The sequence below is a fragment of the Kribbella sindirgiensis genome (assembly GCF_004331435.1).
Lineage (GTDB): Bacteria > Actinomycetota > Actinomycetes > Propionibacteriales > Kribbellaceae > Kribbella > Kribbella sindirgiensis.
The window spans coordinates 56,791-172,133 of sequence record NZ_SJKA01000009.1 but is presented as its reverse complement, the minus strand read 5'-3'; the positions used below and the strand labels follow the sequence as shown (position 1 = coordinate 172,133).

General features: G+C 68.9%; 107 protein-coding genes and 1 tRNA gene (2 of these 108 only partly in view). 55 read left to right on the top strand and 53 right to left on the bottom strand.

Annotated features, from left to right (window positions below):
* Positions 1-1,434, top strand: the 3' portion of a protein-coding gene (locus E0H50_RS25780) for a glycosyl hydrolase family 18 protein (RefSeq protein ID WP_131292989.1). Its footprint begins 330 nt before the window's first position; only the last 1,434 of its 1,764 coding nucleotides appear in the window; its start codon lies beyond the left edge, outside the window; its stop codon occupies positions 1,432-1,434.
* Positions 1,435-1,462: 28 nt separating this feature from the next.
* The gene (locus E0H50_RS25775; RefSeq protein ID WP_131292987.1) at positions 1,463-3,004 is read left to right on the top strand and encodes a glycoside hydrolase family 18 protein; all 1,542 of its coding nucleotides are present in this window, start codon (positions 1,463-1,465) and stop codon (positions 3,002-3,004) included.
* Between the two features lie 60 nt (positions 3,005-3,064).
* Here E0H50_RS25775 and E0H50_RS25770 read toward each other — a convergent pair whose 3' ends face one another.
* Together E0H50_RS25770 and E0H50_RS25765 are read right to left on the bottom strand one after the other, a co-directional pair.
* Entirely contained in the window at positions 3,065-3,838 is a 774-nt protein-coding gene (locus E0H50_RS25770; protein WP_238151209.1) for an SGNH/GDSL hydrolase family protein, read from the bottom strand.
* A gap of 88 nt (positions 3,839-3,926) precedes the next feature.
* Positions 3,927-4,814: a LysR family transcriptional regulator gene (locus tag E0H50_RS25765; protein WP_131292985.1), complete on the bottom strand. Its 888-nt coding sequence runs from the start codon at positions 4,812-4,814 to the stop codon at positions 3,927-3,929.
* Between the two features lie 71 nt (positions 4,815-4,885).
* Between E0H50_RS25765 and E0H50_RS25760 the strand changes: the two genes are divergently transcribed.
* Positions 4,886-6,097 (top strand): MFS transporter, encoded by a 1,212-nt coding sequence (locus E0H50_RS25760; RefSeq protein WP_131292983.1) that lies wholly within the window; start codon positions 4,886-4,888, stop codon positions 6,095-6,097.
* Positions 6,098-6,101: 4 nt separating this feature from the next.
* Positions 6,102-6,551, top strand: a complete 450-nt coding sequence (locus tag E0H50_RS25755; protein WP_131466647.1) for an aminoacyl-tRNA deacylase — start codon at positions 6,102-6,104, stop codon at positions 6,549-6,551.
* Positions 6,552-6,562: 11 nt separating this feature from the next.
* On the opposite strand, the gene E0H50_RS25750 is transcribed toward E0H50_RS25755, so the two are convergent.
* Both E0H50_RS25750 and E0H50_RS25745 read right to left on the bottom strand, forming a co-directional pair.
* Positions 6,563-7,465 carry a helix-turn-helix transcriptional regulator gene (locus tag E0H50_RS25750; protein WP_131292979.1) on the bottom strand — a complete coding sequence of 301 codons (903 nt, stop codon included), beginning with the start codon at positions 7,463-7,465 and terminating at the stop codon, positions 6,563-6,565.
* A 2-nt stretch (positions 7,466-7,467) separates the two neighbouring features.
* Positions 7,468-9,144, bottom strand: coding sequence for a chitinase (locus E0H50_RS25745; RefSeq protein ID WP_131292977.1), 1,677 nt, complete (start codon positions 9,142-9,144; stop codon positions 7,468-7,470).
* Between the two features lie 415 nt (positions 9,145-9,559).
* On the opposite strand from E0H50_RS25745, the gene E0H50_RS25740 reads away from it, so the two are divergent.
* Entirely contained in the window at positions 9,560-10,357 is a 798-nt protein-coding gene (locus E0H50_RS25740; protein ID WP_131292975.1) for an HAD family hydrolase, read from the top strand.
* A 284-nt stretch (positions 10,358-10,641) separates the two neighbouring features.
* On the opposite strand, the gene E0H50_RS25735 is transcribed toward E0H50_RS25740, so the two are convergent.
* On the bottom strand, positions 10,642-11,418 hold the full coding sequence (locus E0H50_RS25735) for a Fic family protein (RefSeq protein ID WP_131292973.1): 777 nt from the start codon (positions 11,416-11,418) through the stop codon (positions 10,642-10,644).
* 24 nt (positions 11,419-11,442) lie between these two features.
* Here E0H50_RS25735 and E0H50_RS25730 point away from each other — a divergent pair, with 24 nt between their 5' ends.
* The 4 genes from E0H50_RS25730 to E0H50_RS25715 all read left to right on the top strand — a co-directional run bounded on the left by E0H50_RS25730 (position 11,443) and on the right by E0H50_RS25715 (position 17,383).
* Positions 11,443-13,500, top strand: a complete 2,058-nt coding sequence (locus E0H50_RS25730) for a bifunctional glycosyltransferase/CDP-glycerol:glycerophosphate glycerophosphotransferase (protein ID WP_131292971.1) — start codon at positions 11,443-11,445, stop codon at positions 13,498-13,500.
* 117 nt (positions 13,501-13,617) lie between these two features.
* Positions 13,618-15,294 (top strand): arginine--tRNA ligase, encoded by a 1,677-nt coding sequence (argS, locus tag E0H50_RS25725; protein WP_131292969.1) that lies wholly within the window; start codon positions 13,618-13,620, stop codon positions 15,292-15,294.
* 31 nt (positions 15,295-15,325) lie between these two features.
* A complete protein-coding gene (locus tag E0H50_RS25720) occupies positions 15,326-16,366 on the top strand; it encodes an alpha/beta hydrolase (protein WP_131292967.1) in 1,041 nt (346 codons plus the stop codon).
* A 36-nt stretch (positions 16,367-16,402) separates the two neighbouring features.
* On the top strand, positions 16,403-17,383 hold the full coding sequence (locus E0H50_RS25715; protein WP_131292966.1) for a GNAT family N-acetyltransferase: 981 nt from the start codon (positions 16,403-16,405) through the stop codon (positions 17,381-17,383).
* Here the strand turns inward: E0H50_RS25715 and E0H50_RS25710 are convergent.
* Positions 17,372-18,847, bottom strand: coding sequence for an MFS transporter (locus E0H50_RS25710; protein WP_131292964.1), 1,476 nt, complete (start codon positions 18,845-18,847; stop codon positions 17,372-17,374). The two genes, E0H50_RS25715 and E0H50_RS25710, sit on opposite strands and share 12 nt — an antisense overlap.
* A 124-nt stretch (positions 18,848-18,971) precedes the next feature.
* Here E0H50_RS25710 and E0H50_RS25705 point away from each other — a divergent pair, with 124 nt between their 5' ends.
* The gene (locus E0H50_RS25705) at positions 18,972-19,550 is read left to right on the top strand and encodes a TetR/AcrR family transcriptional regulator (protein ID WP_131292962.1); all 579 of its coding nucleotides are present in this window, start codon (positions 18,972-18,974) and stop codon (positions 19,548-19,550) included.
* Here E0H50_RS25705 and E0H50_RS25700 read toward each other — a convergent pair.
* Together E0H50_RS25700 and E0H50_RS25695 are read right to left on the bottom strand one after the other, a co-directional pair.
* Complete coding sequence (locus tag E0H50_RS25700) at positions 19,531-20,049, bottom strand: dTDP-4-dehydrorhamnose 3,5-epimerase family protein (protein ID WP_131292960.1); 519 nt, start codon at positions 20,047-20,049, stop codon at positions 19,531-19,533. The two genes, E0H50_RS25705 and E0H50_RS25700, sit on opposite strands and share 20 nt — an antisense overlap.
* Positions 20,046-21,251, bottom strand: a complete 1,206-nt coding sequence (locus tag E0H50_RS25695; protein ID WP_238151208.1) for a DUF2786 domain-containing protein — start codon at positions 21,249-21,251, stop codon at positions 20,046-20,048. The genes E0H50_RS25700 and E0H50_RS25695 overlap by 4 nt, the downstream gene beginning before the upstream one ends.
* 152 nt (positions 21,252-21,403) lie before the next feature.
* Between E0H50_RS25695 and E0H50_RS25690 the strand changes: the two genes are divergently transcribed.
* Positions 21,404-22,783, top strand: a complete 1,380-nt coding sequence (locus E0H50_RS25690) for an FAD-binding oxidoreductase (protein WP_131292956.1) — start codon at positions 21,404-21,406, stop codon at positions 22,781-22,783.
* 55 nt (positions 22,784-22,838) lie between these two features.
* On the top strand, positions 22,839-24,233 hold the full coding sequence (locus tag E0H50_RS25685; RefSeq protein WP_131292955.1) for an FAD-binding oxidoreductase: 1,395 nt from the start codon (positions 22,839-22,841) through the stop codon (positions 24,231-24,233).
* Between the two features lie 270 nt (positions 24,234-24,503).
* Here the strand turns inward: E0H50_RS25685 and E0H50_RS25680 are convergent, their stop codons facing one another.
* From E0H50_RS25680 to E0H50_RS25665, 4 genes are read right to left on the bottom strand one after another with little or no spacing between them, the layout of a single operon-like run.
* Positions 24,504-25,268, bottom strand: a complete 765-nt coding sequence (locus tag E0H50_RS25680; protein WP_131292953.1) for an SDR family NAD(P)-dependent oxidoreductase — start codon at positions 25,266-25,268, stop codon at positions 24,504-24,506.
* Positions 25,261-26,502, bottom strand: coding sequence for an AMP-binding protein (locus E0H50_RS25675; protein ID WP_131292951.1), 1,242 nt, complete (start codon positions 26,500-26,502; stop codon positions 25,261-25,263). Before E0H50_RS25675 ends, E0H50_RS25680 begins: the two co-directional genes overlap by 8 nt.
* Before the next feature lie 10 nt (positions 26,503-26,512).
* Positions 26,513-26,716, bottom strand: coding sequence for an acyl carrier protein (locus E0H50_RS25670; protein ID WP_238151207.1), 204 nt, complete (start codon positions 26,714-26,716; stop codon positions 26,513-26,515).
* A 4-nt stretch (positions 26,717-26,720) separates the two neighbouring features.
* Complete coding sequence (locus E0H50_RS25665) at positions 26,721-26,960, bottom strand: hypothetical protein (protein ID WP_131292947.1); 240 nt, start codon at positions 26,958-26,960, stop codon at positions 26,721-26,723.
* Between the two features lie 116 nt (positions 26,961-27,076).
* Between E0H50_RS25665 and E0H50_RS25660 the strand changes: the two genes are divergently transcribed.
* On the top strand, positions 27,077-29,533 hold the full coding sequence (locus E0H50_RS25660) for a hypothetical protein (RefSeq protein WP_202868333.1): 2,457 nt from the start codon (positions 27,077-27,079) through the stop codon (positions 29,531-29,533).
* 465 nt (positions 29,534-29,998) lie between these two features.
* Here the strand turns inward: E0H50_RS25660 and E0H50_RS25655 are convergent, their stop codons facing one another.
* The gene (locus E0H50_RS25655; RefSeq protein WP_131292945.1) at positions 29,999-31,573 is read right to left on the bottom strand and encodes a glycoside hydrolase family 10-like protein; all 1,575 of its coding nucleotides are present in this window, start codon (positions 31,571-31,573) and stop codon (positions 29,999-30,001) included.
* A 98-nt stretch (positions 31,574-31,671) separates the two neighbouring features.
* On the opposite strand from E0H50_RS25655, the gene E0H50_RS25650 reads away from it, so the two are divergent.
* Genes E0H50_RS25650 through E0H50_RS25640 form a run of 3 tightly spaced genes read left to right on the top strand, consistent with a single transcriptional unit; the run spans position 31,672 to position 34,725 of the window.
* Positions 31,672-32,181 (top strand): GNAT family N-acetyltransferase, encoded by a 510-nt coding sequence (locus tag E0H50_RS25650; RefSeq protein ID WP_131292943.1) that lies wholly within the window; start codon positions 31,672-31,674, stop codon positions 32,179-32,181.
* Between the two features lie 10 nt (positions 32,182-32,191).
* Complete coding sequence (gene pseI, locus E0H50_RS25645) at positions 32,192-33,241, top strand: pseudaminic acid synthase (protein WP_131292941.1); 1,050 nt, start codon at positions 32,192-32,194, stop codon at positions 33,239-33,241.
* On the top strand, positions 33,226-34,725 hold the full coding sequence (locus E0H50_RS25640) for a class I SAM-dependent methyltransferase (RefSeq protein WP_238151206.1): 1,500 nt from the start codon (positions 33,226-33,228) through the stop codon (positions 34,723-34,725). Before pseI ends, E0H50_RS25640 begins: the two co-directional genes overlap by 16 nt.
* Positions 34,726-34,933: 208 nt before the next feature.
* On the opposite strand, the gene E0H50_RS25635 is transcribed toward E0H50_RS25640, so the two are convergent.
* The 5 genes from E0H50_RS25635 to E0H50_RS25615 all read right to left on the bottom strand — a co-directional run bounded on the left by E0H50_RS25635 (position 34,934) and on the right by E0H50_RS25615 (position 42,797).
* A complete protein-coding gene (locus tag E0H50_RS25635) occupies positions 34,934-37,081 on the bottom strand; it encodes a glycosyltransferase (protein ID WP_131292939.1) in 2,148 nt (715 codons plus the stop codon).
* Complete coding sequence (locus tag E0H50_RS25630; protein WP_131292937.1) at positions 37,078-38,760, bottom strand: hypothetical protein; 1,683 nt, start codon at positions 38,758-38,760, stop codon at positions 37,078-37,080. The genes E0H50_RS25635 and E0H50_RS25630 overlap by 4 nt, the downstream gene beginning before the upstream one ends.
* Positions 38,753-39,571 carry a DNA replication complex GINS family protein gene (locus tag E0H50_RS25625; RefSeq protein WP_131292935.1) on the bottom strand — a complete coding sequence of 273 codons (819 nt, stop codon included), beginning with the start codon at positions 39,569-39,571 and terminating at the stop codon, positions 38,753-38,755. The genes E0H50_RS25630 and E0H50_RS25625 overlap by 8 nt, the downstream gene beginning before the upstream one ends.
* Positions 39,571-41,844 (bottom strand): glycosyltransferase family 2 protein, encoded by a 2,274-nt coding sequence (locus E0H50_RS25620; RefSeq protein WP_165547298.1) that lies wholly within the window; start codon positions 41,842-41,844, stop codon positions 39,571-39,573. Before E0H50_RS25620 ends, E0H50_RS25625 begins: the two co-directional genes overlap by 1 nt.
* A gap of 200 nt (positions 41,845-42,044) precedes the next feature.
* Positions 42,045-42,797, bottom strand: a complete 753-nt coding sequence (locus E0H50_RS25615) for an N-acetyltransferase (RefSeq protein ID WP_131292931.1) — start codon at positions 42,795-42,797, stop codon at positions 42,045-42,047.
* Positions 42,798-42,892: 95 nt separating this feature from the next.
* On the opposite strand from E0H50_RS25615, the gene E0H50_RS25610 reads away from it, so the two are divergent.
* On the top strand, positions 42,893-45,136 hold the full coding sequence (locus E0H50_RS25610) for a hypothetical protein (protein ID WP_131292929.1): 2,244 nt from the start codon (positions 42,893-42,895) through the stop codon (positions 45,134-45,136).
* A 3-nt stretch (positions 45,137-45,139) separates the two neighbouring features.
* On the opposite strand, the gene E0H50_RS25605 is transcribed toward E0H50_RS25610, so the two are convergent.
* Positions 45,140-46,156, bottom strand: a complete 1,017-nt coding sequence (locus E0H50_RS25605; RefSeq protein ID WP_131292927.1) for a PseG/SpsG family protein — start codon at positions 46,154-46,156, stop codon at positions 45,140-45,142.
* Between the two features lie 134 nt (positions 46,157-46,290).
* On the opposite strand from E0H50_RS25605, the gene pseB reads away from it, so the two are divergent.
* From pseB to E0H50_RS25560, 9 genes are all read left to right on the top strand, one after another.
* Entirely contained in the window at positions 46,291-47,274 is a 984-nt protein-coding gene (pseB, locus tag E0H50_RS25600) for a UDP-N-acetylglucosamine 4,6-dehydratase (inverting) (protein ID WP_131292925.1), read from the top strand.
* A 1-nt stretch (position 47,275) separates the two neighbouring features.
* A complete protein-coding gene (locus tag E0H50_RS25595; RefSeq protein WP_131292923.1) occupies positions 47,276-48,400 on the top strand; it encodes a DegT/DnrJ/EryC1/StrS family aminotransferase in 1,125 nt (374 codons plus the stop codon).
* A gap of 10 nt (positions 48,401-48,410) precedes the next feature.
* The gene (locus tag E0H50_RS25590; RefSeq protein ID WP_238151205.1) at positions 48,411-49,802 is read left to right on the top strand and encodes a class I SAM-dependent methyltransferase; all 1,392 of its coding nucleotides are present in this window, start codon (positions 48,411-48,413) and stop codon (positions 49,800-49,802) included.
* On the top strand, positions 49,802-50,617 hold the full coding sequence (locus E0H50_RS25585) for a hypothetical protein (protein WP_131292922.1): 816 nt from the start codon (positions 49,802-49,804) through the stop codon (positions 50,615-50,617). Before E0H50_RS25590 ends, E0H50_RS25585 begins: the two co-directional genes overlap by 1 nt.
* Positions 50,614-51,354 (top strand): cytidylyltransferase domain-containing protein, encoded by a 741-nt coding sequence (locus tag E0H50_RS25580; RefSeq protein WP_238151204.1) that lies wholly within the window; start codon positions 50,614-50,616, stop codon positions 51,352-51,354. The genes E0H50_RS25585 and E0H50_RS25580 overlap by 4 nt, the downstream gene beginning before the upstream one ends.
* Before the next feature lie 38 nt (positions 51,355-51,392).
* A complete protein-coding gene (locus tag E0H50_RS25575) occupies positions 51,393-52,241 on the top strand; it encodes a class I SAM-dependent methyltransferase (RefSeq protein ID WP_131292920.1) in 849 nt (282 codons plus the stop codon).
* 79 nt (positions 52,242-52,320) lie between these two features.
* Entirely contained in the window at positions 52,321-52,665 is a 345-nt protein-coding gene (locus E0H50_RS25570) for a DUF485 domain-containing protein (RefSeq protein WP_131292918.1), read from the top strand.
* A complete protein-coding gene (locus E0H50_RS25565) occupies positions 52,662-54,314 on the top strand; it encodes a solute symporter family protein (protein WP_131292916.1) in 1,653 nt (550 codons plus the stop codon). The genes E0H50_RS25570 and E0H50_RS25565 overlap by 4 nt, the downstream gene beginning before the upstream one ends.
* 184 nt (positions 54,315-54,498) lie before the next feature.
* Positions 54,499-58,071 (top strand): discoidin domain-containing protein, encoded by a 3,573-nt coding sequence (locus tag E0H50_RS25560; RefSeq protein WP_131292914.1) that lies wholly within the window; start codon positions 54,499-54,501, stop codon positions 58,069-58,071.
* A gap of 154 nt (positions 58,072-58,225) precedes the next feature.
* On the opposite strand, the gene E0H50_RS25555 is transcribed toward E0H50_RS25560, so the two are convergent.
* Positions 58,226-59,932 (bottom strand): HNH endonuclease, encoded by a 1,707-nt coding sequence (locus E0H50_RS25555; RefSeq protein ID WP_131292912.1) that lies wholly within the window; start codon positions 59,930-59,932, stop codon positions 58,226-58,228.
* A 55-nt stretch (positions 59,933-59,987) separates the two neighbouring features.
* Positions 59,988-61,001, bottom strand: coding sequence for a winged helix-turn-helix domain-containing protein (locus E0H50_RS25550; RefSeq protein ID WP_202868331.1), 1,014 nt, complete (start codon positions 60,999-61,001; stop codon positions 59,988-59,990).
* A gap of 98 nt (positions 61,002-61,099) precedes the next feature.
* Between E0H50_RS25550 and E0H50_RS25545 the strand changes: the two genes are divergently transcribed.
* Complete coding sequence (locus tag E0H50_RS25545) at positions 61,100-62,011, top strand: SMP-30/gluconolactonase/LRE family protein (RefSeq protein ID WP_131292910.1); 912 nt, start codon at positions 61,100-61,102, stop codon at positions 62,009-62,011.
* On the opposite strand, the gene E0H50_RS25540 is transcribed toward E0H50_RS25545, so the two are convergent.
* From E0H50_RS25540 to E0H50_RS25525, 4 genes are all read right to left on the bottom strand, one after another.
* Positions 62,008-62,466, bottom strand: a complete 459-nt coding sequence (locus tag E0H50_RS25540) for a MarR family winged helix-turn-helix transcriptional regulator (protein WP_238151203.1) — start codon at positions 62,464-62,466, stop codon at positions 62,008-62,010. The two genes, E0H50_RS25545 and E0H50_RS25540, sit on opposite strands and share 4 nt — an antisense overlap.
* A gap of 37 nt (positions 62,467-62,503) precedes the next feature.
* Positions 62,504-63,820 (bottom strand): GGDEF domain-containing protein, encoded by a 1,317-nt coding sequence (locus E0H50_RS25535; RefSeq protein ID WP_165547297.1) that lies wholly within the window; start codon positions 63,818-63,820, stop codon positions 62,504-62,506.
* Between the two features lie 161 nt (positions 63,821-63,981).
* A complete protein-coding gene (locus tag E0H50_RS25530; protein ID WP_238151202.1) occupies positions 63,982-65,220 on the bottom strand; it encodes an MFS transporter in 1,239 nt (412 codons plus the stop codon).
* A 53-nt stretch (positions 65,221-65,273) separates the two neighbouring features.
* On the bottom strand, positions 65,274-65,714 hold the full coding sequence (locus E0H50_RS25525) for a hypothetical protein (protein WP_131292906.1): 441 nt from the start codon (positions 65,712-65,714) through the stop codon (positions 65,274-65,276).
* A gap of 311 nt (positions 65,715-66,025) precedes the next feature.
* Between E0H50_RS25525 and glnII the strand changes: the two genes are divergently transcribed.
* Positions 66,026-67,045 (top strand): glutamine synthetase, encoded by a 1,020-nt coding sequence (gene glnII, locus E0H50_RS25520; RefSeq protein ID WP_131292904.1) that lies wholly within the window; start codon positions 66,026-66,028, stop codon positions 67,043-67,045.
* Positions 67,046-67,209: 164 nt separating this feature from the next.
* Positions 67,210-67,632, top strand: coding sequence for a ribonuclease FAU-1 family protein (locus E0H50_RS25515; RefSeq protein WP_131292902.1), 423 nt, complete (start codon positions 67,210-67,212; stop codon positions 67,630-67,632).
* Between the two features lie 3 nt (positions 67,633-67,635).
* Here E0H50_RS25515 and acs read toward each other — a convergent pair whose 3' ends face one another.
* Positions 67,636-69,570 carry an acetate--CoA ligase gene (gene acs / locus E0H50_RS25510; RefSeq protein WP_131293174.1) on the bottom strand — a complete coding sequence of 645 codons (1,935 nt, stop codon included), beginning with the start codon at positions 69,568-69,570 and terminating at the stop codon, positions 67,636-67,638.
* Between the two features lie 267 nt (positions 69,571-69,837).
* On the opposite strand from acs, the gene E0H50_RS43120 reads away from it, so the two are divergent.
* Positions 69,838-69,987 carry a hypothetical protein gene (locus E0H50_RS43120; RefSeq protein ID WP_165547296.1) on the top strand — a complete coding sequence of 50 codons (150 nt, stop codon included), beginning with the start codon at positions 69,838-69,840 and terminating at the stop codon, positions 69,985-69,987.
* 1 nt (position 69,988) lies between these two features.
* On the opposite strand, the gene E0H50_RS25505 is transcribed toward E0H50_RS43120, so the two are convergent.
* Entirely contained in the window at positions 69,989-70,429 is a 441-nt protein-coding gene (locus tag E0H50_RS25505; RefSeq protein WP_131292900.1) for a MarR family winged helix-turn-helix transcriptional regulator, read from the bottom strand.
* A 50-nt stretch (positions 70,430-70,479) separates the two neighbouring features.
* A complete protein-coding gene (locus E0H50_RS25500) occupies positions 70,480-70,836 on the bottom strand; it encodes a winged helix-turn-helix transcriptional regulator (RefSeq protein WP_131292898.1) in 357 nt (118 codons plus the stop codon).
* A gap of 73 nt (positions 70,837-70,909) precedes the next feature.
* Here E0H50_RS25500 and E0H50_RS25495 point away from each other — a divergent pair, with 73 nt between their 5' ends.
* Positions 70,910-71,512 (top strand): NAD(P)-dependent oxidoreductase, encoded by a 603-nt coding sequence (locus E0H50_RS25495; protein WP_131292896.1) that lies wholly within the window; start codon positions 70,910-70,912, stop codon positions 71,510-71,512.
* Between the two features lie 156 nt (positions 71,513-71,668).
* Entirely contained in the window at positions 71,669-72,343 is a 675-nt protein-coding gene (locus tag E0H50_RS25490; RefSeq protein WP_131292894.1) for an SIS domain-containing protein, read from the top strand.
* 17 nt (positions 72,344-72,360) lie between these two features.
* Here E0H50_RS25490 and E0H50_RS25485 read toward each other — a convergent pair whose 3' ends face one another.
* Positions 72,361-73,119 carry a GntR family transcriptional regulator gene (locus E0H50_RS25485; protein ID WP_131292892.1) on the bottom strand — a complete coding sequence of 253 codons (759 nt, stop codon included), beginning with the start codon at positions 73,117-73,119 and terminating at the stop codon, positions 72,361-72,363.
* Between the two features lie 198 nt (positions 73,120-73,317).
* Here E0H50_RS25485 and E0H50_RS25480 point away from each other — a divergent pair, with 198 nt between their 5' ends.
* Positions 73,318-74,265, top strand: a complete 948-nt coding sequence (locus E0H50_RS25480; RefSeq protein ID WP_131292890.1) for a glutathione S-transferase family protein — start codon at positions 73,318-73,320, stop codon at positions 74,263-74,265.
* A 33-nt stretch (positions 74,266-74,298) separates the two neighbouring features.
* On the opposite strand, the gene E0H50_RS25475 is transcribed toward E0H50_RS25480, so the two are convergent.
* Positions 74,299-74,877: an ArsB/NhaD family transporter gene (locus E0H50_RS25475; protein WP_238151201.1), complete on the bottom strand. Its 579-nt coding sequence runs from the start codon at positions 74,875-74,877 to the stop codon at positions 74,299-74,301.
* 81 nt (positions 74,878-74,958) lie between these two features.
* Positions 74,959-75,405, bottom strand: coding sequence for a CBS domain-containing protein (locus E0H50_RS25470; RefSeq protein WP_131292886.1), 447 nt, complete (start codon positions 75,403-75,405; stop codon positions 74,959-74,961).
* Between the two features lie 217 nt (positions 75,406-75,622).
* On the opposite strand from E0H50_RS25470, the gene nhaA reads away from it, so the two are divergent.
* Genes nhaA through E0H50_RS25455 form a run of 3 tightly spaced genes read left to right on the top strand, consistent with a single transcriptional unit; the run spans position 75,623 to position 78,227 of the window.
* Entirely contained in the window at positions 75,623-76,837 is a 1,215-nt protein-coding gene (gene nhaA, locus E0H50_RS25465; protein WP_131292884.1) for a Na+/H+ antiporter NhaA, read from the top strand.
* A 53-nt stretch (positions 76,838-76,890) separates the two neighbouring features.
* Positions 76,891-77,328, top strand: coding sequence for a phage holin family protein (locus tag E0H50_RS25460; protein WP_131292882.1), 438 nt, complete (start codon positions 76,891-76,893; stop codon positions 77,326-77,328).
* Entirely contained in the window at positions 77,325-78,227 is a 903-nt protein-coding gene (locus E0H50_RS25455; protein WP_131292880.1) for an alpha/beta fold hydrolase, read from the top strand. The genes E0H50_RS25460 and E0H50_RS25455 overlap by 4 nt, the downstream gene beginning before the upstream one ends.
* Here the strand turns inward: E0H50_RS25455 and E0H50_RS25450 are convergent.
* The 7 genes from E0H50_RS25450 to E0H50_RS25420 form a co-directional block, all read right to left on the bottom strand.
* Positions 78,190-78,897: a hypothetical protein gene (locus E0H50_RS25450; RefSeq protein ID WP_131292878.1), complete on the bottom strand. Its 708-nt coding sequence runs from the start codon at positions 78,895-78,897 to the stop codon at positions 78,190-78,192. The two genes, E0H50_RS25455 and E0H50_RS25450, sit on opposite strands and share 38 nt — an antisense overlap.
* 1 nt (position 78,898) lies before the next feature.
* Positions 78,899-79,408, bottom strand: a complete 510-nt coding sequence (locus E0H50_RS25445; protein WP_238151199.1) for a SigE family RNA polymerase sigma factor — start codon at positions 79,406-79,408, stop codon at positions 78,899-78,901.
* A 206-nt stretch (positions 79,409-79,614) separates the two neighbouring features.
* Positions 79,615-80,787, bottom strand: coding sequence for a MarP family serine protease (locus E0H50_RS25440; RefSeq protein WP_131292876.1), 1,173 nt, complete (start codon positions 80,785-80,787; stop codon positions 79,615-79,617).
* Complete coding sequence (locus E0H50_RS25435; RefSeq protein ID WP_131292874.1) at positions 80,784-81,548, bottom strand: NUDIX hydrolase; 765 nt, start codon at positions 81,546-81,548, stop codon at positions 80,784-80,786. Before E0H50_RS25435 ends, E0H50_RS25440 begins: the two co-directional genes overlap by 4 nt.
* Positions 81,545-82,087 (bottom strand): TlpA family protein disulfide reductase, encoded by a 543-nt coding sequence (locus tag E0H50_RS25430; RefSeq protein WP_238151198.1) that lies wholly within the window; start codon positions 82,085-82,087, stop codon positions 81,545-81,547. The genes E0H50_RS25435 and E0H50_RS25430 overlap by 4 nt, the downstream gene beginning before the upstream one ends.
* A 95-nt stretch (positions 82,088-82,182) precedes the next feature.
* Positions 82,183-82,959 (bottom strand): endonuclease III, encoded by a 777-nt coding sequence (nth, locus tag E0H50_RS25425; protein WP_131292872.1) that lies wholly within the window; start codon positions 82,957-82,959, stop codon positions 82,183-82,185.
* A 44-nt stretch (positions 82,960-83,003) separates the two neighbouring features.
* The gene (locus E0H50_RS25420) at positions 83,004-83,555 is read right to left on the bottom strand and encodes a hypothetical protein (RefSeq protein ID WP_131292870.1); all 552 of its coding nucleotides are present in this window, start codon (positions 83,553-83,555) and stop codon (positions 83,004-83,006) included.
* A 249-nt stretch (positions 83,556-83,804) separates the two neighbouring features.
* Here E0H50_RS25420 and E0H50_RS25415 point away from each other — a divergent pair, with 249 nt between their 5' ends.
* On the top strand, positions 83,805-84,482 hold the full coding sequence (locus tag E0H50_RS25415) for a Crp/Fnr family transcriptional regulator (RefSeq protein WP_130386963.1): 678 nt from the start codon (positions 83,805-83,807) through the stop codon (positions 84,480-84,482).
* A gap of 168 nt (positions 84,483-84,650) precedes the next feature.
* Here the strand turns inward: E0H50_RS25415 and E0H50_RS25410 are convergent, their stop codons facing one another.
* From E0H50_RS25410 to E0H50_RS25390, 5 genes are all read right to left on the bottom strand, one after another.
* Positions 84,651-85,607: a type IV toxin-antitoxin system AbiEi family antitoxin domain-containing protein gene (locus tag E0H50_RS25410; RefSeq protein ID WP_131292868.1), complete on the bottom strand. Its 957-nt coding sequence runs from the start codon at positions 85,605-85,607 to the stop codon at positions 84,651-84,653.
* A gap of 181 nt (positions 85,608-85,788) precedes the next feature.
* Entirely contained in the window at positions 85,789-86,556 is a 768-nt protein-coding gene (locus E0H50_RS25405) for an MBL fold metallo-hydrolase (protein WP_131292867.1), read from the bottom strand.
* Positions 86,553-87,377 carry an NUDIX hydrolase gene (locus tag E0H50_RS25400; RefSeq protein WP_238151197.1) on the bottom strand — a complete coding sequence of 275 codons (825 nt, stop codon included), beginning with the start codon at positions 87,375-87,377 and terminating at the stop codon, positions 86,553-86,555. The genes E0H50_RS25405 and E0H50_RS25400 overlap by 4 nt, the downstream gene beginning before the upstream one ends.
* Positions 87,378-87,383: 6 nt before the next feature.
* Positions 87,384-87,845, bottom strand: a complete 462-nt coding sequence (locus E0H50_RS25395; RefSeq protein WP_131292865.1) for a RidA family protein — start codon at positions 87,843-87,845, stop codon at positions 87,384-87,386.
* Positions 87,842-88,003, bottom strand: coding sequence for a Sp36 family protein (locus E0H50_RS25390; RefSeq protein ID WP_130386959.1), 162 nt, complete (start codon positions 88,001-88,003; stop codon positions 87,842-87,844). The genes E0H50_RS25395 and E0H50_RS25390 overlap by 4 nt, the downstream gene beginning before the upstream one ends.
* Positions 88,004-88,053: 50 nt before the next feature.
* On the opposite strand from E0H50_RS25390, the gene bagA reads away from it, so the two are divergent.
* The 4 genes from bagA (at position 88,054) to E0H50_RS25370 (ending at position 95,109) form a co-directional block, all read left to right on the top strand.
* On the top strand, positions 88,054-89,004 hold the full coding sequence (gene bagA / locus E0H50_RS25385; protein WP_131292863.1) for an ATPase BagA: 951 nt from the start codon (positions 88,054-88,056) through the stop codon (positions 89,002-89,004).
* Positions 89,001-90,122, top strand: a complete 1,122-nt coding sequence (gene bagB, locus E0H50_RS25380) for an ArsA family ATPase (protein WP_131292861.1) — start codon at positions 89,001-89,003, stop codon at positions 90,120-90,122. The genes bagA and bagB overlap by 4 nt, the downstream gene beginning before the upstream one ends.
* Positions 90,123-90,217: 95 nt before the next feature.
* Complete coding sequence (lon, locus tag E0H50_RS25375; RefSeq protein ID WP_131292859.1) at positions 90,218-92,569, top strand: endopeptidase La; 2,352 nt, start codon at positions 90,218-90,220, stop codon at positions 92,567-92,569.
* Positions 92,570-92,700: 131 nt separating this feature from the next.
* Positions 92,701-95,109, top strand: a complete 2,409-nt coding sequence (locus E0H50_RS25370; protein WP_131292857.1) for a penicillin-binding protein — start codon at positions 92,701-92,703, stop codon at positions 95,107-95,109.
* 8 nt (positions 95,110-95,117) lie between these two features.
* Here E0H50_RS25370 and E0H50_RS25365 read toward each other — a convergent pair whose 3' ends face one another.
* Positions 95,118-95,585, bottom strand: coding sequence for a GatB/YqeY domain-containing protein (locus E0H50_RS25365; protein WP_131292855.1), 468 nt, complete (start codon positions 95,583-95,585; stop codon positions 95,118-95,120).
* A gap of 26 nt (positions 95,586-95,611) precedes the next feature.
* Between E0H50_RS25365 and E0H50_RS25360 the strand changes: the two genes are divergently transcribed.
* The 9 genes from E0H50_RS25360 (at position 95,612) to E0H50_RS25320 (ending at position 102,406) form a co-directional block, all read left to right on the top strand.
* Positions 95,612-96,547 (top strand): metallophosphoesterase, encoded by a 936-nt coding sequence (locus tag E0H50_RS25360; RefSeq protein ID WP_131292853.1) that lies wholly within the window; start codon positions 95,612-95,614, stop codon positions 96,545-96,547.
* Between the two features lie 24 nt (positions 96,548-96,571).
* A tRNA-Pro gene (locus E0H50_RS25355) sits at positions 96,572-96,648 on the top strand.
* 67 nt (positions 96,649-96,715) lie between these two features.
* On the top strand, positions 96,716-98,092 hold the full coding sequence (locus E0H50_RS43505) for a J domain-containing protein (protein WP_202868330.1): 1,377 nt from the start codon (positions 96,716-96,718) through the stop codon (positions 98,090-98,092).
* A 4-nt stretch (positions 98,093-98,096) separates the two neighbouring features.
* Positions 98,097-98,726, top strand: coding sequence for a lipoyl(octanoyl) transferase LipB (gene lipB, locus E0H50_RS25345; protein ID WP_131292852.1), 630 nt, complete (start codon positions 98,097-98,099; stop codon positions 98,724-98,726).
* Between the two features lie 9 nt (positions 98,727-98,735).
* Positions 98,736-99,221 (top strand): hypothetical protein, encoded by a 486-nt coding sequence (locus E0H50_RS25340; protein WP_131292850.1) that lies wholly within the window; start codon positions 98,736-98,738, stop codon positions 99,219-99,221.
* Complete coding sequence (locus E0H50_RS25335) at positions 99,214-99,930, top strand: carbohydrate-binding family 9-like protein (protein WP_131292848.1); 717 nt, start codon at positions 99,214-99,216, stop codon at positions 99,928-99,930. The genes E0H50_RS25340 and E0H50_RS25335 overlap by 8 nt, the downstream gene beginning before the upstream one ends.
* 43 nt (positions 99,931-99,973) lie before the next feature.
* The gene (locus E0H50_RS25330; protein WP_165547295.1) at positions 99,974-100,906 is read left to right on the top strand and encodes a tetratricopeptide repeat protein; all 933 of its coding nucleotides are present in this window, start codon (positions 99,974-99,976) and stop codon (positions 100,904-100,906) included.
* Between the two features lie 112 nt (positions 100,907-101,018).
* Positions 101,019-101,774 (top strand): CoA transferase subunit A, encoded by a 756-nt coding sequence (locus tag E0H50_RS25325; protein ID WP_131292844.1) that lies wholly within the window; start codon positions 101,019-101,021, stop codon positions 101,772-101,774.
* Positions 101,775-101,776: 2 nt separating this feature from the next.
* Complete coding sequence (locus tag E0H50_RS25320) at positions 101,777-102,406, top strand: CoA transferase subunit B (protein ID WP_131292842.1); 630 nt, start codon at positions 101,777-101,779, stop codon at positions 102,404-102,406.
* Here E0H50_RS25320 and E0H50_RS43500 read toward each other — a convergent pair.
* Complete coding sequence (locus E0H50_RS43500; RefSeq protein WP_131292840.1) at positions 102,396-103,613, bottom strand: alpha/beta hydrolase family protein; 1,218 nt, start codon at positions 103,611-103,613, stop codon at positions 102,396-102,398. The genes E0H50_RS25320 and E0H50_RS43500 overlap by 11 nt on opposite strands.
* Before the next feature lie 87 nt (positions 103,614-103,700).
* On the opposite strand from E0H50_RS43500, the gene E0H50_RS25310 reads away from it, so the two are divergent.
* Positions 103,701-104,594: a carbohydrate kinase family protein gene (locus E0H50_RS25310; RefSeq protein ID WP_131292838.1), complete on the top strand. Its 894-nt coding sequence runs from the start codon at positions 103,701-103,703 to the stop codon at positions 104,592-104,594.
* A gap of 113 nt (positions 104,595-104,707) precedes the next feature.
* On the opposite strand, the gene E0H50_RS44255 is transcribed toward E0H50_RS25310, so the two are convergent.
* On the bottom strand, positions 104,708-104,833 hold the full coding sequence (locus E0H50_RS44255) for a hypothetical protein (protein WP_272948520.1): 126 nt from the start codon (positions 104,831-104,833) through the stop codon (positions 104,708-104,710).
* A gap of 18 nt (positions 104,834-104,851) precedes the next feature.
* Positions 104,852-105,535 (bottom strand): NUDIX hydrolase, encoded by a 684-nt coding sequence (locus E0H50_RS25305; protein WP_131292836.1) that lies wholly within the window; start codon positions 105,533-105,535, stop codon positions 104,852-104,854.
* A 76-nt stretch (positions 105,536-105,611) separates the two neighbouring features.
* Here E0H50_RS25305 and E0H50_RS25300 point away from each other — a divergent pair, with 76 nt between their 5' ends.
* Complete coding sequence (locus E0H50_RS25300; RefSeq protein WP_131292834.1) at positions 105,612-106,610, top strand: SPFH domain-containing protein; 999 nt, start codon at positions 105,612-105,614, stop codon at positions 106,608-106,610.
* Positions 106,611-106,633: 23 nt separating this feature from the next.
* Positions 106,634-107,482: an NAD(+)/NADH kinase gene (locus tag E0H50_RS25295; protein ID WP_238151196.1), complete on the top strand. Its 849-nt coding sequence runs from the start codon at positions 106,634-106,636 to the stop codon at positions 107,480-107,482.
* Here E0H50_RS25295 and E0H50_RS25290 read toward each other — a convergent pair.
* Positions 107,431-108,480 carry a hypothetical protein gene (locus tag E0H50_RS25290; protein ID WP_202868329.1) on the bottom strand — a complete coding sequence of 350 codons (1,050 nt, stop codon included), beginning with the start codon at positions 108,478-108,480 and terminating at the stop codon, positions 107,431-107,433. The two genes, E0H50_RS25295 and E0H50_RS25290, sit on opposite strands and share 52 nt — an antisense overlap.
* Positions 108,481-108,514: 34 nt before the next feature.
* Entirely contained in the window at positions 108,515-109,261 is a 747-nt protein-coding gene (locus E0H50_RS25285) for an SDR family oxidoreductase (protein WP_131292831.1), read from the bottom strand.
* A gap of 89 nt (positions 109,262-109,350) precedes the next feature.
* On the opposite strand from E0H50_RS25285, the gene E0H50_RS25280 reads away from it, so the two are divergent.
* Positions 109,351-110,169, top strand: coding sequence for a helix-turn-helix transcriptional regulator (locus tag E0H50_RS25280; RefSeq protein ID WP_131292829.1), 819 nt, complete (start codon positions 109,351-109,353; stop codon positions 110,167-110,169).
* Here E0H50_RS25280 and E0H50_RS25275 read toward each other — a convergent pair.
* A complete protein-coding gene (locus E0H50_RS25275; protein WP_131292827.1) occupies positions 110,145-111,068 on the bottom strand; it encodes a hypothetical protein in 924 nt (307 codons plus the stop codon). The genes E0H50_RS25280 and E0H50_RS25275 overlap by 25 nt on opposite strands.
* Before the next feature lie 21 nt (positions 111,069-111,089).
* Complete coding sequence (locus tag E0H50_RS43115) at positions 111,090-111,248, bottom strand: hypothetical protein (RefSeq protein ID WP_165547293.1); 159 nt, start codon at positions 111,246-111,248, stop codon at positions 111,090-111,092.
* A gap of 204 nt (positions 111,249-111,452) precedes the next feature.
* Between E0H50_RS43115 and E0H50_RS25270 the strand changes: the two genes are divergently transcribed.
* The gene (locus tag E0H50_RS25270) at positions 111,453-113,342 is read left to right on the top strand and encodes a CocE/NonD family hydrolase (RefSeq protein WP_131292825.1); all 1,890 of its coding nucleotides are present in this window, start codon (positions 111,453-111,455) and stop codon (positions 113,340-113,342) included.
* Positions 113,343-113,478: 136 nt separating this feature from the next.
* Here E0H50_RS25270 and E0H50_RS25265 read toward each other — a convergent pair whose 3' ends face one another.
* A complete protein-coding gene (locus E0H50_RS25265) occupies positions 113,479-114,654 on the bottom strand; it encodes a glycosyltransferase (RefSeq protein ID WP_131292823.1) in 1,176 nt (391 codons plus the stop codon).
* Positions 114,655-115,343, bottom strand: the 3' end of a protein-coding gene (locus E0H50_RS25260; protein ID WP_131292821.1) for a glycosyltransferase family 4 protein. It continues 1,936 nt past the right edge of the window; 689 of the gene's 2,625 nt are visible here — the last part of the coding sequence; its start codon lies off the right edge, out of view — the gene reads right to left on this strand; the stop codon is at positions 114,655-114,657.

The window sequence follows — 115,343 nt, the reverse complement described above, 5'->3', positions numbered from 1 at the left end:
GGGGACGGCGCCGGGGACGCGTTCGCCGACTACGGCAAGTCGTACGGCGCGGACATCAGCGTCGACGGCGTCGGCGACGTCTGGAACCAGCCGATCCAGGGCAACTTCAACCAGCTCAAGAAGCTGAAGGCGAAGCTGCCCAACCTGAAGATCCTGATCTCGATCGGCGGCTGGACGTACTCGAAGTACTTCTCCGACGCCGCCTCCACCGACGCCAAGCGCAAGGCCTTCGTCAGCTCCTGCGTGAACATGTTCCTCAAGGGCGATCTGCCGGTGATCGACGGCTTCGGCGGTCCCGGTACGGCGGCCGGCATCTTCGACGGTGTCGACCTCGACTGGGAGTACCCGGGTTCACCCAACGGCCACGTCGGCAACCACTACAGCGCTGCCGACAAGCAGAACTTCACGTTGCTGCTGGCCGAGTTCCGCGCGCAGCTGGACGCGTACGGCAGCCAGACCGGTAAGAGGTACTACCTGACCGCCGCGACCCCGGCCGGGCAGGACAAGATCGCCACGATCGAGACCGACAAGATCGGGCAGTACCTCGACTACAACAACGTGATGACGTACGACATGCACGGCGGCTGGGAGGCCACCGGGCCGACGAACTTCCAGGACCCGCTCTACACGGCGCCGAACGATCCGAGCAACCCGATCCCACCGGGGCAGGGCAAGTACTCGGTCGACTCCGCGGTGAAGGCGTGGACCACCGGCGACCCGGCGTACGGCATCCCCGGCGGGTTCCCCGCGAACAAGCTGACCATCGGATATCCCTTCTACTACAGGGGATGGAAGGGTGTGCCGGCCACCGACAACGGCAAGTACCAGACCGCGACCGGACCGGCCGATGGACACGCGCTGAGCGGCAACGTGCCGGGGGTCTCGTTCTACAAGGAGCTCACCGGCTTCGTGGACAACCCGTCCGCCACGCACTTCGACGACGCCACCAAGTCGTCCTGGTTCTACAGCAACGGCACGTTCTGGTCCGGTGACAACGCCCAGTCGATCAAGGCGAAGGCCGACTACCAGCACTGCAACGGGCTGGCCGGCGCGATGATGTACTCGCTCGAGGCGCTGGACCCGGGAGTCACCCTCTTCAACAACGTGGTCGACTCCGTCAACGCCGACACGGCGGGCTGCAGCGGACCGCCCACCACTCCGCCGACGACGCCTCCTACGACGCCGCCGACCACCCCTCCCACAACACCGCCCACAACACCGCCCACAACACCGCCCACAACACCGCCCACAACACCCCCGACGACGCCGCCGACCACACCGCCCGGTACGGCGACCCCGTGGGCCCCGAACACGACGTACGCGACCGGTGCGCTCGTGAGCTACGACGGCGTCACCTACAAGTGCATCCAGGGCCACACGTCCCTGGTCGGCTGGGAACCGCCGAACGTCCCCGCACTCTGGGGCCGGGTCTGATCACGTACCGCCCACTGATCGGAGCATCATGAAACGCATCACCTTGGCGATAGCGGCCGTCACGGCCGTGGTCATCGCCCTGCTGACCGCACAGGCAGCGAACGCGGCAGGTGTCACTGCCAGCTTCACCAAAGTGTCCGACTGGGGCAGCGGCTTCGAGGGCAAGGTGACCGTCACCAACGGCACCACCAGCTCTCTCAGCACCTGGTCGGTCGCTCTGGACTTCCCGTCCGGCTACACCGTCAGCTCGACGTGGGACGCCATCCACACCAGCAGCGGACAGACGCACACCTTCACACCGCCGAGCTGGGCCGGTCCGCTGGCTCCCGGCGCGGCTGTCTCGTTCGGCTTCAACGGCAGCCCGGGCAACTTCCCCGGCCTCGCCGCGTGCCGCTTGAACGGCGGTTCGTGTTCAGGTGGCGGTGGCGGCACCGTCCCGGGCGCTCCCACAGGCCTCTCCGGTACAGCGTCAGGTACGTCGGTGAACCTGAGCTGGTCCGCTACATCCGGAGCCACCAGCTACAACGTGTACCGCAACGGTACGAAGGTCGGTTCGCCGACTGGAACGTCGTACACGGACTCCGGTCTCACGGCGAACACGTCGTACAGCTACCAGGTCAGCGCGTCCAACAGCGCCGGTGAGGGTGCGAAGAGCAACAGTATCTCGGTCACCACCGGCACCGGTGGCGGGAACACGGGGACCAAGCGGGCCGCGCCGTACCTCTACATGGGCTGGGGTGACCCGCCGAACCCGGCGACCGTGATGAACGCGACCGGCATCAAGTGGTTCACCATGGCGTTCATCCTGTCGTCCGGTGGCTGCAACCCGGCCTGGGACGGCAGCCGCCCGCTGCAGGGCAGTGCCGACGCGACCGCGATCTCGCAGATCCGTGCGGCCGGCGGCGACATCGTGCCGTCGATCGGCGGCTGGAGCGGCAACAAGCTCGGCCCGAACTGCAGCACGCCCGAAGCGCTCGCCGGGGCGTACCAGCAGGTCATCAACGCGTACGGCCTGAAGGCGATCGACGTCGACATCGAGAACTCCGACGAGTTCGAGAACGAGGCCGTCCAGGACCGGATCCTGAACGCGCTGAAGATCGTCAAGCAGAACAACCCGGGGATCCAGACCATCCTCACCTTCGGTACGTCGACGACGGGTCCGACGTACTACGGCAACCGGCTGATCGACCGGTCGAAGGAGCTCGGCGCGAACATCGACATCTTCACGCTGATGCCGTTCGACTTCGGCAGCTCGAACATCTACAACGACACGGTCGGCGCGTCCACGGGCCTGAACAACAAGCTGAAGTCCACCTTCGGCTGGTCCACCGCGGAGGCCTACGCGCACCAGGGCATCTCCGGCATGAACGGTCTGTCCGACCAGCAGGAGATGACCACGACCGCGACCTGGCAGAACATCACCAACTGGGCGAAGAGCAACGGGCTCGGCCGGCTCGCGTTCTGGTCGGTCAACCGTGACCGCGGCTGCGCCGGCGGCGGCGTGGTGTCCAACTGCAGCGGTATCGCCCAGGGCGACTGGGACTTCACCCGCATCACGGCAGGTTTCTGACACCGAGGCTGGGTGCGGCCACCAGGCCGCACTCAGCCGCACTCAGCCACGCTCAGCGACTCAGCCGGCCTTGATCGCCTCGATGATCAGGCCGTTGCGGGCGTTCTGCCCGAGCGGGACCGACGGGTGCAGGCCGTCGCGGAGCAGGCGGGCCAGGCGGTTGGGGCTGGAGGCCAGGTGCTCGGCCCAGTGCACGATCCGCAGGTTGTCGTAGCGGCGCTGGGCGTCGGCGAGCTGCAGGTTGATCCAGGCGCTGTTGCGCTGGTCCGCGACCTTGATGTCGGGGCCGTGCGCGGTGCGGGCCGCCTGCACGTTGACCCAGTACACGATCCGCTCCTCGCCGACGATCCCCATGGTCCGATCGACCTGAGCCTCGACGGCGGGCGGCGTGAAGATGTCGTTGGACCCGACCGACATCAGGATCCGGTGCGGCAGGCCGTACTGCTGTGCCCAGAGGTCCAGCGCGTCGACCGCCGGCGTCACCGGACGTCCGGCCCAGTTGTGGACCGCGATGCTGATCCCGAGCTGGGTCAGCTGCTTGGCCAGCGCCGGCCCGTCCTGGACGCCGATGCTGTCACCGAACATGAAGACGCCGTCGGTCTCCCGGGTCTTGCGGATCTGCTGCTCGTTCGAGATCGCCCGCGCCTGGCGCTCCCAGGCGCCGAGCACACCCGAGCCGTAGGCACCGAGGGAGAGCTGCCCACTCGAGGTGGCCACCGGGGAGCCTGGGACCGCCTCCGCCGCGGTGGCGGCGACCGTCGACGCAGCCGCCGCGGTCCCGGCCGCGAACAGCAGCCGGCGACTCGGCCGGAACGAACCCAGACGCTTCCTCACGAGGGAAAGGGTGCGGGGGAAAGCCCTCTCTGTGCAAGTCGACACCGCGAAATTGGGACGAACGCTACGGAAGTCACGGTCATCAAAGTCAGCTGGCCGTCACCGGGCGCGATCGGACGAACGTCCGGAACCGCTCGGCCGCGGGCGTCAGCGGCATGCTCTGCCGCCACGCCATCCCGATCTCCCGCCGGGCCCGTACGCCGGCCAGCGGGACGGAGACCGCGCCGCTGTCGTTCCCGCGGACCGCACCGGCGGGCAGGATCGCCACACCGAGACCGGCACCGACCAGACTGTCGATCGTCGCGAGGTCGGTGGCCTCGAACGCCAGCTGCGGGCTGAACCCGGCCTCCTGGCACAGCCGGTCCGTCACCCGCCGGAAGCCGAACCCGGGCTGGAGACCGACGAACGCCTCGTCCTCGGCCGCCTCGAGCTCGACCCGGCGGCGAGAGGCCAGCGCGTGACCTGGCGGCACGTGGAGATGCAGCCGCTGCCGCTCGAGCAGGTGCCAGCCGAAGCGTGCGGGGTCCGGCCGGGGCGCGATGATCGCGATCTCGGCCTCACCGCTGTCCAGGTCCTGAACGATGTCGTGCGCCGGCTCCTGCCGCAGCGCGAACCCGATGTTCGGCGCCACCGCCCGGAAGGCCTTCAGCAGGTCCGGCAGCAGGCTGGTCGCGACCGAGTGCAGGAACGCGAGCCGTACCGTGCCCGACTCGGGGTCGAGCAACGCGTCGATCCGGCGCTTCGCCGTATCCACCGCCGCGGTCCCTGCCCGCGCCGCCTCCAGCACCAGCCGTCCGTACGGATTCAGCCGTACGCCGCGACGCTCCCGCTCGAACAGCGGCACCCCGAACGCCCGCTCGACCCGCTGCAGCGACCGGGACAGGTTCGGCTGACTCGTCCCCAGCGCGGCGGCCGCCTCGGTGAGGTGCTCGGTCTCCGCGAGGACGACGAACCACCGCAGATCCTCGACATGCATGCGGCAATCGTATCGATTTCTGCTGAGATCGACATTTTACGTATCGCTCCAGCCGTGCGACCGTCGAAGACATGCACCAGTCCGTCGCCCGCCAGACCGGGTACCTGCCCGGAGACCCGGAGTACCGCAAGCTGTCCGTCGCACTGTTCGCGGCCGGGCTGGCGACGTTCGCTCTCCTCTACAGCACCCAGCCGTTGCTGCCCCAACTTGTCGACGCGTTCCACGTCTCGCCCAGCCAGAGCGCGTTCAGCGTGTCCTTCGCGACCTTCGGCCTCGGTCTGGCGTTGCTGATCGCCGGTCCGGCGTCCGAGGTGCTCGGCCGGACCAATCTGATGCGTTGGTCGGTCGCCGCGACGTCGGTGTTCGCGCTGCTCAGTGCGTTCGCGCCGACGTGGCACCTGCTGCTCGCGCTGCGCGGTCTGCAAGGAATCGCGATGGCCGGACTCCCGGCGGTCGCGATGGCGTACCTGCGCGAGGAGGTGCACCAAGACAGTCACGCGCGGGCCAGCGGCCTCTACATCGCGGGTACGGCGGTCGGCGGTATGGCGGGACGCCTGATCGCAGGCGGGTTGTCTGACCTCGGCGGGTGGCGGTTCGCGACCGCCGGGATCGCCGCGGTCGGCGTACTGTGCGCAGCTGTCGTCTGGCTGTTGCTGCCTGCGTCGCGGAACTTCCACCCGAGCGCCGCACGACCACACGACCTCTTCCGCGTGCTGCGGGACCCGGCGCTGCTCGCGCTGTACGGGATCGCTGCGACGGCCGTGGGCGCGTTCGTGGCTGTCTACAACGGAGCGGTGTTCCGGCTGTCGGGTTCGCCGTACGAGCTGAGCGCCGGTGCTGCCGGGCTGGTCTTCTGTGTCTATTTGCTTGGCTCAGCTGGGTCTGCCACCGCTGGGACGCTGGCGGATCGCTACGGCAGGCGCAAGGTGGTGCCGATCGGGTGCCTGATCACGCTGGCTGGTGTGGCGATCACCCTGGCGGCTCCGCTGCCGTTGATCGTGCTGGGTCTGGCTGTGATGACCGCGGGCTTCTTCGCGGTGCACGGCGTGGCCAGCGGCTGGGTGCCGGCGAGGGCGCACGCGAGCGGAGTGGGAACGGGCCAGGCGTCGAGCATGTACCTCTTCTCGTTCTACCTGGGGTCCTCTGTCTTCGGAGGGCTTGCCGGTACGGCGTGGAGCCGCGCGGAGTGGAATGGGGTGGCGGGCGAGGCTGGAGTGTTGTTCCTCGTGACGCTGGTGCTCGCGCTGCTGCTGAAGAACGTTCCCAGCCGGGTGCAAAACTAGGCTGGTGACCAAGGCGACTGACGCGGCTGACCAGTTGGGGCTCTCCTACGAGGTGACCAGGCACGGCCGGGTGAACTCGCTGGAGGAGGCCGCGGCAGCGCGGGGCATCGAGCCGGCGCGGCTGATCAAGACGATCGTGGTGCGGCTGTCGGACGACGACTACCGGTTCGTGCTCGTGCCGGGGGATCGCGAGATCGCGTGGCCGAAGCTGCGGACCTTGCTTGGAGTGAATCGGATCTCGATGCCGGACAAGGACACGGCGTTCGAGGTCACCGGGTATGTCCGCGGGACGATCACTCCGCTCGGGAGCACGCGCGAGTGGCCGGTGATCGCGGATGAGCGGATCACCGGCACTATCTCGATCGGCGGCGGTGACCATGGGGTCGGGATCACCGTCGATGCAGAGGCGCTCACGAAGGCGCTAGGCGCCACCGTGGCGGACGTAACCGACTGAGAAGGGCGGCGCTACACGAGTAGGCCTTGTTGGCCGGCTCGGAGGCCGGCTTGGAAGCGGGTGGTGGCGTCCAGGGCTTTGAGGATGCGCTGCATTCGGCGTTCCACGGTCCGTTGGGCCACGCCGAGGCGGCGGGCGATGGCTTGGTCTGTCAGGCCGGCAGCTGCCAGCGACAGCAACTGTTGGTCGTCGGCGCTCAAAGGCCCTTCCGAGACCGACGGAGTCAGCGGACTGGCCTGCCGCCACAGCAGGTCGAACAGCCGCAGCAGCGCGTCCAGGAGGCTGGACGGCCCGAGCTCCACGACGACGTCCGGCCCGGTCGGGAGCAGCGCCGTGCGGCGATCTACGACGACCAGTTCCAGCGGTACGTCGCGCAGCATCCGGCAGCAGCCCGACGATCTGGCCGCGACCAGATCGCCGGGCTCGGACAGCGAAGCCATGTCGTAGATCATCCGGTACGTGACGCCGTGCGGGGCGGACACGGCGTACGGCAGGCGGTCCAGCACGAGTACTTCGTCCTGTGCGCACTGCTGTGCCTGGTAGAACCGCTGGGCGATCGCCTCGGCGCCACGGATGACCCTGAACGCGTCGGGCTGTCTGAACTCGGCCGTCAGCGCCGCAGCCCCCAGTCGAGCCTCCACGATCGCCGCCTGTTTCCGCAGCGCGAGCAGCTCGACCGCGGCCTCGGGTACAGCGGGCACGTACCGGGCTGGCCGGCCTGGCGTTCGGGACGCCAGGCCGAGGGACAGTAGTGACCTGAGGTGCCGGCTGACGCGGTTGGCCGGCCAGTCGACGGACAAGGCCAGAGAGGTCGCCGTGGACTCCGGGCGGGCCAGAAGCGCCCGGTAGAGCTGCTCGTCCTCCGAGCAGACACCGAGCGCCTCCAGCAGCGGAGCCGGTCGATAGTTGTGCATGGTCAGGGCAGTGCGTGGACGTGGCCGCCGACCTGGGTCGCGAACTGGTTGCCGTTCGACGCGTCCCAGTTGGTCGACCAGGTCATCGCACCGCGCAGCGACGGCCACGGAGTGCTCGGCTTGTAGTTCCCGCACCCGGTGCCCTTGGTGAGGCAGTCCAGTGCGTTGTTGACGACCGACGGCGCGACGTACCCGCTTCCGGCCGCGCTGGACGACGCCGGGAGGCCGAGGCCGACCTGATCGGGCCGCAGTCCGCCCTGCAGCATGATGCAGGCCTGGGCGGTGATGAAGTCGACCGAGCCCTGCGAGTACACCTGCCCGTCGCAGCCGTTCATCGAGCCCGAGTTGTAGTACTGCACGTTGACGATGGTCAGGATGTCCTTGATCGCCAGTGCGAGCTTGAAGTACTCGAACGAGGTGCTCTGCATGTCGATCGTCTGCGGCGCCATGGTGATCACCAGCCCGCTGCCGAACTGGCTCTGCAGGCTCCGCAGCGCCTGACCCATGTACTGCGCGTTGACCCCGTTCTCCAGGTCGATGTCGATCCCGTCGAACCCGTACTCCCGCAGCACCGAGAGAGCGCTCGACGCGAAGTTGGCGGCGGCCGTCGGGTCGGCGACCGAGATGGTGCCGTTCTGACCGCCGACGGACAGGATGACCTTCTTCCCGGCCGCCTGCTTCGCCGCGATGTCGGCCTTGAACTGCGCAACCGTGTACCCACCGAGCCCGGCGCTGTCCAGGGTGAACGTGATGCCGCCCGGCTTCGACGCGTCGGCGTCCGCGAAGGCCACCGCGATCAGGTCGTACGCCGCCGGCACGTCGGAGATCTTCTGCACCGTCGCGCCGTTGTTGAAGTTCTGCCAGTACCCGGTGAGCACGTGGGCGGGCAGGCTGCCGACCGGAGGATTGGTGCCGCCGTCGGACGTGGTTCCCGACACCGCCGCGCCGTACGGCGAGCAGTTGCCGCTGGGGTCACACGCCCGGACCTTGAACGAGTACGTCGTGGCAGCCGAAAGACCCGTCGCGGTCCAGCTGGTGACGTTGCCGACGCTTTGCGCGGCCCCGGTCCCTCGTACGACGTCGTAGTGGTCGATGCCGTTCGCGTCGGACGCGGCGGACCAGGTCAGCTTCAGCGAGCTCGAGGTCGGGCTGCCGACCGCCAGACCACCCGGGGTCGACGGCGGCGTGGTGTCCGGAGCGCCGCCGGGGCCGTCCAGTACGACGTCGTCGACCTGGTACGCCGGGAGCGCGTACCAGCTGTGCACGTAGATCGTCACGGAGGACGAGGCACCGGTGGTGAACGGCACGGTCAGCTGGCTCCACCCGGACGACGTCGTCCACGTACTGGGACCACCGTCCACTCCGAGGTAGACGTTCGATCCCTTCACCCATGCCGACAGCGTGTACGCCGTATTGGGCTGGACCGCTATCGACTGGGAGCACTTGGCGATGTCGCCGGAACTCGGCGTCGCCGACAGGGCGTAGGAACCGGAGTGCGGCGCGGACGTCGTGACGCCGCCGGCCGGGCACGACCAGCCGGAGAGCGTGCCGGACTCGAAGCCGGCGTTCGTGACGAGATTGGTGGCCGCGGAGGCCGGACCGGGGACCAGGAAGGCCATGACAACGGCGAGCAGGCTGATGACGACCGCTGCCTGGGGGCGGTGTGCAGGCGGTTTCATGCCTTACAACCTGTGACCGCTCAATTACATTGTCAAGACCCTGCATAAAGTGAGAACGCTCCCACGCGCAGAAAGCTGAGAATCTTTACCAGTACTTGGCGAAAGGGAGAAAGGCGACGGCCCCCGGCGGGGGGGTGACCGGGGGCCGTCTTCGGCCACGGGCTCGGGGGGAGGAGCCGGGGGCCGTTCAGGAGGCGACAGTCTGCCACTGTCAGGGGGTATTTACCCCCTGGTTCCAGGATTCACACATCTCAGTTCAATTTCAACCGATCAGGTTTCACCCGGGTGCCAGTAGCGCCCGACAGGCGCTTCCAGCCAGTGCCACTGTCACACTGCTCAACAGTCTAACGGGATACCGGCCCACGCAAAAGCCCGGGTCCCCCGGCGTTTCGCCCGGCTGCCTATTCTCGACTCCATGGCGCACCCCGGGACCGCTCGATCGGCAGCTTTCTTCGATCTGGACAAGACCATTCTGGCCCGCTCGAGCACGTTGGCGTTCTCCCGGCCGTTCTACGCCGGCGGCCTGATCAACCGCCGGACCGTCCTGCGCAGCGCCTACGCCCAGTTCGTCTACCTGCTCGGCGGCGCGGACCACGACCAGATGGAGCGGATGCGGGAGTACATCTCCGCGATGTGCACCGGCTGGGACGTCGCCACGGTGAAGGCGATCGTCGCCGACACCCTGGACCACATCGTCCGCCCGATGATCCACGCCGAGGCGGTGGAGCTGATCGAGCAGCACCACGCGGCCGGCCGGGACGTGGTGATCGTGTCGTCGTCCGGCGCCGAGGTGGTGGAGCCGATCGGCGCGATGCTCGGCGCCGACCGGGTGATCGCCACCCGGATGGTTGTTGCCGACGGCAAGTACACGGGCGAGATCGCCGAGTACGCGTACGGTCCGCACAAGGTGACCGCGATCGAGGCCCTGGCCGCGGCCGAGGGCTACGACCTCGCCAGCTCCTACGGGTACTCGGATTCGATCACCGACGAGCCGCTGCTGGCGGCCGTTGGGCACCCCCACGCAGTCAATCCGGACAAGGCCTTGCGCCGGGTCGCGGTCGAGCGCGGCTGGCCCGTGCTGGAGTTCGCGGAGCCGCCCGTGCAGCCCCGCTTCCCCGCCGTACGACGGCCCGCGCTGGCGGCCGGTCTGGTCGCGGCGATCGCCGCCGGGGCACTGCTGCTGGCCTCTCGCAGGCGAGCCCGGACGAGCTGAAACCTGAAGCAGGCTTCATTGTTCTCAACTCCATGTAGGACTCCGTATCCCCTTCCCAGAAAGGGGTTTCAGGAGTACAAAGGAATCAACAAGGGCCTCCGGGTCCGGTAGAGATTGCACGGCAACCCAGGTACCCACGCGGCGACCAGCCCATCCCAAACGGGCAGCGCGACCCAGGCTTCGTCCTGTGGCGGCAAACAGGTGCACGCATGGTAACCAGGGCGACGTGCCAGCGACGGCGTTCTCACCAGAGAGCGCCGTTCGCACGTTCTGGAGAAGCAGAGTCACGCCGTGGACAGCGGCGAGAGCTCGGCACCTTTTGTCACGACCTCGCAGGACCGTAGCAACCAATCACGAACCCCGGTCAATCCTCGCGCTGCGTAGTCGGTGAGGCCGGAGGCGTAGGTCGCCCGCAACACATAGTGACCACCCTCCGGCACCGTGACCGCCACCGGGTCGATGCCCCGGGCAACCAACAGCAGGCGCTCCGCGGCCCGGGCGACGAGTCCGTTGGCCGCCGGGAAGGGCCGGAGTACGGCGAGCTCGGCGTGGACGATCGCCGCGACGACGAGACCGGGCGCTTTCGTCGGCCGGGTCAGGTTCTGCGCGAGGGCGCTCAGCCGTTCCCACATCTCGTCGGCGCCGGGCGCGGGCGGCAGTCCCGGGATGTCGTCGGGCAGGGGTTCCGCGCTGGTCCGGAGGTGGCCCAACTGGTCTTCTGTCACCAGATCGGCCGCCGCCAACTGGTGCAGTCTGGTCCAGACCTGCACCGGCGCCTTGTCCACCTGCGACGCCAGCGTCATCAGCTCGCTAGTCATCCGGACCGCACCGGAGACCAGTCCGTCGGCGTCACCTCGCCGTACCTCGTCCAAACCGGCCGTGCTGCCGGCCAGCGCCGCGGAGGCGTGCGCGCCACGCAACAGGGCCTCGGCGGTCATGTCCGAACCGACCCGGCGCAGACCACGATCCCGGAGCAGTACGTCGACCGCGTCCCGGGCCGCCTGGGCCGCCGACCCGACCCCCTCGAGACCGGCCAGTGGCTCGAACACATCAACACTCATGCCCTGACCTTAAGATGACGAGGCATGGCCCCCAAGTTCAGCATCGTGGTCCCGTGTCATGCCTCGCGGGCCTGGCTGCGGCCGTGCCTGGACTCGGTGCTCGGGCAGTCGTTCACCGACTTCGAGGTGATCGGGGTGGACGACGCCGACCCGGACGGCTCCGGCCGGATCCTGGACGAGTACGCCGCCGCGGACGCGCGGGTCCGGGCGCTGCACCTGGACGAGAACGTCGGCCTCGGACTGGCCCGGAACGCAGGTCTGAAGGAGTGCCGCGGCGAGTACGTGCTGTTCCTGGACGCGGACGACACCTACGCGCCGGGGTCCCTGGCGGCGATCTCCCAGCGGATCGACGACACCCGCGGGCCGGACATCGTGCTGTTCGACTACGAGCGGGTCTTCTGGGACGGCCGGGTGCTGGGCAGCCAGCGGCACGACGCGTTCGCGCGTGAAGGCGCCGGGGTGTTCACGGCGGCCGAGCGGCCGATCTTCCTGACCTTCCTCGAGGTGGTCTGGAACAAGGCCTACCGCCGCCAGTTCCTCACCCGGCACGGCTTCGCGTTCACAAGCGGTTTCTACGAGGACGCGCCCTGGACCTACGCGACGATGCTGACCGCCGAGCGGATCGCCACGCTCGACCGGCTCGTCGTGCACTACCGGCAGCACCGGACCGGCGGCAACATCCACGCCACCAGCGGCCGCCGGCAGTGGGACATCTTCGACCAGTACGACCGGGTGCACGCGTTCATCCAGTCCGACCCGGAGCTGGCCGGCTGGCGCCGGTTCGCGTTCGACCGGTCGCTGGACCACATCCTCGCGGTCCTCGCCAAGCCGGAGCGGATCGACACCGACGACCGGGCCGAGTTCTTCCACGCGGCCCACGCCTTCGCCAAGCGCTGGAAGCCCGAGGGGTACGGCGCCGACCGGACGGCCCGGGGGTTCAAGCGCTGGCTGCTGATCCACGACGACTACGCGACCTACTCGACGCTCAAGCTGAGCGCGCGGATGCTGCAGGTCCCGAGGCCGCGCAAGACGGTCGGCAAGCTGCTCCGGCGCAGCAAGCTCGACCCGAACCTGGTCGCGTACGCCGCCTACTGGTTCAAGCAGTACGCCTGCAATCCGCGCGCGATCTACGAGAAGGCGGCCGAGCTCGCCCCGCACCTGCGCGGCGTGTGGGTCGTCGACAACGAGCACGTCGGCGCGATCCCGGAGGGCGTCGAGTACGTCGTCGCGGAGTCCCCGGCGTACGAGAAGCTGCTCGGCAAGGCGACGTACTTCGTCAGCAACATGAACTGGCCGCAGAACCTGGACAAGCGCGAGGGCCAGATCCACCTGCAGACCCAGCACGGTACGCCGCTGAAGACCGTGACGTTGCCGGACGAGGGCCAGGACGAGGTGATGCGCGAGGTCGACCGCTGGGACTTCAACCTGTCCTCGAACCGGTACTCCTCGGAGATCTGGGAGCGCACCTACCCGTCGTACTTCGAGGAGCTCGAGTACGGGTACCCGCGCAACGACCGGCTGCTGACCGCGACGCTCGACGAGGTCCGGGAGATCCGGGCCCGGTTCGGGTACGACGACTCGCACCTGGTGCTTCTCTACGCGCCGACGCTCCCCGACCGGGTCGACCTGCGCCAACTGGCCGCTGCGGCGGGTGCGCACGCCCGCGTGCTGGTGGCGTCGCAGCATCCGCGGATCGAGGACCTGATGCTCGCGGCCGACGTCCTGATCTCCGACTACTCGTCGATCACGTTCGACTATGCCAACCTCGACCGGCCGATCCTGCTGCACCTCGACCAGAACAGCCGGCGCGGCACGTACTTCGACGTCGCCGAGTTCCCGCCCGGCGTGGTGGCCCGGTCCGCGGAGGAGCTGTACGCCGCGCTCCGGAACGGCACGTTCGCCGCACCCGAGGCGGCGAAGCACCGGCACCTGTACCGGGAGAAGTTCTGCGAGTTCGACGACGGCCGCGCGGCGGAACGCGTCGTACGGCGGGTGTTCCTGGGCGAGACCGACGTACCGGCGATCGTGCCGCTGGCCGAACGGTCCCCGGCGCCGTCGGCGTACTTCGTGCATAATGGCTGACATGTCGATCAGCCTGAAGCCTGTCCACGCCCGGCGCGTGCGCTTCAGCCTGCGACGACGACGCACTGTCTGAACACCTCAGCCTGTTCCAGTCGCGTCTCCCTGAAGGACCTTGTCATGTCCGCAGTTCTGCCTGTCCTGTCCGCCAGACTGTCCGCTGCCGCCACGGCCGCCTTCGGTACGCCGTACGACCCTGAGCTCCGGGCGGCGACCAAGCCCGAGTTCGGCCACTACCAGAGCAACCTCGCGCTCCGGATCGGCAACGCCGAAGGTCTGCCGCCACGGGCTGTTGCCACGCGCTTGGTGGAGTGTCTGCAGGTCGATGACCTCTGCGAGACACCCGAGATCGCCGGACCCGGATTCATCAACCTCACGTTGCTGCCGCAGACGCTGGCGACGGCCGTCAACGAGCCGGAAACCTTTGCCAGCAAGGGACAGCGGGTCGTCGTTGACTACTCGCAGCCCAACGTCGCGAAGCAGATGCACGTCGGCCATCTCCGGTCGACGGTGATCGGCGACGCGCTGTGCAACGTGCTCGAGTTCGCCGGGTACGACGTGATCCGGCAGAACCACGTCGGCGACTGGGGAACGCAGTACGGGATGATGATCGAGCAGCTGCTCGAGGAGGATCTCGCCGCGGATTCGCTGAATCTGCAGGGGTTGCAGCAGCTCTACGAGCGGAGCCGGAAGCATTTCGATGCCGACGGCACCTTTGCGGACAAGGCACGGCTGCGGGTCGTCGCGCTGCAGTCGGGTGATCCGGCGACGCGGGCGATGTGGCGGCACATGGTCGACGTGTCGCTGGACGACTTCGACCAGGTGTACGCGTTGCTCGGCAGCAACCTCGAGCGGACGGATGTCGTCGGCGAGAGCGCCTACAACGACGACCTGCCGCGGGTGGTCGCGGAGCTGGAGGACGACGGCCTGCTGACCGAGTCGGAGGGCGCGATGTGCGCGTTCCTGCCAGGATTTCTCGGCCGCGACGGCGATCCGCTGCCGGTGATCGTGCGGAAGTCCGACGGCGGATTCGGCTACAGCGCGACCGACCTCGCCGCCGTACGGCACCGGGTGAGCACGTTGCACGCCGACCGGATCGTGTACGTCGTTGACCACCGGCAGGCGCTGCACTTCGACATGATCTTCACGCTGGCCAGGGCGGCCGGCTGGCTGGACGTGCCGGCCGAGCACGTCTCGTTCGGCACCGTACTCGGGCCGAACGGAAAGCCCTTCAAAACAAGAGAAGGCGGCACCGTCAAACTCGTCGACCTACTGGAGAGCGCGGTCGCCCGGGCCGACGCGCTGCTGGCCGGCCGGGAGGGTGTCGACCGGGCCGCGACCGCACGGGCCGTGGGGATCGGCGCGGTCAAGTACGCCGACCTGTCGAGCGACCGCGGCAACGACTACGTGTTCGACCTGGACCGGATGGTCGCGATGACCGGCAACACCGGCCCGTACCTCCAGTACGCGCACGCCCGGCTCACCCGGCTCCTGTCCAAAGCAGGTCCGTCAACAAGCATCACCACGCTCGAAGATCCCGCCGAGCAACGGCTCGCCCTCCTACTCACCGGCTTCGCCGCGACCGTCGAGCAGGTCGCCGAGACGCTCCAGCCGCACCGACTCTGCACCTACCTGTACGACGTCGCGTCGGCGCTCTCCGTCTTCTACGAGCAGTGCCCGGTGCTGAGCAGCGAAGGCGAGACCAGAGCAAGCCGGATCGCCCTCTGCACAGCGACACGGAAGGTGTTGCAGGATGGACTCGGCCTGCTCGGGATCGAGGCCCCCGACGCGATGTAACTCAGACGCGATGTGAGTCACTGGAGGACGCATGCTGCCGTGGTCGGCCGAGTTCAAGGGACGCCTGGACCAGACGACGTACACGAGCGAGTTGCTCCGCGGGAACCCGCTGGGCGACCCGTACGAGCGTCCGGTGCTCGTCTACCTCCCGCCCGGGTACGACGACCCTGACAATTCCGACGAGCGGTACCCGTCGATCTACGTGACGATGGGCTACACCGGCCACGTCGGCATGTGGTTCAACCGGGTCCCGTTCCGGCAGCCGTACCCGGAGCTGCTGGACGCGATGTTCCAGGACGAGTCCGTGCCGCGGGCGGTCGTGGTGTTCGTCGACTCCTGGACGAGGTACGGCGGCAGCCAGTGCCTCGACTCTCCCGGGACGGGGCAGTACCAGTCGTACCTCTGCGACGAGATCGTGCCGTGGGTCGATGCGACGTACCGGACCATCCCGGACCGCGACCACCGTGCCGTCACCGGCAAGTCGAGTGGTGGCTACACCGCGATGGTGACGCCGCTGCTGCGGCCGGACGTGTTCGGGGCGCTCGCCACGCATGCCGGTGACGCGCTCTTCGAGGTCTGCTACCGCCCGGAGTTCCCCGAGCGCGCCAGGACCCTGCGGGACAAGTACGACGGCAGCTACGACAAGTACTTCGAGGTGCTCGCGACCAAGACCGGCCGGACCACCAACGAGGACCTGCACCTGCTGGAGATGTACGGCTACGCGTCGGCGTACTCCGCCGAGGCCGACGGCACCGTACTACTGCCGTTCGACGACCTCGGCGCGATCGTCCCGGAGATCTGGGAGCGCTGGCTGTCCCGCGACCCGGTCGAGATGGTGAAGGAGCCGCAGTACGCCGAGGCGCTGCGGTCGCTGCGCGCGGTGTGGATCGACGCGGGACGGCAGGACGAGTACTACCTGGACCTCGGCGCCACCGCATTCCACCGCGCCGCGAAACAGGCCGGTGTCGAGGACGAGCGGCTGCACTTCGAGCTGTTCGAGGGCACCCACGGCGGCATCGAGTACCGGTACCCGATGGCGGTGCGGTGGCTCGCCGAACAGCTCACTAATTGACGTGCTGTCCCGGAACGGACGTCGTACCGTCGAGCCATGAACTGGCCGGAGGGGATCCAGGCGCGTCCGATCGACAAGGGCGACGTCGAGGCGTGGGCGGCGCTGACGGCCGCCAAGGAGAAGGTCGACCAGGAGGGCGAGAACTTCAGCGCGCAGGATCTCGCCGAACAACTGGACAGACCCGGCCTCGACCTGGCCAGGAACAGCATCAGCCTGTGGGCCGGCGACCGGATGATCGGCTACGGCATCGCCCACGTCTCGCCGTCCGTGGTGGACGTCGACCGGGTGCGCGCCGAGGGCACCATCGATCCGGAGTTCCGCCGGCGCGGCCTCGGTACGACGCTGATGAACTGGCTGATCGAGCGCGCCGGCGAGCTGCACGTCGCCACCCACCCCGACTTCCCGGGCCAGGTCGGCGCCGGAACGGCCAGCAACAACGTCAGCGCGATCAGCCTGCTGGAGGGCCTGGGCTTCAAGCCCGAGCGGTTCTTCTTCGACATGCAGCGGCCGCTCGACCAGTCCGTGCCCGAGGCGTCGATCGCCGACGGGCTGCGGCTGACGTCCTACGACCCGTCGTACGAGGAGGCTCTGCGGCTGGCTCACTTCGAGGCCTTCTCCGACCACTGGGGCTGGGCACCGCCGAAGCCGGAGGTCTGGCGATCCCGGAACGTCGGATCGCGGGCGTTCCGCAGCGCGCAGTCGTACCTGGTGCTCGACGGGGAGACCGTCGCTGCGTACGTCAACGGCTACGAGTGGGAGGCGGACACCGAGGCGACCGGGGTCCGGGAGCTGTACATCGGCCAGGTCGGCACGCGGCGTGCGTACCGCGGCCGCGGGCTGGCCCGCGCGACGATCGCGAAGGTGCTGACCGAGGCCGCACAGGCCGGCTACCAGCGGGCCGCGCTCGGCGTGGACGCCGACAACCCGACCGGTGCGCTCGGCCTGTACGAGAACCTCGGTTTCACCACTCACAACAAGTTCACCAGCTACGCGCTACCGATCACGTCAGACGTGTGAGTCCACGACCGCTGGGGTCTCGACCGGCTCCGGCGCGCCGCGGAACCACTTCCACGGCTGGACGGTGAAGACGATCATCGCCAGGCTCACCGCCGCGTAGACCAGCGCCCCGATGAACGCGGCGTGTACGCCGTCGACCAGCACCTCGCGAGGGATTGTCGATGTCGAGTTGCGGCTCGCCGTACCGAAGAGCGTGACCAGGATGCCGAGGCCGAGCGCACCGCCGACCTGCTGGACCACGTTCAGCATGCCGGACGCGGCACCCGAGTCCTCCGGCGCGACGCCGGAGATCGCACGACCGACGAGCGGGATGAAGATCATCCCGGCCCCCGCGCCGAACAGCAGCAGCGGACCGACGACGTCGTGCAGGTAGGTGCTCCGGGCGTCCAGCTGGGTCAGCCAGATCGTTCCGAGGGTGACCAGCACCGATCCGGCCAGCATCAACTTCGCGCCGTCGATCCGGGTGATCAGCCGCGGCACCACGCGCGACTGGGCGAACAGCAGGCCGGTCAGCGGCAGGAAGGCCAGGCCGGCCAGGAACGGCTTGAGCCCGAGCACACCCTGCAGGTACTGCGTCAGGAAGAAGAACATCCCGAACATCGTCCCGACGATGAGCAGCATGGTCAGGTACGACGCCACCCGGGTCGGCGACCGGAACAGCCGCAGCGGCATGATCGGGTGACTGACCCGGCGCTCGATCAGCACGAACGAGACCAGCAGCACGACACCGGCCGCAAACGAGACCAGCACCTCGGTGGACGTCCAGCCGGCTTCGGCGACCCGGATGAAGCCGTAGACGAGTGCGGTGATGCCGAGCGTCGAGGTGACCGCGCCGGCCACGTCGAACCGGCCGGTCTCGGGCTCGGTCTCGGTCAGCACCTGCCGGGCGGTGAGGATCAACGCGATACCGATCGGGACGTTGATGAACAGACCCCAGCGCCACGACGCCCAGTCCGTCAGCATGCCCCCGAGCACCAGGCCGACGCTGCCGCCGCCGGACGAGATCAGGCTGTAGTAGCCGAGTGCCTTCATCCGCTCCGGACCCTCGCGGTACGTGAGCATCAGCAGGGTCAGGGCCGCCGGTGCGGCGATCGCACCGCCGATACCCTGCAGGACGCGGGCAGCCAGCAGCAGCTCGGCGTTCGGCGCGAGGCCACCGAGCAGCGAGGCGAGCGTGAAGACGCCGACGCCGGTGAGGAACACGCGACGGCGGCCGAGCAGGTCACCGGCGCGGGCGCCGAGCAGGAGCAAACCGCCGAACGCGAGTGCGTAGGCGTTCTGCACCCAGGACAGGCTGGACGGCGTGAAGTGCAGGGACTGCTGAATGTGAGGCATTGCGATGTTCACGACGGTGGCGTCGAGGATGACCATCAACTGGGTGACCAGGATGACCGCGAGAACTACCCCCGGACGCCGAGCAGGCGCGCCGGAGCCGGCGCCTGGCGCCGTGGATGTTGCCGACATATTGCTCCTTACCCCGGAGGGGCTACAGTTGTGAGAGGAAAAGCGGAGCGCTCCTCCGGATACGATACGGAGGCATCCTCCGCTTTGCAAGCGATATGTTGGGCGGACCTTGCGAGGAGGCTGGATGGCGCCACAACCCTTGCCGTGCGCACGGCCGACCCGTGCGGACGCGGCCCGGAACTACGACCGCCTGGTGACGGCCGCGCGGGAGACGTTCGCCGAGCACGGCACCGACACGTCGCTCGAGGAGATCGCCCGCCGCGCGGGCGTCGGCATCGGCACGCTGTACCGCCGGTTCCCGAGCCGGACCGCGCTGCTCGAGGCGGTCTACGTCGACGAGATCCAGTCCGTCTGCGACCGCGCGTACGACTTCGACCGGGAGCTGGAGCCGTTCGACGCGCTGGCGGCGTGGTTCCGCAGCTTCCTCGGGTACGGGCTGTCCAAGGGCAGTCTGGCCAGCGAACTGACCGTTGCGCTGGGCAAGGAATCGCCGTTCTTCCAGATCTGCAAGGCGAACGTGCAGGAGGCCGGGCATCTCCTGCTGGACAAGGCGAAGGCGGCCGGTGAGGTCCGGCCCGACGTGGAGCTGTTCGACATCATGCGGCTCGTCGGCGGGATCAACATGGGCCGCGACATCGAGCCCGAGCAGGCCCACCGCCTGCTCGACATCGTGCTCTGCGGGCTCAGGCCCGCTGCCTCCTGAGCTCCGCCAGCGAGGGGTTCCCGGCGTCCCGCTCGGTGTACTTGAGCTGCTCGAGCGGCCACGCGATCGCCAACTCCGGATCGAACAGGTCCACGGTGGTCCGCTCCGGCGACCAGTGCTCGTTCACCAGGAAGTTGTACGTCGTGTGCGGCGTCAGCGTGCAGAACGAGTTCCCGACGTCTCGGGGCACGTACAGCGCGTCCGACGTACCGAGCTCGAACGTCTCCACCTGGCCGAAGCCGTGACCGGAGCGGAGGTCGACGATCGCGACGAACACCCGCCCGGACGACGGCGACAGGTACTTGTCCCAGGGCTCCGCGTGGATCCCACGGACGATTCCGGCCGTTTCGAAGTACGCGACGTTGTGCTGTACGACGTCCATCCCGAGCTCGGCCAGCTTCTCGCGGTGGAAGTTCTCCTTGAACCATCCGTCGGCGTTCGGCTGCAGCTCCTGCTCGATCCGCAGTACGCCGGGGATCGCGGTCTCCTCGACCTTCACCGGCGCACCTGCCGGCGCCCCTCGAGCTGGGCCTGGTCGGCGGCCGTGACGCCCGCGTTCCACCCGGCGCCGTTGGTGATGCGGGTCCGCCGGGTGGTCGTGTTCGGGAACAGTTGGGCGAACAACGCGTCGACCTGCTCCTCGCGCTTCGCCAGCACCGGCAGGAGACGGTCCGCCGCCGCTTCGGGTACGGCGGCCTGGGTCGCCGCGGCGGTCTGCTCCAGGCGCTCGCCGATCCGCTGCGCGTAGGCCATCAGGAACGACTGCCGGAAGGAGCGGGTCCGGGACTCGCCCCGGTGGCCGATGTGTTTGCCAGCGGCAAGCATCGCGCGATTCGCCTGCACCAGCAGGGAGGTGCTGAGGATCTCGGTGTGCTGCAGGTCCACCTCGGCGCCGACGATCGTGACGACGGCCAGCTCGTCGATCACGACGGTGCGGCACCGGTTCGCCGCGGCGACCGCGCCGACCAACTGCGCCTTGGCCGAGACGTACGGCGTCTCGACCCACAGCCGGCGCCCGGCCGAATCGTCCGGGATCTGCACCTCCGCCTCCACCAGGGCACTGTCCAGCGAGAACTTCGCCATCAGCTCCTGCGCCTTGCCGGACAGCGCTTCCGCCTCGTCCGGGAACTCGGTCGCCTCCGCCTTCGCGAGCAGGCCCCGGATCCGCGCCAGCATCTTCCCGTTCGCCGGTACGGCGGGCTGCGTGCGGCGGACCGTCGTACCGGGCAGGGGGTAGAGCCGGGCCAGGACCGGCAGGGTCTGCAGGAAGCCGGCCAGGGACAGGGCGTGATGCAGCGTGAGGTAGCGGCCGACGCGGGCGCCCGCCGCCCAGGCGGTCAGGCTCAGCTCGGTGAAGGGCTGCGGAACGCCGAGATCTGTCAGTTGGCCGAGCCAGTTGGGGTCGATCGTGGAGGGCCGGTAGCCGCGGTGTTCGGCCGAGATCGCTGCCAGCAGCAACGGTTCGACGCCGGCCTCCAGCGTGCGGCGGCTGTGCTGAACTACGTCAGCCGGCGCCCAGCCACGCTCCCAGGCGCCGCGGACCAGCGCGTTCAGAAACCCTTGCAGGCAACGATCCACGCTCGCCTGGTCGGCCTCGTCGTACGCCCCCAGCCTGGCCAGCTGGGCGTCCGCGCGGTCGTCGCCGACGGCCACGGCGGCCGCCGCGATCGGCAGCAGCCGCAGGATTTCCTGATCTGTCACGCGGACGAGTCTGACAGTCGGTGTCCTTCGACCCAAACGGAGTTCGCCCGCCCTGTGGACAACTTCGTCGCCCGAAGGTCTGCCCGAAGGTCCGCTGTCACCGCGGACGCCGCTCCCTAGCCTGGCAACAGCACAATCGGGGAGGAAACGGAATGACGGATTTCGACGAATTGCGCGCGGCCCTCAGCGGCCGCGTCATCACACCGGGCGAGGACGGGTACGACGACGCGCGGCGGTTGTGGAACGCCGCGCACGACCGGCGGCCGGCCGTGATCGCGCAACCGCGGACGGCCGAGGACGTCCAGGTGGCCGTCCGGTTCGGGGTCGCCCAGGGACTGGAGCTCGCCGTGCGCGGCGGCTCCCACAGCCTGTCCGGGGCGTCGTCGGTGGACGACGGCCTGATGATCGATCTGAGTTTGCTGAACACGGTCACGGTCGACCCGGAAACCCGCCGGGCGCGGGTCGGCGGCGGCGCGAAGCTGGCTGACCTCGACGCGGCCACGCAGGCGCACGGTCTCGCCGTACCGGCCGGAATGATCAGTCACACGGGGGTCGGCGGGCTCACGCTCGGCGGTGGAATGGGCTGGCTGACCCGGAAGTTCGGGTTGAGCATCGACAACCTGGAGTCGGTCCGGATTGTCACGGCCGACGGCAGCCTTCTGCGCGCGGCCGAGGACGAGAACCCGGCTCTGTTCTGGGCCGTCCGCGGCGGAGGAGGCAACTTCGGGGTCGTGACCGAGTTCGAGTTCCGGCTGCACGAGGCGGGACCGATGGTGCAGTACGGCCTGCAGTTCTGGGGCCTCGAGCAAGGCGCCGACGTACTGCGGCTCGCGCGGGAACTGATTCCGGCGCTGCCACCGGAGATCAACGTGGTGATCGCCTGTCTCAACGCACCGCCCGCGCCGTTCGTCCCGGAACAGCATCACTTCGAGCAGGGACACGCGCTGGTCGTGGTCGGCCTCGGCTCTCCCGAGCAGCACGGGGAAGTGCTCGAGACGATCCGGACCGCGCTGCCGCCGCTGTTCGAGTTCGCGAGCCCGATGCCGTACGTCGCCCTTCAGCAAACGCTCGACGAGCCGAACCGCTGGGGGCAGTACTGCTACGAGCGGGGCAGCTACCTCGAGGACCTGAGCGACGGCGCGATCGACGTGATCACCGACCAGTTCCCGCGGAAGAGCTCGCCGCTGTCGATCTCCCTGCTGTACCGGCTCGACCACGCCTACTCCGCGGTGCCGGACGACGCCACTGCGTTCAGCGGCGGACGGACCGATCGGTACGCCATCGTCATGGTCGCGGTCTGCCCGACGCCGGAGCCGTACGCGGCGGAACGTGCCTGGGTGCGCTCGTTCTGGGACGCGCTGCGACCGCACACCCTCGGGATCGGCAGCTACGTCAACGGAATGACCGAGGGCGAGGACGACCGGATCCGGGCCGCGTACGGCGACAAGTACCTGAGACTGCAACAACTCAAGGCGAAATACGACCCGGACAACGCGTTCCACCGGAATCAGAACATCAAACCGTTGCTTTGAGCCCCACTTCAGGACGATCCTGCCTGGAGGGGAACTCTCAGGGGGAGGCTTCGTCATGACTCAACTGGCCGACAGTGGGATCGGCGATCTGCGACAGACAGTCGAAGGACCGGTACTCGGACCGGACGACGACGGGTACGACGACGCGCGGCGGCTGTGGAACGCGAACCAGGACCTGCACCCGGCTGTGATCGCCCGGTGCCGGAGCGCGGCCGACGTCAGCCGGGCGGTGCTGTTCGCGCGCGACCACGGACTGGAGATCGCGGTCCGTGGCGGCGCGCACAGCATCAGCGGGATGAGCTCGGTCGACGGCGGGCTGATGATCGACCTGAGCGAGCTGAACGAGGTCACGGTCGACCCGGAGGCCCGCCGGGCCCGGGCGGCCGGCGGCGCGTTGCTCGGCCAATTGGACGCGGCGGCGCAGGAGCACGGGCTGGCCACGCCGGCCGGCATGGTGAGTCACACCGGTGTCGCTGGCCTGACCCTCGGCGGTGGGATGGGCTGGTTGAGCCGGAAGTTCGGTCTCAGCATCGACAACCTGCTGTCGGTCGAAGTCGTCACCGCCGACGGCAGCATCCTGCGCGCCTCCGACGACGAGAACCCTGATCTGTTCTGGGCCGTCCGTGGCGGTGGCGGGAACTTCGGTGTCGTCACCGAGTTCGAGTTCCGGCTGCACGAGGTCGCGCCGATGATCCAGTTCGGCCTGATGTTCTGGGAGCTGGACAAGGGCGCCGAGGTGCTGCGGACGGCGCGCGAGGTGATCGCGAAACTGCCGCCCGAGGTGAACATGGTGGTCGGCGCGATCAGCGCTCCGCCGGCGCCGTTCGTGGCGGAGGAGTACCACTTCCGGCCCGGGTACGCGTTGATCATCCCGAGCTTCGGGTCGGCCGACGAGCACGCCGCGGTGATGGCGGAGATCCGCTCGGCGCTGCCGCCGCTGTTCGAGTTCGCGACCCCGATGCCGTACGTCGCGCTGCAGCAGATGCTCGACGAGGCGAACGGCTGGGGATTCCACTCCTACGACAAGGGCTTCTACCTCGACGACTTCACCGACGAGGCGATCGCGGTGATCACCGAGCACGTGCCGCTGAAACAGTCGCCGGGTTCGGCGATGCTGCTGTACCGCCTCGACAACGCCTACTCGGCCGTGCCCGACGACGCGACCGCCTTCAGCGGCAGCCGGGCGCCGGGGTACGCCGGATTCATCATCGCGGTCTGCCCGACGCCCGAACTGCTGGAGCGCGACCGGGAGTGGGCCCGCGCGTTCTGGGCGGCGACGGTGCCGGTCGGCCGCGGGATCGGGAGCTACGTGAACGCGATCAGCGACATCGACGTCGACGACCGGGTCCGGGCGTCGTACGGCGCGAAGTACGACCGGCTGGCGGCGATCAAAGCGACGTACGACCCGGAGAACATCTTCCACCGGAACGCCAACATCAAGCCGGCCTAGCGTCCTGCGCCCGAAGTTCGTGAGATAAGTCCAGGTCCGAAGAACTCATCACGGCCGGCCCGCGGCACTTCATCCGGCACGACCAGTCCACGGCATCTCTGTGCACCCACCAACCACTACCCGGCCGGCTTCGTGATCGAGCCGTGCACAAAGATGACGGGCACTGCGACGAGGGGTGCTTTGGGGAGTTCTGCCCTCCCGAAACGGGCTGTAATGCTCCCCGGTCCCGTCCGTGGACCTCCCCAAACCGGTTTGGGGAGGGCTGTCCCACTAGATTGACGCGGCTCCGTCGATCACCAGTACCTGGCCGTTGAGGTTCGTGTTCTCCAGCAGGAGCATGCGGACGACCGGAAGCACGTCCTCCGGCTCGGTCAGGTGACCGGTCGGGGTCCGGCGGACGATCTGGTCGAGCTGGGTCTGACCGAGGACCGCGGACATCTCCGACGCGAAGAAGCCCGGCGCGACGGCGTTGGCGAGGATGCGGCCGCCCAGTTCACGCGCGAGTGAACGGGTGGCCGCGTCCATCCCGCCCTTGGTGGCCGAGTACGCGACCAGGCCGGGGTAGCCGCGTTGCGCGCAGATCGAGGTGATGTTCACGATCCGGCCCTTCAGGCCCTTCGCGAGCATCCGGCGCAGGACGAAGCGGGTGAGGATCAGCGGCGAGGTCAGATTCGTCTGAATGATCTCGGCCAGATGCTCGGCGGACGTGTGGACGTGCAACGAGTCCTGGCCGATCGCCGCATTGTTGACCAAGGCATCGATCGGGCCCAGCGCGTTCTCGACGTCACGGACGAACGCCTGCCCGGCCGCGCTGTCGTTCACGTCGACGGAGCCGTAGTGCAGGTGGTCCGGGTACTTCTCGCCGAGCGCGGTCAGCTCCGGTGTGACGGTCCGGGCGAACGCGGCGACCTTGAGACCGGCCGCGAGCAGGTCGGTGACGATCGCCAGACCGAGACCGCGGGAACCGCCCGACACCAGCACGACCGAGGCCGGCGGGACAGCGCTAGGAGCTTCGGACCTCGGGGCTTCAGACATCGCTCTTCAGGGTTTCCTTCTGCGGGATCTGGTCGAGGAACTTGATCCGCCGCGGTACGCCGTAGTCCGGCAACCGGGTCGAGCACCACTGGACCAGGTCGGCGTCCGTGATCGGGCCGAGCGACCGGTTCGGGACCACCTCGGCCGCCACCATCCGGCCGACCAGCGGTGCCTTGCGGGCGAAGACCCGCGCCCAGGACACCCCTGGGTGCCCCATCAGCACGTTGCGGACCACGCCGGCCGAGACCTTGGACCCGCCGACGTTGATCTCGTCGGTGTCCAGGCGGCCGGTGATCAGCACCCGGTCCCCGTCGTACTCGATCCGGTCGCCGGTGTGGATCGGGCCGATCAGGCCGGCGCCGTGGTGCGGTGAGCGGATGACGAGCTCGTCGCCCTCGACGCTCAGGACCGGGCGTTCCGGGTGCGGGTCGCGATCGAGCCAGCTCCGCGGGAACCCGGCCTTGCCGTCGTGCACCACGATCGAGGCCCCGACCTCCGACGACGCGTAGATCCAGGAGATCCGCGCCGCCGGGAAGATCTCCCGGAGCTGGTCGAGGATCGCCTGGTCGACGGGCTCGCCGCCGAGCGTGATCTGCTCCAGCGGTACGCCGGCGAGCGCGTCGGCGTCGCGGTAGATCGCCTGGCGCCAGAAGGTCGGCGTACCCGAGGCGGCCGTGACGCCGTGCTCGGCGGCGATCTTCGGCCATTCGTCCAGTTCGTGCGGCTCGATCACGACCAGGCCCTGATCGGCCTGGGTCAGCGAGAGCGTGACGACCTGCCACCAGGCGTAGGTCCCGGGCGAGTACGGCAGCAGCCAGGTCCGCGGGGGCTGGTCGGCGGTGACCGTGGTCAGCGACTCCAAGGTGTGGCCGATGCGCTTCGGGCGACCGGTCGAGCCGGAGGTGAGCAGCCAGGCGCGGCCGGACTCCTCGACCCTCTTCAGTCGCGGGAGAGTGACTGCCCCATCGGGCAGGACGATCGCGAAACCGGACTCGCCCAGTTCCTCCCGCATGCGCTCGTCGACGCGGGACTCGGTCGCGACCAGCAACTCGGTGCCGTGCACGGCATGGTGGCGGAGGGCAGCCAGCGCGTCGGCGCCGTTGTCGACCAGGACGGCCGCGGGCGACGGTAACTGCGGCAGTTTGTGCAGCGTCCGCCAGGTCAGGCGCTTGCCGGCGACGACGACGGTGTTGTCGTCACCGATCAAGGCGGTGGTGCGGCGACGGCCAGTCATAGCGACGCCGTCACGCTGACTGGAGTTGCTCGATGAAATCCAGTACGTCGCCGACCGTCGCGATCCGGCGCAGCCCAGGGGCATCGAAGTTCAACTCGTCGCCGAGTTCGTCCTCCACCCGGAGGGCCAACTCGGAGAAGTCCAGCGATCGGAACCCGATCTCCCGCAGGTCCGCCGTGTCCTCGGCCGGCAATGACCGGCCCTGGGCCGTCATCACCTCACCCATCAACTCCCTGACCCGACTCCGATCCACCGAACTCATAAGTCCGAAGCCTAGCGTCCCCGATCGGGGCGGTGCCCAGGTCCGTTCCGTTCCCGCGACCACGCACCCGGGCTTTCAGGCGTTTGATTCGGCTGCTGATCTCCCAGCCGATCAGGGCGATCACCGGGCCCGCCGCGGCGAGTGCCGCCAGCAGGACCTCCTCCACCGGCAGGCCGGCGATGTGCTGCACGACCATTCGAACCTCCCGAACGCTGCGGGGGCTGGGAGATTACAGAGTGTAAACGTGAACTTCCCACCGGTAAACGCCTCACCGGCCACAGATCGAGATCGTGGGACTCATACACTTGCGCGATGATCAGAGCGGGCAGGCGCCGTGCGCCCGGGCGCGGGAAGCGGACCGCGGCGCTGGTGAGCTTGCCCGTACTCCCACTGGCGTGGTTCGTGGCGTTGCAGGAGCACCCGCCGTGGATGCCGGCCGCGTACCTCGGCTACCTGCTGGTCGTGGTCGTCGTACCGGGCACGATGTTCTGGCGGCGGCTGACCGGCGGTGTCGGCTGGTTGTCGGCGGACGTGATCCTGGGTACGGCGTTCGGGCTGGCCGTCGAGGCGTTGCTCTACCCGCTCGGGATGCTGTTCAAGATGCCGTTCGCGGCGTTGCTGATGCCGGCGCTGGCGTTCGGGATGTGGCGGGCGCTGCCGCGACGCACACTGCCGGAGCGGCCGACGCCGTGGTGGTCGATGGCCGGCATGATGGTCGCGGTCGGGGTTGCGGCCGCGTGGTTCGTCCGCGTCGGTTCGCAACTCGTCCCGCTCGACGGTCCGGACGCACTGCGGCCGAACTCGGACACCCCGCACAATCTCGCGCTGGCGGGCGAGATCACGCACCACTTCCCGCCGAAGATGCCGTACGCCGACGGCGGGTGGCTGACGAGCCACTGGGCGGCGTACGACCACATCGCGTCCACGCACTGGATCACGAGCATCCCACTCGACGTACTGACACACCGGATGGCGCCGTTCGCCTGGATTCTGCTGACGGTGCTGGGGGCCGCTGCGGTCGGGATGCTGCTGACCGGTCGTGCGGTCGCGGCTCCGATCGCTGCCGGGCTCGTGGTGGCTGGTGGCGATCTCGTGGCTTGGCCGTGGGCCGTGTCGGACCGGGTGTTCGCGGACGGGCCGTTGTCGCTCGGTGGGCTGACGAATCCACCGCAGGCTTTCTCGACGGTGTTGCTGCTGCCGTTGATCGCGGTGACGACGGTGCTGTTGCGACGGCGGGCGGGGACGACGCGGGCCGAGCTGTTCCGGCTCTTCGTCGCGGCGGGTGTGCTGGTTGCCGCGTTGGCGTTGACGAAGGCGACGACGTTGCCCGTGTACGCGACAGGGCTCGCGGTGGCCTGGATCTATCTGACGGTTCGCCGCGGCCGGCTGAACTTGCGCGCGCTGGTGCTCGGCATCGGCGTCGCTGCCGCCTATACGTTGACGTTCTTCTTCGTACTGCGGGGCGCGGCGTCGAGCGTGCGGTTCGATCCGGGCGCGACGTTCGAGAGCCTCGCGGACCGGATGGGCGGTGGATCCGCGGTCACAGTGATCGCGGCCGTGGTCGTCGCCGGGTGGGCCATGCCGGTGATCGGCGCACTGCTGATCAAGCGGCGGGTGGCGCGGGATCCGATGGTGGTGTTCCTGCTGGCCGGGTTCGTGGCCGCGGTGCTTGGTGCTTCGTTGCTGGCCGATCGTGGGGACACCCAACTGTTCTTCGTACGGACCGGGTTCGTTTACGGCGTCCTGCTCGCGACCTGGGGGCTGGGTTCACTCGAACGCCGGCAGTACTGGATCGCCGGGATCGCGGTCGCGATCGGGGTCGCCGCGATCTACTGGGGCCGGCATCAGACGCCGCGTACGTGCACATCGAACGACTGCTTCGGGCAGGGCCTCGCGGTCGCGCTGGTCATCGCGGTGCTCGGGATCGGCGTCTTCGGGCTGGTCCTGCGCGGTTCCCGGCGTACCTGGGCCGTGATTGCGGTGGCAGTGCTGGTCGGTACGACGGTGTCCCCGACGGTGGCGTCCGTACGGCGGTTCGCGAACCCGCCGCTGACCTCGTACGAGTCGATCGCCCCCGGCGGGATCGAGGCGGCGCGCTTCATCCGCCGCAACTCCGGCTCGAACGACCGGATCGCCACGAACATCCACTGCCACCAGGCGCGCGCGTCGCACTGCGGCACAGGTTCGTACTGGATCGCCGGGTACTCCGAACGCCGCGTCCTCGTGGAGGGCTGGGCGTACCAGGCACGCGTCGACGACACCTACCCCGCCGGCGTGCAGGGCCCGTACTGGAACCAGGACGAGCTGCGCCTGAACGACGAGGTGTTCAGCAACCCGAACCGCCAGCTGATCGAGACGCTACGGACGACGTACGGCGTCCAATGGCTACTGCTCGACGAGCGCGTCGGCGCCCCACCGAAAAACCTGGACAAACTAACCGAACTCCGCTTCCAGCTCGGCACCGTCCGCGTCTACCAGATCTACCCACCACCCCCAGAAAACCCCTTCCCCACCCGAACCCCAACACCCACCCCCGGCTTCCCGACCCAAACCCCCGGGTCCCCGTCGACCACGCCCACCTTCCCGACCGGCTCACCCACCTCCCCGACAACCGGCTTCCCAACAGGCACCCAGTCCCCCGGTCAGACCCAACCAACACAACCCTCCCCAACCGGCCCCCTCCCAACCAGCAGCACGCCAACCTTCCCGACCCAGTCCCCTAGCTACCCCACCGTCCCGCTGCCAACACGACCCACCACTCCGGCCTGAAGAGCCCGTAATCCGGCTGGCCGCTGCCCTGACCGGCTCCGTTGGGCAACCCACTTCGACGGGATTGGCGAGGGCAGAGACACGATCTGGGCACCGTGGACAGGGAATACCGGCTCTTCTGTCCGATGTATGGTGGTGATCAGCCAGTTCCGGGGCCGTGCGACAGGTTGTCGTGGGTCGGAACCTGGTATTACCTGTCCCCAGCCACCACCGCCTATCCCAACCCCCCACCGCCTGTCCCCACTCCCCGCCATCGCCCGACCGGTCGGGCGCACCGGCCGCCGCCTCCGCCGCCCCGCTACCCGTCGCGCAGACGACGGGTTGCCTGGGATCTCGTCGAGTCGTGGCGTTTGGCTGGCGACTGGAACGTCGAGTCGTGGATCGAGGCCGCGGTTGGCCGCCGAAATCCACGACTCGAGGACCACGGGGTGGCTGCGCGACGGCGGGCGGGAGGTCGCAGGATGGTCAGCGGAGGGTGACGGCTGGGATGGGGATGCTCTGGTTGGCGAGGCGGTCCAGGGCGGTTACTGAGTAGATGTACGCCGTGCCGGGGGTTGCTGTGGTGTCGAGGTAGGACTGGGCAGCGCCGGTGGAGCGGACTGTGGTGAGTAGGTTGCGGGCGTCGTTGTCTGGGCAGTGGTCTCCACTGCGGAGTTCGCGGCGGTAGATGGCGTACGACGTGGTGTCCTTCGAGGTTCTGGACCACTTGAGCTGTACGCCGTTGCTCGTGCGCGACGCGTGGACGGCGTGCGCCGGGAGCGGGGCCCGCGCGTCCAGGGCGGGCATCGCCGGGATCAGTGCCGGGCGCGTGTACCAGGTGTTGTTGAGCAGCGTGGTCGCCCCGAGGCGGTCCGCGCGGACGTCCTTGGCGGAGAAGTAGATGTTGCCCTTCACCTCGGGGATCGTGCTGTCGAACGCCAGGTGGTCGCTCAGCTCGGCCGGGTCCGACCAGTCCGGTGACTGCGTCGACGTACCGACCTTGTACGTCGCCTCGCCGATGTAGAGGTGGACGTGCGTACCGCGGACCTGTTCCGCCCACCACGGCACGATCTTGTTGTAGTCCGCCGGTGCGAACCCGCCGGCCCAGTACACCTGCGGGACGATGTAGTCGATCCACTCGTCGCGGACCCACTTACGGGTGTCCGCCGCGAGGTCGTCGTACGTCTGCACGCCGGCCGTGGTGTCGGTGCCCTCCGGGTCGGTCGCCTTGTTCCGCCAGACGGCGAACGGGGAGATGCCGAACTTGATCCACGGCTTGACCGCGTGCATCTTCTGGCTGAGTTCCTGGATCAGCAGGTCGATGTTGTTCCGCCGCCAGTCCTGCAGGTTGTCGAAGCCGGCGCCGTACTGCGCGTACGTCGCGGCGTCGTCGAAGACCTGACCGGCCACCGGGTACGGGTAGAAATAGTCGTCGAAGTGCACGCCGTCGATGTCGTAGTTCGAGACCGCGTCCATGATCGCGTCCTCGACCAGCTTGCGGGCGGCCGGGATGCCGGGGTTGTAGTACAGCTTCCCGCCGTACGTCACGACCCAGTCCGGGTGCTGCCGCGCCGGGTGGGTCGGGAGCAGGCCGTTGATGTTGGTGTCCATCGAGAGCCGGTACGGGTTGAACCAGGCGTGCAGCTCGAGGTTGCGCTTGTGGGCCTCGGCGACCGCGAATGCCAGCGGGTCGTAGCCGGGGTCGCCGCCCTGCACACCGGTCAGGTACTTCGACCAGGGCTCGACCTTGGACGGCCAGAACGCGTCCGCGGTCGGCCGGACCTGCAGGATGACCGCATTGTGGTGCTGCCGGACCGCGTCGTCGAGCCAGCCGACCAGCTCGGCCTGCTGCTGGGCGGCACTCAGCCCGGTCTTCGACGGCCAGTCGATGTTCACCACCGACGCGACCCAGCTCGCCCGGAACTGCCGGAGCGGGGTGGACGCGCTCGGCGCACAGCTCTGCTGACCGTCCGCCTCCACGGCTGACGCCGTACCGGTCAATCCGCTCAGCAACAGCCCCGCTGTCACGCCCAAGACGCCCATGGCTCGCCAGACTCTCATGTCACTCTCCGACCGTCGTTCTCCGTGAAGTCGAAAGATGTTTACACATCCAAGTGCTTGAAGAACAGTGCTGGATCTCTTGGCGCTAGGTTAGGAGCATGCTGCGCGCCGCGACGGAAAACGATGTCGGCACGATTCGGCGACTGCGGAACCAGCAGGCGAACCGTGACGTGAGCATCACCTCGCACGAGATCACCGCCGACGAGCACGCGGCGTGGTGGGCGAAGACCTCCGTGGATCCGACCCGGCGGGTGCTGATCTACACGCGCGACGGCACGACCGCCGGCGTCGTCAATTTCTTCGACCTCGACGGGACGACCGGCGCGTGGGGGTTCTTCCTCGACGCGGACGGGCTCGCGGAGCGCGGCGAGACGCTGCCGGCGTGGATCGAGATCATGCGCGAGGCCACGGCGTACGCGTTCGACGAGCTCGGCCTCGAGCTGCTCACCGGCGAGGTGCTCGAACACAACACCGTGGTCCGGCAGATGAACCGGCGGTTCCGGTTCACCGAAGGTACGCCGGAGACGCTGTCCGCCGGCGGCCGCGAGATCACCGTGATTCCGATCAGCCTGCGCAAGCAGGATCGACGCAAGGGGCAGAGCACATGAAAGGCGTGGCATGAGCACCATCGAGATCGGCGGCGTGCCGGTCGGGCCGGAGCACCAGCCGTTCGTCATCGCGGAAATGTCCGGAAACCACAACGGTGACGTGGAACGCGCGCTGGACATCGTCCGTGCGGTCGCGGAGTCCGGTGCGCAGGCGATCAAGCTGCAGACCTACACCGCGGACACGATGACGCTCGACCTCGACCTGCCGGCGTTCCGGCTGCCTGCTGAGCACGAGCTGTGGAGCGACGCGCGACTGTACGACCTGTACGAGGAGGCGCATACGCCGTGGGCGTGGCACGAGCCGATCTTCGAGCTCGCGAAGTCCCTCGGGCTGGTCGCGTTCTCGTCCGCGTTCGACAGCACCGCGATCGACTTCCTGGAGAAGCTCGACGTACCGGCGTACAAGGTCGCCTCGAACGAGATCGGCGACCTCCCGCTGGTCCGGGGCATGGCGGAGACCGGGAAGCCGATCATCATCTCCACCGGTTCGGCGACCCTCACCGACATCGACGCCGCGGTCCGGGCCGCGCGGTCGACCGGTAACGAGCAGATCATCGTGCTGTCCTGTACGGCGAGCTATCCCGCGCCGCCCGAGCAGTCCAATCTGCGCGGCATCCCGGTCCTTCGCGACGCGCTCGGCGTACAGGTCGGCCTGTCCGATCACACGATGGGCATCGGCGCCGCCGTGGCCGCGGTCGCGCTCGGTGCGACGGTGATCGAGAAGCACGTGACGCTGAAACGCGTCGACGGCGGCGTCGACTCGGCGTTCTCGCTCGAGCCGTGGGAGCTGGAGCTGCTCGTCGAGAGCACGCGGGTCGCACAACTGTCACTCGGCGAGGCGGTCATCGGCCCCAAACAAGCCGAACAGAACGTCCTCCGCTTCCGCCGCTCCCTCTTCGTCACCCAGGACGTCCGCGCCGGCGACCTCATCACCTTCGAGAACGTCCGCTCCATCCGCCCCGCCGGCGGCCTCGCCCCCGACCTCTTCACCCAGGTCGAGGGCCGCCCGTTCCGCGCCGACGTCAAAGCCGGCACTCCGCTGACGTGGGACCTGCTCTGATGTACCTGCTGTTCCCGGGGCGGCATCACGTCCTGACCCGCTTCCAGGGCGAGTTTCTCCAGCAGTTCGCGGACCGGACCGTGGTCTGGGCGGTGACGTCGGCGAATCATCGGACGACGAAGCGGAATCCGGTGGCGTTCGATCGGCGGGAGGCGGCGATCGAGCGGTTCAGTGTGGCGGAGGGGATTCGGTCGCTGGTGGTGGGGGTGGTCGATACGCCGCCGACGGACGAGTTCGCCGAGGTGACGGTGAAGGCGATCGAGGCCGGTACCGACGATCTCGTGCGGTTGACGCCGGAGAACACGGTCGTCGCCTGCTCGACGCCCGAGGTGAGCAAGCTGTACGAGCAGCTCGGGTACGCCGTGATCGGGGTGGAGCCCGAAGGTACGGCGCGCCCGTGGGACGTGCTGCTGATGATTGCTGCGGGCAACGAACAGTGGAAGGAGCTCGCGCACCCGGCGACCGTGGACGTGTTCGAGCGCTACGCCCTGGACGCGCATGTCGCGCGCTGCGTGAACGACCCGGTGGTCGGCGACGACGGCGGGCTCACCACGACCCGCGACTACAAGACGTACGCCGACGCGTTCGAGACCGCCGCCGACCGGAAATGGCAGCAAATCAAGGCGTTTGTCCGCCCCGGACGGATCCTCGACATCGGATGCGCGACCGGGGCGACTCTGCAACTGGTCGATGCGGACCCGCGCTTTCACGAGTCCGATCTGATCGGCGTGGAGGTCGCGCGGCACCTGTTCGCGGAATGCGAGCACAAGAAGGAACAGGGTCTGTTCAGCAACCCGAACGTCTACTTCTACCAGCGCAACATGCTCGGATCCGCCGTGTTCCCGCCGCGGTCGATCGACACGACGCTGACGCTCGCGCTCACCCATGAGATCTGGTCGTACGCCGACGGTTCGCGTCCTGCCACGGTCCAGCGGTTCGCCGACGCGCTCGCCGCGCACACGGCCCCGAACGGTGTCTGGATCAACTCCGACGTCTGCGGCCCCGACGAGCCGGACCGTCCCGTCGTCCTGCGGCTGGACGACAGCGACGGCGCGAATCCGGACGACATCACCGAGCTCGAGTCCCTCGGCGACCCCGCGTCGTACGTCGGCAAACTGTCCACGCGGGCGCGCTTCTTCCAGTTCGCCCACGACTTCCGGCGGAACGCTCGCGTGCCGTTCGAGTACGCCGTACGCGGGGACGAGCTGGTGCTGCGGCTCGCGGACGCGATGGACTTCCTCACCCGGAAGGACTACGTCGACAACTGGCTGAGCGAGACCCACGAACAGTTCTGCGGCCTGAACTTCGCCGGCTGGACCGCCGTCGCCGAACGCGCCGGCTTCACCATCGACCCGTCCTCGACCGCCTGGCGCAACGACTGGGTGATCGACCACCGCATCGCCCCGGTAGCCACCATCACCAGCCCCGACGGCGACCCCGTCGACTGGCCGGCCACCCACCAACTGATGATCGCCCGCCGCTAAGTCATTTCCTGGGTCAGCCAGCGAAATGAGGGGTTCCACACCCTGATCACGGGTACCGAACCCCCAATTTGCCTGGCCCACCCACCAATTTGCCTGGCCTACCCACCAATTTGCCTGGCCTACCCACCAATTTGCCTGGCCTACCCACCAAATGCGACCGCCCTGCGGCGCAGTGGGATGAGGTACGTACTGTCGAACTGCCGGTCGGTTAGGTGATTTCGAGGTGGAGGGTGCCGGCGAGGGGGCGGATGGCGAAGGTGTGGTGGGCTCGGCGGATGGTCAGGGGTAGGCGGGCGGAGAGGAACGGTTCGCACTGGACCGCGTGGGAGGTGCCGTCAGGGGCGGTCGCGAACAGGATCCACTCGGCCGGCTCCAAAGCGGCCATCTCCACCACGGCGGCCCAGCCGTCGTCCGAGACGGTACGTCGGCACGCGACGTCCACGTGGTCGTCGGAGTCCGGCAGGTACCGTCGCCAGCTGAAGTCGACGTCGCCCCAGTCCGGGCCGCGCACTACCAACATGTTGCCCGCAGCAACCGCAGCGGTGGCGGTCATCCGGATCGGGGACTCGTGCAGGTTCACGTACCCGCCGGTCGACCGGGTCAGCATCACCACACGTCCGTTCTCGGCGTGTGAGACCAGGCGATCGCCGGCCGTCCACAGCAGCACCTGCTCCTGACCCTCCGGCCCACGGACCCGGAACGCCCGCGTCGTCCGCTGGCTGAACGGGTCGTCCGGATTGATCTCCGCGAGGATCGGGCCGATCGGCAACCACGCGGTGAAGTCCCGGCCGTGCACCGTGAGCGGCACCGCTTCCTCACCACCCGACAGCGGCCGGCTCACGAACAACGACGGCTCGTCGAACGTCGACCGCCCGTGCAGCACCAGCGCGTCGGGGGTCTGCTCGACCGACGTCAACCGGCACGGATCCGCCAACCGCCGTACGGCGAACGCGCCGTCCTTGCCCGGACCGGGCTGGATCCAGTTCGTGCCGTCGATCCACGACCCCGGCGGCCACCCGGGACTACCGGCCTTCTGCCCGCGCAGCAGGTCCCGTCGCCGGATCCCGCCGACCCGCAGCCGTACGTCGAAGTGCGACGGGCCGGCCGTGCACTTGGCGAGCAGCTCGCGGCTGACGCGAACCTCGAACCCCACCAGGCTTTCCTCGCCGCGGAGGTCGGTCGCCGGACAGCGCCGTACCGGAAGCCGGTAGTTCTTGCCGGCGATCACCAGGCCGATCCGGAGGTTCGACGGCTTCGACTGCAGGTGGCGGATCTCTGCGGTACCGCGGATCGACAGCTCGCCGTCGATCCAGTTCACCTCGCGCACGCTGGTCGCCATCGTCAGGTCGTCGTTGGTGAGCTGCAGGTGTTGCTGGGCCGCGTCCGGGTCGAGCGCGACCTTGTGCAGCAGTTCGAGATCGCCCGCGCGCAGGGCCGCGAACTGCAGCTGGGCGAGGCGTGGCGAGTTCGCCAGCACGGCCTCGTCCAGACGGTCGAGGAGCTCGGTGGTGAGCTCGACCAGGTGCTGCTCCTCCTCGGGCGGGACCGTGCCGAAGGCCGAAAGGATCGCGTGCAGGTCGATCTGCCGGAAATGCGCGTGCACCCGATGCCGGATCGTCGGCAGCGCGTCCTCGATCTCGTCGAGCACCAGACCGGCCGAGACGACCCGGTCCCGGATGTTCGCGAGCTGGAACTTCTGCTGCGTGATCGAGTCGCCCGACTCGCGCTCGCGCCAGAAGTACACCGGCGCCGCGAGGGTGTCGACGGTCACCGCGTCGAGATGCGCCTTCAGCGTGACCGGATAGTCCTCGTACCGGATCGCCGGGAACCGGTAGCCGTACTCGTCCCAGAACGACCGCCGGTACACCTTGTTCCACACCATCCGGTCCAGCACCAACTGCGGCGTCTCGGAGATGTGCGTGGCCGGCCGATCGGCCGTGAAAGCCTGTGCGTGCAACCACGACGGCCGTACGCCGTAACTGTTGTTGAACCGTCGCGCGTTGCCGGCGGCGAAGTCCGACCCGGTCTGGTCGAGCGACCGGATCAGCATCCCGAACCCGTGCCGGGTCACCAGGTCGTCGCTGTCGACGAACGTGACGTACTCCCCCGTCGCGTGCTCGACGCCGGTGTTCCGCGCCGGTCCGAGGCCGGCGTTCTGCTGCTCCACGATCCGGAACCGCGGGTCGCGGAGGCAGAACTCCTTCGCGATCACGGCACTGTCGTCCGGTGAACCGTCGTCGACCAGGATCGCCTCGAAGTCACCGAAGGTCTGCCGCGCGATCGAGTCCAGGCAGTCCTCGATGTAGGCCCCCACGTTGTAGAACGGCACTACCACGCTGAGACGCGGCGTGCTCATCGCTTCCGGATCCGGCGTGCGAGTTTGCGGGCGACGACCTTCGGCTTGCGGACCTGGGCGGCGTGGAAGATGACCCGCGAGACGGCGTACGTGCGAGATCCGCGGATTCGCTCATGGGCGGTGGTCAGCCGCTGGAGCTGGCCGCGGAGTTCGCGGATGCGGTTCTCGCGGGTCTTCATCGCCTTGTTGCGGAAGCCGAGGGTGCGTTCCAGGCCGTAGACATGGCCCTTCAGTTCGAACAGCTCCTGCTTGGCCTCTTCGGCTTCGGCCAGGGCCGTGCGGACGTCGACCTTGGTGGTGGTTGATTCCAGTGCGGCGTCCAGTGCAGCGGCAAATTCTTTGCCGCAGGCAACTTGTTCGGTGGTGGCGGGGGGCGAGTCGGGTGAGGTGGCCTGGGTCTGCTCGGGGGCCTCGACGCCGGACATGCCGAGCCAGGCGGAGATGAGGTCGTCGCCGAGCATCCATGGCGGCCAGGGGTGGCGGCGGTGCTGGCCGATCAGGCGGTCGTGGAAGCGCGCCCAGGCGGCGGCCAGCAGATCCTCCTTCTCGACCGAGTCCTCGGCTACCCAGCCGGAGACGCCGAATGCGAAGGAGTCGCCGTCGTAGATCACGTCGTCCCATCGGACGATCACGCGAGAAGTTGTCACCCACTCACCCAGCTCGGCAGCCAGCTTGCGGAAGGCGGGCACGTCCTCGGCGGAGGCCAGCCGGAACAGCACACTCTCAACCGACACACCCGAGGGGATCGTGGCGGGGACAACCGACGGGTCGAAGGAGAGCGAGCCGACGCTCGCGGGTGTGGCGTCGGCGGGGGTGGTTGTGTCCCAGCCGGTGAGGGTTTGGGTGGCGGTGAGGGTTGTGGTGGCGGCTTGGGTGTAGAGGTCGTGTGGGGGTTGGGCGCCGACGATGGCCAGCCAGCCGGTGGGGATTGCAGCGAGGAGGTCGGCTCGGGCGGCGGTGTCGACGCCCTCGGCGGCGGGTGAGAGCAGCGGGACGTCAACCGTCTCGAGTGCCGCGCCGGCCAGGCGGGTGGCGAGTTCGCCGGGGCGGGAGGTGGCCGCGACGTCGGCCCGGACGAAGGTGCGGGAGCCGAAGTCGGCGTACACCTCGGACGCCCAGGGAAGCGCGGACCTGAGCTGCTCGACCGAGACCGGGCGGGTCGGGTCGTCATGCAGCGGACGCCACTCGTCGTCGCCGTGACGTTCGTCCGCGGGACGGCTGTCCAGCAGGTTGAGCAGCGAGAACTCGTTTTCCAGCCCGAGTACGACGACCGCGTCCGGAGCTGCCAACGCGGCAAGCGCGGCCAGGCGCTCGGTCCACGACAGGTCGGCGCTGTCGTATCCCAGCACCCGATCGAGTCCGTCGGTCGCGATGATCACGTCGTACGGCTCCGTCTGCAGACCGTCCAGCGCACCGGCGATCACCTGCAGGCAGGGCCCGAAGTCCTCGCCCAATTGCCCCGCGTCCGCGACCGAGCGGACCAGGATGGTCACGTCCGAGGAATGCGCGAGCACCGACTCGATCAGCTGCGGCGCATGCGGCCCGAGGATCAGCGTCCGCCGGTTGGCGGGTACGACGTCGGTCAGCAGCGCGGCGAGCGCCGGCCGCGGCGTCGTGCGATCGGTCCACGGCTGCATCTCGCCGCGTACGACCTGGACCCCAGAAGCCGACTCAGACACGCTCTCTCCAATCGAACAGCGACCGCAGTTCCGCGGGCGGCATCATCCAGGGTTTGCCGAGCTCCAGGTCGGTGGTCGCCCGGGCCGCCTCGAGATCGACGGACTTTCCGAGCATTTCCGGCCACAGCCGCTCGATCCGGCGCTGGCCGCCGAACAGCGGGTTCTCGCCGTCCATCTCCATCGGGTCGCCGTACACCGCGGGCTCACAGCCGGCCGCGACGCCGTAGAAGATCGCGGTCGACAGCCGGTTGGCCGCGACCCGCTTGTGCTTGCGCAGCTCGGCCAGCTGCTTGAACAGGAACCGCCGGTCGGTTCCCTCGTACGAGAACCCGCGGCGCCCGAACGACACCACCCGGAACCCCGCGTCCTCGTAGAAGCCACGCACCTCGGGCCGGTCGTACTCCGTGTAGTACAACGAGAAGGTGACCGGACCGGGCTCGGTCTCGCGGATCTCGTCGATCAGCCGCTGGTGGTCGCCGTGGATCTTGCCGCCCTCCCACCCGTGGAAGAGGAACCACAGCGTGCCCTCGCGCTCGACGGGCTCGGCCTGCTCCAGCTCCTGCAGGTACAGGAACGGCGCACCGATGCTGTGGTAGTTCCGCCGGCCGAGTGCGTGCCCGCGACGTCGCGGCGCGTCGCTCCAGGTGAACCGCCAGGCGCCGTCGTAGAACTCGTGCACCGGGTTCCAGCCGCAGCCGATGTTCCAGCCGTGCTGCAGGTAGCCCCGCAGCCGCGGTGGGTGGTCGAAGTCGAACCCGGCGTACCGGGACAGGATGTGCGTCTGACCGTAGTAATGGTTGTGGTGATGCATCACCGCACCTCGACGTGCAGAGTGCCGGCATGGGGTCGGACAGCGAGCGCGTGCGACCCGTGTGTTATTGCCAACGGCAACCGGCTGCACAGGAACGGCTCGCACTGTACGGCGTGCGCCGCACCGTCAGGAGGGGTGGCGAACAGGATCCAGTCGGCCAGCGCGGCCAGGGGATCGACCGAGACCTGCACCGCGGTCACCGGGATCAGCGCGTCCACGTCGACCGTCGCGGACCAGCCGTCGGCGGTGCGGGTACGACGGCACTCGACGTCGAGATGCTCGTCGGAGTCGGCCAGGTACCGCCGCCAGCCGAACGTGACGTCGCGACCCTCCGAGCCGCGCACCGTCAACTCCCGACCGTCGGAAAACGCTGTAACTGCGGTCGTACGGATCGGTGACTCGTGCAGGTTCACGTACCCGCCGGTCGAGCGGGTCAGCGTGACCACCCGGTCGTCGACGACCCGCGAGACCGCGGTGTCGCCCGCGGTCCACAGCAGCACGCGCTGCTGGCGCTCGGGACCGCGGACCCGGAACACCCGGGTCGTCCGCTGGCCGAAGGGGTCGTCGTGGTTCGCGGCCGCGAGGATGTCCCGGACCGGCACCCGGGCCGTGAAGTCACGCCCGTCGATCTCCAACGGAACCTCTTCCTCGCCGCCGACGACCGGTCGGCTCAGGTACAGCTCCGGCTCGTCGAACGAGGCCCGCCCGTGCAGCACCAGCTCGTCGCCCGACTGCTCGACCGCGGTCAACCGGCACGGATCGGTCAGCCGCCGCAGCGAGAACCAGCCGTACTTCCCCGGCCCCGGCTGAATCCAGTTCTCCGTATCGATCCAGGCGCCAGGCGGCCAGCCGGGACTCCCCGGGCCCTGTCCGCCGAGCATGCCCTTCCGCTCCCGCCGGCCCGACCGCATCCGCACCTCGAAGTGCGCCGGGGCGCCCGTGCACAGGCCGAGCGTCTCCCGGTCGAGCAGCACCTCGAACCCGACGAGTGTCTTGTCCCCGTGCAGGTCCAGCGCGTCGTACCGGCGTACGTCCAGCGGGTACGTCGTCGTGCCGACGGCGAGTGCGATGTCGAGGGTCGACGTACGCAGCGTCTCCAGGTGGCGGATCTCCGCGGTGCCCTTGACCGACAGCTTGCCGTCGATCCAGCCGACCTCGCGCACGCTGGTCGCGAGGGTCAGGTCCTGGTCGCGGAGCTTGTACAGCGCGCGAGGTACGGCGGACTCGCCCAGGCCGGGGTAGTTGTACTCGAGCCGCCGGCGCCGCGGTACGGCGCGCGCCCCGCCCCGCAGCCCGCCCAAGTTCCGGAAGGTCGCGAGCCGCCGGAGCAGCTCCACGTCGCCGGCCCGGAGCGCGGCGTGCTGGATCCGGTCGTACCGGTGGGTGGCGGCCAGAACGTCCTCGTCGAGCTGGTCGAGCAGCTCGCGGGACAGCTCCACCAGGGCCTGCTCGTCCGCGCTCGGGACCGAGCCGAACGCGGACATCAATGTCAGTACGTCGATCTGCGCGAGATGCGCGTGCACGCGCCGGCGGACCACCGGTACGGCGTCCTCGACGAGGTCGACGACCATCCCGGCCGAGGTCACCCGGTCCCGGATGTTGCCGAGCTGGAACTTCTGCTGCGTGATCGACTCGCCGGACTCGCGTTCGCGCCAGTAGTAGACAGCCTGCGTGATCGTGTCCACGGTCACCGCGTCCAGATGCGCCTTGAGGGCAACCGGGTAGTCCTCGTACCGGATCGGGGGGAACGTGTAGCCGTTCTCGGTCCAGAACGACCGGCGGTAGACCTTGTTCCAGAGCATCCGGTCCAGGACCAGATCGGGGAACTCCGTGACGTGCGTCGCGTGCCGGACGCGCGCGAACGGCTGCTTGTGCAGCCACGACGGGCGGACGCCGAAGCTGTTGTTGAACCGCCGCGCGTTACCGCCGGCGATGTCGGACCCGGTGCGGTCCAGGGTCCGGACCAGCGCGGCGAACCCGTACCGCGAGACCAGGTCGTCGCCGTCGACGAACGCCAGGTACTCGCCGGTGGCCTCCCGGATGCCCGCGTCCCGGGCCGGACCGGGGCCGGCGTTGTCCTGCTGGATCAGCCGGAACCGCGGGTCCCGGGCGCAGAACTCCTTGGCGACGACAGCACTGTCGTCGGGCGAGCCGTCGTCGACGAGGATCGCCTCGAAGTCGGACCAGGCCTGCCGGGCGATCGAATCCAGGCAGTCCCCGAGGTACTCGCCGACGCCGTAGAAGGGCACCACAACGCTCAACCGCGGGGTCACTCGGGTGTGCCCTCCTCCGCGGTTGCCGATTATCCAGGGTGTGTCTGCCAACCTCACGCCGTCGCGAGCAGGTGCTCGGCGGAGTGCCTCGGCGAGCGGGAGCGGAGGGGTCGATGTGGTTTCATCGTTCCCTTCGCTCCCGTTCGGCGAGGTGCCCGCTGAGTGCCGCGCAGTAGGCGTGAGGTTGGCAGACACACCCTCTACGTAGCGGCAACGAGGTGGACCGTCAGGAGGTTATGCACGGGTTCGAACCCGTAGCGGGACCAGACCCGCTGGATGCCGATCTGGTGGGCCTCGGTGGTGACGACCAGGCGTCGCGTCGTACAGACGTCCTCGATCGCGGCCAGCAGATGACCGTACCGGCCGCGGCCCTGCTCGGCGGGGACGACGCCGGCCAACTGGATCTCGGTCCACGACCGCTGCTCGTCGACGGCCGCCAGCGCCAGCACCCGCCGGTCCGGACCCCGCAGTACGACGGCGCCCGCGGTACCGATCCGCCGCCGGGCCCATTCCTGGCGCCCGGCCAGCGCCTGCGCCCGGTCGAAGATCGGGTTGGAGCAGTAGTGGTTACCGGAGTCGCCGAAGACGTCCGCGACCAGGTCGTCCACCAGATCGTCGTCGACCTCGGGTTCGAGCTGCGCAGTGAAGCCGGCCAACGGCGCCGGGCGCCGGCCCTTGCCGACCGGAAGGGCCCAGGCAGTGACGGCGTCGGCGAGCAGCGCCCGGCGCGGCCCGTCGGCCAGCGCGGCGAACCAGGTGGTCTCCCGCGCCGGGTAGCGCAGCACGATCACGTCCGCGGTCGACTTCTCGACGGCGGCCAGCACCTCCGCGAGCGGCGTACCGGCGGAGGCGGACACCGACATCCGGTCGATGGACACCCCGAAGCGCTTCGCCGCGTCCACGGACGGCCGAACGGTCAGCTCACCGGCTTCGAGAGCGTCGTACCAACTCATAGGCCGCCGAGCTTAAAGCATCAAGGTTGACCCTGCCTCACTGGCAGCGACACGTTGCATTCGTAGCGCGACTGATTTCACATTAGTGTTACGGCATGCGCGCGAAGGCGAGGCGGCGGGGGCCGCGGACCGCGGGGCCTTCCCTTTCCGGTCTGCTGGCCGGGCTCGCGGTCGCGGTGCTGGCGATCGTGCTGCTCGCGCTGCATTCGACGGCCTTCGAGCTGGCCCGGTTCGCGCTGTTCACGGTGGTCGCGGTGCTGCTCCCCGGGTTCGCGCTCTGGCGGCTGATCGGCGGGTACGGGCGCAACCTGGTCGAGGATCTCGCGGCCGGGTTCGCGGTCGGCACGGCAGGGCAGGTTCTGGTCTACCTCGCGAGCGCGTCGATCGGGCTGCAAGCGTGGTCGTGGGTGTGGGCGCCCGTGGTTCTGGTGATCGCGTTCGTGGACAGCGACGCACGGACCCGGGTCTGGCGGCGGGTCGAGCGGCCGCTGCGTCCCCTGCAGGCCTGGTTGCTCGCGGCGTCGACGGCGGTCGTGCTGCTGATCGTGTACCGGCGCGGGCCGGGCCAGTTCCTGCCGGCGTACACCGATCCGCTGCGCGCGTATCCCGATCTCGCCTTCCAGCAGGCGCTGGCCGCCAGCGCGAAGTACGACGTACCGATCTCGACGTTGTGGCTCGGTGGCGAGCCGATGAGGTACCACACGTTCTTCCACCAGGCGACGGCCGCGACGCAGTGGGGGACGCGGATCGACCTGACCGATCTGATCCATTCGCTGAGCTGGCTGCCGTTGTTCCTCGCCGGCTGCGGGCTGGTGTTCGCGCTCACCAGTCGGTTGGCGCCGACCGCCGAGTCCGGTGCCACGTGGGCCGGACCGCTGGCGGTATTCGTCGCCGGTCTCGGTGGGGCCGTGCAGCCGCTGGCCGGCGCCGGGCTGGGCGGGATCTCGACCGCGGTGGCGGCGTACCTGAGTCCGACGCAGAACCTCGGCGTCCTGATCGCGCTGGCGCTCTGCGTGGTGGCGGTGGACCTGCTGCGGGCCGACGGGCTGCGTGGAACTCCGTCGGCGCGCGGCCGGTGGGTGTTGCTGGTCCTGCTCGCGCTGATCGCGGCCGGGGCGAAGTCGACGATCCTGCCGTTGGTGGGTGCCGGTTTCGCGTTCGCGTTCCTGCAGCTGGGGCTGGCGCGGCGGAGTACCCGGCCCGCGTTCCTCGGCGGGCTGTTGTCGTTGACGGTTTTCGTGGCGGCGTTGATCGCGATCTTCGGCGGGAGCACGTGGGGGACGGAGATCAAGCCGTTCGAGACGTTCGTCCAGCTGGCGCCGTTCCCGATGCTGGTGTCGAACCCGCACGCCCAGCTGTTGTCGGGGGCAACGACTCTGCTGAGTTGGGCGCTGGCCGCGTCGGGGCTGTTCTTCCTCGGCCGGAGGTGGCGGGACACCGGCGCGGTGTTCCTCGCCGGGGTCGCGGTCGCGGGTTTGCTGGGCACGGTGCTGACGACGCAGTCGGGTGTCAGTCAGCTGTACTTCCTGCGGACAGCCTTCCCGGTCATCGCCGTACTCGCGGCCGTCGGGCTGGCTAACCTGGTCGGGCGGCTCGGGGATCGACGGGCAGTGGTGCTCGTCGGTGTGGCCGGGGTGCTGGGTCTGGTCGCGTTCGCGATTGCTCGCTCGCAGTCCGCGTCGATGCCGGGCATCAAGGGTCCGTGGTTGTGGACGCTGGCTGCGGCGGGTGCCGTCGGGGTGCTGGTGGCGGTTGTTTGGAAGCTGGCGCGGCGCCCGGGCAACTTCTTCGTCGCGTTGCTCGGTGGAGCGGTGGCGGCGTGCATGGTCGGCGCGGCTCTGGTGCCGTTGCAGGGGTTCGTGTCGGACAAGGCGTCGAACTTGGTCTTCGCGCGACCGTTCCGCGGTGGCGCGACAGCGGCCGAGGCCGGAGCGGCGCAGTGGCTCCGGCGGAACAGCGCGCCCGGGGACCTGATCGCGACGAACGCGCATTGCATCATCCAGCGCGACGGTCTGTGTGACAGCCGGCACTTCTGGCTTGCCGCTCTGTCCGAGCGTCCGGTGCTGATCGAGGGCTGGTCGTACTCCAACCAGGCGAACCGGATCGCCCTCGCCAGCGACAGCAACCCGAGCCTCATCCCGTACTGGAACAGCGAGGAGCTCGCCGCGAACGACATCGCGTTCAAGGCGCCCACGCCGGCGGCGATCGAGCGCCTGCGAGAGGCGGGCGTGCGCTGGCTGTACGCCGACCATCGGGCCGGCGAGGTGTCACCTGCACTCCGCAACTACGTCCGCCTGAAGCACGCGACGCTGGACGCGACGATCTACGAGCTGAGATGAGCCTCAGATGAGCTGCAGTAGGGCGTCGGCTACTCGTTCTCGGCCTCGGCCGTCGACCAGCTTCCAGCCGGCTCTTGCCAGTCGACCGCGTTCGGCCGGGTCGGTAAGCAGACGTTTGAGCGTCGGGACCGCTCCGGAGTTGTCCTGCTGCAGCGCGCTCAGCAGGCCGAGCCCCGCCGCGGCGCCCGTGTCGATGGCGCGCTCGTACCCCATCTCCTGGTTGTCGACCACGCACACCAGTCCCGCGGTCGCCCCGAGGCACAGCAGTTCCCAGGTCGACGTACCGGATGCGCTGATCGTCAGATCCGCCTCGCGCACGCGCGCCGCGAGCTGGGTCGTGGGACCGATGACGTCGAGTCGCTGGTGCGATTGCAGCTCGACAGCAGCGAGCTTCGCGGCGAGATCCGGCCCGGGTGCGACCACGGTGGCCTCGAACGGCAGACCGGTCGCGGCCAGTGCACGAGCGACGTACGGACCGGCGCCGAAGGCATCCGTGCCGCCGAAGAACGCGAACACCGTCGGTACGGCGTTGTGCCGGTCCGCGGGTGGCGCGGCCGGGCGATGGTCGAGGATCTCGTCGCGGATCATCACGTACGGCAGGCCGGCCAGGCGGACCGAGTCCCGTGGCAGCGGCGGGTGGTCGAGCTCGGCGGCGAGGTTCTGGTCCACCAGCACGTCCGCCTCGGCGCCGCGGAGATCACCGTCGACGATCGCCAGCGTCGGCAGACCGGTCGCTCGCACGGCTGAGTAGACCGCCGCGTCCAGGTCGTACGAGTCGAATACCAGAGCGTCCAACCGGGCGGCAATCTCTACGTGCTCGTCCGGCGACCAGACCGCGGGCTGTACGGCGATCCCACGGCGGGCGATCTGCTCCGCGGCCCACGGCACGGTGTGCGCGTCACACACGAACACGAGCTCGACGTCGCGGCGACGTACCTCCTCGGCCAGCGCCAGACAGCGCATCACATGACCGATGCCCCGGGACGGCCCCACATCACATCGCACCCCGACGCGTTTCACGGGGCCCAGCGTACGTTTGATCACGTTGTGCTGAGACGGTGGATTGAAAGGGTCCTTCATCGGGCAGCTATTGTTTCGAGGTCCGTACCGCGTGTGTGCGGTTCGGAACTGTCCGTCAGAAGGGTCCCGCTCGCGTGTCAATTCTTACCGGCTCCGACATCCTGGTCACCGGCGGTACCGGGTCGTTCGGCCGGTCGTTCGTGCGGCACGCGCTGAACCACCTGAACCCGCGACGGATCATCGTCTTCAGCCGCGACGAGCTGAAGCAGTGGGAGGTCCGCCAGTCGTTCAGCGACGACCCGCGGCTGCGGTTCTTCCTCGGCGACGTCCGCGACCGGGCCCGGCTGCTGCGGGCCATGCACCGGGTCGACTACGTCGTCCACGCGGCCGCGCTGAAGCAGGTGGACAGTGGTGAGTACAACCCGTGGGAGTTCGTCCAGACCAACGTGATCGGGTCGCAGAACGTCATCGAGGCGGCCATCGACTCCGGCGTGAAGCGGGTCGTGGCGCTGTCCACGGACAAGGCGTCCAGCCCGATCAACCTGTACGGCGCGACCAAGCTGACCGCGGACAAGCTGTTCATCAACGGCAACCACTACGCGGCGGCGTACGACACCCGCTTCAGCGTCGTCCGGTACGGCAACGTGATGGGCAGCCGGGGCTCCATCATCCCGAAGTTCCGCGCGCTGCACGCGGCCGGCGAGTCGCTGCCGATCACCGACCTGCGCTGCACCCGGTTCCTGATCACGCTCCCGCAGGCGGTCGAGTTCGTGGTCGACTCGTTCGACCTGATGACCGGCGGCGAGCTGTACGTGCCGCGGATCCCGTCGATGAAGGTGACCGACCTGGCCGAGGCGATCGCGCCCGGCGCGACCATGCACGACGTCGGCCTGCGCCCGGGCGAGAAGCTGCACGAGGAGATGATCAGCCCGGAGGAAGGCCGCCGCGCGCTGTCCCTCGGCGACCGTTTCGTCCTGCAGCCCGACCTCGCCACCTGGGGCTACCAGCCGCCGGCCGGCGGTCTCGCGGTATCGGACGGGTTCCACTACGCCTCGGACACCAACGACCAGTGGTACTCGATCGAGGAGATCCGCAAGATCCTCGAGAGCGACGTCTGACGTGTTGCCGTACGGGCGCCAGTCGATCGCGGAAGAGGACATCGAGGCGGTCACCGCCGTACTGCGCGGCGACTGGCTGACCACCGGGCCCGCGGTCACCGCGTTCGAGAACGCGATCTCCGAACTCTCCGGCGGACACCGCGCGGTGAGCTGTACGTCGGGAACCGCGGCCCTGCACATCGCGTACGCCGCTCTCGGCGTCGGCCCGGGCGACGAGGTCGTCACCACTCCCATGACTTTCGTCGCCACCGCCTCCTGCGCCGCGATCCTCGGCGCAAAGATCGTTTTCGCGGATGTGGACTACGACACCGGCCTGATCGACCCGGCCGCCGTGGCCTCCTGCCTCTCCGAACGGTCCAAGGTCGTCAGCGCAGTCGACTATGCCGGCCAAGCCGCCGACTACCCGGCACTTCAGACGCTGGCTGATCAGGTAGGCGCCCACACGTTGGCCGACGCGGCCCACTCCGTCGGCGGATCCGCCGGCGGCCGTCCGGTAGGCGACCTGGCCGACGTCACCACCATGTCCTTCTTCCCGACGAAGAACCTCACGACCGGCGAAGGCGGCGCGGTCGTCTGCAAGGACCCGGCGGTGGGGCAGCGGGCCCACGAGTTCCACTTCATCGGCCTGGTCCGCGACCCCGCACGCTTCGAGCTCACCGACGAGGGCCCGTGGCACCAGGAGGTCCACGAGTACGGCGTCAACTACCGCCTGACCGACCTGGGCGCGGCACTCGGGCTGTCCCAGCTGCGTCGGCTCGCGGAGTTCAAGCGCCGCCGGACCGAGATCACCGCCCGCTACAACGCGGCGTTCGCCGGCACCGACGGCCTCCGTACGCCGGTGCAGCGGGCCGGGGTCGACCCGATGTGGCACCTGTACCCGATCCGCGTCCTCGACGGCCGCCGGCGTGAGGTCTTCGAGGCGATGCGCGCCGCGGGGATCGGCGTCCAGGTGAACTACATTCCGGTGTACTGGCACCCGGTCTTCGCCCACCAGGGCTACCAGCGCGGCCTCTGCCCGAACGCCGAGCGTTTCTACGCCGAAGAACTCTCCCTCCCCCTCTACCCGGACCTCACCGACAGTGAGGTCGACCGGGTGATCGAGACCCTCTTGAACTTGGTTGGTTAACGTGTCGGATGTGACCCGGTCGAATCTGATCGGCGGCGAGATGCTCAACTGGTCGGACCTGCACCCGGGCGACGCCCGTCCCGCGGCCGCCGGACCCGCAGCCACGGCACTCCTGGCCGCCGCCCTCCAGCCTGACGACACCGTCCTGATCGCCGGCCCGCACGCCGCCGATCTGATCAGGGCTGCCGCCGCGCAGGTCACGTCGGTCGACCTCCTGCTCCGCTCGGCGCCCGACGCCGAGGAGCTCGCCGAGCTCTTGACGGACGCCAAAGGCCAGGTCTTCTGCGGCTCCCTCGACCGGTTCACTCTCGACGCAGCCAGCGACGGCACGTACGACGTCATCGTCGCGCTGGACGGGCTGGAACGGCTGGTCGGGCCCGACACGGCGAGCTTCCCGTGGGCGGAGGCGCTTGATCGACTTCGCGAGCGGCTCCGGCCGGGCGGACGACTGCTCCTCGGCGCCACCAACTCCTTCGGTTTCGAGCGCCTGATCCAGCCGGACATCACCGCAGCCCTCCCCCGCGACGAGGACTGGGGCCGAGCAGTCGAGGACAGAGCGCCGGCAGGTCTCAAACCCCTCCGCTCTGCCCTGAACACCTCCGACCTTCAGACCTTTGCCGTCTTTCCTTCGCTTGTGCAGGCTGATGTTGCGGTTTCCTCGGTCGACGGGTTCGCGGCTGTCGTCGCGGCGCGGGCTGTTGCTGCGCGCAACGAAGGTCCGGTGTTGATGGATCCGTACCGGGTCGTGCTGGATGCGGCCGCGGCCGGGTTGGCGTTCGAACTGGCGCCGGCCTGGTACTTCGTGATCGGTGCCGACGCACCTGCAGTACTGCCTGCAGGTGTGGTGCCCGAGGGCGAGGGTGTGCTGCTGGAGGAGCATCTTCTGATGGCTCTGCGCTGTGATGATCAGGCAGAGCTCCGGCGAGTCATCCCGGCGTACGTGGCGTGGCTGGGGACAGGCGGTGCCGGCTCGCCCGACAACGTGATCGTGGACGGGACGTCGTACCGGCTGTTCGGAGAGCCGCAAGGGCTGGATGTGGTGGAGCATCTGGCGCGGTTTGCTCGGCGGGCTCTGGAAAGTGGCTCGCGGCAGCCGTGGCCCGCGGCGGCCGACGCGCACGCGTTGACCGCACGGCTCGCGGCGATGGCCGGGATCACCGTGCCGGAGCAGGAGTTCACCCCGAACGAGGTCATCCGCCCGCGCGGCAGCGCAGAGCAGTTGACCACCGTCGCCCGGCTCGCCGACGAACTCGCCCACGCGAGCGCCCGCGCGATCCTGTTCGAAGGCACGGTCAGCGGCATCCGCCGCTCGCTCCCCTATCGCGTCGGCCACGCCGTGCTCAACCCCGCCCGCGTGATCCGCCGCCGCCTGAAGAGGGTGCTGCGGAAGGTCCGCCGCTGATGCACCACGCCAACCACTTCTACGGGCACGCCAACATCATGGCGACGTACGCCGGACTCCCGAAACCGCCGCGGATCTGGGGCTACCTGCAGCACGGCTGGAACATCCTCGACGGTTTCGCCCACGGCACGAACTTCGCGCCCGGGATGCCGAAGTTCGTCTGGTCGGACAACGTCCGCCGCCGCGGTCACGCCCTCGGCCTGCGCAACTACTCGGTGATCGGTTCGGTCTGGCTGTACCTGCTGAAGACCCATCCTGAGCTGGCGACCCCGTCGAAACGGGCCAAAGGCACCATTTTCTACCCGTTCCACGGCTGGGAAGGCCAGCACGTTCTCGGCGACCATGCCCGAATCGTTGCCTCGATCAACGAGCATGAGACCGGCCCGGTGACCGTCTGCCTGTACTGGAACGAGTTCGACAAGCCGGCGATCCGCAACGTCTACAAAGACGCCGGGTTCCGGGTCATCACGCACGGCTACCGCGGCCTGCACTGGCGCAAGACCGACGCCAAGTTCCTGGTCAAGCAGCTGCGCGAGCTCCGCAAGCACGAGCGGGTCGCCTCCAACCGGCTCAGCTCCGCCGTTCTGTACGGCGCCTCGCTCGGACTCGGGGCGGGGGTCTACGGTGATCCCATGGTGCTGGAGAACGAGCACCCGTCGTTCGGCGGACAGGCGCGGATCAAGCGGCTGTGGCCGGAGATGGACCAGCCGTACGTCCCGCCGGCGGTCGCGGCTGAGTTCACCGACACCGAACTGGGCGTCGACCACGTCGCCGGACCCGCAGAAATCCGGGAGATGTTCCGATGGAACCCGTGACACCAGCACTGAAGATCGGCATCGTCACGCAGGTCCGCGTGACCAGCACACGACTGCCGGCCAAGGTGCTGCTGACCGTCGGCGGCCGCTCGTACCTCGAGCACCACCTGGACCGGCTGAGCCGCACGGGCCTGCCGGTGATCGTCGCGACCACCACGAACTTCAACGACGACCTGGTCGAGAAGCTCTGCGAGGAAGACGGCTTCCCGGTCTTCCGCGGCAGCGAGGACGACGTCCTCAGCCGGTTCGCCGGCGCCGCCCGCGAGCACGACCTGGACGCCATCGTCCGGGTCACCTCGGACTGCCCGCTGATCGATCCGGAGATCGTTGCCGCGGGCGTCGATCGGTGGCGCGCCGAGAACGACCCCGACCTCTACATCTCGAACTGCCTCGAGCGCACCTACCCGCGCGGCATGGACTTCGAGATCTTCTCCACCGCCCGGTTGTACGACGCGGAGGCGAACGCCACGCTCAAGGCGGACCGCGAGCACGTCACGCCGTACCTGCACCAGAACCGGTCCGGCGCGATGCGGCTGCTGAACCTGCCGTGGTCCGGCGGTGGAGCGCAGTACCGGCTCACGCTGGACACCGCGGACGACTGGAAGTTGCTCGATGCCCTCATCGAGGAATTCGGCGCGAGCACGCTCGGCTGCGCGGAACTGGTCGCAATTCTGGACGAGCACCCGGAGCTGTCCGCGCTGAATGCGCACATCGAACAGAAGAAACTCGGCGAGTAACAGGTTTCATGCCGTGCGCTACGGCATGATTTACCGTGATGACCACCAATGATCCGGCCGGGGACTCCGCCGCTGCCGCGGACAGCGGCGCGGGCAACGGCGCGCACGCCGCGCGGGCCAAGTCGTTCGGCGCCGTCGCGGCGGCGTACGACGTGGGCCGGCCGACGTTCCCGGTCGAGGCGCTGACCTGGATCCTGGGCCCGGGACGTGGTCTGCAGGTGCTCGACCTGGGCGCCGGCACCGGCAAGCTCGCCGCGGTCGCCGCGAGCCTCGGACACGATGTGATCGCCGTCGACCCGTCGCAGGAGATGCTCGAGGTCTGCCGCCGGCGACCGGGGATCGACACGATGGTCGGGGCCGCGGAGTCGATCCCGCTCGCGCACGCCTCGGTGGACGCGGTGATCGTCGGGCAGGCCTTCCACTGGTTCGACCACGCCCGCGCGCTGCCGGAGATCGCCCGGGTGCTGCGCCCGAACGGCGTCCTCGGCCTGCTCTGGAACAACGCCGACACCGTGGTCCCGTGGGTCCGCCGGATCTTCCAGGTGCTGCAGGGTGACGGCTTCGGCGGGACTGACCGGTTCGATCCGGTGCCCATCATCGAGCAGTCGAACCTTTTCACGCTGCTGGAGAGCGGCCGGTTCCGGCACTGGCACGACCTGAACCGCGACGGTTTGCGGCAGCTGGCCCAGTCGCACTCGCGGGTCGCCGTACTCAAGGACACGCGCCGTGATCAGGTCCTGGATCAGATCGACCTGATCTACGAGCACACCGCCCGGCCGCCCGAGGCGCTGCGGATGCCGTACTTCACCGACTGCTTCCGCGCCCACCCCAGCGAGTTCGCGAACTACCGCCGTACGGTCGACGGCCCGGTGGCGCCGCACCTTTAGAACGTTTTGGTTGCGGTAGGTCACAAACGCGCAACTTGGGGCTAACGTGCACGTGTTCGTGTCCAGTGAAGGGGAACTCATGGACGAGGAAGTGGTGCGCGAGCGGGACGCCCGCGCCTATGAGGCGGTGCACGACGCGGCCGACTTCAAGGAACTGAAGCGGCGGTACAAGAACTTCGTCGTACCGTGGACGATCGCCTTCATGGCGTGGTACCTCGCGTACGTCGCCTGCAACAACTGGGCCCGCGGGTTCATGGACCACCGGATCGGCGGCAGCCACATCAACGTCGCGCTGATCTTCGGTCTGTTGCAGTTCGTGTCGACGTTCGCGATCGCGGCGCTGTACGGCCGGTTCGCCAACCGCAAGCTCGATCCGCTGGCCCACGGCCTGAACGCCAAGTACAAGAGGGAGCGCCGCCGGTGAACCACCTTCTCGTCCCGTTGGCCATTCCGTTGGCAACTGAGCCCGGCAACCGGACGCTGACGATCTCGCTGTTCACGGCCGTCGTCGCCGTGACGCTGTACATCACCTGGTGGGCGTCCCGGCAGAACAAGACCGCGGCCGACTACTACGCCGGCGGCCGCTCGTTCAGCGGCGCGCAGAACGGCCTGGCGGTGGCCGGCGACTACATGTCCGCGGCGTCGTTCCTGGGCATTTCCGGCCAGATCGCCCTCTACGGGTACGACGGTTTCCTGTACTCGATCGGCTTCCTGGTGGCCTGGCTGGTCGCGCTGCTGCTGGTCGCCGAGCTGCTGCGGAACTCGGGCCGCTTCACCATGGCCGACCAGCTCGCGTTCCGGATGAAGCAGCGACCGGTTCGTACGGCGGCCGCGACCTCGACGATCGTGGTGTCGATCTTCTACCTGCTGGCCCAGATGGTCGGCGCCGGCTCGCTGGTCGGGCTGCTGCTCGGTGTGAAGAGCGAGGGCCTGAAGGCCGCCGTGATCGTGCTCGTCGGCGCGCTGATGATCGTCTACGTGACGATCGGCGGCATGAAGGGCACCACCTGGGTGCAGATCGTCAAGGCCGTCCTGCTGATGGCGGGCACCGTGGTGATCACGTTCCTGGTGCTGCTGAAGTTCAACTTCAACCTCTCCGACCTGCTCGGCTCGGCCGCCGCCAAGTCCGGAAAGGGCGAGGGGTTCCTGCAGCCGGGCCTGCTGTACGGCAAGGACCTCACCGGCCAGATCGACTTCCTGTCACTCGGCCTCGCGCTGGTCCTCGGTACGGCGGGACTGCCGCACATCCTGATCCGCTTCTACACGGTGCCGGACTCGCGGTCCGCGCGGCGCTCGGTGCAGTGGGCGATCGGGCTGATCGGCGCGTTCTACCTGATGACGCTGGCCCTCGGGTTCGGCGCCGCGGCGCTGCTGGACACCGCCAAGGGTTCCGCGGTCGAGACGTCGAAGGGCAACGTGGCGTCACCGCTGCTCGCCGAAGCCGTCGGCGGCGGGGCCGGCTCGACCGGCGGTGCGATCCTGCTCGCGCTGATCGCCGCGGTCGCCTTCGCCACCATCCTCGCGGTGGTGGCCGGGCTGACGCTGACGTCGGCATCGTCGTTCGCGCACGACCTGTACGCCAATGTCATCTCCAAGACGAAGCCGACGGAGAAGCAGGAGTTGCGGGTCGCGCGGTTCGCCGCGATCGGGATCGGCGCGGTGGCGATCGGGCTGGCGATCCCGGCGCAGAAGCTGAACATCGCGTTCCTGGTCGCGCTGGCGTTCGCGGTCGCGGCCTCGGCGAACCTGCCGGCGCTGCTGTTCAACCTGTTCTGGAAGCGGTTCAACACCTCGGGCGCGGTCTGGAGCATCTACGGCGGCCTCAGCTCGGCCGTCGTGCTGGTGGTCTTCTCGCCGGTGGTGTCCGGCAACGGCGACAAGTCGATGATCACCGGTGCGGACTTCCACTGGTTCCCGCTGTCGAACCCGGGCATCGTTTCGATCCCGCTGGGCTTCCTGTTCGGCGTCCTCGGGACGTACCTCGGCCGGGACAAGTCGAGCGAGACCCGCTACAGCGAACTCTCGGTCCGCGCCCTCACCGGCGCCGGCGCGGAGGGTGCCGCGAAGCACTGACGCAGTACACCCAAGGGCCGGCTCGCATTCGCTGCGAGCCGGCCCTTCGCTGTCACGAACCGTTGACGCACGGTTGACAGTGCCGTAACAATGAGCCAATCGCCGCGCAAGAATTGAGCAAGCCTACGAAACTTTTGGACTCTCAGGCGGCGGTTCTTCCTGCCCCGCCCACCAGGAGAGGCCCATGCGAATCCCGAAATGGCGGTTGCTGACCGCCTTGCTGGCCGCGAGTCTCGCGGCGGCTCCACTCGCCCGCCCGGCGCCGGCAGCCCAGGCCGCCGTACTCGCCGGTCCCAATCTCGCCGCCGGTAAGGCCGCCTCGGCCAGCAGCAGCACCCAGAGCTACGTCGCGCCGAACGTGACCGACGGCAACCAGAGCACCTACTGGGAGAGCGCGAACAACGCGTTCCCGCAGTGGGTCCAGGTCGATCTCGGTACGTCGGTCGCGACCAACCAGGTCGTGCTGAAGCTGCCGACCGCGAAATGGGGCGCCCGCGACCAGACCTTCGCTGTCCAGGGCAGCACCGACGGGCAGAACTTCACCGACCTGTCCGCGTCCGCGGCGCGTACGTTCAGCCCGCCGACCAACACGGTGACCGTCGACTACGGCACCGCCACCACGCGGTACGTCCGGATCCGGATCACCGCCAACACCGGCTGGCCGGCCGGACAACTCTCCGAACTCGAGGTCTACGGACCGGCGACCGGTGACACCCAGGCTCCTACCGCCCCGGGCAGCCTGGCCTTCACCGAGCCCGGCGCCGGGCAGATCAAACTCACCTGGAGCGCCTCGACCGACAACGTCGGCGTCACCGGGTACGACGTCTACGCGAACGGTCAGCTGCGCACCAGCCTCACCGGGCTCACGTACACGGACAACCAGCCGGCCAACGTGTCGGTGTCGTACTTCGTCCGAGCGAAGGATGCCGCCGGCAACCAGTCGCCGAACAGCAACACGGTCACGCGCAACGGCAGCGGCGGCCCGGGCAGCAATCTTGCGCTGCACAAGCCGATCACGGCGTCCGGGTCGACGTTCACCTATGTCCCGGAGAACGCGAACGACGACAACGTGACGACGTACTGGGAGGGCAACGCCAACCCGGCCACGCTCACCACGCAGCTCGGCGCGAACGCCGACCTCAGCTCGATCGTGGTGCGACTCAACCCGGATCCGGTGTGGGGGCCGCGAACGCAGACGTTCTCGATCCTCGGACGTGAGCAGAGTGCGTCCGCATTCACCACGATCGTTGGTTCGGCCACCTATTCCTTCGATCCGGCGAGCGGCAACAGCGTGACCGTCCCGGTCAGCGCGCGCGTGGCCGACGTACGGCTGAACTTCACCGGGAACACCGGCGCACCGGCCGGGCAGGTCGCGGAGCTGCAGGTGCTCGGCGTACCGGCACCGAACCCGGACCTCACGCTCTCGAACGTCACGTGGACACCCACGTCGCCGGTCGAGACCGACGCGATCACGGTCCGCGCGACTGTGAACAACGGCGGTACGGCGGGGTCCGCGGCGACCGACGTGAACTTCTACCTGGGCACGACCAAGGTCGGTACGGCGGCGGTCGGTGCGCTCGCGGCCGGGGCATCGACGACGGTCAGCGCCTCGATCGGGACGCGCGACGCGGGCTCGTACGCCTTGAGCGCCAAAGTCGACGAGGGTGGCTCGGTGATCGAGCAGAACGACGGGAACAACACGGCGGCCGCTTCCGGTCCGCTCGTAGTGACTCCGGTGGCGAGCTCGGACCTGGTGGCCGCCGCGGTCAACTGGACGCCCGGAAATCCGTCGGCCGGAAATTCCGTCGCGTTTTCCGTGTCGTTGAAGAACCAAGGCAGTGTCGCCTCTGCGTCTGGTGCGCACGGGATCACACTGACCGTCCTGAACGGGTCGTCCGTGGTGACGACGCTGACCGGTTCGTACAACGGTGCGATCGCCGCCGGCGCGACCACGCCAGCTGTTGCTCTTGGCAACTGGACCGCCGCCAACGGGCGCTACACCGTGCGCGTGGTGCTGGCCGACGACGCCAACGAGCTGCCGGTGAAGCGCTCGAACAACACCAGTGAGCGGCCGTTCTTCGTCGGCCGCGGCGCGAACATGCCTTACGATCACCTCGAGGCGGAAGACGCCGCGGTCGGCGGCGGCGCGTCCGTGATCGGACCGAACCGGACCATCGGCGACCTGGCCGGCGAAGCGTCCGGGCGGCGCGCGGTCACCCTCGGCACGAGCGGCGCGTACGTCGAGTTCACCACCCGCGCCAGCACCAACACGCTCGTCACCCGGTTCTCGATGCCGGACTCGTCGGGCGGCGGCGGGCAGACGTCGTCGATCAGCGTGTACGTGAACGGCAGCTTCGCGAAGACGTTGCCGCTGACGTCGAAGTACGCCTGGCTGTACGGCGCGGAAGCCTCGCCGAACAACTCACCCGGGTCCGGTCCGGCGCGGCACATCTACGACGAGGCCAACCTGATGCTCGGCCAGACGTACCCGGCCGGGACGAAGATCCGGCTGCAGAAGGACCCGGCGAACAGCCTGACGTACACGATCGACTTCCTCGACACCGAGGCCGCGACACCGGTCCCGAACCCCGGCGCGGGATTCGTCACGCCGGCCGGCTTCAGCCACCAGGACGTGCAGAACGCGCTCGACCAGGTGCGGCAGGACAGCAACCTGCAGGGCGTGTACCTGCCGGCCGGTGACTACGACACGTCGTCGAAGTTCCAGGTGTACGGCAAGGCGGTCAAGGTCGTTGGGGCCGGTCCGTGGTTCACCCGGTTCCACGCGCCGACCACGCAGGACAACACCGACGTCGGGTTCCGGTCCGAGGCGTCCGCGAACGGATCGACGTTCAGCGGGTTCGCGTACTTCGGCAACTACACGTCGCGGATCGACGGTCCCGGGAAGGTCTTCGACTTCTCCGGTACGGCGAACATGACCATCGACAACATCTGGGTCGAGCACATGGTCTGCCTGTACTGGGGTTCGAACACCGACACGTCGACGATCAAGAACTCGCGGATCCGGGACACGTTTGCCGACGGCATCAACATGACCAACGGGTCGGCCGGCAACACCGTCAGCAACAACGACGCGCGGTCCACGGGTGACGACAGCTTCGCGCTGTTCAACGCCACCGACAACGGCGGCGGCGAGGTCCGGGACAACGTGTTCGAGAACCTGTCCGCGACGCTGACCTGGCGGGCCGCCGGGTTCGCGGTGTACGGCGGAACGAACAACGTCTTCCGGAACCTGTACGCCGCGGACATGCTCACCTATCCCGGGATCACGATCAGTTCGCTGGACTTCGGGATCCCGATGAACGGGTTCGGGGCGACGCCGCCGACACAGTTCCAGAACGTTTCCGTCGTACGTTCCGGCGGGCATTTCTGGGGTAACCAGGCGTTCCCCGCGGTCTGGGTCTTCTCGGCGTCGAAGATCTTCCAGGGCATCCGCGTCAGCGACTTGGACATCGTCGATCCGACGTACAGCGGCATCATGTTCCAGACCAACTACGTCGGCGGCCAGCCGCAGTTCCCGGTCGCGGACACCGTCTTCACCAACACAACCATCTCCGGCGCCCAGAAGTCCGGCGACGCCCTCGACGCCAAGTCCGGCTTCGGCATCTGGGCCAACGAACTCCCAGAACCCGGCCAAGGCCCCGCCGTAGGCTCGGTCACCTTCAACAACCTGACCCTCACCAACAACGCCAAGGACATCCAAAACACCACCACGACCTTCACCATCAACCGCAACTAGTGGTGCCGGCGGCCGGCGCCGCCTGAGCGCATGACCTGTGTACGACGGGCGCACCTGCGTGGACTCGGGTGCGCCCGACGTACGTCTGCAATCCCGCCGGAACCGCCACCGGTCCCGGCACGGCTGGTCCGCGGGCCGTACGAGTGCGGTGGGGTCAGATCGTGGCGAAGGAGGGCGGGCCGGCGCCGACGCCGTTCATGGTGCGCTCACCCCAGACCGCGAACCGGGCGGCCTCCGCGCGGGTCTGTTCGTCGGCGTGCCAGCGGCTCGGTCTCACGCCGGGTACGGCGTCTGCGGGCGTGGCGGTTTCACCCCACGGATCGTCTGCTGGGGTTGAGGACCGGCTTGTCGGGTTGCCGATGGGCGTGGGTCCGCCGCCCGATGGCTCCGAGGGCGTGGGGCGATCACCCGGCTCGTGCGCCCGGGGTGGGTCGGTTGGTGGTTTGTGTGGATGGCGGGGTGGTGGGTCGGCCCAGGTGGGTCTGGTGACGTGGACTTTGCCGTTGGTGATGGTGATGGTCCAGTGGCCGTGGTGCAGGTCGGTGTGGTCGCGGCGGCACAGGAGCACGAGGTTCTCGACCTTGGTTTCGCCGCCGTCGATCCAGGAGATGAGGTGATGGGCGTCGCACATGACCGGTGGCGCGTTGCAGACGACGCAGCCGCGGTCGCGGGTGTTCAGGGCGCGGCGGATCGCCTTGGTGACGAGGCGTTCGCGGCGGCCGACGTCCAGCGGCTCGGAGTTGGAGCCGAGCACGATCGGGATGACGCCTGCGTCGCAGGCGAGTCGGCGGATGGTGGCTGCGGACAGTCCGTTGCTGTAGACGGTGTGCCCGATCGCGTCCGCGGTGGCCGCCTTCAGGTCCTGGAAGTCGATGGTGACGGTGAGGTTCGCCTTCGCCCCGAACCCAGGCACCACATCCCTACCCACATCCCCACTCGAACCAGTACCCGAGCCAGCGACCACAACCGGCTGTTGGTCCGTCGCCAGTGAACCGGCCTCCGCGGAGCCTGACGCCGTAGAACCAGTCCCTGCGGAGTCATCCTCCGTGGAGCCGGTCTCCGGCGTGCTGGTCTCCGTGGAGCTGGCTGGCTTGCTGGTGGGGCGGGGCATCGTGGGAGACGGGGTGCCTGCGTCGAGGGCCGTCGCGGCCAGGGTTAGCGTGGTGGTGAGGGCGTCGGCTTGGCGCTTTTCGCGGGAGCGCGGGTCAGGCTCGCCGTCGAGGGTCTTGTGCGGGCGGGCGCCGGTGGTGATCAGGGTGCGGAACAGTTCGGCGTTGTCGTTGGCCAGGTACCCGGTGAACTTCACGCCGTGGTCGGCAGCTTTGAGGGTGAGGGTTTCGCGGGCGGCGGCTTTGTGTTCGTCGGGTTCGGGGCCGTCGGTGTCGAGGATGTCGCGAGACTGTTCAGCGGCCTTGCGCAGATCGGCGGGGGCCAGGTGGCGGGCGAGGCGGACGAGTTCTTGTTCGGCGAAGTCGAGGTCGGCGACCGGGACGGTGGTCGGGACCTTCTCCAGGGCGGTCACGATCGCTTCGGCCTGCGCCGGCCGCAACAGCACCACCGGCACCTCAGACGTCTCCCCTTCTGCGGCATCGATGTCGGGGAGGGCGGCGGTGACGGATGCGTACTTGGGTAGGGCGCGGGCCAGGCGGACGTCGCGGTAGGCGCGGGAGTGGTCGAGCCGGTAGCGGAACTCCACGTACTGGACCATGTCCCGCGCACCGACCCGTTCGGCGTACCCGGAGGTGTCCATCGCCGCGATGAGACGCAGCCGGCGGGTCTCGATACGCGCCAGGTCCGCGTCGGCCTGGTCGAGAGCGTGCACCAGTTCGGCGTCGCTCATCAACTCCGGCGGCCTGTCCATGCATCAAAGCCTAGACACCCCCACCGACAGTTTTCAAAGCCAGAACCCCTTATTTTCAAGGGATCTTGTTATCCACAGCCAAACCATCTTGTGGATTTTGCCTTAAGCAACTAATTGCCCCGGTCAGCAAGTTGTGGGCCGTCGGGGTCAGGGCGTGGAGGGCTGTGCCTTGGGTTCTGTGGGTGGTTATCAGGGCGGCGGCTCGGAGGGTTTTGGTGTGGTCTGAGGTGGAGGCGAGTGAGATGCCTACTCGGCGGGCCAGTTGGGTGGTGGTGGCGGGGTGGGTCAGCGAGCGGAGTACGGCGGCTCTCGTGCGACCTAGGAGGTCTGCCAGAGCGTCGGTGGCGGCATCGTCCGGGTCGGTCAGGTCGGCGCAGGGGTAGACGAGGACGGGACGCCGGCCGGGGGTGTCCATCGCGAGGCAGTTGTTGACCAGCGGGGACGGGTAGAGCTCCAGCCCGCGGCCGTTCAGGTGGATGTCCGCGGTCCAGTCGTCGACCGGCCCGTACGTCGTCAGCACCGGAGCCGTCCACTCGACGTCGGGATGCAGCGACGACAGCAGCGCATCGGTGCCACCGTGCAGCACCGCGCGGGACCGGATCCCGAGGTCAGCGCCGTACCGCCGCTGCAACTCCCCCGACGAAGGCCCCAGCACCTCCTGGTGAAAGTCCCGGACCGCGCCGCCCAGCGCCCGCCGCGACCCGGCGCGTCCGTCCAGTAGTCCCCGCATGTACCGGTCGATCTCGGGCGGCAGCCACGGCTCCAGCTCGTCCCGGATGACGGAGGCCGGCGTCTCCATCAACGCCTCGACGGCCGGCTCCAGACCGGGCCCGGCCACGTCCGGAATCAGGAAGTCCGGAAACAGTCCGCCCGGCGAGATCAGCTTGAAGAGGGGACGCATCGACCCCCGCACCCGCGGTGCCGCGGTACGCCGCCAGCGCCGTGCGACCGGCGAGATCGACCGGTCACCGAGCGCGCGGGCCGCGAGCGCGGCTTCCCACAGCGGGTGCGGCTCGGTCGGGAACGTGACCCGGCCGAGGTCCGCCGTGGTGAAGTGGACGCGGATCATCCCCCGATTGTGACGGACCCTAAGTCACCCGGACAGACCTCTTCGGTTCAGACCGAATCCGGTCGCGACGCGCCGCCGTACGCTCCCACGCTGGCCCGATGAAACGTCTCGCGCTCCTCACCGTCCTGGTCCTCGCCGCCGCCACCCCGTCGGCCACAGCACAAGCCGTCCACCGACCAACGCAGTACGTCGTCTCGACCACCCCCGGCGAGAACCTCGAGGGGATCGCGGTGACGCCCGGCGGCACGATGTACGTCACCAGCGTCGCCACCGGCGCGGTGTACCGCGGCACCACCCACTCGTCCCGCCTCAGCCTGTTCTTGCCGGCCGGCGGCGACGGACGGACCGCGGCGACCGGCATCCACCTGGACCGCTGGGGGCGGGTCCTCGTCGCCGGGGCAGGTACGTCGAAGCTCTTCCTGTACGACGCCCGCGGCCGCCTGCTCGCCGTACGGAAAGCGTCGGACGGCTCGTTCCTGAACGACTTCACGATCGCGGGAAACTTCGTCTACGTGACCGATTCGGCGCACAACCAGATCTGGCGGGCACCGCTCACCCGCGCCGGTCTCGGCGAGCTCGAACCGTGGATCGCCCGCGACCAGATCAAGCCGACGCCGTACTTCCTGAACGGCATCGTGACCGACGGACGCGTTCTCCTGGTCGGCGAGCAGGGCCAGGACGTCACGTACCGGATCGACCTCCGCACCAAGCAGGTCACGGTCCTCGACGTCCCGAACGGCATCCTGTCCGGCGACGGGTACCTGCTCGAAGGACGCCGGTTGTACGCCGTCCACAACGCCGGCGGCGGGAAGTACGTGACCCGGCTCGCGATCCTGAACGACGATCTCACCGCGGCGACCCTGGTCGCGGACTCGGGCCAGGGTGCGACCGGTGCGACCCCGACGACGATCGCCCGCGATCACGGCCGACTGCTGTGGGTGAACAGCCAGCTGGACATCGCACCCGGTACGCCGCCGTACACGGTGACCGTCGTACCGGGTTTGCGTTAGAGATCGTCGGTGACCCGCGCGAGGACCGCGCCTGCCTGCAGGACCAGCGTCCGGTCGGCGTCGTCGAGGCGGCTGAGGAGGTTGGCGAGCTCCTCGGCGGCCTGACGGCCGGATGCCTCGACCGTCTCGGCACCCGCGTCGGTGAGCACGACCGCGGTCGCCCGGCCGTCGACCGGGTCCGGTTCGCGCCGGACCAGGCCGGCTTCCTCCAGTCCCGCGACCGTCGTGGTCGCGGTGGGTTGCGAGCACGGGACCCGGGCGGCGATCTCGCCGATCCGGATCGGTTGCTCGTCGGCGATCAGCATCAGCGCCAGGAACTGCGTCGGGTGCAGGAGCGTGGTGGTCCTGCTCCGGCGCAGATGTCTCACGATTCGGTGCATGCTGACCAGCAGCTGCAATGCCTCCTGCGCCATCCAGATCACCTCCGTCGGGAAGCGCAATCCTGGCACAGGCACCCAAACATCTCCTACCGCGCCGGTCCGACGGCAGGGATCAGGACGGCGGCGGCTCGCCGTTGGCCGGTGCGGCGACGACGCGATTCCGCCCGGCGTCCTTGGCCTGGTACATGGCCAGATCGGCGGCCATCTGCAGCTCGTCGAGGCTGGTACCGGACTCCGGGTACGTCGCGGCGCCGATCGAACACGTGATGGGCCCGCACAGCACCGGGCCGTTGGGGGCGGCAACGGTGACCGCCAGACCCGCGATGCGGCGGCGGATCCGCTCGGCGGCCAGGGTGGTGTCGGCCGCGGAGGTCTGCGGGAGCAGGATCGCGAACTCCTCACCACCGAGTCGCCCGACCAGGTCGTTGTCGCGGACCTCGTGGCGCAGCTCGGCCGCGACCGCTTTCAGTGCCTCGTCACCGGCGTGGTGACCGTAGGTGTCGTTGATGGCCTTGAAGTGGTCGAGATCGAGATAGAGCACGCCGAGCCGGGAGTTCGTGCGTTCGGCACCGGCGAACTCACGGCGGGCGATCTCGTGCCAGAAGGCGGCGTTGGCCAGACCGGTCTTCGGATCGGTGCGGGACGCGGTCTGGAACTGCTCGACCAGCAGCGCGCGGTGCAGGCCGAGGATGGTGAGCAGCAGGACAGCGACGGCCCACGGCTGGCTGAGCAGCAAGGCGGCGGTCGCGACGCCCAGCCCGAGCGAGCCGGCCACGATCAGCTGGTCCGAAAGCCGCCCGAGTGCGTTGCGGCCCGGGGAGTCGGGGTTGGCCATCATGATCGCGCCGGCGACCAAGGCGTAGTTCACGAACCAGTACGCCAGGCCGGCCGCGACCACGGCGACGAGTCCGAGCGGGCCGGACGGGTAGCCCGGGTAGACACCGGGACGGATCGTGGCCAGGACGACAGCCCCTGCCGCGCCGGCCAGCACAAGTGTCGTCGCGGTGAAGACGGAGCGGTACGGCGGAACCCGTCGTACCCGCAACCAGGAATGCAGGTAGGTGCTGAGGATCAGCGCCGCGGCGAGCGGCGGCGGCAGGATGAGGACGCCGGCGAAGGTCCACATCCCCTTGAGGTTCACGTACGGAATGCCCTCGGCGCCGACCTTGCGCAGCCGCTCGATATCGCGCGCGGCCTCGAGATGGATCGCCGATCCGCCCGCGAGAACGAGCAACCGGATCCAGTCACCGCCGGTGACCGAGACGAGGTCGAACGTCGACGCGACGACCACCACGGTGATGAGTTCGACCGCGAGGACGTAGCCGAGCACGCTCCGGGGCTGCGACCACAACGCCCACCTGGCCGGGCTCCAGCCCACGTCCTGACGCCGGCGTAGGCGACGCCGCGCCAGCCGATGCCGGATACTCATGAAGAAGACCCCCGCCTCACAGTCGGTCCTTGTCACAGAGTAGCCGCGATGTGCACGCAATGTCATGGCTTCCCTGATATTGCCTCGCTGCGCTCACCCCACATGCGCCCAGATCCCGCGAGAGGAGGCCGCCGCCATGCAGAACAACGACTGGTGAACCATCACGCAGGCTGTCGCGCGGCGGCGACGTGCCCGTACGCCGCGCCCGCCGCGAAAAGAACCCCCAGAATTCCCGCGGCCGCCACGACCAAGGACGGTACCCACCGATCCGCGGCGGCTCCGGCGACCAGCACACCGACCCCCTGGGACACGATCAGCGCAGTGCGCGCCAGGCCGAACGCCTGGCCGCGCTGCGCATCCGGCACGTTCAGCACGAACGCCGCACTCGCGGCCAACTGGTACGACGCACACAACCCCGAAACGAACCACAACGCGACCGTCACCCACAGACCCGGCTCGGCGATGCAGCCGATCAGCGGCGCACAGGACCCGATCGCCAGTGGGCCCATCAGCGTGAGCCGCCGCGCCGGCGCGGCCCGCGTCAGCAGCAGCATTCCGACCATCTGCCCGGCCGGGTTGGCGGCGAGCAGGATCCCGACGGCGGCCGGTCCGCCTCCGACCACCGCGGCGTACGGCGCGGCAAGTCCTTCGATGCTCACGTAGAAACCGGCGACACACGCCAGCGCGACCAGGTACCTGAGCCGCCGGTCGCCCCAGACGAGGCGGGCGCCGGCCGAGAGCGACGGCCACCAGCCCGGGCGCGCATCCGTCGTACCCGGCAACGGGCGTTCACGAACTCCGAGCTTCAGCAGGAGCGCCGACAATGCGAACGTCGCGGCGTCGGCCAGCAGTGCGTTGCCGACGCCGAAGGCCGCTACCAGGGTGCCGCCGGTCACGAATCCGGCCAGTTGCGAGGCCTGCGCGGTGATGTTCGACACCGAGCTGGCCAGGACATACTTGTCGCCGGTCAGGATCGACGGCAACAGCGCGGCTCGGGCGGACTGGAACGGCGACGCGAGCAGCTGCACCGCGACCAGCAGCACGCACAGGATCCACAGCGAGGCGCCGGGGATCGCCATCGCCGCGACCAGCGCCGCCCGGGCGATGTCGCAGGCGATCATCAGCCGGCGGCGCGGATAACGGTCGGCCAGTCCGGACAGCAACGGGCCGCCGACGATGTCGGGCAGGAAGGTGAGCGCGTAGGTGACCGCGGACAGCCCGGCCGATCCGGTCCGGTCGAAGACGAGTACGGCGAGCGCGACGCGGGCCAGCTGATCCCCGATCACCGACCCGAGCTGCGCCAGCCACAGCCACCGGAACTCGGCCACGCCGAACACCTCGCCGTACGTGGCGGGCTGATCGGCGGGATCTGCGGACGATGGATGTGCGGGGCGGGTCACCCCGTCAAAATACCCACGATCCGCAACCACCCGCGCACACTACGGTGGGTCGTTCAGAGGTGTACGGCGACGACGCCCAGCGCGAAGGCCGTACCGGCGAGGCCGAGCATCGTGGTCGCGAGTGTGATGAGCCGGGCCTGCAGCTTCGGCAGCTCGGCCGCGGTCGCGAACACGCGCTGCGGCCAGTGCCGCCAGGAGACGTACCAGAAGATCGCAGTGGCGATCACCAGCAGGAGCCCTTTGACCGCGTGGATCCACCAACGCTCGTGGTCGATCGCGAGCAGCCCACCACCACTCACCGCGATCGCGGTGATCAGCCCGACCACCTTCCACCGGTTGCCCGAGGCAATCACCGCGGTCAGCATCTCGCGGCCTTCCTGGTCCGCCCCGAAGTACTTCTTCACCTTCGGCTGCACCACGAACAACGAGTACGCCATCCCACCCACCCAGGCGGCGGCGAGGCCGGCGTGAACGATCGCCACAAGCACAGTCATCCCACGATGCTAGTGTCCTGAGTCGGGAGTTCGGCGAGAGATTTCGGTGGTCAGGTGCGTGCATCGGGGTGCTTGGTCAGTGGCCTCGATGCGGAGCATCGTGGGCGCTGGGCAAGTGCCGCGAGGTGCGTGCCTGAGCGCCGAAAGCGCCGTCGAACTCCCGACTCAGGACACCAGGGCCGGCGGGGTTGTCCAGGTCACGTCGCGGTTAACACGCCCGTCACATCGAATCAACAGGTCCGAAATGGCTGGTTGACACTGTCGAAGCAGGCTGGCCGCCCGATGCGTCGGCTGTGAGGAAAGGACCGCCGGTGAGCTACAAAGCCGAGTACATCTGGATCGACGGGACCGAGCCGAGCGCACGACTGCGTTCGAAGACGAAGATCCTGCCTGACGGCGCCGCGTTGCCCGACTGGGGCTTCGACGGTTCGAGCACCAACCAGGCGCCGGGTGACAACTCCGACTGCGTGCTCAAGCCGGTCTTCAGCTGCCCGGACCCGATCCGCGGCGGAGACCACAAGCTGGTGCTGTGCGAGGTCTACCTCGTGGACGGCACCCCGCACCCGACGAACCGCCGGGCCGAGCTCCTTCCGGTTGCCGAGGCGTACGCCGCGCAGGACTCCTGGTTCGGCATCGAGCAGGAGTACACCTTCTTCCAGGAGGGCCGCCCGCTCGGCTTCCCGGCCGTGGGCTTCCCCGCGCCGCAAGGCCCGTACTACTGCGGTGTCGGCGCCGACGAGGTCTTCGGCCGCGAGATCGTCGAGAAGCACCTGGACGCGTGCCTCGAGGCGGGCCTCGCGATCTCCGGTATCAACGCCGAGGTCATGCCCGGCCAGTGGGAGTTCCAGGTCGGCCCGGCGGGTCCGGTCGACGTGGCCGACCACCTGTGGATGGCCCGCTGGCTGCTGTACCGCATCGCCGAGGAGTACGACGTCGCCGCGACGCTGGACGCCAAGCCGGCCAAGGGCGACTGGAACGGCGCCGGCGCACACACGAACTTCTCGACCAAGGCGATGCGTGAGGGGTACGACGCGATCATCACCGCCTGCGAGGCGCTCGGTGCCCCGGGCAAGGTCGACGAGCACATCGCGGGCTACGGCCACGGCATCGAGGAACGTCTGACCGGAGCACACGAAACCGCCCCGCACGACGTCTTCAGCTACGGCGTCTCCGACCGCGGAGCCTCGGTCCGGATCCCGTGGCAGGTGGAGGTCGACAAGAAGGGCTACATCGAGGACCGCCGCCCGAACGCGAACATCGATCCGTACGAGGTGACGCGCCTGCTGGTGAACACCTGCTGCGCGGCGCTGGAGAAGGCCGGCCAGGTCTGACATCCACGTACAACAGCCCCCGGTGTAGCCCGGGGGCTGTTGTAGCCTCCCGCCATGGACCCGTGGCAGACGCTGACCACCGCGCCCGCATGAATGTTCAGGTGCTGCACCGGAGTGGGCAGTGGTGTCCCGGGCTGCAGCGGGGCGAGGTGGTTGCGTATGACGTGCGGATTTTGCCGCGGTACCAGGTGGTTGGGCGGCCGACTGTCGACCGGTGTTATCTGCTGCTCGACGAAGCGGTGCAACTGACGAAGCCGGCTGTTTTCGAGGGGCCCGTCGAGGGCTGGTGGTACGTCGACCTGGTGGAGATCGAGCGCACCGACGACGGGCTGGTCGTCCACGACATGTACGTCGACCTACTGTTTCCGCCCGCCCTGAACCGGTACCAGATCCTGGACCTGGAAGAGCTGGCCGACGCCCTCACCGACGGGAAGATCTCGACCGCCCAATGCGCCGGCGCGCTGACCGCGACGCAGCAGTTCGTGCACCGCTACCTCCGGGGCGCCGCCGAAGGCCCGAACGGGCCCTCCGCGGCGTTCCCGCCACCCGAGGTCGTTGCGCTCGAACAACTCCCCTCGTTCCTCTGACCGTCAGTCCTCGTCGGACTTGCCCGCCTCCAGGTTGGTCTTGATCAGGTCCATCACCGTGGAGTCGGCGAGCGTGGTGACGTCGCCGACCTCGCGGTTCTCGGCCACGTCGCGGAGCAGCCGGCGCATGATCTTGCCGGAGCGGGTCTTCGGGAGCTCCGAGACGACCATGATCTGGCGCGGCTTCGCGATCGGGCCGATCTCCTTCGCGACGTGGTTGCGCAGCTCCTGCACCACGTCCGGTCCGCCGTCGCCGGCTTCCGAGCGCAGGATCACGAACGCCGCGATCGCCTGGCCGGTCGTCGGGTCGGACGCGCCGACCACAGCCGCCTCGGCGACCTTCGGGTGCGAGACGAGCGCGGACTCGATCTCGGTCGTCGACAACCGGTGACCGGACACGTTCATCACGTCGTCGACCCGGCCGAGCAACCACAGGTCGCCGTCCTCGTCCTTCTTCGCACCGTCACCGGCGAAGTACACGCCCGGCCAGCGGGACCAGTACGTGTCGACGAACCGCTGGTCGTCGCCCCACAGCGTGCGCAGCATCGACGGCCACGGCTTGGTGATGACGAGGTAGCCGCCGGAACCGTCCGGCACCGGCTTGCCCGCGTCGTCGACGACGTCCACGTTGACACCCGGGATCGCCCGCATCGCGGCACCCGGCTTCCCGGCGGTCACACCCGGCAGCGGCGAGATCATGTGCATCCCGGTCTCGGTCTGCCACCAGGTGTCGACGACCGGCGCGTTGTTCCCGCCGATGTGCTCGCGGTACCAGACGTAGGCCTCCGGGTTGATCGGCTCACCGACCGACCCGATCACCCGCAGCGAGGACAGGTCGAACTTCGCCGGGATGTCGGCGCCCCACTTCATGAACGTCCGGATCGCGGTCGGCGCGCAGTACAGGATCGAGACCTTGTACTTCTGGACGATCTCCCACCAGCGGCCCTGGTGCGGCGTGTCCGGCGTGCCTTCGTACAGCACGGAGGTGGTCGCGTTCGCGAGCGCGCCGTACACGATGTAGCTGTGGCCGGTGACCCAGCCGATGTCGGCCGCGGTCCAGTAGACGTCGGTGTCCGGCTTGAGGTCGAACACACCCCACTGCGTGTACGACGTACCGACGAGGTAGCCGCCCGTGGTGTGCAGGATGCCCTTCGGCTTGCCCGTGCTGCCGGACGTGTACATCACGTACAGCGGGTGCTCGGCGTCGAACGCTTCCGGAGTGTGCTCGGTCGACTGCTTGCCGACGAAGTCCTCCCACCACAGGTCGCGGCCGTCGGTCATCGCGGTCTCCTGGCCGGTGCGCTTCACCACGACCACGTTGCGCACGTCCGGACAGTCGACCAGCGCGGCGTCGACGGCCGGCTTCAGTGCGGACGCGGCGCCCCGGCGGTAGCCGCCGTCGGAGGTGATGACGACTCGGGCGTCGCAGTCCAGGATGCGGCCCTTGAGCGCGTCCGAGGAGAAGCCGCCGAAGATGACCGTGTGCGGCGCGCCGATCCGGGCGCAGGCGAGCATCGCGACCACGGTCTCGGGAATCATCGGCATGTAGATGGCGACGATCTCGCCGGGCCTGACGTTCAGCTCGAGCAGCGCGTTCGCGGCCTTGCTGACCTCGTCCTTGAGCTGCGCGTACGTGATCTCGCGGGTGTCACCGGGCTCGCCCTCGAAGTAGTACGCGACCTTGTCGCCGAGACCGTTCTCGACATGCCGGTCGACACAGTTGTACGCCGCGTTCAGCTTGCCGTCGGCGTACCACTTCGCGAACGGCGGGTTGCTCCAGTCCAGCGTCTCGGTCGGCTCGGTCGCCCAGGTCAGCCGCTTGGCCTGCTCCGCCCAGAACCCCTCGAAGTCGGCCGCGGCCCGGTCGTAGGCGTCGGCCTTGAGGTTCGCGTTCGCGGCGAGCTCGGCGGGCGGCTCGAACCGGCGCTCCTCGTGCATCAGGTTCGACAGTGCCTCGGACTGGGCCCCGGACTGGCCCTCGGCCTGGGGTGACTCTGCATTCGTCACGTCGACGACTCCTCATCGCTGGCTTCGGCGCGCCGGCGCGCCCGGTTACCTTTCTACCAACGCCGACCCCGCCACGGGAACCGTGGTATCGCCCAGCCGCTCCGAATCTGCGCCGAACAGTCCCCGCCGGAGGACGGGCGGCCGCGGAATTCCGGCGTACGGCGGAACCAAACGCCCGGACCGTGCATCGGACCTGGTATGAACCCGATGCAGCCGATCGCGCAGCCGCAGCCGCTCGACGCCGAGGGACGCCGGAAGATCTCGCGGGCCGCGCGCCGCCGGGTGCACGCCCGGGAACTGCGGGTCCGCCGGACGCAGAAGACGGCCCGCGCCCAGCTTCCGCTCTGAGCTACTCCTGGTGGTAGGTGAGTAGCTTCGCGAGGATTGTGGTCAGGCGCGTACGGTCGGTGGCCGACAGCGGGGCGAAGATCTCCTCCTGTGCCTTGCCGACCAGGGTCGTCAGGCGCCGGTAGTGGCGCTTGCCGGCCGTGGTGATCGTGATGACGTTCCGGCGGCCGTCGGCCGGGTCGGCGCTGCGTTCGACGTACCCGTCGGCCTCGAGTTCGTTGAGCGCGGCAACCACATCGCTGCGGTCGATCGAGCTGCGCCGCCCGAGGGTCGCCTGGCTCGCCGGCCCGAACTCCACCAGCGTCGCGAGCAGCCGGAAGTGGTACGCCCGCGCACCTCCGGCGGCGAACGACTCGGTGACGATCCGGTGCGCCTGGGCCGCACTCTGGGTCAGCAACCAGCTCGGCAATTCGGTCAGGGCGGTCGGGGTCTGCTCATCCACCCGCGCAGTCTAGGTCGTCAACGGTTCGCATCCGTCGACGTTGGCTCGACCTACGATTCCTTGACTGATTCTTTGGCGTCCAGGAGCTCGTCCCAGTGGTCCTCGGCCCACGCGCACATCTGCCGCATCGGTTCGAGCAGGCTGCGGCCGAGGACGGTGAGCTCGTACGTGACGCGCCGGCCGTCGGTGGTTCTGGAGATGAAGCCGTCGCGTTCGAGGCTGCGGAGGGACTGGGTCAGGACCTTCGGGCTGATCCGCGCGAGCGGGATCCGGAGCTCGGAGTACCGGCGCGGGCCGTCCTCCAGGCAGCGCAGCACCATCCCCGCCCATTTGTCCGCGCCGATCCGGAACGGGAGCAGCGTCGACGGGCAGATCTCCTCGAACATGTCCGCTCGCAACGCCGTCATGCTCACCACGGTATCCAATCGGTAACCACCCCTCCTTCTACGGTCGCCGTACCACTTTGTCGAGGAGGTTGCGGTGAGCAAGATTCTGGTGATCGGCGCCCGCGGACGCGCCGGATCGGCGGCGGTCGCGGAGGCCCGGGACCGCGGGCATTCCGTGGTCGGTGTCGCGCGTACGGCGTCTGCGGGGCTGGTTGTGGGGGATGTGATGGATGCGGGGCGGGTTGCGGAGTTGGCGGTGGGGTGTGATGCGGTGATCGCGGGGGTGTACGACGGCGGGAGCGACCCGGGTGAGTTCTACCCGCGGGCCGCGCGGGCGCTCGTCGACGGGCTCGAGAAGGCCGGCGTACAGCGGCTCATGTGGGTCGGGCTGACGTCGATCCTCCCGACCGCGGACGGCACGCTGCTGATGGACACCGACGGATATCCACAGGAGTACCGCTCGTTCTTCCTCGCACACCAGGCGGCGCTGGACGTCTTCGCGGAGTCGTCCCTCGACTGGGTATCAGTCGCACCGACCGGCGACTTCGACCACGCCGACCCGTCCCGCAAGGGCAGGTACCGCGTGAGTCCGGCGGACGCCGAGGAGCGGATCTCGTACGCCGACCTCGCGATCGCACTCGTCGACGAGATCGACCACCCGGAGCACCACCGCGCAGCGATCGGAGTGACTGTCTAGCTGCAGATCGACAGTATGTATACGCCCACTGCGCGCGCGATTGCACCAGCTCCAGGCGTGCGGGCGGGGGGCGGTAGGTGTATACGTACTGTCCGCCTGCCGACCGCACCGTGGTCAGGGTAGTGGTCTAGTCGGGATTGACGATAGGTTCGGCGTATGGCTGGGGCTGAGGAGTACCTGGGTAAGGCGTTGGCGATCGCGCAGCAGGCGGCTGAGACGCAGTTGGGCGCGATCCGGGTGGCGGCGGGGGCGGTCGCCGACGCTCTTGCCGACGGGAAGCGGTTCTGGGTATTCGGGACGGGGCACAGCCATACGCTGGCCGAGGAGCTGTACGGGCGCGCCGGCGGACTGGCCGACGTACGGGCGATCCTCGAACCCGGGCTGATGCTGCACGAGGGCCTGCAGAAAAGCTCGCTCCTCGAACGCCTCCCGGGTCTGGCCGACGTTCTGCTGGAGATCAACCCATTGGAGCCCGGCGACGTGCTGCTCATCGCGTCCAACTCCGGGCGGAACGCCGTACCCGTGGAGTTCGCCCTCGGCGCGCGCGCACGTGGAGTGAAGGTCATCGCCTTGACCTCACTCGCCCACTCCAACGCGACCACGTCCCGCGCCCCCGGCGGCCAACGCCTCTTCGAAACCGCGGACGTCGTCATCGACAACTGCGGCGTACCAGGCGACGCCCTCATCACGGTCCCCGGTACGCCGGAACCCACCGGTGCCACGTCTACGCTAGTAGGCGCACTGCTCCTCCAGGCGCTGACCGTCGAGGTCGTCACTCGGCTGACCGAACGCGGCCAGACGCCGAATGTTCTGCGCAGCCTGAACGTGTAGCCCACGCATCAAAGAACTCAGGTAGCGCGGTACGCGACCGTGATGTCGTAGCGGTCCGAGCGGTAGATGGAGCGCCCGAATTCGATCACCTGGTCGGTGGCGGTTCGCGGCGCCGAGGTGATGATCAGACAAGGAGTCGAGCTGTCGATCTCCAGCAGTTCGGCGTCGCCCGGCTCCGGTGGGGCGGCGACGATGGAGGCGGAGACCATGCCCAGCGAGACGCCGTACCTGGTGGCCAGGACCGTGTAGAGAGACTTCTCCGCGAAGTCGATCTCGTCCAGGCCGGGGTAGCGGTTGAGAGACAGGGCGGTGCGTTCGATCGCCATCGGGTCGCCGTCGGCGGTGCGCAGCCGGACGAGGTGCAGGACGGGCGCGCCAACGGCCTCTTCGAGTTCGCGGGCGAGGTGCTCGTCGGCCGCGCCGACGCGGTGTTCGAGGACTTTGGCGCCGGGCTCGATGCCGCGGTTGATCATGTCCTGGCTGAACGAGGACGCGAGCATCCGGGACGGGCGCGGTTCCGCGACGAAGGTGCCGCCGCCGGGGCGGCGGTTGGCCAGGCCCTCGGCCACGACGCGGTCGACCTCTTGCCGGACGGTCATCCGGGCGACGCCGAAGCGTTCGGCGAGGACGCGTTCGGACGGCAGCACGGTGCCGACGGCCAGCGAGCGGGTGAGGTTCTCCAGAATCTCGCGAATCTGGTCACCCTTCGGTCGATCGGGCCGCAGCTCGGTAGGGAGCTCGGCGAGATCGCCGGGGTTGTTCCGTGGGCGGGCCATGAGGTCAGTATCCCTGGGAATCTGCCCGGCAAACCAGTGCCGGGGGGCGCGGGCCGCGGTGTGTCGTACCGCGCAAGGGGCCCGCGACCACGTTGTCCCGGACGTCCTTGTCAGCCTGACTGTAACGTCCGGTGCCGCCTCACGGCCAGTGACGATCCACAGGCTCAGCCAATTCCCAGCGGGGGTAGTTTTGACGCTATGGCCCCGGGACAGTTCGTGCAGGAGACGTCGTCGACCGGTGAGTGGAAGCGACAGGGCAACAGATTCACCGGCCGGATCTCCCGGGACTCCGCGGCGGCGCCTGGCGAGGGCCCGGACGCGCAGGGCCGGTGGCCCGTCGAGCCGGGGCGGTACCGGCTGGTCGTCAGCCTGGCCTGCCCGTGGGCGCACCGCTCGATCATCGTCCGCCGGCTGCTCGGGCTCGAGGACGTGATCAGTCTCGCGGTGGTGGACCCGGTCCGCGACGAGCGCGGCTGGCGGTTCACGCTCGACCCGGAGGATCGCGACCCGGTGCTCGGCATCGCGTACCTGTCCGAGGCGTACCTGCGGACCGACCCGACGTACGACGGCCGCGTGACGGTGCCCGCGATCGTCGACACGACGACGGGTGAGGTGGTCACGAACGACTACCCGCAGATCACTCTCGACCTCTCCACCGAGTGGACCGAGTTCCACCGCGCCGATGCTCCGCAGCTGATCCCGGCCGACCGCGCGGAGATGGACGCGTTGATCGAGGAGATCTATCGGGACGTGAACAACGGCGTGTACCGCTGCGGTTTCGCGACCAGCCAGGAGGCGTACGACGCGGCGTACGACGCACTGTTCGCGCGGCTCGACGTACTGGAAGATCGTCTGAAGGACCGCACGTATCTCCTCGGCGACACGTTCCGCGAGGTCGACATCCGGCTGTTCACGACCCTGGTCCGCTTCGACGCGGTGTACCACGGACACTTCAAGTGCAACCGCCAGAAGCTCACCGAGTTCCCGAACCTGTGGGCGTACGCGCGCCGCCTGTACCAGCTGCCCGGCTTCGGCGAGACCGTCGACTTCGACCAGATCAAGCGGCACTACTACGTCACCCACCACAGCATCAACCCGACCGGCATCGTCCCGAAGGGCCCGGACCCGCTGGCCTGGATCAGGTAGCAAGTGCGGCCGGCGCGCGCTGGCCGAACTGGTTCAGGAGAAGGCGAAGTAGCGCAACCAGAGGTACGGCGCCGCGACCAGGATCGTGATCGCGGTCATCACCACGCCCTTGCGGGTGAACGCCCAGAAGCTGATCGGGTGACCCGCGCGAAGCGCCAGACCGATCACCACCACGTTGGCGCTGGCACCGATCGCGGTCGCGTTGCCGCCGAAGTCCGCGACGCCCTTGGTCAGCTCCAGTACGACGGGACTCATCGTCGCGACGTACGGAATGTTGTCGATGACGCCCGAGAGCAGCGCCGACACCACCAGGATCAGCATCGCGGTGAGCAAGGTGTGGCCGGCGAAGAACGGCAGCGTCGGCACCTTCGAGACCAGCACCAGCACACCGGCCCCGAGGAGCGCCACGATCGACGGCTCGATGTGGAAGGCCGAGTGCCCGATGAAGCCCACGAACACCAGCAGTTCGATCGCCACGAGCGGCGTCAGGTGGAGCAGGAAGTCGTTGAACGTGAGCCCCGACCGGCTCGCGATGATGATGTTCGGCGGGTCGCCGATCAGCGTCGCGGCGCCGCCGATGTTGGACGCCATCACCTCGGCGATCAGGAACACGCGCAGCGGCGATCCCTTGGCCCGTTTGGCCGCCCAGATCGCGACGTACTCGAAGACACCGGTACGCCGTCGTCGCCGGTGTCAGTGCGGGGTGACGGCCAGTTCCAGCAGCCGCGACGCGGTGACGGCGCCGATGATGCGCCGGTCGCGGACGACCACGACCAGCGGGCTCCGCAGCCGGGCCATCACCGCGGCGATCTCCAGGATCGTGTCGTCGTGGTTGACCACCGGGATCTCCCGCGGCTCGTCCGGGAGCATTTTGCGAACGGTCAGGCCGGTCAGCTTGTCCGCGACCCGGTCGGCGAGCGACTCGTCGATCACCCGGGCCAGCGACGGATCGTCCTGAACGTACGACGGGACCAGGAAGCGGACCACCTGCGAGGCCGGCAGCACGCAGCACGGACTCCCGCCGGCCTGCGTCACGATCAGCCCGGGCAGCCGGCGCGACGCGAGCAGCTCCACTGCCTCCCGGGCGTCGTCGTCCAGCCCGACCACCGGGAACTCCTCGGCCATCTGCTCTCCGTGCACGCCAGCAGCGTACGTCCGGAGCGAGCCGATTGGTGATCTCTCTCACGCGGCTCTGACACAGAGTGCGCACACGACCCCCCGGGGCAGGCAAACACCAACCGTTAGAATCGGACGGTCGGAGTCGCCGCCCGACGGACTCGGCGGCTCGGGCTCACGGTGTGCCGGGAAGTCTGGTCGGCGATGTCCGCAACGACCCCGAAAACAAAGGGCCGCCAGCATGAGCCAGACCCGCAGGACCTCCCAGAAGAAGCGCGCGTTTCCACGGATCCTGGGCCGGGAACGGGCCTTCCTGGCCGACACGCTCCGAGCCGAGACGACCGGTGGCCTGCTGCTGATGGCGGCCGCGGTGATCGCCCTCGTCTGGGCCAACTCGCCCTGGCAGGACGCCTACCACCACCTGCGCGAGATCGAGGTCGGGCCGCTCACCGTGGAGGCCTGGGCCTCTGACGGGGCTCTCACACTGTTCTTCTTCCTGGCGGGCCTCGAGCTGAAACGCGAGCTGGTGGTCGGCACCCTGTCGAAGCTCAGCGAAGCGGTCGTCCCGGTGGCGGCGGCGATCGCCGGAATGGTGCTCCCGGCAATCATCTACCTGGTCACGAACCTGGTGGCGGACGGCGGCAAGCCGCACGGCTGGGCGGTGCCGACGGCCACCGACATCGCGTTCGCGCTCGCCGTCCTCGCGATCGTCGGCTCGTCGCTGCCGAGCGCGCTGCGGGCGTTCCTGCTCACTCTCGCCGTGGTCGACGACTTCGGCGCGATCCTGGTGATCGCCGTGTTCTTCTCGCACGGGTTCCACCTGCTCCAGCTGCTCGCCGCGGTCGCCCTGATCGCACTCTGGTACGTCCTCCAGCGCCGCCGCGTCCGTACGCCGTTCCTCTACGTGCCGATCGCGATCGGGGCCTGGTGGTTCATGCACGAGTCGGGGATCCACGCGACGATCGCCGGTGTCGCGCTCGGGCTCGTCACGCGGGTGGTCGCCGATCCCGGTGAGGACGAGGCGCCGGCCGAGCGGATCGAGCACCGGCTGCGGCCGTGGTCCGCCGCGGTCGCCGTACCGCTGTTCGCGTTGTTCGCCGCCGGGGTGACGTTGAGCGGCAGCGCCGTACGGCAACTGCTGACCGACCCGGTCGCGATCGGTATCGTCGCCGGGCTGCTGGCCGGGAAGGCGATCGGGGTGTTCGGCGGATCGTGGTTGACGGCGCGCTTCACCCGGGCCGAGCTGAACTCCGATCTGGCCTGGCGGGACGTCGCCGCGGTGTCGGTGCTGGCCGGGATCGGATTCACGGTCGCGTTGCTGATCGCGCAGCTCGCGTTCGGGTCGGACGCCGCCCAGGTCGAACGCGCGAAGGCCGCCGTACTGATCGCCTCGGTGCTGGCTGCCCTGATCGCCGCGCTGCTGCTGGCTCGCCGGAACCGCGCGTACACCGATTGACTGCGGGCACTGACGGTAGTGTCGAGCCACAGGACGTGCGGGAAGGAGTCGCGATGTCGATGAACGGGGACGAGCCCACGGTCGGCCAGCTGGTCGCGAATGCCAGCAAGGACCTGTCCAGCCTGGTCCGCAGCGAGATCGAACTCGCGAAGACCGAGCTGAAGAAGACCGCGATCGCGGCCGGAACCGGAGCCGGGATGTTCGCGGCGGCAGCGTTCCTCGCGCTGCTCGCGGTCATCCTGCTGTGTATCTCCGCGGCGTACGGCCTGACCGCGGCCGGACTGCACCCGGCCATCGCGTTCCTGATCGTGGCCGGCGCATTCCTGCTGATCGGCGCGATCCTGGTGTTCATCGGGATGCGGGCGCTGAAGAGCGCGAAGGGTCCGACGCGGGCGATCGAGACCTCGAAGGAATCGGTCGAGGCCCTCAAGTCGATCGGCAAGGGCGACGACGAGCCGTACGCCTTGCCTGAGCCGGGCGTACGGCGCTGAGCCCGGCAGGAGTCGTCGACCTCCTGGTCGACGGCCCCTGGTCGCATTCACTGGTCGCGGCCAACGGGGCCCGGTTCCACGTCGCGGAGTGTGGCGCGGCGAACGATCCACTCGTCCTGTTCCTGCACGGCTTCCCCGAGTTCTGGTGGGCCTGGCGGCATCAGTTGCCGGTTGTCGCGGCCGCCGGGTACCGCGCGGTGGCGATGGACCTGCGAGGGTACGGCGCCAGCGACAAGACGCCACGTGGTTATGACCCGTACACCGCGGCCGCGGACGTGTCCGGGGTGATCCGGTCGCTCGGTGCGACGGATGCCGTGATCGTCGGGCACGGGTGGGGCGGGTTCATCGGGTGGTCGGCCGCCGTGCTGGTACCACGGCAGGTCCGGGGGCTGGCGGCCGTGTCGGCGCCGCACCCGCTGCTGCTCACTCGGTCCGGACAGACGAAGGCGCTGACACGCAGCGCGTGGTTCCAGCTGCCGATCCTGCCCGAACGCCGGCTGCTCGCGCAGGACGGGATCCACATCGAGCGCCTGCTCCGCGCCTGGGCCGCGCCCGGCGGGACGTTCCCCGACGCGGAGGCGTCACGGCGCTACCGGGCCGCTCTCCAGGTGTGGCCGGCACCGCACTGCGCTCTGGAGTACCACCGCTGGTTCGCGCGGTCCCGGCTGCGGCCCGATGGTCGGAAGTACTCGGCGAAGATGCGTACGCCGGTCGCCGTACCCGTCCTGCAACTCCAAGGAGCACAGGACCCAGCGGTGTCCCCCACCGCGACCACACCTCCTGACCTGGTCACGGCACCGCTGAGCCACGAACTCGTCACCACCGCCGGCCACTTCCCGCACGAGGAAGAACCGGCCTTGTTCAACAGGGTGCTCGTGGAGTGGTTGAAGTCGACTTGAGCGGACCGCAGAGGTCGCCCGTCCCCGCGGTGACTTTCCAGGCGCCGTCGATCTTCTCGACCAGGTATTTGCCGCTGTGGGTGCTGCCGCTGCATCCGAGCGTGAACATGATCCGGACCTCGCGGTGGTCGCCTTTGCCGACGACCGGATTCACGACGACCCGCGGGACGCGACCCGGCAGGCAAGTGGACGGCGGGAACGGAGCGCTCCATCGCACCGGTGCGACCGGATTCACGGCGCGCTCGATCCGCTGCTTGTCCAGCTCGGTGAGGGTGAGGCCCGGCTTGATGAGCCTCGGGGGATCCGAGGCCGTCGACACGGCGAAGGCTCCGTAGACCTGTACCGCTTGCCAGCTCGCCCCGTCCGGCTGGAACCTCCGCGTGGCCGTGGCGATCGCCGCGCCCCAGATGTCACCGTTGTCCGTGGCCGCGTCCGACGCCGCGTCCGACGCCGCGGACGTCGCCACGGGCGGTGCCGGATCGGGCCGGCCCGCGCGCTGCACGCCGTACAGGACTCCGGCGAGGACCACGAGGACGGCAGCGGCCGCGACCAGCGCCGGCAGTGGACTGCGCCGCTTGGTTGCCTCGGGCACGTGATCGGCCAGGGCCTCCTTGTCGGCGAAGGTCTCGCGCAGCAGCTCGCCGAGTTCGTCGTCGGTCAGTTGGGCCATGTCAGTTCGCCTCCTCGGCGGGCAGCCGGTCGCGTAAGGTCGCCAGTCCGCGGGCGGCGTTCGAGCGGACCGTGCTGGGGCTGACGTCGAGAACGCGGGCGATCTCGTCGTCGGACAGGTCCTCGTAGTACCGCAGGACCAGGACGGCTCGTTGCTTGCGCGGCAGGCCCGCGAGCAGCTGCCAGGCGGCGTCGCGTTGCGCCTGACGGTTGCCGATGTCCTCGGTCGTCGGCCGCTCGATCGGCTCGGCGAGCGGCACCTCGCCGTTCTTCAGCAGCCGTCGCCAGCTGAGGAACTCGTTCACCACCATCGTCCGCAGGTACGCCTCCGGATGGTCGAGCGTGCTGATCCGGTCCCACCGGCGGTGGGCGCGCGCGAAGACCGTCTGGACCAGGTCCTCAGCGGAATGCACGCTGCCGGACAGCATCAGCCCGAGCCGCAACAGCCGTCGCTCGGTGGCCCGCACCACCTCGTCGTACACGAGCGCCGGTCTCACCCCACTCGTCGTCACCGTCACACCCCTTCAATGCGGCGTACGGCGGTACTTGCTGCATCAGGTCGTGTCGCTCCGTCCCCCGCCGTCGCGAGCAGGTGCTCGGCGGAGTGCCTCGGTGTGCTGGAGGGAAGGGTTCGATGCGGAGCATCGTGACCTTTCCTCCAGTGCAGCGAGGTGCCCGCCGAGTGCCGCGCAGTAGGCGGGGGACGGAGCGACACGATCTATGTGCAGGACTGGGTGGAGACCTCTTGGGTGGCGTTGGCGCCGGCGCGGGCGTCGGCGGCGACCTGCTGGGCGGTGAGGACGTAGCCGGTGCGGTTGTCCTCGACGGAGGCCGCGAAGACCACGCCGTACACGACGCCCTTCGCGGACAGCAGCGGACCGCCGGAGTTGCCCGGGCGGACCGAGGCCCAGATCGAGAACGCCTCGCGGGTGACCGTCTTGTCGCCGTAGATGTCCGGTCCGCGGAGCCGTTCCTCGGAGCGGATCCGGGCCGGCTCGGAGTCGAACGGGCCGTTCTCCGGGTAGCCGAGCACGACCGCCGGGTCGTCGGCCTTACCGGTGAGGTCGAACGACAGCGGCGCCTCGGTCATTTTCGGCACGTAGAGCACCGCGATGTCGGTCTCCGGGTCGAACACCACGACCTTGGCGTCGTACTTCTTCCCGTTCACCTCGACCTGCGGCGAGCTGACCCCGGCGACGACATGCGCGTTGGTCATCACGCGCTTCGGCGCGTAGACGAACCCGCTGCCCTCGAGACCGCGCGAGCAGCTGGCGACACCGGTGACCTTGGCGATCCGGGTGTAGGCGTCCCGGACCGACTGCTGCCGGGCGATCGCGCTGTCCGGCGGCTGCGTCTCGCGGATCCGCTCCGGCACGAACGGGTCCAGGAACCGCGGGAACAGATCCGTGTTGACCACGTCGTTGAACGACTGCAGGGCGCGGTCGGCGCTCTCCGGCAGTACTTCGTCGACCTTCGCGAGCACCTCGGACCCGCGGACCGCGGACGTCACGCTCGGGATCCGGGCACCGCTCACCGCGACACCGAGGACCCAGGCCACGATCAGCACACTCGCCGCGGCCAGGACCGCGCCGCCGAGCGCGTCCAGGAACCGGATCGGCCGCCAGGACAACTGTCTGCGCACCTTCGTACCGACGAGCGCCCCGAGCATTCGCCCGAGCGCCGCGAGCCCCACCACGAGCACGAGCGCCGCGAACGACACCGTCACACTCGGTGAGAAATGATCCAGCGCCTTCGGTACGCCCCAGACGCCGATGGCCGCGCCACCGAGCAGGCCGAGCGTGGCGCACGCCCCGAGCACGAATCCTTCGACGTACCCCGAGATCGCCACAAGTGCCGCCGTACCCAGCACCGCCCAGTCGAGCCAGCTCATTCCACGCCTTCCGACTTGTCACCTGGCGCCCGGCCGAGATCGTGCTCGATGGCGGTCATCCGCCGCACGTCCTCCGGCCGTCGTCCCTCGCTCCGCCAGGCCGCCTCGACCAGTCGGTCGGGCAACGGTACGACGTTCGAGGGGTCCCAGTCGCGGTACCAGCCGCCGAGCTGCAGCAATTTGTCCAGCAATCCGGCCGTGAAGCCCCAGATGTAGAGGTCACCGATCGTGAACGCCGGGCCGGTGAAGCCGCTCGGATGCAGGCAACTGATCCGGTTCGCCGGGTCGGCGAGCGCGCTGACCGGCACCTCGTGCACGGACGCGACCTCGGCCGGGTCGACCACCGCGACCGGCGACGGCTCCCGCCACCAGGCCAGCACCGGCGACACGCCGAAGTTGCTCACCGGCACCCAGAGCGCCGGCCAGATCGCGAACGGTACGACGCCGTCCGGGTCGAGGCCGGTCTCTTCCTCGGCCTCGCGCAACGCCGTACGGACCAGACCGCTCTCCCCGGGGCCGTCCTCCGGATCCGCGCCGCCGCCCGGGAACGCCATCTGCCCGGCGTGCTTGCGCAGTGTCCAGGCCCGCTCGGTGAGCAACACCTCCGGTCCGTTGTTGCTGTCAGCAAGCAAGATCAGGACGGCGGACTTCCGCACCGACGGGTCGTCGGGCGGCAGGAACCGGGACAGCACGTTCGGATCCACGTTCTCGGAGGCCTTCGCCAGTGGCTTCAGCCAGTCGGGGATCTCGGCGTCGATCACGGCGTCACCCCGAGCTTGTCCTTGACCAGTTGGTCCAGCTGCTGCTGGGACGTGAGTACGCCGCGGTGCACGTACGCGACGGTGCCCTTGTCGTCGACGAACGCGGTCAACGGCGGGCCGCCGACCTTCAGGGCCCGCTGGATCGCCTTGTCCTGGTCGGTCACATGCGGGTACGCCAGGCCTTCCTCGCCGGCGAACTTCACCGCGAGCTCCGGCCTTGGGTCGTCGTAGTCGATGCCCAGCATCGTGACCTTGCCCGACTTCGCGAGCGCCGCCAGGTACGGCGCTTCGTCGCGGCACGGGCCGCACCACTGGGCCCAGACGTTGATGACCAGTGGGCCGCGGAGATCCGCGAGCCGGACGTCCGGGCCGCTGCCGAGACACGGCAGGCTGATCTCCGGCAGCCCGTTACTCACCGGCGGCTTCGACGGCGCCGACGGACACGCCTTGAGCTGGTCCGCCCCCGCCACCTTGCTCCGCCCCGCCGACGGCGTACCCGCACCGGCCGGCGTCTCCGACCCACAAGCAGCCGTCCCCATCAACACCACCGCCACCGCCAACCCCGCCGCAGCACGCCGCACCCACCCAGGGCCGAGTGCAGCTCGGGTGAGGGGCGGCGTACTGGATGGGGGTGTCACGCGGGGACCTTCACCAGCTTCGCGGCGGCCTCGGGGTCCGTGGGACCGGCGCCGTACGACGGGCACCACTGGGCGATCGGACAGGCACCGCAGGCCGGCTTCTTCGCGTGACAGCGCCGCCGGCCGTGGAAAATCAGCCGGTGCGACAGCATCGTCCAGTCCTTCTTCGGGAACAGGTCGCCGATGATGTGCTCGACCTTGACCGGGTCCTCCTCGGCGGTCCAGCCGAACCGGCGCACCAGCCGGCCGAAATGCGTGTCGACCGTGATCCCGGGGACACCGAACGCGTTCCCGAGCACCACGTTCGCCGTCTTCCGCCCGGTGCCAGGGAGCTTCACCAGCTCCTCGAGCTTGTTCGGCACGACGCCGTCGTAGTCGTCGACGAGCGCCTGGCCGAGCTTCATCACACTGTTGGTCTTCGCCCGGAAGAACCCGGTCGGCTTGAGGATCGCCTCCATCTCGTCCCGGTCGGCCTCGGCGTACGCCTGCGCGGTCGGGTACTTCGCGAACAGGGTGGGAGTCACCTTGTTCACCGTGACGTCGGTGGTCTGGGCCGAGAGGATGGTGGCCACCAGCAACTCGAGCGGGGTGGTGAAGTCCAGCTCGCAGTGCGCGTCGGGGTAGGTCTCGGTCAGCACCTTGTGCATCTTCCGGGCCCGGCGGACCAGCTGGGTGTGCGTCTCGTCGACGTACACCGGGGCCTTACGAGGGAGGTTCAGCGAGACCGTCGGGAGGGCTCCCGGGACTGGTTCCGCGGCAAGCGGGGATGGCATGCAGGCCAGCCTACGTCCGCCCGCCGACAGCCCGCGCCGCCCGGCTAGGACGTCGGCAACGGCACGACGACGGCGAGATGGCTGCCGTTCCCCAGCGGCCGCGGCACACCGACCGCCTCGTGCCGAGCCGCCAGGTCGTTCACGACTCCGACAGTCAGCGCGAGGTCCACAACCGCCGTACCTTCAGGCGCCAACTCGGTCTCGGCGTCGTTGGGCGGGTTGTTCCCGACGTACCGCGCGAAATCCCGGTAGACGTGCCAGCACGCCAGCGCGATCTCAGCCCGTCCGGGTTCGGTACGGCGTACGCGCAGGTCGCCGTACGCGGCCCAGTCGGTGTCGGCCATCCAGAGCTTCGTGCGACCGCCCTGCTCGTTCGCCAGCAGGTCGGGCAGCGCTTCATCGGCCCTCTTGGTGAGGAAGTACTGGATCGCGGAGACCTGATCGCGGTCGGCCGCCCGAACGGCCGGAACCCAGTCGGTCGCCCACTGCTCGCCGGCGGCCACCTTGTCCTGCGCGTACTCGATGGCCTCCTCGAGCCGGCCTTCCCCGACCAGGGCCCGAAGGATCCGCTCGCCGTTGTCCCGCTTGTCGTCCATTTCGCCCCCTCGTCCGCCAATCCTCCAGCAGGGAGCGGGGCAGCGGCGCGGTAGTCGGCGGGTCGGGGGTTACCGAGGGTGCTGAAGGGCACACTGTGTGGTGCTCCGGCGAGTCGAGGCGAGCCTACATGGCGGTGCCGACACCGGAGGAGCTACGGTTTTGGGGCGACCGGGTGTACACATATCGGTCGACGGACGTGGCGGATCCCACGTTCGTAGTCGTGGTCGAAGGTCCTAGGAGGCCCAGAAGTGGATGCCGCAGTGCTCCGACAGGCACCGCTGTTCAGTCAGCTCGACGACGAGGCGGCCGACGCCCTGGCCGCGTCGATGACCGAGAGCCGGCTGCGCCGCGGTCAGGTGCTGTTCCACGAGGGCGATTCCGGTGACCGGCTGTTCGTCGTGGTCGAGGGCAAGGTCAAGCTGGGCCGCACCTCCGCCGACGGCCGGGAGAACCTGATCGCGGTGCTCGGCCCGGGACAGATGTTCGGTGAGCTGTCGCTGTTCGACCCGGGACCGCGGTCCGCGACCGTCACCGCCGTCACCGACGCCCAGCTGATGTCGCTGACCCACGACGAGCTGCTCCGCTGGCTCGACGGCCGCCCCGCGGTCGCCCGCGGCCTGCTGCTGCAGCTGGCCGGCCGGCTCCGCAAGGTCTCCGACGTGGTGGCCGACCTCGTCTTCTCCGACGTACCGGGCCGGGTAGCGAAGGCTCTCCTGGACCTCGCCAGCCGCTTCGGCCGCACCGCCGACGACGGCGTCCACGTCCACCACGACCTCACCCAGGAAGAGCTCGCCCAACTGGTCGGCGCCTCCCGCGAAACCGTCAACAAGGCCCTCGCCGACTTCGCCTCCCGAGGCTGGGTCCGCCTGGAGCCCCGCTCCGTAGTCCTCCTAGACGTAGACCGCCTCCAACGCCGCGCCCGCTAACCCCCCGCCCCATTTGCCTGGCTGACCCACCAATTTGGCTGGCTGACCCATCAATTTGGCTGGCTGACCCACCAATTTGGCTGGCTGACCCATCAATTTGGCTGGCTGACCAGCGAGTTCGGGGGTTCCACACCATTGATAAGCGTGTGGAACCCCCGATCTGGTGGGTTACCCAGCCTGGTGCGTCTCGCGTGACCAGGCGAACGCCCGCCGGATGAGCATCGCCGTACGATCCGGATGCGCGAGATCCTCCCAGGTGAGCCTGACCACCTGCAGCCCCAAAGCACGCAGCCGGTCTTCGCGGGCCTTCTCCTGGATCAACACCACGCTCGACCCGTCGGTGTACTTCGACATTCCATCGAACTCGACGATCGTGCGATGCTCCGGAAAGTAGAAGTCGACCCGGCCGATGAAGCCGTCTGCGTCATGGAAGACCGCCTGAAGCTCCGGTACCGGGAGACCTTGCTGATGCATCAGCACCCGCAGCCGCGATTCGCCCACCGACTCCGCCAACGGACTCGCGAAGCCCAGTGCGGACCGGACGGTCGGACCACCGGGCCAGAACTCGGTCTGCGCGACCACGCTGCGCAACTGGGCATCAGGAACGAGGCGATTCCGCAGTACGGCGTCAGCGCTCACCACTGCGGCTTCGAAGGACGCCGTGGCCGCGGTCTCGACGAGGGACCGAGCGACCGAGGTGACCGTCAGGTTGTCGAACTCGATGACAGCGTCGCTGGTCAGCCGGCCATGGTGATGCCTGACCCCGGCGGCCGCGCCTGTACGGGCCGAATTCGACCTCGTCAGCTGCACCTCGTTGAGGTCCACGTCCCAGACCGGCACATTGTGGATGACGAGCGCCGAGTGGTGGCTGACTACCGCCGTACCGGGACGCATCGCGTTGACAGCCGCGTACACCAGCCGCCGGTGGAGCAGAAGTTGACGTTCCCATGGCGGCAGGTGCTTCAGGTCTGCGCGCTCGACGTACTGGCCGTGGCGAACTCGTTCCCACCGGCCGTCGCGCAGGCGGTCCTGGATCTGATCGGGCGTGTAGCCCGACCCGAGAGCCTGCCGGCGGCTGAACACGCCGCCTTGCTTGTCGGCTACCGCCTTCAGCCTGAGGTTCATGCCTCCAGCATCAACCGAGCCACCCAGTCCCGGGGCGCCTCCCGTCGCATCTGTGGATAACCCCAATTTGCCTGGCTGACCCACTAGATCAGGGGTTTATGACCCAGGTTCCGGGTCACAAACCCCCGACTTCGTGGGTCAGCCAGCCAAATTCGTGGGTCAGCCAGGCAAATGGGGTGGGTCAGCCAGCCAGGTAGTCGAGTTGGGCGCGGACGGAGCGTTCGGCGGCGGGCCAGAGGGTTTGGGGGACGTCGGCGTAGACGTGGGCGACTATGGATTCGGGGGTGGTGTGGCCTTCGGACAGGGCGGTTCGGACTTGGTTCAGGCGGTCTTGGCGGTGTTCTAGGTAGTACGTGAGGACTGCGGTGGGGTCGTCGATGACGGGGCCGTGGCCGGGGAGTAGGCGGAGTACGTCGGCGGGGGAGTTCGCGAAGGCTCGGAGGCGTTCCAGCGAGTCGAGGTAGGGGCCCAGGGCACCATCCGGGTACGCGACGACCGACGTACCGCGGCCTAGGACGGTGTCTCCGGTGAGGAGTGAGCCGTCCTGGGGTAGCCAGAAGCAGACCGAGTCGAGGGTGTGGCCGGGCGTCGGGAGGACCTCGATCCGGAGGCCGTCGGCGGTGATCACGTCGCCCTCGGACAGGCCGTGGGCGTGGTCGGTGGGGATGCGGAACTCGGGATCCACCGCGCGTACGCCGCAGCCGGCCTGGTTGGCGAACCACGCCGCGCCCTCGGAGTGGTCCGGGTGCTTGTGGGTCAGCAGTACGACGGCGACCTTGCCCGCCGCGTCCAGGACCGCGCGGAGGTGGTCCTCCAGCATCGGGCCGGGGTCGACGACCACCGACTGCTCCGCCTCGGGAGCGCGGAGGATCCACGTGTTGGTGCCGTCCAGCGTCATCGGGCCGGGGTTGTCGGCCCGCACCAGGGTGGCGTACTCGGTGACGTTCATCGGGTCTCCAGATAGGCCTGGTCGCCGTCGACGCGCACGGTGGGCATGATCGCCCGGATCTCGCGCTCACCGGCCGCGCTCAGGATCGCCGCGACGTCGCCGTACCGCGAGAGTTCGTGGCAGCAGATGTACGTCGGGGGCAGCATCAGCATCTCGCCCGCGTCGACGGAGGTGACCGCGTCCGCCGGGCGGATCCAGGTGACCTGGTCGGACTCGCTCGTCACGTCGCGGGTGACCTGGCCGGTGGGGAGTGCGGCGACGAAGAAGGCGGTGTCGTAGCGCTTGGGCTCGAACTCCGGGGTGATCCAGTGTGTCCAGGGGGCGAGGAGGTCGGCGCGCAGGAGGAGTCCGCGGCGGTGCAGGAACTCCGAGAACCCCAGCTCGCGGGTTTCCAGGGCGACCCGGTCGGTCTCCCAGTCGGCTCCGGTGGTGTCGGCGACGACCGACTCCTTCGACGGTCCGGCGAGCAGGACACCCGATTCCTCGAAGGTCTCGCGGACGGCGGCAGCGACGTACGCTGCCGCCGTCTCCGCTGAGCAGCCGAGCCGCTCACCGAACCACTCCGGCGAAGGCCCCGACCAGGAGTCCGCAACCGTCGAATCCGTCGCGTCGACCCGTCCCCCCGGAAACACCGTCATCCCAGCTGCAAACGCCATGGTCCGCTGCCTCCGCAGCAGATACACCTCCGGGCGCTGTGCATCGCGGAGGAGGATGACGGTGGCGGCGGGGCGGGGGGTTGCCGGGGTGCGAGTGCCCTCGGCGTACTCGAGGGCCACCTCGGCCATCCGGCCGGTCATCAGCTGCGACTTCAGGTCCCGCACGAGCGGTCAGCCGACCTCGACGATCAGTTCGATCTCGACCGGGGCGTCGAGCGGGAGGACCGGGACGCCGACGGCGCTGCGGGCGTGCTGCCCGGCGTCGCCGAAGACCTGGCCGAACAGCTCGGAGGCGCCGTTCGCGACCTGCGGCTGGCCGGTGAAGTCCGGCGTGGAGGCGATGAACGCGACCGCCTTCACGATCCGCTTCACGTTCCCCAGGTCGCCGATCTCCGCCTTGACCGCGGCCAGCGCGTTCAGCGCGCACTGCTGGGCGCACTCGCTGGCGACCTCGGCCGTGACCGCGTCGCCGACCTTGCCGGTGGCGATCAGCGTGCCCTCGCGCAGCGGCAGCTGGCCGGACGTGTAGACCAGGTCACCGGTCCGGACGGCCGGGACGTACGCGGCGACCGGCTTGGCCACCTCGGGCAGCTTCAGGCCGAGCTCGGCGAGCTTCTCCTCGGGGTGGCTCATTTGTCCTCGATCTCCCGCTTGAAGTAGGCGACCAGGTTCTCCGGGTTCATGCCCGGGACGACCTGGACCAGCTCCCAGCCGTCCTGGCCGAAGTTGTCCAGGATCTCCTTGGTCGAGTGGACCAGCAACGGCGCGGTGAAGTACTCGAACTTCTTCATAGGACGGGACTCTAACGGTGTGTCGTGCACCACGCCCTACCCTGGGACCTATGGCGCGACTGCACGTGGTGACCGGCAAGGGCGGCACCGGGAAGACCACCGTCGCGGCCGCCATGGCGCTCGCGCTGGCCGAGCAGGGGAAACGGATCCTGCTGGTCGAGGTCGAGGGCCGTCAGGGTCTCGCCCAGCTCTTCGACGTACCACCCCTGCCGTACGTCGAACGCCGGATCGCGCACGGCCCCGGTGGCGGTGAGGTGTTCGCGCTGGCCGTGGACGCCGAGGCCGCGCTGCTGGAGTACCTCGACATGTACTACCACCTCGGCCGCGCCGGGAAGGCGCTCGAGAAGGTCGGCGCGATCGACTTCGTCACCACGATCGCCCCGGGACTCCGCGACGTACTGCTCACCGGCAAGGTGTACGAGGCCACCCGCCGCAAGGTGAACGGGAAGCTCGCGTACGACGCGGTGGTGGTGGACGCCCCGCCGACCGGGCGGATCGCGCCGTTCCTGAACGTGAACACCGAGGTCGCCGGGCTGGCCAAGGTCGGGCCGATCCGCAACCAGGCGGACGCGATCATGGGGATGTTGCGCTCGGACATCACCCGGATCCATCTGGTCACGCTGCTCGAGGAGATGCCGGTCCAGGAGACCCTCGACGCGGTCGGGCACCTGGAGGCGCTGGACCTGCGGATCGGGTCGATCGTGGTGAACCTGGTCCGGAACAGCCCGCTCGACGACGACGCGCTGGCCCTTGCAGTGAAGGGGAAACTGCCCACCGCCGAGCTGACCAGAGGGCTGAAGGCGGCCGGGCTCACGATCGGCGACGACCTGGTGGAGACGCTCGCGCGCGAGGCGCACGACCACGCGATCCGGGTCGGGCTCGAACGCGAGAACCGCGACCGGATCGATGCCCTGGGCAAACAGGTGACGGAGCTGACCCTGCAGCCGGACGGGATCGACCAGGGCGTCCTGCTGGATCTGGCCGAGGAGTTCCGCGGATGAGTGAGCTCGATCTTGATGCGTTGATCGACGATCCGTCGACGCGGATCGTCGTGACCTGCGGGTCCGGGGGTGTGGGGAAGACCACGACCGCGGCGGCGCTCGGGCTGCGGGCGGCGGAGCGGGGGCGGAAGGTCGTCGTCCTCACGATCGACCCGGCCCGGCGGCTCGCGCAGTCGCTGGGGCTGACCGAGCTCGACAACACCCCGCGTGCGGTGGCCGAGGTGAACGCCAAGAACGGCGGCCGGCTGGACGCGATGATGCTCGACATGAAGCGGACGTTCGACGACGTCGTGCTGCAGCACGCGACGCCGGAGAAGGCGGAGCAGATTCTCGCGAATCCCTTCTATCAAGCGCTTTCCTCGTCGTTCGCCGGTACGCAGGAGTACATGGCGATGGAGAAACTCGGGCAACTGCACAAGCAGGCCGAGCGGACCGGCGAGTGGGACCTGATCGTGGTGGACACTCCCCCGTCGCGGTCGGCGCTGGACTTCCTGGACGCGCCGGAGCGGTTGGCGTCGCTGCTCGAAGGCCGTTTCCTCCGGCTGCTGCTGGCGCCGGCGCGCGGACCGTTCAAGCTGATGTCGGCCGGCGTGAACATGGCGATGTCGGTGCTGAACAAGGTCCTCGGCGCCCAGGTGCTGACCGACGTACAGACGTTCGTGGCGGCGTTCGACACGCTGTTCGGTGGGTTCCGGCAGCGGGCCGAGCAGACGGTCGCGCTGCTCCGGGAGCCGCACACCTCGTTCCTCGTCGTGGCCGCGCCGCAGAACGATGCGCTCCGGGAGGCGTCGTACTTCGCGGAGCGGCTGCGGGCCGAGGGAATGCCGCTGGCCGGCGTCGTGCTGAACCGGGTGACGAACACGCAGGCGCCGGAACTGTCGGCGGAGCGGTCACTCGCCGCGGCCGAGAAGCTGGAGGAAGCGGACAAGTCGCCGCTGACGGCCGCCGTACTGCGGTTGCACGCGGACAAGATGCAGCAGGTCGTCGGCGACCACAAGCGGGCCGAACGGTTCCGGCGAGGTCACCGCTCGATCCGGACCGTCGAGGTGCCCGCACTGGCCGACGACATCCACGACCTGGCCGGTCTGCGCCGGATCGGCGAGCTGCTGACCGCCTGATTTCACCCTCAGCGAACGCTCCAGAGCGCCGGGAATTACTTGCTTACACCCGTGGTTGAGCCCATCAGACTCAACTTGGAAAAGGGTGTGACAGCGTGACCGATACGTTGAATCTTCCGGTACTGCCGCTGGACGACGTCGTGGTCCTGCCGGGAATGGTCGTGCCGGTCCGACTCGCCGACAGCGAGGCCCGGGCGGCGATCGACGCCGCGCAGGCCGCGGGTTCGGACCAGGTCCTCCTGGTGCCGCGGCTGGACGGAAAATATGCCAAGGCCGGGGTGCTCGGTGAGATCGAGCAGATCGGCAGGCTGCCGGGCGGTGCCCAGGCGGCTGTGATCCGCGGGGCCCAGCGGGTCCGCATCGGCGCCGGGACCACCGGCCCGGGTGCGGCGCTCTGGGTGGGCGCGACGGTGATGTACGAGATCACCGACGACCGCTCCGCCGAGCTGGCCCGCGAGTACAAGACTCTGACCACCTCCGTGCTGCAGCGTCGCGGCGCGTACCAGGTGATCGATTCCATCAAGGGTGTCGACGACCCGGCGGAGCTGTCCGACCTGGCCGGCTACGCGTCGTACCTGAGCAACGAGCAGAAGTCCTGGCTGGTCGAGAACGCGAACGTTTCCGAGCGGCTGGAGAAGCTGATCGGCTGGGTGAAGGACCACCTCGCCGAGCTCGAGGTCTCCGAGACGATCCAGAAGGATGTCCAGGAGGGTATGGAGAAGCAGCAGCGGGAGTTCCTGCTGCGCCAGCAGATGGCCGCGATCCGCAAGGAGCTGGCCGAGCTCGACGGCAAGGCCGAGTCCGAGGAAGAGGACTACCGGGCCCGTGTCGAGGCGGCCGACCTCCCCGAGCACGTGAAGAAGGCGGCGCTCTCCGAGGTCGACAAGCTGGAGCGGACCTCGGAGCAGTCTCCCGAGGTCGGCTGGATCCGGACCTGGCTGGACACCGTCCTCGAGCTGCCGTGGAACGAGCGGACCGAGGACAGCTACGACATCCGTGAGGCGCGGGCCGTGCTGGACGCGGACCACGCCGGCCTGGACGACGTGAAGCAGCGCATCACGGAATACCTGGCCGTACGGCGTCGTCGTGCGGACCGTGGTCTCGGTGTCGTCGGCGGTCGCCGCAGTGGCGCCGTACTGGCTCTGGTCGGTCCTCCTGGTGTGGGTAAGACCTCGCTGGGTGAGTCCGTGGCGCGTGCGATGGGCCGGAAGTTCGTCCGGGTCGCCCTGGGCGGTGTCCGCGACGAGGCCGAGATCCGTGGTCACCGGCGGACGTACGTCGGTGCGCTCCCGGGCCGGATCGTCCGGGCCATCACCGAGGCGGGCTCGATGAACCCTGTCGTACTGCTGGACGAGATCGACAAGGTCGGTGCGGACTACCGGGGCGACCCGACGGCCGCGCTGCTGGAGGTCCTCGACCCGGCACAGAACCACACCTTCCGGGACCACTACCTGGAGGTCGAGCTGGACCTGTCCGACGTGGTGTTCCTGGCCACGGCGAACGTGCTGGACTCCATCCCGGCGCCCCTGCTGGACCGGATGGAGCTGGTGCAGCTGGACGGGTACACCGAGGACGAGAAGGTCGTCATCGCCCGTGACCACCTGCTCCCGCGTCAGCTGGAGCGGGCGGGCCTGACGGCGGACGAGGTGACCATCGAGGACTCGGCGCTCCGGGTGCTCGCGGGTGAGTACACCCGGGAGGCCGGCGTACGGCAGCTCGAGCGGTCGATCTCCCGCGTACTGCGGAAGGTGACTGCCAAGCTGGCTCTCGGTGAGGACCTGGGCAGCGTGACGATCGGTGGGACCGGTCTGAAGGAGTACCTGGGGTCGCCGAAGTTCACACCGGAGTCGGCGGAGCGTACGGCGCTCCCGGGTGTGGCGACCGGACTGGCGGTGACCGGTGCGGGTGGTGACGTGCTCTTCGTGGAGGCGTCGCTGGCCGACAAGGAGACCGGCGCGACCGGGGTCACGTTGACCGGGCAGCTGGGTGACGTGATGAAGGAGTCGGCACAGATCGCCCTGTCGTACCTGCGCTCGCACGGCGCGGAGCTGGGGCTGCCGGTCGGTGACCTGGCCGAGCGGAACGCACACATCCATGTGCCGGCCGGTGCCGTCCCGAAGGACGGACCCTCGGCGGGTGTGACGATGACAACGGCGCTGGCGTCGCTGCTGTCCGGGCGGCCGGTCCGCTCGGAGGTCGCGATGACCGGTGAGGTGTCGCTGACCGGACGGGTGCTCCCGATCGGCGGGGTGAAGCAGAAGCTGCTCGCCGCGCACCGGGCCGGGCTGACCACGATCCTGATCCCGAAGCGGAACGAGCCGGACCTGGACGACGTACCGGCGTCCGTGCTCGCGGAGCTAACCGTGCACCCGGTGAGCGACGTCCGTGAGGCGCTGGAGCTGGCCCTGGAGCCGGCCGAGGTGCAGGCACACCAGTACGCCGCGTAACGACGTACCGGACGAGGGCCCGAGCGATGGCTCGGGCCCTCGTCCTTTTGGATGAACTTTGTCCAGACAGAGTGACCGAACTCACAGCCGCAGCGGTAACCCGAATCAGCGGTCACGTAGTCTTAACAACCATGCGCGTCAGGGAAAAGGGCGACCGGGGAGTCGTCCAATCTGTGGTTCTGTTCCTAGGGGTGAGCGTGCTGTCGGGGGCCTTGGCCGCCGGTCTCGCCATCCCGTTCGCCGGCCTCGCCGGATTCACCACGGAGAAGACTTCCGACACGCTGCAAGACCTGCCGCAGCAGTTCGACGAGGTGCCGCTGAAGCAGAAGAGCACCATCCTGGCCGCGGACGGGTCGGTGATCGCCACACTCGCCGAGCAGAACCGGGTCCCGGTCAAGCTCAAGGACGTCGCGCCGATCATGCAGAAGGCGATCGTCGCGATCGAGGACGACCGCTTCTACGAGCACGGTGCGCTGGACGCGAAGGGCACGCTGCGCGCGCTGCTGCAGAACCAGTCGTCGGGCTCGGTGCAGCAGGGTGGTTCGAGCATCACCCAGCAGTACGTGAAGATCAGCCTGGTGGAGAAGGCGAAGACGCCGGCCGAGGTGGCCGCCGCGACCGCCGACACCTACCAGCGCAAGGTCGCCGAGCTGCGCTACGCGATCGCGGTCGAGAAGCAGTACTCGAAGAACGAGATCCTGGAGAAGTACCTCAACCTCGCCAACTTCGGCGACGGCGCGTGGGGCATCCAGGCCGCCGCGCAGCACTACTTCTCGGTGAACGCCTCCCAGCTGACGCTGCCGCAGGCCGCGATGCTGGCCGGCCTGGTGAAGAACCCGACCGGCTACGACCCGACCAACAACCCCAGCCGCGCCAAGGAGCGCCGCGACGTGGTGCTCCGCCGGATGCTGCAGCTGAACGTCATCTCGGTCTCCCAGGCCAACTCGGCCCTGAAGACCCCGGTCATCGACCCGAACAAGGTCCGCCCGAACAAGCTCGGCTGCGCGAACGGCCCGTACCCCTTCTACTGCGAGTACGTCGTCGCCGAGCTCGAGGACAATGCGGCCTTCGGTAAGACGAAGACCGAGCGCGCGAACTACATCAAGACCGCCGGCCTGACGATCCGCACCTCGCTCGATCCGAAGATCCAGGCCGATGCGCAGCGGTCGATCGACACCCACTCCAAGCCGACCGACCAAGCGATCGCAGCGATCACGATCGTGGAGCCCGGCACGGGTCTGGTGAAGGCGATGGCGCAGAGCCGCAAGTACGGCAACAAGCGCGGCCAGACGGCCTACAACTACAACGCCCCGAAGACGTATCCGGGCGGGTACGGCGGTTTCCAGAACGGTTCGACGATGAAGGCGTTCACCATCGCGGCGGCGATTCAGAAGGGCATTCCGCTCAACTACAAGATCAACTCGCCGAGCCCGCTGCCGATGGGCGGCCAGAAGTTCAGTACCTGCGACGGGACCTACACGACGGAGAAGGGCTACAGCCCGAAGAACTCGACCAGCAACGTCTCGGATCCGAACATGATCCAGGCGGCGCAGAAGTCGACCAACACCTACTTCCTGCAGCTCTCCCAGCGCACCGGCCTGTGCCCGATTGCCAAGATCGCGGCAGCCCTGGGGATGTACGACGCGCAGAGCCTCGGCGGGCTCGACCAGGTCGCGTCGATGACCCTCGGCGTCGGTTACATCACGCCGCTGCAGCTGGCGAACGCGTACGCCGCCTTCGCCGCGCGCGGTATGTACTGCACGCCGTGGGCGGTCACCACGGTCAAGGACTCGGCCAACAAGTCCGTCAGCATCCCCGGCGCCAACTGCAAGCAGGTGCTCGCACCTGAGGTCGCCGACGGCGTGAACGCGGTGCTGCACGAGGTCATGGAGCCGAACGGCACCGGCGGCAAGCTGAAGTTCGGCAAGAGTGACCTGGCCGGCAAGACCGGAACCATTCAGGACGCCAAGGCGGTCTGGTACGCCGGCTACTCGACCAAGCTCGCCGCGGCCGCGACGGTGGCCGACGCATCGCTGCCGTACACCAAGCTGCAGAACCAGACACTGAACGGGAAGCGCATCAACGACCCGTCCGGCTCCGGTACGGCCGGCCCGATCTGGGAGGCCGCGATGAAGGCCGCCCTGCAGGGCTACCCGACGACCCGCTTCGTGGCGCCGACCGACAAGACTCAGCGCGGCGACGTGAAGAGCCTGCCGTTCGTGAACGGCATGAACCCCGAGGACGCGGCGAACAAGCTTCGCCAGGCCGGCTTCGAGGTCGCGATCGCCTCCGGCACGGTCAACTCCGAGGAGACCGCGGGCACCGTCGCGTACACCGACCCACGGCAGCGCGACGGCGCCCCGGACGGTTCGCTGGTGACGATCTACGTCTCCAACGGCAGCAAGAGCAAGCCGACAACACCGACGAACACGACCAAACCGCCGGGCACGACGAAACCACCCAGCACCCCGACCACCCTCAACCCCAACTGCCCGCCCTGGAACCCTAAATACCCCAACTGCGGCGGCCGGGGCCGCTAGGCCGGCGGTCAGGCGCCGAGCTGGCGCTTGACCTCGGCGGAGACGACGGAGCCGTCGGCCTTGCCCTTGACCTTGGGCTGCAGGGCGCCCATCACCTGGCCGATGCCGCGCGGGCCGAGTTCGGCGGCGCCGGTGGCAGCGATGGTTTCGGTCACCAGGGCCTTGATCTCGTCCTCGGAGAGCTGCTCGGGCAGGTAGTCGGCCAGGATGTCCGCCTCGGCCTGCTCCTTCTCGGCGAGCTCGGCGCGGCCGGCGTCGCGGTAGGCGACCACGGACTCGCGGCGCTTCTTGGCCTCGGAGCTGAGTACGTCGACGATCTCGGCGTCGGTGAGCTCACGGGCCTCCTTGCCGGCCACCTCCGCCTTGGTGATCGCGGTGAGCGCCATCCGCAGGGTCGACTTGCGGATCTCGTCGCGCGCCTTGAGGGCGGCGGTCATGTCGTCGTGCAGGCGCTGCTTCATTCCGGAGTTGGACATGACCATGATTGTGGCAGGCTAGTGAGGTGAGCTTTGCCAGGACCGCCCTCAAGACCACAGCGGTGACAACCGCCCTAGGCGCCGCTTGTGTTGCGTATGCGGCCGCTGTCGAGGTGCGGTGGTTCACGCTGCGCAGAGTGACGGTGCCGGTGCTGCCCGAGGGGACCGCGCCGCTGAGAGTGCTGCACCTGTCCGACCTGCACCTGATGCCGACGCAGGAGAAGAAGATCCGCTGGGTCAACGAGCTGGCCGCGCTCGAGCCGGACCTGATCGTCAACACCGGCGACAACCTCGCGAGCGAGTACTCGGTCCCTCCGCTGCTCCGCGCGTACGGCGATCTGCTCGATCTGCCCGGCGTGTTCGTGTTCGGCTCCAACGACTACTGGAAGCCGCACTTCAAGAACCCCGGCAAGTACCTGCTGCCCGCGAACAAGCAGCGCCACAAGCCGCACGGACCCGACCTGCCGTACGAGGAGATGCGCCGCGCGTTCAGCGGCGCCGGCTGGACCGACCTGAACAACGCCAAGGCCACGCTGAAGGTGAACGGCCTGCGCCTGGACTTCGCCGGCACCGACGACCCGCACATCAAGCGCGACCGGTACGACGAGGTCGCGGGCGAGATCGACCCGACGGCGGACCTGTCGATCGGCGTCACGCACGCGCCGTACCAGCGGGTCCTGAACGGCTTCGTCGGCGACGGCTATCCGCTGGTCCTCGCCGGGCACACGCACGGCGGCCAGCTCGCGGTGCCGTTCTACGGCGCGCTGGTGACCAACTGCGACCTCGACACGTCCCGCGTGAAGGGTCTGTCGACCTGGGGGTACGACGGCCGTCAGGCAGCGCTGCACGTGTCGGCAGGGCTCGGTACGTCGCCGTACGCGCCGGTCCGTTTCGCCTGCCGTCCGGAGGCGACGTTGCTCACCCTCGTCCCGCGCAATAACCCGATTTCGTCCGGACGCTGAGCCCATGTAAGCTACTCGCGACTTCGGGCTGTGGCGCAGCTTGGTAGCGCGCTTCGTTCGGGACGAAGAGGTCGCAGGTTCAAATCCTGTCAGCCCGACCACCATTGAGGGTCAGTCACTGCGGTGACTGACCCTCAATGCGTTCTGTCGTGTCGTGGAGGTGCTGGGGTGGGCGGGGCCGATCACTACGAAGTGCTGAACGTCGAGCGCACGGCCAGCGCCGCCGAGATCAAGACCGCGTACCGGAAGCTGGTCCGTCAGGTGCACCCGGACCAGGGCGGCAACGCGGCGCTCTTCCGCCTCGTGCAGGAGGCCTGGACCACGCTGTCGGACCCGGTCAAGCGCGCGTCCTACGACCGCCTGCTCGCCGGTCAGTCGACCACCCGCGAGCCGGATCCGCGGCCCCGACCCGATCCGCGGCCCGAGCCCGATCCGCAGCCCGAGCCGGAGCCCACCTGGACCTGGTCGACCGACCAGCCCTGGTCGAACGAGCCGTCGAGCGAGCAGCCGTCGAGTGAGCAGCCGGAGCAGTCCAGGACAACCGGCGAGCGGGTCCAGCCGGCCAGCACGGGCCCGATCCACGCCACCCCGACCTTCGGCCGCTGGCGAGTCCCCGCCCTCGTCGCGCTGACCGCCTTCGCCGCCCTGATCATCTGGATCCTCGTCACCACCGACTACAACGGCTTCTGGGACGTCGTCTTCGGCGTCGGCACCGCCGCGATGATCGTGGTCGCGATGCCGCCGCACTGGAGCCGACGGGTGCCTCTCGGCGGCCTGTTCAAGGTGCTGGGCGTGCTCACGGCGGCCTTCCTCTTCGTGGCACTGTTCCTGACGTTCAACCCGTTCGCGGCGAGCGGCGTGTCCACGGCCGGCCGGGTTCTGCTCGTTGTGGTGGTCGCCGGTCTGATCGTCGTACGGATCCTCACCGGTCGGTGGTCGAAGGCGCATGCGCTGGATCAGGCGATCGACCGGACCGCGGCGTACGAGTTCAACCTGTGGGGCCGGCCCGGCCAGCCGCTCATCGACGACGCGCTGGCGGCCCCGATCTCGGCGTACGACGTGCTCCTGCAGCGGCGTACGGCCAACCTCCTCGACCCTGTGCTCGGAGCGCTGCCGGCCGCGAAACTGGTCCACGGTGCACAACTCGGTGCCGTCGCCGTCGATCACATGCTGCTCAACGGGCACCGCGTCGCGCTGATCGTCTCGATCGTGGGACCGCCCGGCGCATATTCCCTCGACGCCTACGGGTCGCTCGTCTTCAACGGTCAGCCGATCGACAGCCCCGCGCCCGCGCTGGAGGCCGCTGTCACCGCCTGGAGCGGGCGGCTCCGGACAGCTCAGGTGCGCGGCTTCCTGATCGTTCACCCGAACGTGGACGGGCAGGGCGGAATCATGACGCAGGGCGCCTCCGAGGCCGCCGTGACGTGCCTGTCGGCCCGGTCCGCCGACCGTGAACTCCTCAACTGGCTGGAGCCGGAGGGCAACGTCGTCGATCGCCGCCTGCTGTACGACGTCCTGCGCCGCGCGCCGTACGGCCTAATCTGAACGTATGCAGCGGGTTGATCTCGGTGAGGTGGAGTACGACGTTGCCGCGAAGGACATGCGTGGCTGGGTCGAGGAGCGTGTCGAAGACAGGGCAGAGGACCGCCTGTTCCTGCTGAGCCATCCGCCGGTGATCACCTACGGACCGCGGACGGTTCTCGACGACCTGCCCGCGGAGGCGGCCGCGATCCCGTCTGTGCAGGTGGATCGCGGCGGGTTCGCGACGTACCACGGGCCCGGCCAGCTGGTCGGGTACCTGGTGATCAACCTGCGTCAGCGCGGGCCGGTCGACATCGTGCGCTGGGTCGAGAACGGTCTGATCGATGCCCTCGGGTCGCTCGGCTTCCCGCTGGTCCGCCGGGACACGCCCAAGGGCGCCAGCAGCCTGGTCGGAGTCTGGACCGAGGACGGCCGGAAGCTGTGCTCGATCGGCATGCGGATCCGGCGCGGCGTGACCAGTCACGGGTTCTCGGTGAACGTGGACCCGGACATGACCGTATTTCACACGTTCACCAGCTGCGGGCTGCACGACGTCACGATGGTCTCGCTCGCCGAGCTGGCCGCGGAACAAGACCTGGCCGCGCCCACCGACGCCGACGTGCGCGACGCCATCGCGAACAGCCTCGGAGCCCGATAGCCTGCCGAAATGAGTCAGGAGGACGACGGCGACCGGATGCCGGATGATCTGGAAGCCGCGCTGGAGGCCGCCGACGACGAGGCCGAGGAGGCCCGTCCGGGGCGGTACGACGCGCCGCCGCTGCCGCCGGGGCTGATTCTGGCCGTTGTCGGGCTGCTGTGCGGGTTCGCGACTATCGCGCTGGTGTGGCTGAGTGAGCGCGGCTGCGAGCGGTTCCGGGACACCACGAACTGCGGCGCCCTCGGGCTGCCGCTGCTGATCGTGATCGTGGTCGTCACGATGGTGCTCGGCGGTACGGCGCTCAGCCGGCTGGCGATGCCGCACCCGAAGCTGATCCCGTTCCTCGGCGTCGCGTTCATGGTCGCGCTGGTCGTGGCGTTCCTGACCGGCCACCTGGACTCGCCGTGGATCCTCGCCGTCGTACCGGTGCTGACCGCCGTGACCTTCCTGCTCGCCAACCTTCTCGCCCGACTGCTGGAGCGTGCCGATGCCTGACCTGCCCGTCTACGAGTGCCCGCGGACCGCCACCACGCCGAATCTCGACGGCACCCTGACCGACCCGGCCTGGGAGACCGCGCCGTGGACGACCGGCTTCGTCCCGATCCACGACGGCCCCACGCCGCGGTTCCTGACCCGGGCGAAGCTGATGTACGACGACCAGTACCTGTACGTCGGCGGCCTGCTCGAGGAGCCGCACGTCTGGTCGACGATGACCGAGCACAACAGCAAGCTGTTCCACGAGAACAACTTCGAGCTGTTCCTCGACCCGGACGGCGACGGGCAGAACTACTACGAGTTCGAGATCAACCCGCTCGGGACGATCTGGGAGCTCACCCTGCCGAAGCCGTACGTCGACGGCGGCGTGCCGATCGACCCGACGAACCTGGCCGGTCTGCGGACCGCGATCCACGTCGACGGCACCCTCAACGACCCGTCGGACACCGATACGGGATGGTCGGCGGAGATCGCCGTACCGTGGGCCGAGCTCGCGCCATATAACAAAAACACAGCCAACAAGGGGCGGGGGACGAAGTCCCCGAACCCGGGTGACGAGTGGCGGATGAACCTGATGCGCTGCGAGTGGCCGCACGAGGTCGTCGACGGCGCGTACGTGAAAGGCGACGACTGCGAGTTCTGGGTCTGGTCGCCACAGGGCATCGCCGACATGCACCGCCCGGCCACCTGGGGCATCCTCCGTTTCTGACCCCGTGACACGGCGTTAACACGGGCGAGCGACAATGAAGCACGTGAACTTGGGGGGCTCCGGCGAACCACACAGTCTGGAGGCGGACCAGGTCGTCAGCGCGATCGAGCGCGCGTGTGAGAGCGACCTACGGACCGCCCTACGGCTGGTTGCGCGTTATTCGGCGTACTGGTGGTCGAACGGGCTCCAGGACGAGGCTGCGGCAGCGGCAGAGCGGGTGCTCAGCATGCTCGGCCGGACCGTCCCGGTCGGGCTGGACGAGGAGTACCTGCTGGCCGTCATCCACGGTGCTGCATCGGCCGAGCAGGAGCAGGTGGAGCTGGCCCAACAGATCGTGCTGACCTCGACCGGCCCGTTCCGGTACTCCGTGACGGTGCTGCTGTGGTCACTCGTGTTCGGACCGTTTGAGCCGGCTGCCGTGGTCGAGGACGTACTGGAGCGCAACGAGGCCGGTGACGCGTGGACGCGCGCAGCCGTCGAGCTGTGCCGTGGCTACCCCGGTCTGACGACGGCAGCACCGGATGACGCGGCACAGAGCCTGCGTACGGCGCTGGGCCGCTTCCGGATGCTGGAGGACCGGTGGGGCATGTTCCTCGCCCTCAGCTCGCTCCGGCACGTCCTAGACGAGCCGCTGGACGCCACCACCGAGGCTCTGGAGCTCGCCGAGCACCTGTGCCTCGCAGACGAGACCGCACTGCTCCTGTGCGAGCGTGCGGAGCTCTACCGACGGCAGGGGAAGCTGGAGGACGCACACGCGGACTACAGCCGGGCCCTGTCGATCGGAGAGCACGCCGACCAGCCCGAGACCGTTGCGGCGGCACGGGTCGGTCTAGCGCGTACGGCGCGCGGCTCCGGCAATCTCCCGGCCGCCCGCGCGCACCTGTCCGCCGTACTCGCCATCCCCGAGCTGGACGACGCCCACTACGAGGCGCTGCACGAACTGGCGCTGCTGAATGCCTCTGAAGCGTCGGCGTAGCACCTGACCACATACCCGAGTGGTACCACTCACATCGCGGGACACGGGTGGGCTGGTTAGAGTCGGAGCGAATCGGCAGACAACAACACCGGCCACTGCAACGGAGCAGCTGATGGACAAGACGTACGGGTCGCCGCGGGAAGCGGTGGCGGACATCGGGGACGGCGCGAGTCTGGCCGTCGGCGGCTTCGGGTTGTGCGGTAACCCGATGCAGCTCATCAGCGCCCTGCACGACAAGGGGGTCTCCGGGCTCAGCGTCGTGTCGAACAACTGCGGCGTCGACGACTGGGGACTCGGCATCCTGCTCGCCGACAAGCGGATCGCCAAGATGACGTCGTCGTACGTCGGGGAGAACAAGGAATTCGCCCGGCAGTTCCTGTCCGGTGAGCTGGAGGTCGAGCTGACCCCGCAGGGCACGCTGGCCGAGAAGCTCCGGGCCGGCGGCTGCGGGATCGCCGCGTTCTACACCCTGGCCGGCGTCGGGACGCAGGTCGCCGACGGCGGGCTGCCGCAGAAGTACAACGCGGACGGTTCGGTCGCGAAGGCGTCGGAGCCCAAGGAGACGCGGGAGATCAACGGTACGACGTACGTCCTGGAGGACTCGATCACCACCGACTTCGGGCTGGTGCACGCGCTCAGGGGCGACACCCACGGGAACCTGGTCTTCGACCGCAGCGCGCGGAACTTCAACCCGCTGGCCGCGATGGCCGGCCGGGTCACGATCGCGCAGGTCGAGGAGCTGGTCCAGCCTGGTGAGCTGGACCCGGACTCGATCCACCTGCCCGGTGTTTACGTCCAGCGCGTGGTTGCCGTCGGCAAGGACATCGAGAAGCGGATCGAGAAGCTGACCGTTCAGAAGGGGGCTTGAGCATGCCACTGACCCGTGAGCAGATGGCGGCCCGGGCCGCGGCCGAGCTCGAGGACGGCTCGTACGTGAACCTGGGCATCGGCCTGCCGACCCTGGTCCCGAACTACATCCCGGACGGCGTCACCGTCGTCCTGCAGTCCGAGAACGGCATCCTCGGCGTCGGCCCGTACCCGGTCGAGGGCGAGGAGGACCCGGACCTGATCAACGCCGGCAAGGAGACCGTCACGACGCTGCCCGGCGCCTCGTTCTTCGACTCGTCGCTGTCCTTCGGGATGATCCGCGGCGGCGCGATCGACGCGGCCATCCTGGGCGCCATGCAGGTCTCGGCCAAGGGCGACCTGTCGAACTGGATGATCCCCGGCAAGATGGTCAAGGGGATGGGCGGCGCGATGGACCTGGTGCACGGCGCGAAGAAGGTGATCGTGCTGATGGAGCACGTCGCCAAGGACGGCTCGCACAAGATCCTCGCCGAGTGCGACCTCCCGTACACCGGCCGCGGCGTCGTGAACCGGATCATCACCGACCTCGCCGTCCTGGACGTCACCGACGACGGCCTGCAACTGGTCGAGCTCGCCGAAGGCGTCACCTTCGACGAACTCCAGGAGAAGACCGGCGCCCCGATCAAGCAATGAACTTCGTCTCCGGCAGCGCGTGGGCCCAGTCGGACGGGCGGTGCCGGAGATGCTGGTCGAAGAACGCTGGGATATAGGTGCGCAGGGCGCGCAGGACCTGGTCTGTGTTCGCCGTACCGATGGTGTTCGCGATCAGTTCCTCCGGGACGGTGAAGAAGCGCTGGAACCAGGGGATCAGTGCCTGGTAGTCGACGAAGCTGTAGTGGCGGCCGTTCGGGAGGTTCAGGTCGCGCTTCCAGCCGGTCGAGTGGTCCCAGAACAGGCCCCAGGACGGGTCCGTGCGGTGGTCGTGCGGGCCGGGGCCGATCGCGCCCGAGCCCATCAGGAGGAACGGGCGGTTCGTGCCCTTCGCGACGGTCGGAGCGTCGGCGGGGTCGTCGTACCCGTAACCGAGTTCGCCGTCGAGGTCGATCGCGGCGCGGATCCGCGGGTCGGCGACGAGCAGGTCGATCGAGCTGAGGCCGCCGGCGGAGTGGCCGTACGCCCCGATCCGGTTGAGGTCGAGGATGTCGCCGAGGCCGGTGGGGAGGCGGCGGTGTTCCGCGTCCGGGTTCTTGCCGCGGGCGAGAAGGGTGAGGCTGTCCAGGACGAAGCGCAGGTCGGCGAACCGGGTCGTGCGGGCGAGCATCGCGTACGGCGCGGGCGGCAGGGTCTGTACTTCGAGCCGGTTGCCGGGGAACTCGACTCCTGAGACCTCGTACGTGTGGTCGACGGTCACCACGACGTACCCGCGGCTGGCGAGCTCGGCGACGCTGATCGACGCGAGTCCTCGTGGTACGCCGAAGCCCGGTGAGAACAGCACGACCGGGCGCTTGCCGCGGCAGACCGGGGCGAGGAGGCCGGCGTGGCTCTTGGCGCCGGCCCAGTCGATTGTCCCGACGGGTTGCTCGAGGGCGATCGCAGCGCCTTCGCCGAACACCTCGGCGGTCAACGGCGGCAGGTACGGCGCGGGCGCGGTCAGCCGACTCGCCGGGTACCAGACGCTGACCATCAGCTCCCGCGAACGCCCGGGAACGAACGGGTCGTCACGACCGGCGTCGACCAGATGCATCTCGGTCGTCCCAACCGCGAACGGACCGGTCGGCCGCGGCAGCCGAATCCGGACGGGCTCAGGTGCCCCGGTGCTTGCTCCCGCTGTTCGCAGGGCGGTGAGACCGGCCAGTGGTGCGAGGGCGGCGGAGGTGAGGAGAACTCGTCGGTTCAGCATGGTCCGACTGTGCCTGGAGACCAACTATCCGTTCAGCTTGCGAAAGACATCTGTGATCCCTGGCGAAAGTCGGGTATTACGGGACGGGTGGAGTTGGATGTGCTGGTCATCGGCGGAGTAGGCATCGACACGATCGTGCGGGTGCCCAGCCTGCCGTTGGCGGACGTGGACACGGTTCCGGTCGAACCGATCGAGTCGTACCTGGCGCACACCGGTCACGGCGTCGCGCTCGGCTGTCACCTGCTCGGACTGAACGCCGGGCTGGTGGACGTGATCGGCGACGACCCCGAGGGCGCGCGGATCCGCCGTACGTACGACGAACTCGGCATCCCGCTGCGCGTCGTCCTGCACCCGAGCGGCACCCGCCGGTCGGTCAACCTGGTCTCCCCGGACGGCCGCCGGCTCTCGATGTACGACGGCCGCCACCCGCACGGCCTCCGCGTCGACCCGAACCTCTGGCGCCCGGTGATCCGGCACGCGCAGCACGTGCACGTCTCGATCATGGACTTCGCCCGCGACGCCCTCGGGGACGCGATCGCCGCGGACCGTTCGATCTCCACCGACCTGCACGACTGGGACGGCCGCAACGACCACCACAAGGACTTCGCGACCGCGTCCGACATCGTCTTCGTCTCCGCCGCCGCCCTGCCGCCCGACGGCGTCGACTGGATCCTCGCCAACGGCCGCGCCGACGTCGTGGTCGCCATGGCCGGCGCCGACGGCAGCTACCTCCACGTCCGCGGCGAACCCGTCCGCCACTTCCCCGCGATTACCTTCCCCGACCGCCCCGTGGTCGACACCAACGGCGCCGGCGACGCCTACGTAGCCGCCTTCCTGGCCCGCTACCTGGACGGAGCCCCCTGGCAAGCCGCCGCCACCGCCGGCACCGTAGCCGCCGGCTGGGCCTGCACCTCCCCCGGCACCCACACCAACCTCATAACCGCCGAAGACCTGGCCCTCCGCACCAGAGAGCTCGGATGAACCTACGTGGATCGAGGTGACGGCCTGTATAGTGGTGCCTAGCTCAGGGCAGTAGCCCTCGGGAAGTGAACCCGGCAGTCATCCGGACGGTTGGCGAGCCGGGTTTCGCGCGTCTAGACCCGGATCACGGTCGAGTACGGCGCGACCAGGGCTGGCTCGGCCAGTTCGCGTGGCGTGCCACGGGCCGGCGGGCCCTTGAACAGGTTCTTGCCTGTCGAACCGCACGCCTTCCTGTCCACCCGCCCCGACCTGTCACTTCAGGTGCGGGTCATGGGTGGGTGGAGGGTGGTGGCTGTGCCTCGGTGGAAGAGTTGGGCGGGGCGGCCGCCGTCTCGGGTTGTGGTGGTGCCGAGGGGGGCTACGAAGTTGGGGGTTTTGGTGACTTTGCGGTGGAAGTTTCGGGGGTCGAGCGGGAGGCCCCAGACTGCTTCGTAGACGCCGCGGAGTTCGGAGATCGTGAACTCCGCAGGGCAGAACGCGGTGGCCAGGGGTGAGTACTCGAGTTTGGCGCGGGCGCGTTCGACGGCGTCGGCGAGGATCCGGTGGTGGTCGAACGCCAGCCTGCCGGAGTCGTCCAGTACGTCGGTGGCGTCGACCCAGCTCGCCGACGCGGCGTCGGAGCCCGCGACGGGCGCGGGCAGGTCGGGTACCAGGGCCAGGTACGCCACACTGACCACCCGGCCACGCGGGTCGCGATCGGGAGCGCCGTACGTCGCGACCTGTTCCAGGTGGATCCGCTCCGCGGACAGGCCGGTCTCCTCCGCGAGTTCGCGGCGGGCGGTCGTCTCCAGATCCTCGTCGGGCCGCACGAACCCGCCGGGCAGCGCCCACCGGCCCTGGTACGGCGGGATGCCGCGGCGGATCAGCAACACCTGGAGGCGGCCGTCGCGGACGGTCAGGATGACCAGGTCGGTGGCCAGGCCGAGTGGCTCGAAGTCCATCGTCACACTCTAATCGTCATCTTGACGAGAAGTCACTCGACCCCTTATCGTCATAGTGACGACAAGGAGAACGAAGATGGCAGACATCACCCGGTTCCGGTTCATCAGCCACCTGCGCGCCAACCCGACCACCCACGTGCGGCACCTGCGCAACGGCAAGGTCGCGCACGACGGCGCCGGCCAGGCGTTCTGGTTCCGGGCCCTGAACTCGTCGCTGAGCGAGATCCCGGTGGACGACCGCGAGCAGCCGCTGCTGTTCCACGGCCGCACGCAGGACTTCCAGGACGTCGCGGTGCAGGCCACGGTCACCTACCGGGTGACCGACCCGGCGCTGGCCTCGGCCCGGCTGGACTTCGGCATCGACCCGGATACCGGGCTCTGGCGGTCGACTCCGCTCGAGCAGCTCGGAGGGTTGCTGACAGAGCTGGCGCAACAGACCGCACTCGATCTGCTGGCCCGGATGACGCTCACCGAGGCGCTGTCGGAGGGTATGACTGCGCTGCGTCAGGCGGTCGGCACCGGGCTACGGGAGGACCAGCGGTTGACCGGGCTCGGGATCGGCGTCGAGGACGTGCGGGTGGTCGCCGTACGCGCGGAGCGGGATGTGGAGAAGGCGCTGCAGACGCCGACGCGCGAGATGGTGCAGCAGGCCGCGGACAAGGCGACGTACGAACGCCGCGCGATGGCCGTCGAGCGCGAGCGGTCGATTGCGGAGAACGAACTGCAGAACCAGATCGAGCTCGCCCGGCGCGAGGAGCAGCTGGTCAACCAGCGCGGTCAGAACGAGCGCATGCGTGCGACCGAGGCCGCAGCGGCCGGTCAGATCGAGACGCAGGCGGCGGCCGGTCGTCAGCGCGCGCTGGCGGAGGCGGAAGCGGATGCCAAGCGGGCGATCGGCGCGGCGGAGGCTGCGGCCGAGAAGGCCTTGCTGGAGGCGTACGCCGAACTCGACCAGGCAACGATCCTCGCGCTCGCCATCAAGCAGGGCGCCCTACCGGAGATCGGCACTCTCAACCTGACCCCGGACCTCATCACCCCACTCCTCACCAAGCTCACAGCAGGAGCAGACGCGTGAGCCTTCCGCCTCGGGCAGTGATTGTGCATCGGGCGACTGAGTTGACGGAGTTGGTTGCTCGGCATGGGACGCGGCAGCAGGCTGGGTTCTTCCTGGCTGGGCGTGGGCGGGATCTGGCGGAGTTGGATGCGCGACACCAGGCGCAGCAGGACGCGCTGGCGACCGTGTCGGCGGCGATTCCGCTGGACTGGCGGCGTGCGGTTGCCGAGCGCAACGACCTGGACAGGTTCGGGTTCGGGCCGGAGGACGTGGTGATCGCGGTCGGTCAGGACGGGCTGGTCGCGAACGTGGCGAAGTACCTGGACGGCCAGCCGGTGATCGGGATCAACCCCGAGCCGGCCCGCAACCCCGGCGTACTCGTCCCGCACGAGCCCGCCGCGATCGCCGATCTCCTGTCCGAGCGTCAGGTCGCCGAGCGGACAATGGTTGCCGCGAGCACCGACGACGGCCAGCAACTGATCGCGCTGAACGAGGTGTACGTCGGCCACCGGACGCACCAGTCCGCGCGCTACCGGCTGAGCTCTCCTGACGGACTACCCGAGCGGCAGTCCTCATCCGGGATCCTCGTCGGCACCGGCACCGGATCAACCGGCTGGTGCCGATCGGCATGGCAGGAACGCCGCAGTCCGTTGGCCCTGCCAACGCCACTCGATCCGATGCTGTGCTGGTTCGTCCGCGAGGCCTGGCCGTCGCCGGCGACCGGCACCGACAACACCGAAGGGTTGCTCAATGCACCGGATACGTTGACGATCACGGCCGAGTCGGACCTGGTCGTGTTCGGTGACGGAATGGAGTCCGACACCTTGAGCATCGGCTGGGGTCAGCGGATCGAGATCGGCGTCGCCCCGGTCAAGTTGCACCTGGTGGTCTGAATCGTGGCGTGCCACGTGGAGTACAGTCGCCGCGCCGACCCACCGATCGGCCCGACCGCGTTGAACACTGCTCCCCGGCTAGCCGGCTTGGCGTTCTCGATCGCGTCGACGGCCTGCTCGGGCGCGGCGATCGTCGACGAGCAGACGTCCAGGATGTAGTCCGGCACCTGCAGCTTGGGGTCGACGCAGCCGACCAGCGGTACGCCGACCGCCGCGACGATCGGGAACACCGTGCCGGGGATCCCCACCGCGCATTCCACGGTCGCCGACTCCGGCACCGAACCCAGCGCGCTGATCTCGTACTGCTCCCAGAGCGTCCGGTCCTCCCGCGGATGCAGGCCGACCACGATGTGTTTGCCCGCTGCCTCCAGCTTCGCGGCCGCGTCGAGCAGCAGCTGCGTGCCAGGCGCCGCGTCGCCGGTCTGGTCCGGGTGCGTGACGCTGGTCAGCACGAGCACCCGGTCCTTCCGCGGCGCGTACGCCGGCAGGTTGTCGGTCTGCGCCGACCCCACCATCCGCACGCGACGCCGCCAGCCCAGGTACGCCGCGAACACGTCCGACTCGGCCGGCGACGCGGCCGTCACGAGCTCCAACCGCGACCGGAACTCCTTGGCCCGCGGCGCCTCCACCGGCTTGAGATACGCCAGCGAGCTGGCCGCCATCGGCAACCGCTTCAACGCCGCCGCGACGTCTGCGGGCCAGTCCGAAGCGCCGTTCACCACCAGCAGATCAGCCCGCGGTACGTCGTTCAGCGTCGCGACCGGCACCGGGTCCCCAGGCTTGATCTGCGTCAGATCCGGAACGACCTGCACCAGCTCCCACCCACGCCGCACAGCCTCGGCCAGCAACGGCTGCGCGTGATAGGTCCCCCACGGCTCATTAGTTGCCAACAGCACCCGCGTCTTCCGCGGCCGAGCAGCGAGCGAAAGCCCCGGCGTCGCCGCAAGCCCAACCCCGAGTGCCCCGGCCTTCAATACCGTACGTCGCGTCGCAATCATGCCCGCGACCCTACGAATCCCCGGTGAACAAACGCTAGACCTCCTTCGACGGCTGGATGATCAGGTGCGGGAGATTCACGTTGCGTGGGCGGCCGGCGACGTAGGCGATCAGGTCGGCGACCTCGGTGACGGGTACGGCCGGGAGGGTTGCGCGGAGGTCGTCGACGGCCGCCTGGAGTTCGGGCGGGAAGCTGTCGGCGAGTTCGGTGCCGTCGATCATGCCGGGCTCGAGGTCGGTCACGCGGATCCCGTCGCCGGCCAGTTCGGCGCGCAGGGTCCGGGTCAGGTGGCTGACGGCCGCCTTCGAGGCGCCGTACACCGCCATGCCGGGGTTGATGTGCTCACCGGCCAGTGACGACACGTTGATCAGATCGGTCGTGCGGGCCGCGGCCGACCGGCGCAGGGCCGGCAGGAACGCGTGCGTGACGTTGATGACGCCGGTCAGATTCACGTCGACCGTCCGGCGCCACGCGTCGATCGGACCATCGGCGAACGGTTCCACGTGCATCAGGCCGGCGTTGTTCACCAGCAGGTCGACGTCGCCGAACTGGCTCTGGACGTGGGCGGCGGCCGCGGCGACGGACTCCTCGGAGGTGACATCGGCCGGTACGACGAGCGCCGTACCGCCGGCCTCCGCGATCTCGGCGGCAACCTTCTCGAGCCGGTCGCGGCGCCGGGCGAGGAGTGCGACGGACGCGCCGTCGGCGGCGAGACGAGTGGCGACGGCGGCGCCGATTCCGCTGGCGGCGCCGGTGACAAGGGCGATGCGTGCTGTGGTCATGGATTCAGCCTCGCCGGGATCGCGCGGGGGCAGGAGATCCGCCTCCACCGTAGGTCTGGCAGTACCACCCAGTCGGCGATACTGGTCCGATGAGCGCGCGGCCGCGGCTGGGAGAGTTCCTGCAGACCCGACGCGCCCGGGTGCGTCCCGAGGACGTCGGCCTGCGGCCGGGGCACGACCGGCGGGTCGCAGGGCTGCGTCGCGAGGAGGTCGCGCTGCTGGCCAGCGTCAGCGTCGACTACTACATCCGCCTCGAGCAGGGCCGCGCCGGGAACCCGTCGACCGCTGTGCTGACCGCGGTCGCCGACGCGCTGCGGCTGGACCAGGCCGAGCGTGACCACCTCCGCCAGTTGGCTTGCTCGGCGCCGCCCGCAGTACCGCCGACGGCGCCCGTACGGCCGCAGCTGAAGGCGATGATCGAGGCGATGCCCGGGCCGGCGATCCTTGTCGACCGGCTCAGCAACGTGCTCGCCTGGAACGCTGCCGCGCTGGCGGTCGTCGCGGACTTCAACGACTCGGCCCAGCGCAACCTCGCACGCCTGTACTTCCTGGACCCCAGCTCACGCGAGTACTACGCCGACTGGGAGACCGTGGCGCAGGACGCGGTCGCACTGCTCCAGCGGGCCGCCGCGGAGTACGCCGACGACACGGAGCTCGACGATCTCGTCGACGAGCTCCGCACCGCCAGCCCCGACTTCGACCGGTTCTGGACCACCCAGAACGTCCAGAACCGGTCGCACTGCCCGAAGACCCTCAACCACCCGACGGGCGGCGAGCTGACCTTCACCTTGGAGTCACTGCAACTGCCTGGCGACGACGGTCAGTACGTCATCACCTACACCCCTGCCGACTCCGCCACCACGACCTGGCTGACCGACCGTCATCAGCCTCCGTTCAGCGGGTCGTAGGCCGGGGTGAAGCGGAAGTACTCCCAGTCGGTGAAGGCGCCCGGGGCCTTGCCGAGGCTCTTGATGACGGTCGACGCGCCGTTCGCGTGGCCGACCGCGTACAGGTAGGCGGTCTTCGTGTCCTTGTCGATGCCGAGCAGGATCGAACCGGTCTTGCCACACGGCGCCGCGACGAGCTGTTCGAAGATCTGCCAGCTCGACGTCCGTACCGGTGTGATGACCGGCTTCAGCGGGACGCTGGTCGGGATCTTGACCGTGTACAGCCCGCCCGCGCGGTTGTTCGCCAGGAACATGTCGTACGTCGGTGTCGTGGCGATCAGCGCGAACGACTTCATCGTGCTCATCCCGGTCACGTACCCGGTGTTGCGGAAGCCCTTCCCGACATCGGTCCAGCGGCCGAACTTCCCGTACATGTCCTGCGAGTACAGCATCGTCCGGGTCGGCTTGCTGGTCGCGGAGGCCTTGTACTGCGACTGGATCAGGAACCGGCCGCCCCACCCGTTCCCGATCCGCTTGAACACCGGCGTACCGACGAGCTTCCCGTCGCTGCCGATGGTGTACGTGCTCTCCATCAGGTAGCCGGCGCCCCAGACGACCTTGCCGCTGCGGGTCGTCCGGCCGTTGCCCGCGGGGACCGCGGTGAACGCGGTCGGATTGCTCACGGCGTAGTTCGTCGTCGTGTACACGCCCGGGGTCTGCAGTGTCGGACTCACCGTCGGCGGCGCGGTCGCGGTGACGACCCGGCTGTTGACGTTGGACGACGAGTCCCACGACCCCAGCCCGAGCGCGCAGGCTGCCGCAGCCGCGCTGGGTGTGGCAGCGGCCGGTTGGACCACAGGGCCGAGCGTCAGGGCAAGCCCGGCGGCGCCGACGAGCCCAAAGGCCTTACGGAACATCATGCGGATTCCTTTCGGAGGGGGTCAGTCGCCGTTGGCGACGTCGAACTCGGGGATCGGGACCCAGCGGAAGTAGACCGGGTCCGCGAAGGTCGCGGGGACCTGGCCGCGGGACTGGATGACCGTCGACAGGCCGTTCGCGTGCCCGGTGTAGCCGCTGACGTAGAGCGCGTCGCCGATCACGACGTACCCGTAGTGGTCGGTACCGGACTGCGGCCAGGGCAGTCAGTCGTCGGTTCATGTCGCCCCTCTCAGAAGATCTGATACGAGGCGGGTACGGAAAGTTGCGGGTGAAGTATTACCCGTGCTGTTCACGAAAGGTGAGCGCGCGAGTGAGTTCTGTGCACAGAATAGAGCCTCACCTACCGCCCATAGGGGGATTCACGTATGCGCAGAACTCGGTTTCGGGCCGGGACGGCCCTGGTGCTCGCGGCTCTGGTGGCACCGGCCGCCTCGCTGACCGCGGTCGCCGTACCGTCCAAACCCTTCGTGCAAGGCACCGCGACGGTGGCCGCGTACGACTACGACAACGCGATCCGCGAGAAGGTACAGGTCGACGTACCCCGGCTCGACGGCGACGCGAACGGGATCACCGATCAGATCACCGTCGACATCATCCGGCCGGGCGAGGCGGCCCAGGCCGGGATCGACGTACCGGTCATCATCCAGGCCTCGCCGTACTACGCGGGGGACCCGACCACCTACTTCGACGCGACCGGCACCCGGCAGGTGTTCGGGAGCTGGCTGGACAACTACTTCGTGCCCCGGGGGTACGCCGTCGCGTTCGTCGACATGCCCGGGACGTTCCGCTCGACCGGCTGCTCCGACGTCGGCGCCGACCTCGAGGTACTCGGTACCAAGGCCGTCATCGACTGGCTGAACAACCGGACGACCGGGCACAAGCCGGACGGCAGTGCCGCGAAGGCCGACTGGTCGACCGGCAAGGCCGGCATGATCGGCGTGTCCTGGAACGGGACGATCGCGAACTCGGTCGCGAGCACCGGCGTCCGCGGGCTGGAGACGATCGTGCCGATCGCGGCGATCTCCAGCTGGTACGACTACACCCGCGGCTTCGGGGTGCCGTTCTACGACGAGTACATGGGATTCCTGCACGACTACGTCAGCAACGACGCCTCGCCGCGGTGCGAGGAGATGACGAACGAGATCGAGCAGGACTCCGACACCCGCACCGGCTCCTACAGCAAGTGGTGGGACCCGCGGAACTACCGGCTCGACGCCTCGAAGGTCCACTCCAGTGTGTACGTCGTGCACGGGCTCGGCGACGAGAACGTGAAGACGCGGCAGTTCGGCGAGTGGTGGGACGAGCTCGCGAAGCGCAACGTTCCCCGGAAGATCTTCCTGCACCAGGGCGTGCACCTGGACGGGTTCAGCTTCCGCGACGAGTGGGTGGACAAGCTGCACCCGTGGTTCGACTATTGGCTACAGGGCCTGAAGAACGGCGTGATGGACACACCGCAGGCAACTGTCCAGCGTGAGGACGGCTCGTTCGTCGACGAGGCGAAGTGGCCGGCGGCCGGTGCCAAGCAGACCACGGTGAAGCTCAGCAAGCTGACCGGTACGAGCACCCCGGTCAGCTTCACCGGGACGGACAAGGAGTCGGCGGACACCGTCGTACTCGATCCGACCACGCCGCGCACCGACCGGGCCGTGTTCCTCAGCGACGAACTGGAGAAGGCTGTTCGGGTCAGCGGCACCGGGAAGGTGTCGGTCCGCGTCAAGGTCAACAAGGTTGCCGCAGGCATCAAGGCGCGGCTGGTCGACTACGGTACGGCGAACCGGTACGTGAACGTCACCAACGTGCCGGACACGCGCGTGTGCTGGGGTGACGGCAACGCACTCGACACCGGCTGCTACGCGAAGACGCAGATCAACACCGCGGTCTCCGATACGTCAGTTGTCGTGCGCACACTCGCGGACGTCGGCCACTACAAGTCCCCGTACGTGAAGGAGTCGCTCCGCTCGGACCGTTGGTACGACCTATCATTCGAGCTGAACGCCGACGACGTGGTCTTCACCGCCGGCCACCGCCTCGGCCTCGTCCTGACGGTCGAGCCGGACAACCCATCGGTCCCGTTCACTGGTGCGACAATCACCCTCGACCCCGCCCGCTCCGCTCTCACCCTCCCCCTCACGACCTACACCTCGTCCCTCCAAACAGCCGAACAAGCCCGAGTCCCCTCCACCCGCCTGGCCCAGCCGGAGCCCGAGAAGGACCCGGTCAAACTGATGCGCCAAATGGTCGAGGCCTCCCGCTAGCCCATTTGCCTGGTAGGCCAACGAAACGCGGGGTTTGTGACCCTCATTCAGGGTCACAAACCCCGCAATTGATGGGTCAACCAGGCAAATTGGTGGGTCGGCCAGGCAAATTGGTGGGTCGGCCAGGCAAATGGGGTTACTGGGAGAGGTCGGCGTAGGCGGCGACCAGCGTGGCTGCGTCGTGTTCCCAGTTGAGTTCTTTGGCGGCGGCGCGGATTCCGTCGGTGTAGGTCGGGTAGTTGTCGATCACCGTGCGGACTGCGGTCGCCAGGGAGTGGGCGTTGCCGGGTTCGTAGAGGGCGCCGAGTTTGTGGTGGGTGACTACGGCGCGGAGTTCGGGGAGGTCGGCGGCTACTACTGGGACGCCGGCTCGGACTGCGTGGAAGAGTTTGTTGGGGAGGGCTAGGCGGTGGTTTTCGCAGGTGTTGGTGAGGGTGACGAGGGAGATGCCGTAGGAGCGGAGGGTGTCGTCGACCTCGTCGATGGAGCGTTCGGGGACGGTTTCCACCGGGCCCAGGTCCAAGCGATAGTTGGGATCCACCGACCCCATCAGCACCGTGCGGAACGGCGCCAGCTCGCGGGCCGCCGCGACGACGGTCGGCAGGTCACGCCCGGCGCCGACGCGTCCGGCGTACAGCAAGCCCTCGGGCTGCTCGGGCGCCGGCGGTACGTCGTCTGCGCGCGGGAACGTGTTCCGTACGACGCGCACATCGGTCAACCCACGTGACCGCAGCCGCGCCGCGATCCCGTCCGACACGGTGAAAACCACCCGCGCGCGAGAAGCCAACGACACCTCGAACCGCCGACCGCGGGCCCGCCACAGCGGCGTCGGCCGTCCGGGCAGCGCCCGGTCGAACCACAGCTCGTGGCTGTCGTACACAAGCGCCGCGGACCAACGAGCGGCGTACTCAGCGGCGAGTTCCAGCGTGTTGAAGTCGTGCGCATGCACCACGTCGACCGGACCGGCGTCAGCGACCCGAGGCGCCGCGGCCACGCGCCACTGCTTCTCGGTGCGCAAACGGTGCTCCGGCAGCAGCAGCCACCGCCCGAACCGCTTGGCCAGCACCTTGGGCCCGGAATGCCCGTGCCCGACCGTCAGCCCGCCGTTCCCGGCCCGCAGGCCGGAGGAGCGGGAGACCGACTCCACCGTGATCCCAGGCCCCACCTCGCTGTGTTGATTAGCAAGCCAGGCTTCAGGGACGTCCCGGCCGATCACATGCAGTGTGTGACCGGCCGCGGCGAGCGCCGTCGCCTCCCGCAGGATCCGCGAGTCCCCGGCGATCGGGGACTGCGCGATCATCAGAATCCGCACTTACTCGCTCTCGTCCTCATAAACCAGTTCGTTGTTGAGGAACGGCAGCAGTTCCGCGACCGACTTCCGCCCGTCGTGCAGGTCGCGCACGAACGACGGTCCCGCATCGGCGATCTTCCGGGCCGTGTCGCGCTCGGCGACCAGCCGCTCGATCACCTCCGCCAGGTCGTCCGGCGTCGCCTCGGCGATCGGCAGGTCGGTCGGCAGCAGGTCCCGGACCGGGTCCGCGATGTGCCCGACGGTGACCCGGCCGGCCGCCATCGCCTCGCAGGCGAACACGCCGTACGAACCGAGCAGCAGCTGGTCGACCACGATGTCGGCGCTCTTCACCATCTCGGCGAGCTCCGCGTGCGGTACGCCCTGGACCCGGTTGTACTTGATCAGGCCTCGTGCATCCAGGTCCGTCAGTACCGGGTCGACGTACGCCGAACCCTTCAGAGCAGAGGCCGACGGCGCGTGCAGCACCACCGGAACCTCGCGCTCGAGCACCGGCTGCGTCGACACGAACCCTTCGACGTCGACGGCGAGCGGCAACCAGATGCCGTTGTCGACGAACTCCAGCAGGTCCGGCGTGGTGACGAAGACCGGCCCCCGGTAGCCCTCGAGGTGGTGCCGCATCAGGTTGTTCGCGGCCTGCAGGCGCACCGTCAGCTCGTCGTCCGGGTTGCGGAACGGCGAGTACCGGTACT

Coding starts and splice junctions, on each gene's coding strand:
- E0H50_RS25775 (WP_131292987.1), top strand. CDS start 1,463: ATGAAACGCATCACCTTGGCGATAGCGGCCGTCACGGCCGTGGTCATC.
- E0H50_RS25765 (WP_131292985.1), bottom strand. CDS start 4,814: ATGCATGTCGAGGATCTGCGGTGGTTCGTCGTCCTCGCGGAGACCGAG.
- E0H50_RS25760 (WP_131292983.1), top strand. CDS start 4,886: ATGCACCAGTCCGTCGCCCGCCAGACCGGGTACCTGCCCGGAGACCCG.
- E0H50_RS25750 (WP_131292979.1), bottom strand. CDS start 7,465: ATGCACAACTATCGACCGGCTCCGCTGCTGGAGGCGCTCGGTGTCTGC.
- E0H50_RS25745 (WP_131292977.1), bottom strand. CDS start 9,144: ATGAAACCGCCTGCACACCGCCCCCAGGCAGCGGTCGTCATCAGCCTG.
- E0H50_RS25740 (WP_131292975.1), top strand. CDS start 9,560: ATGGCGCACCCCGGGACCGCTCGATCGGCAGCTTTCTTCGATCTGGAC.
- E0H50_RS25735 (WP_131292973.1), bottom strand. CDS start 11,418: ATGAGTGTTGATGTGTTCGAGCCACTGGCCGGTCTCGAGGGGGTCGGG.
- E0H50_RS25730 (WP_131292971.1), top strand. CDS start 11,443: ATGGCCCCCAAGTTCAGCATCGTGGTCCCGTGTCATGCCTCGCGGGCC.
- argS (WP_131292969.1), top strand. CDS start 13,618: ATGTCCGCAGTTCTGCCTGTCCTGTCCGCCAGACTGTCCGCTGCCGCC.
- E0H50_RS25720 (WP_131292967.1), top strand. CDS start 15,326: ATGCTGCCGTGGTCGGCCGAGTTCAAGGGACGCCTGGACCAGACGACG.
- E0H50_RS25715 (WP_131292966.1), top strand. CDS start 16,403: ATGAACTGGCCGGAGGGGATCCAGGCGCGTCCGATCGACAAGGGCGAC.
- E0H50_RS25710 (WP_131292964.1), bottom strand. CDS start 18,847: ATGTCGGCAACATCCACGGCGCCAGGCGCCGGCTCCGGCGCGCCTGCT.
- E0H50_RS25705 (WP_131292962.1), top strand. CDS start 18,972: ATGGCGCCACAACCCTTGCCGTGCGCACGGCCGACCCGTGCGGACGCG.
- E0H50_RS25690 (WP_131292956.1), top strand. CDS start 21,404: ATGACGGATTTCGACGAATTGCGCGCGGCCCTCAGCGGCCGCGTCATC.
- E0H50_RS25685 (WP_131292955.1), top strand. CDS start 22,839: ATGACTCAACTGGCCGACAGTGGGATCGGCGATCTGCGACAGACAGTC.
- E0H50_RS25680 (WP_131292953.1), bottom strand. CDS start 25,268: ATGTCTGAAGCCCCGAGGTCCGAAGCTCCTAGCGCTGTCCCGCCGGCC.
- E0H50_RS25675 (WP_131292951.1), bottom strand. CDS start 26,502: ATGACTGGCCGTCGCCGCACCACCGCCTTGATCGGTGACGACAACACC.
- E0H50_RS25670 (WP_238151207.1), bottom strand. CDS start 26,716: ATGACGGCCCAGGGCCGGTCATTGCCGGCCGAGGACACGGCGGACCTG.
- E0H50_RS25665 (WP_131292947.1), bottom strand. CDS start 26,960: ATGGTCGTGCAGCACATCGCCGGCCTGCCGGTGGAGGAGGTCCTGCTG.
- E0H50_RS25660 (WP_202868333.1), top strand. CDS start 27,077: ATGATCAGAGCGGGCAGGCGCCGTGCGCCCGGGCGCGGGAAGCGGACC.
- E0H50_RS25655 (WP_131292945.1), bottom strand. CDS start 31,573: ATGAGAGTCTGGCGAGCCATGGGCGTCTTGGGCGTGACAGCGGGGCTG.
- E0H50_RS25650 (WP_131292943.1), top strand. CDS start 31,672: ATGCTGCGCGCCGCGACGGAAAACGATGTCGGCACGATTCGGCGACTG.
- pseI (WP_131292941.1), top strand. CDS start 32,192: ATGAGCACCATCGAGATCGGCGGCGTGCCGGTCGGGCCGGAGCACCAG.
- E0H50_RS25635 (WP_131292939.1), bottom strand. CDS start 37,081: ATGAGCACGCCGCGTCTCAGCGTGGTAGTGCCGTTCTACAACGTGGGG.
- E0H50_RS25625 (WP_131292935.1), bottom strand. CDS start 39,571: ATGCATCACCACAACCATTACTACGGTCAGACGCACATCCTGTCCCGG.
- E0H50_RS25615 (WP_131292931.1), bottom strand. CDS start 42,797: ATGAGTTGGTACGACGCTCTCGAAGCCGGTGAGCTGACCGTTCGGCCG.
- E0H50_RS25610 (WP_131292929.1), top strand. CDS start 42,893: ATGCGCGCGAAGGCGAGGCGGCGGGGGCCGCGGACCGCGGGGCCTTCC.
- E0H50_RS25585 (WP_131292922.1), top strand. CDS start 49,802: ATGCACCACGCCAACCACTTCTACGGGCACGCCAACATCATGGCGACG.
- E0H50_RS25575 (WP_131292920.1), top strand. CDS start 51,393: ATGACCACCAATGATCCGGCCGGGGACTCCGCCGCTGCCGCGGACAGC.
- E0H50_RS25570 (WP_131292918.1), top strand. CDS start 52,321: ATGGACGAGGAAGTGGTGCGCGAGCGGGACGCCCGCGCCTATGAGGCG.
- E0H50_RS25560 (WP_131292914.1), top strand. CDS start 54,499: ATGCGAATCCCGAAATGGCGGTTGCTGACCGCCTTGCTGGCCGCGAGT.
- E0H50_RS25555 (WP_131292912.1), bottom strand. CDS start 59,932: ATGGACAGGCCGCCGGAGTTGATGAGCGACGCCGAACTGGTGCACGCT.
- E0H50_RS25550 (WP_202868331.1), bottom strand. CDS start 61,001: ATGATCCGCGTCCACTTCACCACGGCGGACCTCGGCCGGGTCACGTTC.
- E0H50_RS25545 (WP_131292910.1), top strand. CDS start 61,100: ATGAAACGTCTCGCGCTCCTCACCGTCCTGGTCCTCGCCGCCGCCACC.
- E0H50_RS25535 (WP_165547297.1), bottom strand. CDS start 63,820: ATGAGTATCCGGCATCGGCTGGCGCGGCGTCGCCTACGCCGGCGTCAG.
- E0H50_RS25525 (WP_131292906.1), bottom strand. CDS start 65,714: ATGACTGTGCTTGTGGCGATCGTTCACGCCGGCCTCGCCGCCGCCTGG.
- acs (WP_131293174.1), bottom strand. CDS start 69,570: ATGCACGAGGAGCGCCGGTTCGAGCCGCCCGCCGAGCTCGCCGCGAAC.
- E0H50_RS43120 (WP_165547296.1), top strand. CDS start 69,838: ATGAACCCGATGCAGCCGATCGCGCAGCCGCAGCCGCTCGACGCCGAG.
- E0H50_RS25500 (WP_131292898.1), bottom strand. CDS start 70,836: ATGACGGCGTTGCGAGCGGACATGTTCGAGGAGATCTGCCCGTCGACG.
- E0H50_RS25490 (WP_131292894.1), top strand. CDS start 71,669: ATGGCTGGGGCTGAGGAGTACCTGGGTAAGGCGTTGGCGATCGCGCAG.
- E0H50_RS25485 (WP_131292892.1), bottom strand. CDS start 73,119: ATGGCCCGCCCACGGAACAACCCCGGCGATCTCGCCGAGCTCCCTACC.
- E0H50_RS25480 (WP_131292890.1), top strand. CDS start 73,318: ATGGCCCCGGGACAGTTCGTGCAGGAGACGTCGTCGACCGGTGAGTGG.
- nhaA (WP_131292884.1), top strand. CDS start 75,623: ATGAGCCAGACCCGCAGGACCTCCCAGAAGAAGCGCGCGTTTCCACGG.
- E0H50_RS25460 (WP_131292882.1), top strand. CDS start 76,891: ATGTCGATGAACGGGGACGAGCCCACGGTCGGCCAGCTGGTCGCGAAT.
- E0H50_RS25450 (WP_131292878.1), bottom strand. CDS start 78,897: ATGGCCCAACTGACCGACGACGAACTCGGCGAGCTGCTGCGCGAGACC.
- E0H50_RS25440 (WP_131292876.1), bottom strand. CDS start 80,787: ATGAGCTGGCTCGACTGGGCGGTGCTGGGTACGGCGGCACTTGTGGCG.
- E0H50_RS25430 (WP_238151198.1), bottom strand. CDS start 82,087: ATGGGGACGGCTGCTTGTGGGTCGGAGACGCCGGCCGGTGCGGGTACG.
- nth (WP_131292872.1), bottom strand. CDS start 82,959: ATGCCATCCCCGCTTGCCGCGGAACCAGTCCCGGGAGCCCTCCCGACG.
- E0H50_RS25420 (WP_131292870.1), bottom strand. CDS start 83,555: ATGGACGACAAGCGGGACAACGGCGAGCGGATCCTTCGGGCCCTGGTC.
- E0H50_RS25410 (WP_131292868.1), bottom strand. CDS start 85,607: ATGAACCTCAGGCTGAAGGCGGTAGCCGACAAGCAAGGCGGCGTGTTC.
- E0H50_RS25405 (WP_131292867.1), bottom strand. CDS start 86,556: ATGAACGTCACCGAGTACGCCACCCTGGTGCGGGCCGACAACCCCGGC.
- E0H50_RS25395 (WP_131292865.1), bottom strand. CDS start 87,845: ATGAGCCACCCCGAGGAGAAGCTCGCCGAGCTCGGCCTGAAGCTGCCC.
- E0H50_RS25390 (WP_130386959.1), bottom strand. CDS start 88,003: ATGAAGAAGTTCGAGTACTTCACCGCGCCGTTGCTGGTCCACTCGACC.
- bagA (WP_131292863.1), top strand. CDS start 88,054: ATGGCGCGACTGCACGTGGTGACCGGCAAGGGCGGCACCGGGAAGACC.
- bagB (WP_131292861.1), top strand. CDS start 89,001: ATGAGTGAGCTCGATCTTGATGCGTTGATCGACGATCCGTCGACGCGG.
- E0H50_RS25370 (WP_131292857.1), top strand. CDS start 92,701: ATGCGCGTCAGGGAAAAGGGCGACCGGGGAGTCGTCCAATCTGTGGTT.
- E0H50_RS25365 (WP_131292855.1), bottom strand. CDS start 95,585: ATGTCCAACTCCGGAATGAAGCAGCGCCTGCACGACGACATGACCGCC.
- lipB (WP_131292852.1), top strand. CDS start 98,097: ATGCAGCGGGTTGATCTCGGTGAGGTGGAGTACGACGTTGCCGCGAAG.
- E0H50_RS25340 (WP_131292850.1), top strand. CDS start 98,736: ATGAGTCAGGAGGACGACGGCGACCGGATGCCGGATGATCTGGAAGCC.
- E0H50_RS25335 (WP_131292848.1), top strand. CDS start 99,214: ATGCCTGACCTGCCCGTCTACGAGTGCCCGCGGACCGCCACCACGCCG.
- E0H50_RS25325 (WP_131292844.1), top strand. CDS start 101,019: ATGGACAAGACGTACGGGTCGCCGCGGGAAGCGGTGGCGGACATCGGG.
- E0H50_RS25320 (WP_131292842.1), top strand. CDS start 101,777: ATGCCACTGACCCGTGAGCAGATGGCGGCCCGGGCCGCGGCCGAGCTC.
- E0H50_RS43500 (WP_131292840.1), bottom strand. CDS start 103,613: ATGCTGAACCGACGAGTTCTCCTCACCTCCGCCGCCCTCGCACCACTG.
- E0H50_RS25305 (WP_131292836.1), bottom strand. CDS start 105,535: ATGGACTTCGAGCCACTCGGCCTGGCCACCGACCTGGTCATCCTGACC.
- E0H50_RS25300 (WP_131292834.1), top strand. CDS start 105,612: ATGGCAGACATCACCCGGTTCCGGTTCATCAGCCACCTGCGCGCCAAC.
- E0H50_RS25290 (WP_202868329.1), bottom strand. CDS start 108,480: ATGATTGCGACGCGACGTACGGTATTGAAGGCCGGGGCACTCGGGGTT.
- E0H50_RS25285 (WP_131292831.1), bottom strand. CDS start 109,261: ATGACCACAGCACGCATCGCCCTTGTCACCGGCGCCGCCAGCGGAATC.
- E0H50_RS25280 (WP_131292829.1), top strand. CDS start 109,351: ATGAGCGCGCGGCCGCGGCTGGGAGAGTTCCTGCAGACCCGACGCGCC.
- E0H50_RS25275 (WP_131292827.1), bottom strand. CDS start 111,068: ATGATGTTCCGTAAGGCCTTTGGGCTCGTCGGCGCCGCCGGGCTTGCC.
- E0H50_RS25270 (WP_131292825.1), top strand. CDS start 111,453: ATGCGCAGAACTCGGTTTCGGGCCGGGACGGCCCTGGTGCTCGCGGCT.